A 115,343-nucleotide genomic window follows, 5' to 3' on the forward strand; every position below is an offset into this window, starting at 1 on the left:
AACGGGTACTCCGGAACCACATCCATCCGCTTGTAGATGGGGCTCTGGTTAATCAGGTTCATGTGGTAAATCGCGCGGCGCAGCGCCTTGCTGGGGATCGTCCCCCAGTGGGTGCAGCCCCCGCCGACCCGCGCGTAGCGCTCGATCGCCGCGACCGATTTGCCGTGCTTCGCGGCCGTCATGGCGGCGCCTTCGCCGCCCGGCCCCGTGCCGAGGATGATGAGATCGAAGTGCGGGGTGGTCACCATCGAGTTCCTTGCCTCCGGCGCGCCGAGCGCGCGCGTGCGCCGGGGGAAGGCTACTCGAACTGGAGCGGCTCGTCGTCGCCCCCGACGCCGAGCATCTCGAGGATCTGCCGCACCTCCATCGCGGCCTCGACCTCCGGGCCCGCGTCCAGGAAGCCCTGGAGGTGCTTCCGCGCGAGCGCGCGGTTGCCGCGGGCCGCGTACGCCAGCCCCATCGCGTGCATCGCCTCGCCGTCCTTCGGGAACCGGCGGAGCGCCTCCTTCGCCTGCGCGGTCGCGCCGTCGGTGTCGCCGAGGCGACGGAGCGCGTGCGACAGGGCCACCCGCGCCCCGAGGAAGCTCGGCGCGAGCCGCACGGCGGCGCGGTACGCGTCGCGCGCCGGCTCGAGCTGGCCGAGCTCGTAGAGCGCGTGCCCGAGCAGGTTGTACGCGTACGGGTTCGACGGGGAGGCCTTGATCACGTCGCGCAGCGCGACGAGCGCCTCCTGGACTTGCTCCTCTTGCAGGAGCTCGGCCGCCTCCTCGACGGCCTCCCAGTGGGCGGCGTCGACCGATTCGTCCACCACGGCTCTGAGCACCATGGCCCGCAGTCTAGCCAGATTCGGCGCGCCGTCCTGGGCTCCTTCGTGGTACCGGCCGGGCGGTGAGGCGCCCGCCGTGGATCCGGCCGCTCTTGTGGCACGCGAGCGCCGCGATCCCGGTGCTCGGCGCCGCCGCGGCGTTCTACGGGCCCGCGCTCGCCAGGACGGGCGGCGTCTGGCCGGCGCCCCTCGACGACGTCTACATCCACTTCGGGTTCGCCCGCGCCGCGGCCCTGGGCCACCCGTTCTCGTGGATCCCGGGCAACGGCTACTCCTCGGGCGGGACCAGCCTGGCGTACCCCCTCGCCCTGGCGCCCGGGTACCTGCTCGGGTTTCGCGGCGCGTGGCTCGGCCTCTTCGCCGCGCTCCTCGCGTGCGCCGCGCTGCTCGACCTCTGCCGATCGCTCCGGTGGCTGCTCGATCCGCGCGGCGGGCCGGGCGCCGCCTCCTCCCGCTGGGTCGCCTGGGTCGCGCCGCTCTTCGTCGTGGCCGTGCCGCTGCTCGACTGGAGCTGGTTTTCCGGGATGGAGCTCGCGCTGCTCGGCGCGGTGATGGGCCGGGCGCTCGTCGCGGTGCGGCGCGCCGAGCTCGCCCCGCCGGCGCAGCGCCCGGCCGAGCAGCTCCGGGCAGGGCTCCTCGCCGCGCTGCTCGTCGCGACGCGGCCCGAGGCCGTCGCGCTCGCGGCGCCGCTCGCGGTCGCCGTGGCCCACGCGGCGGGCTCGCTGGGCGCAGCGGCGTCGCTCGCGCGCGCGTCCCTGCCGACCGCGCTGCTCCTCGCCGCGCAGGCCGCCGCGAACCGCGCGCTCACGGGGGAGTGGAGCGCGGCGGGGGCGGTGCGCAAGCTCATCCTCTCGAACCCGTACCCGGCGCCGCTCGAGAAGGCGCTGGAGGTGATCAAGAACCTCGCCGCGCTGCAGGTGCAGGCGCTGGAGAGCGCGCTCGGCGGCCCGTCCTACGCCCTGCTCTTGCCGCTGCTCGGCGCGATCGCGGCGCTCGACCGGCGCGCGCGGCGCCTCGCCGTGCCGCTCCTGATCGGCGCCTACGGCTCGCTGCTCCTCGTCGCGCTCAACGCGACGGCGCGTTACCAGAACCTCCGCTACGCCGCCCCGGCGCTCGCGATGCTGCTCGTCGCGGCGGCCCTCGGGACCGAGGCGCTCGCGCGGCGGGGGCGGCTCGCGGCCGGCGTCGCCGCCGCGCTCGCGCTCGCGGCCCTCGCGGCGCCCTCCGCGTGGTTCGCGCGGCAGATCGACCACTTCGCCCGCTCCTCGGCCAACATCGCCGGGCAGCAGGTCGAGGTCGCGCGGCGCCTCGCCGCGCGCGCGCCGCGGCCGAGGCGGGTGCTGCTCGGCGACGCGGGCGCGATCCCGTACCTGTCGGGGATCCCGGCCATCGACGGGCTCGGGCTCGGCGGATACCGGGGGATGCCGTTCGCGCGGGCCTCGGTGCACGGGGTCCCGGCCGTTGTCGAGCTCATCGAGCGGCTCGACGCCGCCGAGCGGCCCGACGTCTTCGCCCTGTACCCCTCGTGGTGGGGCGGGCTCGCGGACGTCTTCGGCCGGCGCGTCGACGCGGTGAAGATCGAGGACAACGTGATGTGCGCCGCGGACGAGAAGGTGATCTACGAGGCGGACTGGTCGGCGCTCGCGCCGCCGGGGGAGCGCCGCGACGAGGCCATCGACGAGGTGGACATCGCCGACCTGGTCGACGAGCGGGCGCACGGCTACGCGTTCCCGTCGCCGCGCGGCGGCTGGGTCGTCGGCGCCGTGCTGCGCGACGGGAGCGACGGCGGCGGTGCGCCGCGGTTCGACGCCGGCAGGATCATCCCCGAGGGGCGCGAGCAGTCGTTCGCAATCAGAGCGGCCGCCGCGGCCGCCGCGGCCGCCGCGAGCGCCCGCGGGCCCGCGGTGCTCGCGCTGCGCACCGACGGGGGCGGCCCGATCGCGATCGGCGTGGCTGTCGAGCGCGCCGCGGACGAGGCGCGCGTCGAGGTGCCAGAGCGCCCTCTGGATCGCTGGTCCGAGATCCGGGTGCCGCTGCGCGACGTCGCGCCGGGGGACATCGTCCGGATCCGCGCGCTCCGGGGGACGTTCCGCAGCTTCCATGTCTGGCTGCTGCGGCCGTGATCGGCCTCCTTGCCGCCCGCGCGGCGTCCGCGTGGCGCGCGCCCGCGACACAGCGCGTCGCGAGCCGCGAGGACGTCGCGCGACGGATCCATGGTAAGAGCCACCACGTGGCGAGGTGGTTCCGTGCGTCGGCCTTCGCGGCGACAGCTGGCAGGGAGGTGGCCTCGTTCGCGAGGCAGGCGGTCCTCCTGCCGTACGACACCCTCGCGCCGGTGATCCCTGACGGGGCGCGCGACGGCGACGAGGTGGTGGTCATCCTTCACGGGCTCTTCGCCTCCGCCGGCGTCCTCCGGCCGTTGCGCACGGCGATCGAGCGCCACGCCGCGATGTCTCGCGCCTCGCGGGCGCGCGGTCAGACGGACCCGGCGCGCGCCGAGCCGCCGTGGTCGGTCCACACGGCGACGATGTCCTACGCGCCGGGGCCCGGCGTCGAGGCGCTGTCGGCGCGCCTCGCGGCGCTCGTCGCGTCGCTGCCGGACGGGGCGCGCTTGCACCTCGTCGGCCACAGCATGGGCGGCATCGTGTGCCGCTTCTTCGCGCAGGAGGTCGGCGATCCGCGCGTCGTGCAGACCATCTCCATGGCGAGCCCGTTCGGCGGCATCCCGCGCGCAGCGCTGCTCGGCTTCGGCGGCGCGCGCGATCTCGACGCGTCGAGCCCGGTCCTCCGGCGCGTCCTCCTCGGGACGGCGCGGTCGAGCATCCCGCACCTGTCGATCATCGCGGGGGCCGACACGCTGGTCCGCTCGCCCATCGCGCACGCGCTGCCGGGCGGCGAGGTGCGGGTGATGGAGGGGCGGGGGCACAACACGCTCCTCTTCGATCCCGAGGTGGCCGCGCTCGTGGCGCGGCACATCGTCGAGCGGCGCGGCCCCGTGCGCTGACCTATCCCCGCTCGGCGCTTCGTGGTAGCTCGCTCGCGTGCGCTCGTCCATCGCCTGCCTCGCCGCCCTCGGGGCCTTGCTCGCCCCGCTCGCCTGGTCATCACCGTCGCGCGCGGACGCCTCCGCGTGGACCTTCGTGGGCGCCGGCGCGGTCGGCTGGAAGCAGGGCGAAAGCGACTTCATCTTCGACGGCGCGCTGTCGTGCGACGTCGGCGTCGGGACCACGCCCGATGCGCCCGTCATCGTCGGCGGCCTGATGCGCGCGACGCCGATCCTCGACAGCGGCATCGATCTCGCGCTGCTCGCCCGGGTCGCGACGCGCGGCTTCCAGGCTGGCCAGCTGGGCCTCGCCCTCGACGCGGGCGGCTACCGCCGCTTCTGGGGCGCAGGTTCCACGGGCGTGGCCGGCGCGCTCACGCTGGGCGCGCCGCTCGGCATCAGCCTCTCGCTCCAGGGGAGCTACGGGACCGACAATGCGATGGCGTTCGCCGCCATCGCGGGCATCGACCTGCTGCGTCTCACCGTCTACCGGCAGTCGCTCCTGCCGCTGTGGCCGAACCCGTTCCCCGCGCAGCAGCGCGGGCAGGACGTCGCCTCGCGCTGACGAAGGCGGGGGAGCGCTCCTCCGCTTCAGCCCGTGAACCCCGCGAGCCCCTCCACGAGCCGATCGAGATCCGCGCGGCTGTGCCGCTCGGTCACGGCGACCAGCAGCTCGTCCCGCCGCCGCGCGTCGATCCGCCCGAGATCGAGCCCCGCGATGATCCCCTGCTCGGCCAGCGCCCGCGTGAGCCTCCCCGCGTCCCCGCCGCGGACCTTCACGACGAACTCGTGGAACGTCGGCGCCGCCATCGGCAGCGAGTACCCGTCGAGCCGCGCGATCTCCCGCTTCAGGTGCTCGGCCTTCGCGAGGCACTGCTTCGCCGCCTCCACGAACCCGCGCTTGCCGAGCATGCACATCCGCATCGTGACCGCCGTCGCGCAGAGGCCGCTGTTCGTGCAGATGTTGCTCGTCGCTCGCTCGCGGCGGATGTGCTGCTCGCGCGTCGCGAGCGTCAGCACGTACCCGCGGGTCCCGTGCTTGTCGACCGTCTCACCGACCAGCCGGCCGGGCACCTGCTGGAGGTACTTGCGGTCGTTCCGGCACGCGAACAGCCCGACGTTGGGGCCGCCGTACTGCGGCGGCAGCCCGAGCGGCTGGCCCTCCGCCACCGCGATGTCGGCGCCGAGCGCGCCCGGCGACTCGAGCAGCGCGAGCGCGTACGGGTCCAGCGTGACCGTGATCAGCAGCGCGCCCTTCTGGTGGCACACCTCGGCCACCTTCCGGATGTCGCCCACGACGCCGAAGAAATTCGGATAGCCGACCACCACGCAGGCGGTCGTCTCGTCGATCGCCCGCGTCAGCGCCTCGACATCCGCCGTGCCGTCGCGGCCGACGTCGACCCCGACCAGCGACGCCTTGCCGGCCCCGATGCCGTGCACGTACGTCTCGACCGTGCCGATGTAGTCGGGGTGCACGCCCCCGGACAGGACCGTGCGCTCCCGCCCCGTCAGCCGGCGGGCCATCAGCACGGCCTCCGCGAGCGCGCTCGCGCCGTCGTACATCGACGCGTTGGCGATCGGCAGCCCGAGGATCTCGCTCACGATCGTCTGGAACTCGAAGATCACCTGGAGCGTGCCCTGGGAGACCTCGGGCTGGTACGGCGTGTAGGCGGTGTAGAACTCGCTGCGGAGCAGCAGCTGATCGGCGGCCGGCGGGAAATGGTGCTCGTAGGCGCCGGCCCCCAGGAACGAGAGCATGCGCCCTGCGCGGTTCTTCTGGGCGAGCTCCTCGAGGTGCCGCATGAGCGAGGCCTCGTCGAGCGAAGGCTCCATCGAGAGCGGGCGCGTGAGGCGCGCCTCCTTCGGGATCGCGCTGTAGAGCTCCTCGATCGACGACAGGCCGACGGCCTGCAGCATCTCGCTGATTTCCTCGGGCGTGTGGGGCAGGTAGCGCATGGTCTTGTGCAGCGGGAAACGGGAAGGGTGATGCGGAACGCGGAGGGGCGCGGCGCTCAGTGCGCCGCGGTCTTCAGGAGCTCGGTGTACGCGTCGGGATCCATGAGCGTGCCGAGCTCGCCCTGGTCCGAGGGCACGACCTCGATCATCCACGCCTTGCCGTAGCAGTCGTCGTTGACGAGCTCGGGGCGGCTCTCGAGATCCGCGTTCACGCGCTGGATCTTGCCGCTCACCGGCGCGAACAGATCGCTCAGCGTCTTGACGCTCTCGATCGTGCCGAACGCCGTGCCCGCGGTGATCGTGTCGCCCGGCTTCACGTCGAGGTTGACCAGCGTGATGTCGCCGAGCTGCTCGACCGCGAAGGCGGTGATCCCGATCACGACGAGATCGTTCTCCTGCTTGGCCCACTCGTGGTCCTTCGTGTACCGCCGGTCCGTTCGGACATTGTCGCTCGCCATGTGACTTCTTCTCCCTTTGCCAACCTGGATCTCTGGTCGCCGCGTGCGGTCGCTCGGATCGGCCCGCCGCGGCGCGCCTCGGCGCGGGTCAGGCCCGCTTGTAGAACGGGGTCTTGACCACGACCGCCTCGACCGAGCGCCCGCGGCAGTCCACCTGGAAGGCGGTCCCTACCGCCGCCATCGGCGCCGGCAGGTAGCCGAGCCCGATGTTCTTGCCGACGGTCGGCCCCGGGCTGCCGCTCGTGCAGACGCCGACCTTCGCGCCGCTCACGTCGAGCAGCGGGTAGCCGTGGCGCGCGATGCCGCGCCCCGTCATCTCGAAGCCGACCAGCTTGCGCGCGGGGCCCTCGTCCTTGATGCGCTGGAGCGCAGCGCGCCCCACGAAATCGCCCTTGTCGAGCTTCACCACCCAGCCGAGGCCCGCCTCGATGGGGTTCGTCGTCTCGTCGATGTCGTTGCCGTACAGCGACAGGCGCGCCTCCAGGCGGAGCGTGTCGCGCGCGCCGAGGCCCGTCGCCTCGAGGCCGAGCGGACCGCCGAGCTCGACGAGCGCGCGCCAGAGCCGCTGCGCGTCGGACGGCGAGCAGAAGATCTCGATGCCGTCCTCGCCGGTGTAGCCGGTGCGGGCCACGGTGCAGCGCACGTTGGCGAGCGTCGCGTCGCGGAAGTGGAACGGCGCGAGCTCGCGCAGCGCGGGGCCGTCACCGCCCGCGAGCGCGATGATGTCCAGCGCCTTCGGCCCCTGGAGCGCCATCATCGCCGTGCGATCCGACGCGTCCTCGAAGCTGCAGTGGCCCTGCGCCGCGCCCCGGATGTGGGCGGCGATCTTGTCGCGGTTCGACGCGTTGCAGACGATGAGCCACTGCCGCGCGTCGATCCGGTACACGATGAGGTCGTCGAGGATCGTTCCGGCCTCGTTGCACGCGCACGTGTAGAGCGCGTGTCCGTCCTCCAGCTTCTTCACGTCGTTCGTGACGAGGTAGTCGACCACCTGTCCGGAGTGCTCGCCGCTCAGGATGATCTCGCCCATGTGCGAGACGTCGAACAGCCCGGCGGCGGTGCGCACCGCCTTGTGCTCTTCGGTGACGCCTTTGTACTGGACTGGCATCTCCCAGCCGGCGAACGGGACCATGCGGCCGCCGAGCTTGATGTGCTCGTCGTAGAGCGGCGTCCTTCGGAGCGGAGCGGTGGGGAGCGGCTTGGTCGACACGGCCGCGATCTACTTCGAAAGGTCGGAGATGTCGACTGGCGCCGACTGGCGCAGCGGCCCCGCGGCGCTGGAGGTCGAGGCCGCCGCCGCCGCGCTCACTCGAGGCGGGTGGGATCGATCACCCTGCCGTCCGGCGTGAGCCCGCTGCGGCGCCAGCGCTCCTCGACCGACAGGCCCTGCTCCGCGGGCGCCCGGGTCTCGTCGCGGATGACGAGCTCCGAGACGTGCGCGCGCGAGACGACCTCGATCCGGATCATCCGCTGCGGCGCGCTCTTCACGGTGGCGCGCGAGAAGATCGTCTTCGCAGGCCCGGTCTCGACATTTCCGGCGAGGACGCGCGTGCGCACGTAGTTCGCCACCCGTTCGGCAGGGATTTCCCCGACGGCGAAGACGGCATCGGCGAAGCGCGCGCGCACCTTCATGCGGCGCGGGATGGGCAGGCCGAACGCCTGCTCGGTCCCCTCGGCGAGCTCGCCCGGCAGCGCCTGGTCGACCGGCGGCTTCGGCGCCGCGGCCTCGCTCGCCTGCGGCGCCGGCGCCGACGTGCCGGCGTCGCTGCGGCAGGCGGGCGCGGCCGAAGCGCACGCGACGAGCGCGGCGAGCGCGCCGCCGGCGCGCGACAGGCTGGCTCGCGTCATTCGATGAGGGTGGCCCACGAGTCGATCTTAACGACCTTGCGCGGCCGCTGCAGCGTCCTCGTGCTCGTTCGCGTCGCGCCCCCCTGGGCGTCCGCGTCGCCGGCGGCGCCGGTGTGGAACACGAGCTGGTACTCGGGCGGGGTGGAGTGCCGGACGATCGTCTGCGGGCCGAAGTACGGATCGGTGTAGTTCTCCGTATCCACGCAGGTCGGCTTCTGGGTCACGGCCACGCCGAAGACGATGGTGCCCGGCGACTGCAGCTCGAAGCGCTCCGGAGGCGCGAGCGGATCGACGACGAGGCAGCCGTTCGGGAGCGCGGGCGAGTCCGTGTTGCCGAGCAGGTAGTCGACGCCCCAGATGGCGCCGCGCCCGTCCGCGCACGCGTAGGTCCCGGGCGCGACGGGCGTGAACGTCGCGAAGTACGCGCAGCCGTTGAAGAGGGAGATGGGCCCGGTCACGCGCTGGCCGCCCGTGAAGGGGACGACCCAGTTCTCGCTGAACCGGAGGCTGGTGTTGTGCGGTCGCTCGGTGATCGACCAGACCCGCGTCTCGATGGCGCCGCTCGCCGTGAACGCCTCCTGATCGCCGGTGGAGAACAGGATGACCTTGTTGCCGAGCGGATCGGTGCTCACGATCGGCGTCGTCTGGATCGGCTGGCTGCTCGCCGCGCTGTCGGTCGGGAACGAGTACGCGTCCCAGGCGAGGTCCACGGTCCAGTTGTCCGGGTTGGTGCTCGTCAGGCTGACGCGCCAGAGCGTCCCGTCGGCGTCGCCGACGTAGATGCGCTCGGCGACCTCGCCGACGCCCGCCGGGAACGGCACGGGGACGCCGGTGATCGGCGAGTCGAAGTCGACCTCCGTGGTCCGCGAGGCGATCCCGGCCGGGGCCTCGGAGGGGAGGCCGCGGAACGTGCGGAGGATCTCGCCCGTGTCCAGCCGGACGATCGTGAGCGAGCGCGCCGGGCCGACGGGGCCGCCGGTGCCCGCGCTGCCCCAGCACCGGACCGAGTCGCGGACCGCCAGGGTGCCCGTCGGATAGAAGAGCGGGTGCGCCGTGTTCTTCCGGTTGCACGCGGGCTGGCTCGTATCGAGCGGGGCGGAGCCGCCGGGCAGGATGGCGACCGCGATCTCCTTGATGTGACCGCCGTCCTGCATCTCCACCATGCCGATCGCCGGCGTCGGCGTCGCCTCGCCGAACAGCGGGGTGCCGGCGTCGTCGGTGGACAGCTGCCAGAGGAACCGCGGCGCCTTCGGGTTCGTCACGTCGAGCGCGTAGTAGAAGCTGCCGCCCGCGCCGCCGCTGGCGAGGAGCACGGTGTTCCACGTCGCGTTGGCGCTGCTCACCTGCGCCGACGTGCGCTCGAAGACGACGTTCTTCACGACGGGCGCGCCGTCGAGCAGCAGCGATTGCTGGTTGAACGTCGCGAGCAACCGGGGGAGCACGTGAGGCGGCAGGAACGACCAGAGCTCGTTGTTCTCGACCTTGTCCACCTTGAGCGCGTCCGACGCGGTCGCCGCGGTCACCTGGAAGGCGTGCAGCTGCCCGTCGGTCGTCGCCGTGTAGAGCACGAGCGGCCGGGTCGCCTGATCGGGGTGCTCCGCGAAGGCCCGGTAGGACTCGTCGGGGATGTAGTCGTTCGGCGGCCCCACGACGACCGGCGTGGAGTGATAGATGCTGCCGAGCACGTTGCCCTCGCGGGAGGCGACGCCCGAGGGCATCGGCGCGCCGACCTCCCACTCGATGAGGCGCCGGGCGCAGTCCGCGGCGTTGGTCGCCTGCAGCCCGCCCGAGCACTGCGGCGGGACGGCCGCGCTGGGATCGAGGTCGAGCGCGCGGGACGCGCTGGAGAGATCGGTCGCGAACGCCGTCGCCTGCGCGGGCGCGCCGCTGCCGGTCACCGTGCCCGTGTAGCTGCCCAGCCCGTCCGTGGCGACGGTGGCGGGGCGGATGCTTCGGCTCGACCAGATGCGCTGCGCGGTGGTGTCCAGCTCGCCGATCACGGTGAAGAACTGCCGCGGTTGCCCGGTGTTCGAGTTGACGTTGGCCGCGAAGTCATCGCCCTTGCCGGGGTCGATGTCCTTCAGCTGCGTCGTCATGACGCCGCTCACGGCCTCGCAGACGAAGCGCTTGCGCTCGAGGTTGCCGCTCCAGAGCGAGCCGTCCGGCGGCGGGCTGAACGAGGAGGCGAACTGGTAGGCGACCCCCTCGTCGGTGCTGCCGTTGTTCGCGGTCGTGGTCGCATTGGCGAAGACGGGGAGGGTGCGGCTCGTCGAGTTCGCGGCGATCTGCGCGAAGATCCGCGACATCACCGCGGAGAGCTCGTTGGCGTCGTCCGGGAAATAGCCGCGGTCGGTCCCGCCCTCGATGGCGATGCGCGAGAGCGTGCAGCACGCCTTGACCGCGCCAGCGGCGTTGTCGCAGCGCCCGGCGGGCAGGAAATCAGCGCTGGAGATCGTCGCGCAATTGAATGTCGGATCGCCGAGCTCCTGCCGCGCCTGGGTGGTAAGGCCGAACCCGACGGTATAGGTAGGCACGCGCCGGTTCGGGTTGACGTGGGAGTTGAGCGACTGGGCGAGGACGTGCGGCTCCTCGTAGGGACAGCCCGTCCCATCGGGGCCGGGGCCGGTGCCCTGTGTGCAGGTCGGGCGCAGGTCGAGGTTCGGCTCGCCGTCGGAGATGAGCACGATCGAGGTCTTGCGGCAGCCGCCGCTGATGAACGGATCGTCGCGCGGCCCGAGCGGCCGACTCTCCCATGTCGAGGCCTCGTTCAGGATGTAGTCGCGCGCGTCGGACAGCATCCCGGCGAGCGGCGTCGCGCCGTAGGGGCGCATCGCGATGAGCGCGTTCTGGATGCTCTCGTTCACGCTGCGGATCTCGGTGGTGTCCGCTGTGTAGGTCGGGAAGGGGATGAGCGGCCCTTCCCAGAGCGGTGCGGACGGGTTCCTGGCGCCGACCTCCATGTCCGCGGGAGCGCAGGCGGGCGGGTTGCCCCGCGCCGGGTATCCTGCGCCGGTCTCGAACCCGAGGAAGTAGCTCCACATCCCCTCGATGCCGCCCACGGGATCGGGAGCCCCGGAGAGGAGCCCGGTGCTCGCGTCGGGGAGCGTGTCGAACGTCATGAGCGAGAACCGGATCCGATCCTGATAGACGTCGAGCAAGCCGGAGTTGAGCTGCGTGAACGGCGTCGTACAAGGAGTGGCCGCGTTGTCCCAGCGATGCTCTCCCACCAGATCGTAGGTCGCCCCCGGGCCCTTCGTGCAGTGGCCCGAGATCATGCGATGGAACGGGATGTAGTAGTTCCTGTCGTAGGGCGGCTCTCCCCCGAGGCTGAACTCGTTGACGAACGCGGTGCTCGTGCGGGGCTGCGCGACGCAGCTGAAGTCCTGGATCGGGCCCGTGAGCGACTCGACGAGCTTCATCCAGCGGCTCTTCAGGGCCTCGGAGGCGGGGGGAGTGCCTGGGTTGCAGTCCGGCTCCCCGCCCGCCACCGTGTTCTCCATCGAGCCCGACGTGTCGACAAGCAAGAGCACGTTGGGCAGCGGCGGCTCCACATCCATGGCCTGCGCGCGTGCGCGCCCCGCGACGAGGCCGAGCGTCGCCGCGGAGCTCATGGTGACAAGGACCTTCGTCAGGTTTCGCATCGTGCGCTCCGGTTCGTCACTTCGAGCAGAGGATATCGGCAACGACGGACATGGATTCCTGGCTGCCCGCCGTCGCGATGGCGGAGCCGCCGGGCCAGGCGATGAGCCGCGCGCTCATGGTGACCGTGCAGTAATCGACGCTCACCGGGTTCGGGCCGCCCATGTCGCTGCCGGCGCGGTTCCCTATCGCAGGCCTTATCTTATCAGTGATCTCCACCTTGGCGATCCACTGGACGTCGGCGCGACCAAGGCTCCCGGGCGTCTCCGGCGGGCCGGCCGCGGGCGGCTCCAGGAGCGGCTCTGTCGCGTCGAACGTGTGCGGCAGGAGCGGCCAGCACGCGTCGGTGATGACCGAGCAGCTCGTCGACCTGGGGATCATCTCCAGGCCTCCCTTCTGCTCGATCTCGGCGATCGCGAGCTGCATCGCGTACTCGGTGAGATAGTGGGTCTGCGTCATCCGGCGCTCGTGGCCGCTGGCGATGGTCGACAGCGTGGCCGCGTGGGCCGCGAACAGGCCGATCGCGGTGAGCATCGTGATGACCAGCACGACGATGAAGACGGCGGCGCCCCGCTCGCGGGAGCGCCGTCGGGACCGGGCGATGCTTGTGTTCACCATGGGACGTAGGCCTGGTTGGGGAGCGCGATGTCGGCGTAGAGCGTGCGCATCCGGGCGTAGACCGGCGGCGATCCGGAGGGCGCCGTGTTCCCATAGGTGTTGGCGCCCGCGGCGATGCCGGGGATCAGGAACCTGAGCCTGCGGCCATCCGGGCCCACGGGGACGGGGAGGCCGACGTCGCGATCGGGCGCCCGGGTGCGGGTCGAGAGCCGGACCTGGACCGACCGCACGCGCTCCGGATTGGCCCCTGGCTGGTCGTTCGCGGCGGCGTTGGTGTACACGAGCGCGTTGTCGGTCGCCATGATGGGAAACCGCGTGATCTGCGGATTGGTCACTCCGGGCACGGCGCCCTGCGTTGCGACGGAGATCCCGAACTTCAGATCGACGGCGTACTCCGCGATGAGCTCGAGCGTGTCCGGGAGCTCCTGATCGTTCTCGTCGAGCTCGACCCGCACGAGCTCGGTGCGGCCGTTGTCGCCGGTGAGCGCCGGCGTGACGGGCGCCACGAGAGCGTCGTAGGCCGTCCCCTTGTTGTAGAGGCTCCGGATGTCGTAGCGGACGCGGGAGACGACGTTCACCCATCCTCCGTCGCCGGTGGAGCCGCCGGGGGTCACGCCACAATCGGCGAGCCCGACCAGCGTCGGCAGGCCGGGATCAGCCTTCAGCAGGATGGAGATCTGGATGGGCGGATTGCCGATCACGTTGACCTGATCGATGACGCCATATAGGAACTTCTCCTGACCGCGGACCATGATGCGCAGGAAGCGGTGAGGGGCGAAGATCTGGGTCAGGCTCTGCCCGCCGCCCTGCGCGCGCGCGAGCGTGCGCTGCACGGCGGTGCTGTTCGGGTTGAGCTCGACGACCCAGTCGCCCGTCTCATCGCTGATCTTCCTGAACTCGAACAGCTCGGTGCTGTTCAAGCTGCCGCCGATGATGATGGAGTCAGGATGCAGGTCGTTGGCCACCGAGCTCTGGCTGAGCTCCGACCCGTGGAGGAACTCCGACCCTTGACGCAGGATCGAGATCCCGGCGAGGCGCCTCAGGCCGACCGGCGAGGGCGGGACCTGACAGACCTCCGGGTCCTGGAGGATGTTGGGCGACGAGAGGTAGGCCGCGCGCTGCAGGTCCGCGGTGAGCCGGTTCAGCCCGATCGTCGCCGCGAGGTGCGAGGCGGAGGCCCTCGCCTCGTTCTGGAAGAAGCGCGTCGCGTTCTTCGAGAGCAGGAAGGCCGCCAGCGACACGACGAGGCCGGCGGCCATCGCCACGAGCAGCTCCACGAGCGTGAAGCCTCGCTGTCCTGAGGCCCGCGCGCGCGCGGGGTGGTGGATGATGTGTCGGGTCGTCTTCATCGCTCGCTCGTGTTCCGGAGCACGCCGGTCGTCAGGTAGACCGCGCCGAAGCGCCCCGGGTCCGTGTCGACGTCGAACGGGGTGATGATCGTGCAGTTGATCGGGTTCCCGCTGCGCTCCCAGACGACGCGGATCTCGGCGCGGATGAGGCTGTCCCAGATCCGCGTGCCCGACACGGGATCGGTGAACTGGCGGAAGCGCACGTGCGTGCAGAACGCGGACGCCGACGTGTCGCCCGGGTAGATGTCGGCCCCGAGCACGTCGGCGCTCGGCGACCCGAGCGCGATGATCTCCGTGGGGGTCACCGTCGTGAACGGGGCGGTGGTGCTGAGCGCGAGCCAGGCGGTGTCGGTACCGAGGTCGGTGTTGGGGTCGGTCAGGGGCTGGTTCCACTGGAGCGCGTCCACCCGCAGCCGCTCTGCCCAGGTCATGGCGATGCTGTTGGCGATCGCGAGGTTGCGCGCGTTCGTGTTGCTGATGAGCGTCGCCTTCTGCAGCGCGAGCACCCCGGTGGCGCCGATCGCGAGCACGCCGAGCGCCGCCATGACCTCGATGAGCGTGTAGCCGCGGCTCGCCGCCCTCCTCGCACGCGCCGCGCTCACAGCCCGAGCCTCGCGACGCCGTTCGGCGGGACGAAGACCGAGCGCTGGAGGCCGGTCCTTGTGTTGGTCACGTTCACCCGGAGCGCGCCGAGCAGCGGCGCGAACGCCCCGGCGGGGTCGTAGCGGACGAACGTCCGCCCCCGCGGCGTGAAGCAGACGTCGGCGTCGTCGCGCGCCGCGCCGGCGGGATCGAGCAGCTGCATCGCCGCCAGCTCGATGCCCATGGTCTGGAGCGTCGTGACCGGCTCGGTCAGGGCCGGGTCCATCCAGTTGGCGACGCTGAGGCAGCTCGTCGCGATCAGAGAGCCGGCGGCGATGTTGTCGACGTTTGCCTGCCGCACCTGGAACACGCCTGTCGAGGCGGTCCACCGCACGAGGACCGCCGCCCCGCGCCCGATCGCCTGGTAGCGCGCGAGCCGGTAGATGCCGCTGATCTCCATCGCGGTGCGGTTCACGCGGCGATCGCGCATGCCGCTCACGAAGCTCGGCGACGCCGCGGCGGCCAGGATGCCGATGAGGACCACCACCGCGAGCAGCTCCGGCAGGGTGAAGCCGCGCGCGCCACGGCGGCGCAGCGCGCGCTGCCCCGGAGAGCAGGCCCGCGGTCGATCGGAATCACGAGGAGGAGGTCGCGAACAGGAGGGAGGACGCACCAAAGGATCGGCAAAGGCAAGCTGCATGCCCTCGGCGGGGGGCGCTAAGCCATGGAACTTCATGGTGAATCTCTCAAAGCGATTCGCCGCGGGCGCTAACGATTGCGGCGCTATGAAAAAAGGTGCAAGGCGAACAGGCCATGCGATTCCCGCCCGAAAGGTGTTCACCGAGAGGCCCATTGGACCACAGCGTGTCAGCTGCGACCCGCGCGACTCGCGCGACGCGCGCGTGCCCCGGGAGGCCGTCGCGCTCCCGGGCGCGGAGCTGCGCGCTGCTCGCCGGCGCGCTCGTGGCCGCGCTGTCTTCGGGCTGCAGCAAGAAGGAAGAGCCCCTCGGCGCGCCGCCGCCGCCTCCGCCGGCCGCGAAGCCGGCCGCCTGCGCTGGCGGCGGAGGGACGATCAGCGACGCGGCGAGCGCGCCGTTCTTCCCGCGCACGACGGGCGGGTTCTGCCTCGACCCGAACGGCGGGGAGAAGACGTTCGGAGAATCGGCGCCCCTGCCGCTCGACAGCATCTGCGACATGTTCGACGGGGAGTGCGAGATCTACAAGGGATTCGGCGTGCGGCGGGTGGTCGAGGCGCGGTACGTGAGCGGCGAGGGCGGCTCCGCGACCGTCGACGTCCACCTCTCGAAATTCGGATCCACGGAGGGCGCTTACGGGATGTTCACGAAGCGCACCGTGGGCGACGGTGACCCCGCCGACGAGGCGACGCCCCGCGTGATCGAGGGGGGCGGCGCGGCCGCGATGGGGGTCGGGAACGCGTACCTCTGGCGCGGGCAGTACCTCGCCGAGATCACCTACAACGACGAGGCGCTGGCCGAGGCGGCGCTCAAGTCGTCGAGCGAGAAGGTCCTGCCCGGGCTCGTGAAGGAGATGGGCGCGAAGCTGCCCGGCGAGCCGTCGCTGCCGCCTGCCGCGGCGGCGCTGCCCAGGGACAACATGATCCAGCTCGGGATCCGCTACGAGACCAAGGACGTGCTCGGGGTGGATGGCGCTGGGCCCGGCGCGTTCGGCTACTACAAGGAGGTCGACAAGCGCTACCGGGTGGTCGCGGTCGTGCGCGACGACGTCGACCAGGCCAAGGACGTGGTGTCGACGCTGGCGAAGCTGCCGGGCGCGGCCAGGGAGAAGGGCATCGGCGACGGCTCGGTCCGCCTCATGAACAAGGACGGCGAGGGCTCCGCGACCGAGTGGATTTTCGCGCGCGCCGACAAGACCGTCTACGGCATCGGCGACGAGGCCCGCGTGCTCCGCAACGGCATGACGGCCGACGAGCACGCCAAGCTGACGCTGACCAAGGAAGAGAAGACGGCGAGGCTGAAGAAGCTCGTCAGCGCGCCGGCGCGCTGACCGCAGCGGGAGGGGTCGAGCCGCCCGGGGCTCGCGACGCTGCGGCGCCGCGGCCCCGGCGGCGCCGCGCGCTCACTGCGTGCGGAGGATGACGTGGTAGCCGAACGCCGTCTCGACGAGGTCGCTCACCTGGCCGACCTTGATCTTCTCGAGGCCCGCCTGGAACTCCGGGACCATCGCGCCCTTCGGGAACTTGCCGAGGTCCCCGCCGCGCTTGTCCGCCCCCGGCTCGTCCGAGTACGCCTTCACGACGTCCGCGAACTTGCTCGGATCGGCCTTGGCCTTCGTCATGGCCTCGGTCGCGCGGGCCTTGGCTTCGTCCTTCGTGCGCTCGATGGTCGGGGGCGCTCGGCGGCTCCCCTTGTACATGACGAGCAGGTGCTTCGCGCCGAACATCTCCCTCGGCGCCTGCGCCGACTGCGCCGGGCGGGGCGTGGGAGCGGGCGGCGGAGCGGCGGCGGTCGCGTGCTCGTGCTCGTCGGGCTCCGGGGCGACGGGGGCCGCGAGGCGGGCGAGCGGCGTCTTGTTGAACATGCCGAAGAAGCCGAGGAGCCCGATCAGCACGAGCGCGCTGAGCACGGCGTGCGGCGCCCACCAGTACGGATCTTCCGGCTCGGCGCCGTCGTCCTCTGCGTCGTCGTCGTCGTGCGCGTGGCCGTGGCCACGGCCGCGGACCGCGGTGGCCTTCGCCTCTTCCTCCTCGCCGTCGTCGTTGCCTTCGTCGGTCGACCCGGCCTCGTCGAGGTCCTCGTCGTCCTTGGCCCTGTCCTTCTCGGTCTTCTTGCTCATAACGCTTCCCTGATCCGGGCCTCGGCCCTTAGCACGCGACCGCGCCGGCCGTCAGCCGATCTCCGCCCACGCGCTCGTGAGCACCGGATCGGGGCGATCCTTGACAGAGGTGACCACCGCGACCTTGCCGCCGGCCAGCGCCCAGCCCCGCGTGATGAGGGTGTCGCCCGGCCACACCGGCTTGCGGAACTGCGCGCCGTACGCCCGCAGCCGGCTCGCGTCGCCGCCCGCCGCCTTCTGGATGATCGCGCGCGCCGCGAAGCCGTACGTGCAGAGGCCGTGCAGGATGGGGCCCTGCGTGAAGCTCGCCTTCGCAGCGACCTCCGGATCGGCGTGCAGCGGGTTCTCGTCGCCCGAGAGCCGGTAAAGCAGCGCCTGCTCGGGCGCCGTCGCCTGCTCGACGACCCAGTCGGGCTCGCGGTCCTTCGGCACGGGGGCCTCCGACTCGGCGTGCGGCGGGCGCGGCCCGCCGAAGCCACCGACGCCGCGCACGATGATCGACCACACCGTGTCGAAGAGCGGCTCGTCGTTGAGCGTGGTCTTCGTCTCGACGATCACCTGCGCGAACTTCTTGAGGTCGTAGATGGCCGCCAGCGTGGCGGTCGTGAACAGCGTCCCGCTCGTCGGGAGCGGGCGGTGCACCCGGAGCGTCTGCCCTCCGTGGACGATGAGCGCCAGCTCGGCCCCGGCCACCTCGAGCGCCTCGAACACGGTCCCCTGGGAGGGGATCACGCCGAACGTGGGGTAGACCTTCATGCCTCCCGGCGTGCCCTCGTACAGGTACTCGAGCTCCTCGCGCTTGGCGCCGATCCCGAGCGCGTAGGTGGCCAGGGTCTTCCAGTTGAAGGTGAACGCGCTGGGCTGGGTCGTGTAGCCGACCTTCGAGAGATTCAGCGGCATCGGGGGCTCCTCGCAGGATGGAAACGGCCGGGCAGGCGTACCGACCTGGCGATGTCGCGTCAACTGCCGCCCGCCGAGCGGAGCGCGGCGTCAGGGCGTGAGGCGCCGCAGGCGGCGCCTGGCGCGGCGTCAGAGCGCGAGGCGGTACGCGATCAGGACGCCGATGTTGAACATGTCGACGCGCTCGGAGAGCGAGGCGAGATCGCCGGTCGGGGAGACCTTGCGCTGCTCGGGGAGGAACCAGCTCGAGTAGCGGATGTGGCTCCCGACGCTCCAGTTGTCGGCGAAGGCCCAGTCGCCGCCGATCGCGAGCCCCGCGGCGACCCCTTCGGTGCCGATCGTCGCCGCCCTGGGCCCGACATACGCCGTGTCCGAGTACGGGTTGCGATCGGCCTCGACCGACCACGAGTCGTTGACGACGACGCCGCCGACCGTCACGCCGGCCCACCACTCCGAGCTGCGGATGCGGAGGGCGTAGTAGCGAAACAGCCCGTCGAGCATGAAGTAGCTGCGCGCGTGATCGCGCTCGAGGCCGCGCGCGCCGCGCGCGGCGTCGGAGGTCAGCGTCGCCGCCCAGAAGATGCCTGCGCCGAAGCCGATGTCGCGCCAGCGGTAGAGGTTGTGGATGCCGAGGGAGACGCTCGTCTCGCCCTGCTCGCAGGCGCCCGGAGACAGCGAAACGGGGCAGACGTCGGCGCCCGGGAGCGTCATCACGCCGCTGCTCACCTCCACCATGGTGTAGGGGAAACCGCGCTCGCGCGCGGCGACCGCGCGGCGGGCGGCCCTGCTCTCGTCGGCCCGGCCGGGGGCGGAGAGCAGGAGCGCGGCGAGCGCGGCGGCGCATGCGGCGCCGAGCGCGCGCGCGCTCGGCGATCGCGCGCTGCCACGCCCCGCCGGCGCTGCCCGGCCGCCCTGCCCGGCGCGGGCGTTGGCGGGCGCTTGCGACATCGGGTACCGGCCGGCTGGACTCACCTTCTCTGGATTATAACCAAGGACCCGTCGACGAGGGGAGCGGCGAGGCGGCGTCCGTGGGCAGCGGCGGCGGCGAGGGCGGGAGGACCGGCGCAGGTGCGGCGCTGGCCGGCGGCGAGGCGGCGCCTGTGCTGTCGGGCGAACCCGCGCCGCCCGGCGTCGGGGACGGGGCCGGCGCGCCCCGGGGGACGGGCGCCGGCGGCTGGCCCTGGGGAGCGCCGCGGACCTCGGCCGGCGCGGGGCGGCGCGGCGCAGGCCTGCGGTCGGCGCCTGCGGCCTGCGGCCCCGCGCTCTGCGGGGCGACCTGAGGGGGCGGCGCCGGGGCGGCGCCCGGCGGGCCGCCGGAGAGCTCGGCGACGAGGTGCTGGGCGGTGGTGAGCGCCGGCTGCAGCTCGAGCGCGAGCTTCGCCAGCCGGATGGCGCCGGCCCTGTCGCCGGCATATTTCCGCCCGAGGGCGTCGGCGACGATGCGCTCGGACGACTCGCGGCGGAGCTCGGCGAGGCGCGCGTCTCCTGGCCACCGCGCGAGCGCCTGCGAGACGATCTCCTTGACGTTCTCGCGGGGCGGCGTGTCCCAGGCGTGCCTGCCCATGCAGTCGCGCGCGCGCTCGATGTGTGCTTCGAGGGTGTCGCGCGCGGCCGGCCCCCCGAAGGCGCCGAGGTGCCGCCCGCCGAGGAACACGACGAACCCCACCGCGCTGGCGCACGCGAGCAGGGCGGTCGCGCGCGCGATCATCGCCCGACGGGGGAGCGGCCGCGCCGCGGACTCGACGCCTTGCATGGTCGACGGGACGGGCGCAGCGTCGCGCATGGGATCGATGCCGAGGCCGATCGCCGTGCGCGCGGGCTCGTCCGCCGCGCCGCCGTGGCGAGCGGCGCTCCACGATGCGCGCGCTCCGGCGTCGAGCCGCTCCACCGGTTCGGCGAACGCGCCGCCGAACCGCGCGCCGCTCGAAGGCCGCTCGGCCTGGGACGGCGCTGCGAGCGGCGTGGTCCAGGAGGGCGCCGAGCTCATCGAGCTGGACGAAGCGCGCTCGACGCCGCTGGAGGAGGAGCGCTCCTCCTCGCGGCGGCGCGACGCGGGGTCGCTCTCGCGGCGGTGCGACGCGGGGTCGCTGTAGCGCGCTGCCTCGCCCCCCGGGAGGCGGGGATCGAGGTCGCCGATGTGGGCGCTCTCGAGCGTCGGCGCGGCGATGCCGCCGATCTGGGCGGCGAGCGCGGGGGAGAGATCGAGCGATTTGGTGCGCGACTTCGAGGCCAGCTTCATGACCGCGCTGGCGCGCAGGAGCCCGGGCTGGGCGGCGATCTCATCGGGGTCGAGCCCGCTCGCCCGGACGGCGAGGGCGAGGTCGCGGCCGAGGGCGCGCGCGTCGGGGGCCCGGTCCGACGGCTTCTTGGCGAGGTTCTGCATCACGATCCGCGCGATGGGCTCGGGCACGTAGCTGGAGCGCGCGATGCTGCGCAGGTCCGCCGGCGGGGCGTGCGTGTGCTGGACCAGGAGCGCGACGGGCGAGTCGCCCTCGAACGGGGCGCGCCCCGCGAGGCACTGGTACAGCATCGTCGCGATGGAGTAGACGTCCGCCGGCGGACCGACCCGCTGTCCTTCGGCGCCTTCGGGCGAGATGTACTTGGCGGTGCCGAAGATGAGCCCCGCCTGGGTGGTCATCGCTTTGTCGGCCCAGTCGAGGCGGGCGATGCCGAAGTCGAGCACCTTCACGTAATCCGGGTCCTCGCCGCGGCGGACGAGCATGATGTTCTCGGGCTTGAGATCCCGGTGGACGATGCCCTGCGCGTGCGCCTCGCCGACCGCGTCGCACACCTGGAGGGCGATGTGGAGCGCCCTCGGGAGCGGCAGCGCCTCGCTCTCGCCGCCTGCCCCTGCCGCGGCGAGCGCGGAGAGCAGCGAGATGCCGTCGAGGTGCTCCATGACGAGGTAGAGCTCCCCGCCGATCCGGGGGTCGGCCGTGGGGGGCACGCTCCCGGTCATGAGGACCTGGACGACGTTCGGGTGGACGAGCCGGCTCGAGATCTTGGCCTCGCGGTGGAAGCGGCTCACGAGCTCGGCGTTGCTGCTGAGCTCGCGGTGGAGGATCTTCACGGCCACGTCGCGCTCGATCCCGGCCTGGAAAGCGCGGTAGACGCGGCCCATCGAGCCGATGCCGATGAGGTGGCGGGTCTGGATCTGCCCCCCGAGCGTGATGCCCACGTACGGGTCGCGCTCCGCGGCGCCGAACGTGGGGCTCTTGCGCGAGCTCGCGAGCGGGGTGCCGTCGCGCGGGCAGTAGAGAACGCCCGCGTCGTAGCGCTCGCCGCACGAGGGGCAGCTCTTCGCGGGGGACGGCTCCATCGACGGCGCTGATCCTAGCACCGCTCCCGCCATAAATTCTCGGACGCAGCGGCGTTTCGGCGCGCCGCGGCGCCCGAGGACGCTCGGACGTGGACCGACCGGCGCCTTGCGACTACGGTCGCGGCGTGAGCGGCTCCAAGGCGGGTGCAGCACGGGCGCGCAGCGGGAAAGGGCGCGGCAACGCGGGTGCCACCCCTGCGCCCGCCGCGCGCCAGGCCGCCGCCTCGCTGACCCGGGAGGCCGCCTCGCCGCCCCGGGAGGTCGCCTCGCCGGCGGCCGATGCAGGGCCGCGCGAGGGCGAGTACGTCGTCACGCTTCCCACGTTCGAGGGGCCGCTCGATCTGCTGCTGCACCTCATCCAGCAGCACGAGCTCGACATCCTCGACATCCCCGTGAGCTTCGTCACGGAAAAATACCTCGAGTACCTGAAGATCATGCGCTCGCTCTCGATCGACCTCGCGAGCGAATACCTCGTGATGGCGGCGACGCTGACGCACATCAAGTCGAAGATGCTCCTGCCGAGCGTGCCTGCGGGGCAGGACGACGACGGGATGCCGGGTGAGGAGGAGGATCCGCGGGAGGAGCTCGTCCGGCGGCTTTTGGAGTACCAGAAGTACAAGGTCGCCGCGGCCGACCTGGCCGAGCGCGGGACGCTCGGGCGCGACGTGTTCACGCGCGGCATGAGCGAGAGCGAGGTGCCGAAGGGCCCGGCTCCGTTCGCGCAGACGGCCATCTTCAGCCTGCTGGACGCGTTCGAGCGCGTGCTGAAGCGGACGAACGTCCAGATTGATCATGAGGTCGTCTTCGATCGCATCAGCATCACGGATCGCATCGTCGAGCTCACGGAGAAGCTCTCCGCGCGGCGCGCCATGCGGTTCGAGGATCTGCTGCTCGACAGCGTCTCGAAGGGGGGAGTGATCCCTCGCTTCGAGGTCGTCATCACGTTCCTGGCCGTGCTCGAGATGTGCAAGCTGAGGCTCATCCGGGTCCATCAGACGGACTCGCTGGCGCCCATTCACATCCAGCTCGCGGTAGCCGATGGCGCGCCGGTGACGGATGACGGATTCGAGGACGGCGCGCCGGTGGCGGAGCGGATCGAGACAGCGGGGAGCGAGGAGGCAGGAGTACCGCCTGCTGCCGCCGAGGGCGAGGTCGCGGAGGCCGTCGAGGTGGGGCGAAGCGAGCCGGCTGGGTCGGAGCTCGTCGAGCCGGCCGAGCAGGCGCGCGGAGAACTGTCGGAAGCGGAGCTCGCGGGGGCGCCTAGCGGCGCACCGGAGCGCCTGGAGCCGGTCGAGCTCCTGGAGCAGGTGGAGGACGTCAGCGTCGCGGAGGCAGAACCGGAGGCCGCTGAGGCAGCGGAGGCGTCGAGCAGCGAACTGGCGTGGTCGGAGCCGATCGAGCCTGTGGAGCAGGTGGAGGACGTCAGCATCGCGGAGGCAGAACCGGAGCCCGCGGAAGCAGCGGAGGCGTCGAGCAGCGAACCGGCGTGGCCGGAGCCGGCCGAGCCTGTGGAGCAGGTGGAGGACGTCAGTGTCGCGGAGGCAGAACCGGAGCCCGCGGAAGCAGCGGAGGCGTCGAGCAGCGAACCGGCGTGGTCGGAGCTGGTCGAGCCCGTGGAAGAGAGGAACGTCGAGGCGAGTGACGCGGACCTGGCGGAGCCCGTGGAGCCACCGACCGGCGAACCGACGGACCCGGAGCTGGCCGAGCCAGCTGAGGAATCGAGCGGCGCAGCATCGGGGACGGAGCTTCCTGGGACGGCGGAGGAGAGGAGCCGTGCGCACGACGTCGCCGGGGGCGAGCCTTTGGTGGACGCGATGGAGGCCGATGCCGGTCCGGCTCCGGAAGAGGCGGAGCGCGATGCGGTTGTGGGCCCGAACGCGCACTCGACCGCAGAGGACTTCGCAGCGCCGCCGACAGAGGTGGATGAAGTAGACGCAGGGAGTGGCCGTGACGGTGGCTGATGCCGCGACGAAGCGGCGGCGCATAGCGAAGACGACGACAGGACAGGGCGCCTCGGCGCGGCTGAGGGCAGCGGCGCACGCATGGCTCGGCGAAACGAAGAAGCCGAGAGGCGCGAAGAAGGAGCCGCGTGCACCGAAGACGGCAGGGCAGGGCACGCCGGCCAAGGCAGGCGCACAGGCCACGCCGGCGCGGCTGAGGGCGGCGGCGCACGTATGGCTCGGCGGAACGAAGAAGCCGAGGGGCGCGAAGAAGGAGCCGCGTGCACCGAAGACGGCAGGGCAGGGCACGCCGGCCAAGGCAGGCGCACAGACCACGCCGGCGCGGCTGAGGGCGGCGGCGCACGCATGGCTCGGCGGAACGAAGAAGCCGAGGGGCGCGAAGAAGGAGCCGCGTGCACCGAAGACGGCAGGGCAGGGCACGCCGGCCAAGGCGAGCGCGCAGACCACGCCCGCGCGGCTGAGGGCGGCTGCGCACGCATGGCTCGGCGGAACGAAGAAGCCGAGGGGCGCGAAGAAGGAGCCGCGCGCACCGAAAGGGACATGGCAAGATCCGGTCGCTCGCTTCCGCGCTGGCGCGTGGGACCAGCTCGGTCATCCGGCGCGCCGCGCCGACGTTCCTGTCCGGAGCGCAACCACGGCGCCCGGGCTCTCTGCCGTCGCGCGCAAGCACCTGAAGGGCGTGTTGGAAGCGCTCATCTTCGTGGCGGAGCGACCGGTGCCGGCCCGTGATCTCGCGCGTTCGGCGAACGCAGAGCACCGCGTCGTGCGAGAGTTGCTGGCCGAGCTCGTCGCGGAGTACGACGGACGAGGATTTCGTCTGGACGAGGTCGCCGGAGGGTACGTCTTTCGAACGAGCCCTGCATTTGCGCCCTTCGTTCGCGAGGTGACAGAGCAGAAGCCGGTCAAGATGTCTCGCGCCCAGACGGAGACGCTCGCGATCGTCGCGTACCGGCAACCGATCACGAGGCCCGAGATCGACGAGATCCGCGGTGTGGATTCCGGCGCGGCGCTCAAGTCGCTCCTGGAGCGTGACCTCGTGAGGATCCTGGGCAAGAAGGACGAGCCTGGGCGTCCGATGCTGTACGGCACGACGGCGCAGTTCCTCGAGTTCTTCGGCCTGAAGGCGCTCGGCGAGCTGCCCACCCTGCGCGAGTTCACCGAGCTGACCGAGGAGTCGCGCCGTGCCTATGAGCGTGAGCTCGGCGAAGAGCCGCCCGAGACGGGGGTGGTGACATCGGGACAGGAGAGCTTCGCCGGCGCGGAAGGATCGCTCCGGACGAGCGTCGCCAGTGCGGGCGAGAACCTATCGGAAGACGTCGGCGCGTCGTCTGCTGCGCCGCGGGAGGGAGAGATCGCGATGGAAGCAAGGGAAAACGAAGTGTTTGACGAGATCTCTGTCGTGGGAGCGGACGCAGCGCTTGGTGAGCCTGCTGAAAAGGACGCTTTCCAGCACGCCAACGACGTCGCGGAGGAACGGCGCGACGAGGATGACGAAGACGCCGAGGACGAAGACGACGAGGACGACGAGAACGACGAGGACGAGGACGAGGACGAGGAAGACGGGGACGAAGACGACGAGGACGAGGACGAGGAGGACGACGAAGACGAGGAGGACGACGAAGACGAGGATGAAGAAGACGACGAGGACGAAGATGATGAGGACGACGAAGATGATGAGGACGACGAAGATGATGAGGACGACGAAGAGGACGAGGACTGAACGTTCACCCTTGTCTGAACGTCCAGCGCGTCGCCCCGTCGCTCACGGCGGTGGAGCATCCGTCGGATCCGGATAGGCCTCGGCCAGCTTCGTTGCGGCGCTCCTCAGCTCGGGGTGGGCGAGGAGCTTGCGGAAGAGCCGCCAGAGCTCGGGATCGGCGAGCACCTGGAGCGGCGAGGTGGCGACCTGCCTCCTCTTCTTGCGGGGGATCGCCTCCGGACCTTTTCGTCGCAGCTCCTCCATCATTCCCACGAAGCGCTTCGTGGGAAAGAGATCTCCGTGCTCCCACGCGAGCACGGTCTCCTGCTCGATGCCCAGCGCTCCGGCGAGCTCGCGGGCCGTGCAGCCGAGCTCCTGTCGGAGCTTCTTGATGTCCTCGGGGGCCATGCGGGGCGAGGGTAGCGGCCTCGAAAAAAGAAAGCGACGTCGAGCAACCGGCAGCGAGCTCCTGCCGAACTCCGCGTCATGACCCATCGTTGCCCGATTCGCCCCTCGTGGACTCCCCGCGCGCTCCGCGCGCTGCCGCTCGCGCTCACGCCGCTCGTGGCCTCACCCCTGTCCTGCGCGCCGGAGCTCGTCGTTCCCCCACAACTCGATGAAGGCGGTGATGAAGAGGACGCCGAGGTCGCCGGCCCCGCAGATCCGGGCCCCGAGCTCCAGATCGAGCCCGCCGCGCCGCTGGACGCCGCGCCTCCGGTGCTGCGGGCGCGCGTGCTCCTCCCCGGCGCCGCTCTCGGGAGCGTCGACCCCGCCCGTGCGCTGCTCGTCCGCGGCAAGCTCAGCGCGGCGCACCTCCGGCAGATAGAGCGAGGCGAGCTGTCGACGGCGCTGTCGGAGCGCGTCGTCCCCTCGATCGCCTGGCTGAACGGGACTCCCCCTGACGACCTCTCCCTGACCGTGGCGCCGCTCGCCCCGCTCGCCCCCGGGGAGACCTACGCCATCGCGAGTGGCAGCCCTGTGTTCTCGCACCACATCCAGATCGCCACGGAGGGCTCGCCGCCCGTGCTCTCACGGCTCTGGCCGCCGCCTGACGCAGGCGCGACTTTCGGCCTGGGGGTGTGGTGCGGTGACGCTCCCCTCCCGGAGGTGATCGCCGCGGCGACGCTCGCGCCTGGCGGACCGGCGGGCGAGCTGCGCCGCGGCGCCGTCGACGACATCGGCGCGCGCTGCCTGCGCTTCGAAGGGGAGCCAACCGCCACGGCGCCGCCCGAGGCCGACGGCGTGCGCCTCGTGGGGCCTCCCGTCGCGCTCCCGGGCGAGCCGACAGCAGTGAGCCTCGATCCGCGTCCGTTCATGCTGGAATCAGATCCGCTTCCCGCCATCGCGGTGGCGTGCGCGGCGGACGAGCTCGCGCTCGGGCCGGGCTGTGCTCGGGTCGCCGACGATCGGATCCTCGTTCGTTCGGCGGATGCTCCGCTGCTCTGGGCGATCGCGGGCGTGGGGTTCGACGAAGTCCTCGCGCTACCGCCGGGCGAGCCGTTCGTCCTCGCTCCCCTGCCGCCCTTGAGCCCCGTGGAGCTCGCCATTGCGACCGTCGACAACGCCGGGGTCGTGGAGCGCCGGACGTTCTCGGCCATGACGCTCGCGCCCATGCCCCATGTGATCATCAACGAGGTGCTGGCGAACCCCGTCGGGCCAGAGCCAGGGCAGGAGTGGGTCGAGCTCTACAATGACGGTGACGTCCCTGCTGAGCTCACAGGGGTTGTACTCGCCGATGTGGGGGGTGAGACCGAATTGCCCCCTATTTCGTTCATGCCCGGCGCGTACGCTCTGGTCGTCAACGAGGACTACGTTTCTGATGATGAGCTCGACCCTCCGCCTCCTCCCGAGACGCTTCTTCTCCGCGTCCCCAAACTTGGCAGCCACGGGCTGTCGAACTCGGGAGAACCGCTCAAATTGAAGGATCGAGGAGGTGCTGTCTTGTCCAGGTCGCCCGCCGCGCCCGTGCCAAAGCCGGGAATGAGCCTGGCCCGCGTCGCTCCGCGCGCTCCAGACGGCTCGGCTGGCTCCTTCACGACCAGCTGGCCGACGCCCGGTCGCGTGAACATAATGAACCAGGAGATCCCCTGAAGGATGGGGAGTTTGCCTCCGCGCGGGGCGAACTCGCCATGGGGCTGAGAAAATTCGAGCAAAGCGGGTGACGGACCCGTCTATGAGAGCTAGGTTTCAATCGAGTAGACAGACGGGTGGGGGGGCCGCCACCTGAGGAGACGCTGCCGCGCTGTGAACGCGAGCTGTGCGGCAGGTGCCTTTCGCGTGGAGTTCGGCGATGGCTGGTGTTCGTGAAAAGCTGTTGACGGCATCGGACCTCGCAGCCTTGTGCGAGGTCGACTTGAAGACAATCCATAACTGGGTAGATCGGGGGAGGATTGCCCATTTCCGTACGCCGGGGAGACACTTGCGCTTCAAGGCTGCGGACGTGGCCGAGTTCCTCCGTGCATGGGGCTATTCGGTGCCCAGGGAGCTCGCCAAGGCGACCTCCAAGTCGATGATGGCCATCGGCACCAAGGATACGATGGCCCACGTGGCGCGAGCCCTCGGGGAAGGCGTGCCCATTCGGCACGCGAGCCACCCGTATGACGCGCTGATCTTCGCGGGGGCGGACCCCGCGGACGTGTACATCGTCGACGTGCGGGCGGTGTCCAGCGACGTGGACGTCCCCTCCCTCTTCGAGGCGCTCCACCGAGCGAACTCGCAGGGGACCTTCGTCGCCTTGTCGGATGAGCCGATCAGCCTGCCGTCGTTCGTCGGCCGGATCGGCCGGAGCGACGCGCAGCAGCTGAAGGGCTTCCTCGTGCCCGAAGCGGCCGCGCAGGCGGCGACGCCCCTCCAGGCGGCGAGCGGTCCGGCGTCGGAAGAGCCGCCGCGGAGCCTCGCCGCAGGCGGGTCTTCGCGCTGAGCCAGGGCCCCGGCCGTCCTACGCCCAGCAGAAGAGGCTGGGCTGGGACGGCCGGTCGCGCCCGAGGAGGCTCCGCCAGGAGCCGCAGCACTGCAGAGCGAACCGCTGAGGTCAGAACCCCTCCTGCAGCACAACCCGGGGCCGGTTGATGGGTCGCTCGCAACCCCGCTGTCGAGTCCGCTTCGGAGTCTCCTGAAGGAAGACGCGCCCGAGGAGCATGGCTCCTCGGACGGAGGCGCTTCAGCTTCCAGCGATGGTCATGGAGGAGACCCGGAACGTCGGTGAGCACGTCGACGTCCGGAGATCCAGATCATCCCCGACGGCGTCGATCCGTTGCAAGAGCTCGTCCAGGTTCAGTGAGATGGTTACCTCACTCACCGGATAGGCGAGCTCTCCATTCTCGATCCAGAAGCCGGACGCACCCCGGGAAAAGTCGCCGGTCACGGCGTTGAAGCCGAAGCCCATCATCTCGGTGACGTACAGCCCGCGCGGCGTGGAACGCACGATCTCCGCCGCCGGCGTGGAGGTGGGCTGGAGGAGGAAGTTCGACGTGGACGGCCCGACGCCGCCGCCGGCGCCGCGCGAGGCGCTGGCGGTCGGCGGGCGCTTGAGCTTCCGGCCGCTGTAGCTGTCGCAGAGGTAGGTCTTCAGGATGCCTTGCTCGACCACGACGTTGCGCCGGGCGAGGAGGCCCTCGCCGTCGAACGGGCGCGAGCCGGGCGCGCGCGGGATCAGCGGGTCGTCGACGACCGTGATGAGATCGCTGGCGATGCGTGTCCCCTCGCGGCCGACGAGGTAGCTCGACTTGCGCCAGATCGAGCTGCCCATGATGCAGGAGCCGAGCAACCCGAGCATCGACCGGGCGACGTCCGGGTCGAAGACGACGGGCGCCTCGCAGGTCGCCACCTTGCGGGCGCCGAGCTTGCGCAGCGTCCGGCGCGCCGCCTCGCGGCCCACGGCGTCCGGGGCGTCCAGGTCGGCGAGGTGGCGCCGGCCGGTGAAGTAGAAGCCGCGGCGCTTCTTGTCGCCGCTGTCGTCGGCGATCGGGGAGACCACGAGCTGCGCGTACGAGCCGGCGAAGCCGCCGCGGAAGCCGCCGGACAGGACGAGGGCGAAGGCGCCCGCGCTCCGCGAGAACGTCGCGCCCTCGCTGTTCGTGATCCGCGGGTCGGCGTCGCGCGCGGCCTGCTCGCCTCGGCGCGCGATGTCGATCGCCTGCGCGGCCGTGACCTCGCCTCCCGAGGGATCGTAGAGATCGAGCGCGGGGAACGGTCCCTTGGCGATGAGCTCCGGATCGGCGGGGCCGGCGAACGCGTCCTCCTGGGAGATGTCGGCGAGCTCGAGCGCGTCCGCCACGAAGCGATCGATGCCGCGGGGCGTGAGGTCGGACGTCGAGGTCAGCGCGACGCGCTGCTTCTTGATGATCCGCATGCCGAGGCCCTTGTGGACGGCCTCCTCGACGAGCTCGGGCTCGCCGAGGCGCACCTTGGTGGTGAGCTCGGAGCCGGAGCGGGCGATCGCCTCCGCGACGTCGGCGCCGCCCTTCCTGGCGCGCGTCACCACCTGCTCGGCGAGCTCCATGAGTTCCTCGACCTGCTGCTCCACGCGGGCTCGTTCGGACATGGGGCGACAGGGTGGTGGAGCGGGCTGGCTCCGTCAACGCGGTGGCGCGGTCGCCTCCCCGCGCGCATCCCCGCGCGCACGAGGGGCGTCTCAGCCCGGCCGGTTGGAGCGCCCGCCGCTGCCGACGCCGAGCCGCCGCTGAGGGCGTGTCGAGGCGGGCCGGGGCGGAACGACCTCGGCCGCTGGCTCACTCGGGACGGCGCGGGGGCGCGCGCCGGGGGAGGGCTCGGCCTTCGGCGCGCCGCCCGCGGGCTCGCGCCGGAGCAGGGCGCTCACGGTGACCGCGAAGCCGGCGGCCAGCATGGTGTACATCCAGAGGAGCGCATAACCGAGCGGACCGCCGGCGACCGGGTGGACGCCGAAGTCGCCCTCGACCTGCCGGTAGGTGCCGTCGAGCGCGAGCCGCCGGGACAGGGCCAGGACGGCGACCAAGGCGATCGACAGCGGAGCGCCGGCAAGGACGGCGAGCGCGTGGACCGCGCGCTGCGCGGTCCACCTGCCGCCAGCGCTCCCGGCGAAGCGATTCGCGGCCGCGAACCCGGCGGGCACCGAGGCGGCATTGACGAGGACGAGCACGAGGTCGACGGCGGACGGGATGCGGCGCGTGTCGACGAGGTACGCGAAGCTCCAGTCAGGGGCGAACACGAGGAAGTACGCGCAGACCGGCGCGAAGACGAGGCAGGCGAACAGGGAGACGAGCGCGAGCGGCCGAGCGCGCGCGCCCGGCGCAAGCCGAGGCTCCGACGCGCGCAGCGCGCCCAGGCGGTGAGGGGCTGCAGCGCTGAACCAGGCGAGCAGCGCACCGAGAGCAAAGCCGACGAGGGGAGCGACGAAGGCGGGCACGCGGCGCCGAAAGTAGTCCTGTCGCCCCCTCCTGAGCAAAGTGCCTGGACCTTTTCCTGACCAGGACGGCTCGAGCGGCCCACGCCAGGGTTCTTCCGGGCGCGGCTGGGCAGGCTGGGCGGAACGTTTGCTCTGGGAACGCCGCCGCGCTAAGCGGCTGCGCACATGGAGCCGCGCCTCGTCCGGGAAATGCTTGAGCGCGTTCGGACCGGCGAGCTTGCCGTCGAGGAGGCGCTCGATGCCCTCCGAGGGCTGCCTTTCCGGGACCTGGGCGTCGCGACCGTCGATCACCACCGCGCGCTCAGGCAGGGCGTCCCCGAGGTGATCTTCGGCGAAGGGAAGACACCCGAGCAGATCGCCCTGATCGCCGGGGAGATCTCGGGGGCGGGGCAGAACGTGCTCGTGACCCGGGTCGACGCCGCGAAGGGCGCGGCGGTCTCGGCCCTCTTGCCCGCGTTCCGTTATGTGCCCCTCGCGCGGACCGGCAGCATCGAGGTCGCGCCGCCGCCGAAGCGCGCCGCCGGGGCGGTCGCCGTCGTGACCGCGGGCACGAGCGATCTGCCGGTCGCCGAGGAGGCCATCGAGACGCTGCGCGCCGTGGGCCTCGAGGCGAAGCGGCTGTACGACGTGGGGGTCGCGGGGCTGCACCGCTTCCTCCATCGCGTCGAGGAGCTGCGCAAGGCGTCGGCCGTGATCGTGGTCGCGGGCATGGAAGGCGCGCTGCCGAGCGTGGTCGGCGGGCTCGTGGCGGCGCCGGTGATCGCGGTGCCGACGTCGGTCGGCTACGGCACTGCCCTGGGCGGCTTCACCGCGCTCTTCGCCATGCTCACGTCGTGCGCCTCCGGAGTCGCCGTGGTCAACATCGATAGCGGCTTCGGCGCGGCGATGGTGGTGCATCGCATGTTGCCGAAGGAGTAGCTCGGAACGAGCGCGACCGCGGGAGCGCCGCGCCGCGAAGGCGCCCGGGGAACGGAGAAGGCGAGAGATGGGACACGGGCACGATCACGACCACGCGCACGGAGACGAGCACCACCACGGGCACGCGCACGAGGGCCATCACGATCACGGGCACGCGCACGGGGGCCATCACGATCACGGGCACGCGCACGAGGGCCATCACGGGCACGCGCACGACCATCCGCGCGCGCCGCTCCTCGAGGAGGGCGCGGGCACGGGCAAGGTCCTGTTCTTCGACGCCTTCAGCGGGATCGCGGGCGACATGACCATCGCCGCGCTGCTCGATCTCGGGGTGCCCCTCCTCGTCATCGAGCGCGCCGTCGCCGCGCTGCCGCTCGATGGGTTCCACCTGCACCGCGGGCACGCCCATCGGAGCGGCATCGTGGCGACCTCGTTCGACGTGCACGTCGAGGCGCCGCAGCCGGAGCGCACCTACGGATCCATCGACGCCATGCTCGCCGCCGCGCCGCTCGATCCGCCCGTCGCCGCGCTGGCGCGCCGGATCTTCCGGCGCCTCGGCGAGGCGGAGGCCGCCGTGCACCGGATCCGCCTGGAAGACGTTCACTTCCACGAGGTCGGCGCCGTCGACGCGATCGTCGACATCGTGGGCTCCGCCGCCGCGATCGTGCACATCGGGGCGGAGGTCGTCGGATCGCCGCTGCCCATGGGGCGCGGGTTCGTGAAGGCGCGGCACGGGATCCTCCCGCTGCCGCCGCCCGCGGCGGTCGCGTGCCTCCGCGGCGTCCCGACCTACGGCGTCGAGCTCGACGCCGAGCTGGTCACGCCCACGGGCGCGGCCATCATCGCCACGCTGGCGACCCGGTTCGAGCGCTGGCCGACGTTCGCCCCCGATCGGATCGGCTTCGGCGCCGGTCAGCGCGAGCTGCCGGACCGCCCCAACCTGCTGCGGGTCGTGCTCGGGACGCGCACGGGTGGAGACGAGAGCCTCGGCAGCGCGTCGCACGTGATCGTCGAGGCGAACGTCGACGATCTGACGGGCGAGGTGGCAGGGCACGCGATCGAGGCGCTGTTCGCGGCGGGCGCGCTCGACGCCTGGGCGGCGCCGATCACCATGAAGAAAGGGCGCCCCGCCCTGACGATCGCGGCGCTCGCGGCCGCCCCCCAGGCCGACGCCGTCGCGACGGCGCTGCTCCGCGAGACGACCAGCATCGGGCTACGGAAGATCCCTGTCGCGCGCACCGAGCGGCCGCGGCGGATCACCACGGTGCAGACGGCGTACGGAGCCATCCGGGTGAAGATCAGCGAGGGGCCGTTCGGGCCGCCGCAGATCAAGCCGGAGTTCGACGATTGCGCCGCGGCGGCGAGGACGCACGGCGTGCCGGTGCGCGAGGTCGTCTCGGCGGCGCTGTCGGCCGCGAAGGGGTGACGCCGCGCCGCGCAGGGTGCTGCCGCGCGGCGCCGAGCTCGCCGAGCGGCGCAGCGTCACCCTGCGGCAGCGGTCAGTCGGGGCGCTGGATCGGGAGCGCCTCGGCCTCCCACGAGAGAAAGCCGCCCTCGAGGAACGCGACGGGCACGCCCTCCTCGGCGAGCTTCGCGGCGACGTCCTTCGACTTGTCGCCGGAGCGGCAATAGAGGACGGGCGCGCCGGCCAGCATGTGGAGCTCGGCGAGCCGGCCCTCGATCTCCTCGATCGGGATGTGCACCGCGCCCGGGATGTGGGCGCGGCCGTAGGCGGGACTCTCGCGCGTGTCCACGGGGACCACCTGGCCCTCCCGGATCAGCTGCGCCAGCTCGGCCGCCCGGATGGCGCCCTCGGCGCGCGGGAGGAACGGATCGAGCAGCTCGCGGAGCTGCTTCCGGTTGAGGACGCCCTGCTCGGCGGCCACCGGGCGGCCTCGATGAAAGACCATGAACGTCGGGACAGCCTGGATGCGCAGCGTGGTGGCGATGCGCTTCGACCGGTCGATGTCGACCTTGACCACCTTGGCCTTGCCTTCGAGCTCGCGCGCGATGGCGTCGACCTCCGGCGCGACCGTCTTGCACGGTCCGCACCAGGTGGCGGTGAAATCGATGAGCACGGGCAACTCGCTGCGGAGCACCTCGCGCTCGAACTCCTGCTCGTTGATCTCGGGAACGGCCATGGCGGGCGAATTCATAGCGGGCCTTTCCTGCGAGATCGAGCGGCGCGAGGGCTCCGCCGCCGAGATCGCGGAGATGAACGCGATTTCAGCGCAATTTCGGCGCGCGAGAGCGCTGCACGGCCGGCGGCTGTCCGCGGACGTGCGGCCCCCGCGTCGCGCCCCGTCAGCGCGGGACGCGCGCGCGCACGGTGCGTGTATCGATGGAGTCGCGCAGGGCGTCGGCGATGAGGTAAGAGCCGCCGACCGTCGCCAGGAGCAGCACGAAAGGGAAGACGAGCAGCCGGATCTCGCTCGGGTGCCGCGCCGCCTGGCCCAGCGTCTCCCCCCACGAGGCCACGCGCGCGGGCGCGCCCATCCCGAGGAACGAGATCGCCGCCTCGAGCAGGACGACGGACGCCACGCCGAGCACCGAGCTCACGATCACGGGGCCGAGCGCGTTCGGGAGGATGTGGCGGTAGAAGACGCGCAGCCGGGTGCTGCCGAGCGCGTGCGCGGCCGCCACGTACTCCTCGCTCGACGCGCGCAGCACCTCGGCGCGCACGAGGCGCGCGATCTCCGCCCAGCGGACGAAGGCGACCGCGAGCACCAGCGACAGCGCGGAGGGCTCGCGCTCGATCGCCCGCACGATGGCCACGACGAGGATCGCCGGGAAGGTGTCGACCGTCTCGACGAGGCGGACGAGGCCGTCGTTCCAGAAGCCGCGCAGCGTGCCCGCGAGCCCGCCGAGCACGACGCCGAGGAACATGCCCACGAGCACCGCGCTGAGCGACAGGCCGAGCGCCGTGCGCGCGCCGTAGATCAGCCGCGCGGCGAGATCGCGGCTCTCGAAGTCCGTGCCGAGCGGGTGGTCGAGGGACGGCGACGCGTTCGGGCCGGCGTCGGTGCGCTGCTCCGGGCCGTAGCGGATGGGCGGCCAGATCGCGAAGCCCTCGAAGCGCACCCTGAGCTCGGCCTCGGTGAGCGACTCGAGCGCGGCGCCCTCGGTGACCGCGGGCAGGATCTCCGCGCGGCCCGGCCTGAAGCAGGCGATGGGCGCGGGGGCGGCGAGGAGCTCGGCGAAGATGGCGAGCAGGGCGAGGACGCCGAGCAGCACGGCGCCGATGGCGACGCGCTTGCTGCCCACCATCCGGCGGAGGAACGCGGTCGCGTGGGTCACGCCTCGCTCCTCCGCGAGAGCACCGCCGGGCCGAGCCGCGGATCGACGAGCACATAGGCGAGATCGGTCGCGATCACGCCGAGCGCGGCGATGGCCGCGGCGCCGATCGAGATGGCCATGAGCCAGCTCACGTCGCGCGCCTGCACGGCGAGGAGCGTGAGCTCGCCGAGCCCGTGGAGCTCGAAGACGCGCTCGACGACGAAGGCGCCGCCGAGCGCCATCGGCGGCTCGAGCATGGCGAGCGTCACGACCGGGAGCACGGCGTTGCGGAGCCCGTGGACGGCGATGGCGCGCGCGGCGCCGGCGCCGCGCGCCCGCGCGGCCCGGACGAAGTCCTGCGTCAGGACCGCGACGAGCGCGGCGCGCTGCTGCCGCGTCGGCGCGGCGACGAGCGAGAGCGCGATGATGCTCGTCGGCAGGAGCAGGGACCGCGCGCCGCCCGAGAGGAGCGCGGCGGCCACGGCCACGACGGCGGTCGGGAGGACGGCGGCGGTGAGCACGGCGGCCGCGATCGCGGAGTCGCTCCGCCGGCCCTGCGAGGCCGCGCTGAGCGCGCCGAGCGGGATCGCCACGGCGTAGGCCAGCGCGATCGCCCCGAAGACGAGCGCGAGGGTGACGGGCGCGCGCCGCGCGAGCTCGTCGAGCACCGGCTCTCCGGTCGCCGCGACGCCGAGCCGGTGGGTGACCGCGCCGAGCGCCCACTTGCCGTAGCGGGTCTCGAGCACGGTCGCCGCGAGCTGCGCCGGGCCGGTGAACACCTCGAAGTCGCTGCGGTACACGTTCCAGAACGACTTCCACCGCGTGACGCACGCGCGGGCCTCCGCGAGGTCGTCGCCCGGGGCGATCCGGTCGTCGATCTCCGCGATGTGGGCCGCGACGTCGACGAGGGCGCGCGCCTGCTCGAGCGTCGCGGCGTCGCGCGGCGGCTGCAGCGCGGCGATCACCGCCTGCAGGGCGAACGTGTCGAGCTCCAGCAGCTCGGCGGCGCGCGACGCGGATCCGTAGCGGACCAGGCGCCGCACGGCGCTCCGGACCGACGCGCTCCGGAACTCGATGCCGCGGTCGTCCCAGAAGCGCGTCCAGAACGCGACCGCGTGCGCCGGGTCCGCGGCGTCGTCGGCCCGCGGCAGGCCCATCCGCGCCGCGACGGGCGCGAGCGCGAGCGCGACGCGGGTGCGCGGCTCGGGCGCGAGCGCGTCGAGCGGCAGGATGTGCGGCAGCGCGGCGCCGCCGAGGCGCCGCAGCTCGTCGGCGGCGGCCGCCGCGTCGTCGCCGCCGGCCGCGATGGCCTGCGCGGCCGCGAGGGCGCGCAGGCGCACGTCGCGGGGCTCCAGGTTGATGAAGCGCGGCAGGTCGAGGAAGCGCTCCCGGCGGAGCCGAGCGAGCTCCGCGCTGGAGAGCGAGCTGGCGAGGAGCGGATCGTCCGTCGGATCGGGGACGAAGGAGAGCACGAAGAAGGTCAGCAGCGAGACGCCGACGAGGGTCGGCAGCGTCCAGAGGAGCCTGCGGAGCGCGTGGCGGAGCATCTCTCTCGGCCGGGAGTCAGCGCAAGATGGCGTCGAGCAGGTCGATGCGCATCCCGAACTTGTAGGGGGAGGCCTTTACCACCTCCATCTTCTGGCCAGAGATCGTCTCGTCGTTGCCCTCGAGGTACCCGCCCGCGTTGATGCCGATGACCCTGCCCTGGCCGTTGAAGATGGGGCTCCCGCTCATGCCGCTCGTGCTGCGGGCGTCGTGCTGGATCAGCCAGGCCTCCCCCGCGGGCGCGGGCCGGCCGTTCGCGCCCGTGATCCGGCCGACGTTGGCGGCGAGGAACGTGGCGACGGGGTTCGCGGTGTCCGTGAGCCGCTCCGGGAAGCCGATCAGGTACACGTCGTCGCCGGCGCCGGCCGCGGCGAGCTCTTCCCGGGTCGCGAGCTCGAGCACGGCGGCCGCGCGCCCCGCGATCGTCACGGTGCCGATGTCCGGGGTGAGCTGATCCGCGCTGTCGCGGTACTGCGGGTGCGTCCGCATGCCGGTCACGGCGAAGCTTATCTGGCCCCGGCCCTCGTTCTCGAGCGCCGCGATCGCGCCGCCGCGGCGCTTGGCCGCGGTGATGCAGTGGGCGTTCGTCACGAGGACGGAGGGCCGCACCGCGAACGCCGTGCAGAACCCCTCGCGCCCGGCGGCGAGCATGAAGATCCCCTTCCTGGAGCGGTCGTGGAGGTTGCGCCCGAAGTTGGCGTTCGAGGGGTGGAGCGTCCCGAGGCGGCGCTCGATCTCCTTGCGCCGGGGGTCCTCCGGCGAGAGGCCCGCGAGCTCCTCCCGCAGCTGGCTGATCTCGTCGTGGGAGGAGCGGTTGTAGACGATGAGCGCGGCGAGGCTGGCGAGCGCGATCACGAGGAGCGCGGCGAGGATGTAGGTCGTACGGCGCTGGCCTGCCGTCGCGGCATGCACCTCCTTGTGGAGCATGGCGTTGATCTCGACGGTGCCGCGGGGCTTCGCGCGCCCCGTGGCGGCCGCGACGGCGGAGGAGATCATCATGGCGATCGTCCGCTCGCCGACCCGCCGAGCTCCGGCCGGCGGCGCGGCCAGGACGTGCCCAGGGGGGGCGGCAGCGGGCGCGGGGTACGCGGCGGGCGCGGGGTACGCGGCGGGCGCGGGGTACGCGGCGGGCGCCGGGTACGCGGCGGGCGCGGAGTAGCCCGCAGTAGGCACGGGGTACGCGGCGGGCGCGGGATGGCCCGTCGCTGGCGCAGGGTAAGCCGCGGCAGGAGAGGGGTGATGCGCCACAGCGTGCGCCTGCGGTGGACCCGACGTGCGGCGCTCGACGAGCTCCAGCCGCACCCGCGGGCCCTTGGCGCCGAACGTGATCTCGTCGCCCGACGCGATCGGGTGCCGCTTGATCCGCTGCCCGCCCGCGTAGGTCCCGTTGCGGCTGTCGAGGTCGTAGAGCACCCAGCCCGCCGCCTCGAGGCGCGCCTCGGCGTGGTGGCTGCTCGCGTCGCGATCGTGGTTCGGGTCGAAGACGACGTCGTTGTCCGGCGCTCGACCGAAGCGCACCGCGCGCCGGTCATGGATCTCCACAGAACCGGCGTTGCGCCCGAAGGTATGTACGACGCGTAACATCACGGCGCCGGGACCCCCTGCAGCAGATCGATCCGCATCCCGATGCGGAACGGCGAGCTCTGCGTCACCGTCGCCTTCCGGCCGTCGATCGTGACGTTGTCCTCGTCGTCGATGTGCGCCGCGTGGACGCCGATGACGTGCCCGTACTGGTTGAAGATGGGGCTCCCGCTGTTGCCCCCGCGCGTGACGGCGTCGTGCTGGATCAGGACGGCTCGGTCCGGCGTCGTCGCCTCCTCGTCGATGCCGGTCACGCGCCCGATGCGGCCCTCCAGGAACGTCGCCGAGGGGCTCAGCGGGTCCATCAAGCGACCGGGGAAGCCGATGACATAGGCGTCGTCGCCCGGCCCGATGGCCCGCAGCTCGGCGTCGTTCGCGACTTTCACCGTGCGCGTCGCCTTGCCGGCGATCCGGAGCAGGGCGACGTCCGGCGAGCCGGCGCCCGCCTGCCCTGGCTTGTACGCCGGGTGGGCCGACATCGCGACGATGGGGAAGCGGATCTTCCCCATCGAGTCGTTCTGCGTGACGATCGAGGTGCCGCCGCGGGCGCGGCAGTCGCGGACGCAGTGAGCGTTCGTCGCGAGCAGATCGGGCGCGATGGCGAACGCCGAGCAGCAACCGCCGATGCGGTTGTCCACCTTGTAGCCCATCACGTAGAGCGCCAGCCTGTTCTGCTCGAAGATGGCGCGCCCCGAGAGCACCTGCTCCGGGATCGCGCCCGACGGGCGCGCCGCGGGCGCGATCCCGAGGCCGACCTCGCGCGCCAGCGCGTCGGCCGCCTGGCGCGACCGGTACGTGACCACGAAGGCCACGGCCACGGCGACGAGCGCCGCGGCGACGCCCAGCCCGAGGATCAGGTTGTGGCGCGACACCTTGCGCCTCGCCTCGTCCGCCTTGGCGCGCACGAGCGCGAGCGCCTTCTCCTCGCGCCGCATCGCCTGCACGACGGCATCCTTGACGATGCGCTGCGCGGTCTCGACGTCGACGCGGCCGTCCGCGTCCGGGCGCCCGGGGGGCCACTCTTCCTGCGGGGCGGCCGGAGTCTGCCGGTCACGCTTGTCGTTGCTGCGCAGCATCGCGGTGGGGGGCGCGCGCACGTGCGCTACGCGTACCCTAACGAAGCAGGTAGTAGCCGGCGATGGTAACGCACGCGACGGCGCTCACGATCATCAAGATCACCAGCCACTGCGGCGCGCCGTCGGTCGGGATCATGATCGGCTCGTCGCCCTGGACGGGCGCGCGGGCGTTGCGCTCGTCCAGCGCGTCGTCGGCCGGCAGGGGCGAGGCGACGTGGTCGTAGTCGTCCCCGTCGTCGTCCATGTCGCTGTCCGCGCTGCTCAGCCACGATTTCGGCGAGGGGGGCCGCTGCGAGATCTTCTTCTCGTCGAGCTCCTTCACCTTGCGCGCCGGCTCGGACGCGGCGGCGTTCTGGGCCAGGAGGTGCTCGGGCAGCGCGTACTTCTGGTAGCGGAGGTCCTCGATGTCCTCGAGCTCCGGCAGGGCGAGCCCGTCGCCGTCGAACTTGGCGACCACCACCGTGATGTTGTCGTGCCCGCCGGCCTGGTTGGCCCGATCCGTCAGCACCTTGCAGGCCTCGATCGGATCGTCGACGCTCCGCAGCACCTCGCGGATCTCCTCGTTCCGCACCATGCCCGAGAGCCCGTCGGAACAGAGCATCAGCGTGTCGCCCCGCTTGAGCTCCACGAAGGTGAGGTCGACCTGCACCGAGTCCGCGGTGCCGAGCGCCTGGAGGATGATGTTGTTGTGCTCGAAGGTCTCGGCCTCCTCCTCGGTGAGCTGGCCCGCCTCGATGAGCTGGTTCACGAGCGACTGGTCGCGCGTCACCTGCACGAGCCGATCGCCGCGGAGGACGTACGCGCGGCTGTCGCCCACCTGGCCGAGGAACAGGTGATCGTCCATGAGCGCGGCGATGGTCGAGGTGGTCCCCATCCCCCGCCGGGTCCGATCGAGCTTCGCCTCGCTGAAGATCCGGAGGCCTGCCGCCTCGATCGCCTGCACCAGCCGCGCCGCGAGCTCGTCGTGGTTCTCCGGGGGACCGGCGACGCTCATCCGCTGGTAGATGATGTCGACCGCGAGCTGGCTCGCGACCTCGCCGGCCGCGGCGCCGCCCATGCCGTCGCACACGCCGAGCAGGGCGCCCCGCTCGCCGACGACCTGGTAGCGATCCATCTCCATCAGGCCGCGGCTCGCCTTCGTGAGATCCGCGACGATGAAGTTGTCCTCGTTGTGTTCGCGGACCTGGCCCACATCGGTCCGGCCGAACAGCCGCAGCACGACCTCGGGGCGACGCGGCTCGTCGGGCGGTGTCGCTGCGCCGTCCATGCCGTCGGGGCGCTGCCCGCCCTCGTCCGGCTCGCCACCCCCCGGCGCCTCGCCCGCGAAGCGCCCGGCAGCGCCGCCGTGGGCGGCCTCCGCGGCGGGGGTCTCGTCGAGCGCGCCGTCGTACGACGCGGCCGCGGGGGAGGCGTGCGCCTGAGCGGCGGCCGGCGGAGCATCGGGGGTCACAGCGTCTCCCAGGTCGTCCGACCGTGCGGCGCTTCCATCCGTGTCCTCCTCGCGCGACCCGCCGGCGGTGAGCCGCACCCGCGGCGGCGGAGGGAGCTTCCGCCCGACCTTCTCCGGGCTCGATGTGCTGGGCGCCTTCACGGGCTTCATGGCGATGCCAGCCTTGTGCGCGGCGTTTGAGGCCGGACGCGTCTTGGGCGGCGGGGGCTTCCAGTTCACGGGCTTGCCTGCTTCCACAGACCCCGCCTTGCCGGACTCGAGCGACGCGGCGCCGTGCGGGGAGTCATGAAGCGCCTTGCCGGCGTGGCTGCTCGAGTCGGTTCCTGCGGACGTCGCGCCGGGGAGCCCCTCGACTTCCAGCGCCTCGGTCGGCGTTTCGCGGACGGTCTGATCGCTCATCGGGGGAGATCCACGCGGAACAGGTGCTGCCCGATGCGCACGAAATCGCGATCGAGGAGGCTGACGTCCTCGCGGATGGCGACGTAGGTCCCGTTCGACGAGTCCAGGTCGCTGAGCGTGAACTCCCCCGTGGCCGGGTTCCTCCGGATGGCGGCGTGGCGTCGCGAGAGGAACGGATCGGCCGTGAATACGATGTCTCCCGTCTCCCGTCCGATCACCGTCTCATCCCGGTAGAGGTGGTACACGTCCCGCGTCACGCCTTCCACCGTCCGCTGGCAGAGTCTCGCCCGGCGGTGGATGGCGGGCGAGCCAAACAGCAACGTTCCATGCTGGATGGCATGGCCGAGGCCTCGCTCGCCGTCGTTCACGGTCTGAAACTGTAACACCTCGAGGCCCAGGAGGAGCAAGTCGCCATCTCGGAGGGGGTGCGTCTTCCGGATGCGGAGGTAGATGCGGTTGACGCTGCCCAGGTCACGGAGAACCCAGGACCCTTCCTGCGGGATGAGCCGCGCGTGCCGCGGCGAGACGTACTGGTCGTCCTCGAGGACGATATCCCCCTCGGTTCGGCCGATGTCGATCTGCGGGCCCGCGAGGGGGAAGCTCTTTCCCTCGGTCCCGTCTTCGACGATCACGATGAGCTTGCCCTCGAGCGCTCGGGTCGGCTGGGTGTCAGCCGGAACCCACGCCGGCGGGCGAACCGAGAGGGACGCGCGCAGCGGCGCGAGCGGCCGCTGGGAGGCTGGCGGCGCGCTGCTCGCCTCGTTCGAGATCGGCCCGGCGGGCTCGGCAGTCTGCGGGGGCCGCTGCGGGTCGCGCCGGGCGTCCGGGGCGAGCGCCGGCGCGGGCTGCGGGCGTTCGGAGGCGGCCCTGGATGGGCGCTCGGAGGCGGGCCGCTCGCCCTCGAGGGGCGCACCGCAATATTTGCAGAACCGCGTGCCTGCCAGGCACTGACCGCGACAGCGCGCGCACTCGACCGGCGGGACGGGAGCCCGCTGCGACGACGCGATGTCGACCACCGGCGAGCCGACGATCTTGTCCGCGTTGCTCCCGCTGGCCGCGGGCAGCCGCGCTGGGGGCAGGGCGACCGGGGGCAGCGGGGGCGGAGCCGGCCTGGCCGGCGCGCCGACCCGTTGAGGCGCGTCTCCGGCGTCGGAGCGCTCGTCGCGCGCCGCTGGCGGCGGCGCGGCCTCCGTGGGCGGCGCGTGCCGGAGCGCGGCGGGCGTGACGTCGTGGAGACCTCGCGCGGTCGTCCCGATCTCCTCGTGGGGCGGGGGCGCCATGTACGGCGCGCCAGGGGAGAGCGCGGTGCCTGGCTCGCCGCGCTCTCCCCTGGCGCGCTTCGACACCTGGCTCACCGGCTGCGGGGCGCCCGCCGGCGCTCCGCCATCTCTCCTGTTCAGCGCCGCGCCGCACGTCACGCAGAAGCGGTAGCCCGGAGGGTTCTCCCCGTTGCAGTTCGCGCAGGAGAGCCCCAGGATCGCGTCGGTGATCGAGGGCGTCGCGGGCGTCGCGGGCGCGTCACCCCGCTCGGTGACCCTCGGCCCTTGCAGGGCTGGCACCATCTGGATCGCGCTGTCCAGCGCGCCAGCAGCCGGCGTCGCGGCGCCCTCGCGCGCCGGGCGCGAGGCGCCCTCGCCGCGGCCGTGCACCGCCGGCATCGCTGGTTCCGTCCTCGCCGAGCTGAGAGGGCTGAAGGAGAACACGGGCGCCTCCGGGCGAAGGCGCCCCGGCGCGCCGCGAGGCCCCGGCGCCCTGGCGGTCGCGCGGGCGTCGTTCGCCGGCGGCGTCTCGGCCTGCGCGGGCGCCGGCAGGGCCGGGAGCGACACCTGCGGCAAGCCGCTCGGCGGCGTCGGCGGAACGACCCGCGCCTCTCGAGCCTTCAGCCGTCGACCGCAATCCTGACAGAACGTCAGATCGCCAGCGTTGTCGCGGCCGCACACATCGCAGATCACGCTGCCGAGGGGACCGCGGAGCGACGGTCGAGTCAAGTAGCCGGTGCGTTCTCTCGAGCGGACAGGGGAACCGCTCAGCGCCGGCCTACCTCGGTCCGCACCTCGAGAAGGAGCTCGAAGCCGACGAATTGCGCGATGGCGGTGGCCCGCTCGTAGTTGGCCGTGTCCCTCCAGCCAGCGAGCAGCACCGGCCGGTACACGCAGCTGACGCCGAGCACCGCGCGGCGCGAGACCTCCAGCTCGACCCCGACGCCGCCGAAGATGAGCGCGCCGCCCGTCTCGACGCCCCACTCGTTCCCGTAGGCGACGCCGCCGATCCCGGCGAAAAAGTAGGGAGCCGCCCGGTAGCCGATGTCCGGCAGGTACCTCATCTCGGCCCGGAGCTGCTGGAAGATTCCAAGCCGGTAGAGGTTGCTCGAGTCCATCTTGGTGAACTGGTACGCGCCGCCGAAGTACCAGGGGCCCGGCGAGCGGTATCCGCCGCGGATCGCGAGCCCGCCTCCGCTGCCCAGGATGCACGCGTAGAGGGGTCCGGAGCGCGGGCAGGCAGCGCCAGGATCGAGGCTCATCTCGGCCACGAGGGCGACGCCGTACTGCACGTACTCGACGTGCAGCGGCGGCGGCCGCGAGGCGAGCTCGACGCGCGGCTTGACGGCAGGCGATGGCCCCTGCTCGGCGGCGGCCTCGTCCCCCGCCGCGTCGAGCCGAGCGCTCCCGGCGGACGTGGCGCGCCCGTCCTCGGCCCCTTCGCCCGTCCGGTCGCCGGCGGGAGCGCCTGGCGCGGCGCCGTGGAGGGCGCCCTCGGCCCGGGGGTGCGGAGGCGCGGCCCGCGCTGTCAAGGACAGCAGGGCGCTGACCGCGATGGTCGCGGCCCAGAGCGCGCCGGGCGGAGATCGCAAACGCACGAGTTGTTTGAGATACGCGAGAGATCTGCCGCCGGCAACGCTCCTCCGCGGCGCGGGCGCTGGGGCGCGCCCGCGCCGACCTCCGACGTGGGCGCGCGCGCGGCCGCCTGGGGAAGGTCCGCGCCTCGCCGCGCCCCCGGGAAAAGACGCGACGGAAGGGGGAGGCGAGCGGTCTCTTGAAGCTCGACGCCATACGCCGCTTGACGGCGGCTGCGAGGGTCGCCTAAACGAAGCCACCTTCATGGAGATTCACCTCGACAAGCGTGCCGTAAAGCAGATCCGCCTCTCTGCGGCGGATGCCGTTGAGGAAGGCGACACCGAAGCGCTGCGCGAGGACGTCCTCGAGGCGTTCTCGGAGGAGCAGGTCGAAGAGATCGAGCGTCGTCTGGACAGCGGTGACTTTTTTGAGTTCTTGACCGACGTGCTCGACGAGTGGGGGGGCGACGACGTGGACGAGCTCTTCGAGCTCCTCGAGACCCAGCTCGGCGACATCGGCATCGATCTGAAGTACGAGCCGCGCGAGGACGACGACGACCTCGATGAGGCCGACGACGACGACCTTGCCGACGACGAGGACGAGGACGGCGACGACGATGACGCCGAGCTGGAGTCCGAGGACGACGAGGACGACTGAGCGCGGTCGGCCCGCCGCCGCGGCGGCGCGCCGCGCGGCGTCCCCGCGTCAGGGGTCCTTCCGTTCGTCGAGCTCGCGGAGGATGTAGTCCGCGCACGGGCGAGGCGCCGCCGGGAGCGACGGACATATCGCGTGCGCGCAGCGCGCGTAGCGCGACTCGGGGAGCTCCCGGACGATCCGGGCTGCGGTGGCGCACGCCTCCTTGCTCCGACCCTCCTCGCGCCACAGCTTCGCCTCGGCCCAGAGCGCGTCGTCGCGCAGGATGGACGCGGGGTGGTCCGTATAGAGCTTGCGCAGCTCGCGGCGCGCGGCGGCGCGATCGCCGAGCGCGTCGCGGTAGAGGCGCGCGATCTCGAGCTGCGCGTCGTCGAACTTCTCGCGGTCGTAGCTGCCGGTGACGGCCGGCTCGCGCGCGGAGAGCATCTCCCTCAGGTAGCCGATGGCCTCCTCGGGGCGCCCGAGGGACGCGGCGAGCTCCGCCGCATGGAACAGGGCGTCGTCAGTCAAGCTGCCGACGGGGTACGGGTGCGCGCGCGCGGCGGCGACGAGCGCGCGCAGCGCAGCTTCGCGATCGCCGCTCCGCTCCAGGAGGAGCGCGGTGTGGTAGGCGACGTCCTGATCGAGCTCCGTCCCGCGGAGCGCGGGGCCGTGCTGCCGCAGCCACGCGAGCGCGCCCGCCGCGCCGGCGCGGTCTTCTTCGCGCTGGATGAGCCGCTTCAGCGCGTTGCGCGCGAGCCCGTGCGACGGGCGGCGCAGCGTCGCCGCCAGCAGCATCGCGTAGCCCGCGTCCGCGTCGCCGTGTTCGATCGCGAGATCGGCGAGCTCGAACTCCGCGCGCTCCGAGCGCGGCCCGCGCGGCGAGTCGGCGAGCAGCCGCTCGTACGAGGCGCGCGCCTCGCCCCAGGACTCCGCGCGCTCGAACGAGCGCGCCTGCATGAGGCGCGCCTCGTCGCGGTCCTTCACGCGCAGCGCCTGCGACGCGGCGTCGTCGAACGAGCGGGCCGCCTCGCGGTAGCGCCCCGCGTGGTAGGCGCGCTCGCCGGCGGTCATCGCGGTGAGGTAGGCGTCGCCGCGCACCGGCGCGCACGCGGGGCCGAGCAGCGCGGCGATCGCGATCGCGACGGCGAGCGCCGGCGCGGGGGCGTTCCTGGGGCGGCGGCTCATGCGCGCGCGCCCTCGGCGCCGCGATCGCGCGGCAGCGCCAGCACCTCGGCGAGCGCCTCGGCGAGGGCGCTCGCCGCGGGCGCGACCTGCTCCGGCGCGAGATCGAGGTGGGTCACGGCGCGGACGGCGCTCCGGCCCGTCGCCCCCACGAGCACGCCGCGCCGTCGCGCGGCCTCGACGAGCCGCTCGGCCGGGATGCCGGGCGTCTCGATGTAGAGGATGTTCGTCTCGGGCTCCTCGATCGTCGCGGGCGGCGCGCCCGTCGCGGGCGGCGCCATCGCGCGAAGGGCCGCCGCGCGCATCGCCCGCGCGATGGCGCGCGCGGCCTCGTGGTCCTCGGCGATGCGGCCCTGGTGGTGCGCGAGCGCGTACAGGGCGGCGGCCGCGAGCACGCCGGCCTGCCGCATGCCGCCGCCGAGCATCTTCCGGAAGCGCAGCGCGGCGCGGACCACGTCGGCGCTGCCGCACAGCGCGGAGCCGACGGGCGCGCCGAGGCCCTTCGAGAAGCAGACGCTCACCGTGTCGAACGGCGCGGCGAGCTCGGCGGGCGTTCGACCGGTGGCGACCGCCGCGTTCCAGAGGCGCGCCCCGTCGAGGTGCAGCGCGAGCCCGTGCGCGCGCGCGACCGACGCGATGGCGAGCACGTCCTCCTGCGGGAAGACCCGGCCGCCCGCGCGGTTGTGGGTGTTCTCGATCGCGACGAGGCGCGTGCGCGGGAGGTAGTACTGCGGCGGCTTGATCGCGTCCTCGACGTCGGCCGCCTTGAACAGGCCGCCGCGCCCGGCGAAGACGAACTGCACGCCGCTCCAGGCGGGCGCGGCGCCGCTCTCGTAGAACGCGCAGTGCGCGCCCTCGCCCGCGATCACCTCGTCGCCGCGCTGCGTGTGGCAGAGGAGCGCGATCTGGTTGCCCATCGTCCCGCTCGGCACGAAGAGCGCCGCCTCCTTGCCCGTGAGCTCCGCGACGCGCTCCTCGAGCGCCCGCACGGTAGGGTCCTCCCGGTACACGTCGTCGCCGACGTCGGCCGCGGCCATGGCGGCGCGCATGGCCGCGGTCGGTCGGGTGACGGTGTCAGAGCGGAGATCGATCGTCGCTTGCATCCTGGAACCTCGGCGGTCGGCGTCGACCGACGTTGTAGCACCGCGTGGCGCCGCGCCCGCTACGCGGCGCCGCGCCCGCTACCCGGGGCTCGCCGCCGCGAGCCGCGGGAACCGCTCGGCCATCCGCCACGCGATGCGCGTCGCCATCGCCATGATCGGCACCTGCGAGTTCACGCCGATGCTCGTGGGGAGGATCGAGCCGTCGGCGACGAAGAGCCCCGGCAGCGCGAAGCACTCGCCGCTCTGATCGACGATGCCGCGCCGCGGATCGTTCGCCACCCGCGCGCTCCCGAGCGGGTGGAACGCCATGCACTCGATGCGGCGCGCGTCGATGGACGTGGCGCCCGCGCGCTCGGCCGCGCGCGCGGCGTCCATCGACGTGACCGGCGGCGCGCCGAGCAGCGCGGTGTAGACCTCGCGCGCGCCGGCGGCGAGCGCCATCTCGCTGAGGATCGTGATGGACCGGCGGAGCCGCGCGAGGTCGCGCGGCGCCATCGCGTAGGAGACGAGCGGCTCCCGGCCGGGGCCGGGGCGGACGCGGCCGCCGCCCTCGTCGTGGATCATGGCGCCGAAGACGGCGCAGCGCGACAGCGCGGCGGCCCGACGCCGCAGCGCGGGCCCGACGCCAGGGAGGCCCGCCGCGAGCACGTTCACCGCCGAGTAGACGCCGACGAGCTTGATCCCCTCGGCCTCGAAGTGGTCGGAGTAGACGCTCTGGAGCGCGCCGTCCCAGCCGTTCAGCGCGTCGTCGAACCGGGCGACCACGCGCACGGCGGGGTGCAGCGTCACGCCGTCGCCGAGGCCGGAGCTCGCCTCGAACGCGCCCGCCGTGCGGAGGAGCAGCGGCGTGTGCAGCGTGCCGCACGCGGCGACGACCGCCTTCGCGCGCACCCGGAACCGGCGCGGCGGGGCCCCCGGCTCGCCGCCGAGCAGCCTCCCCTCGACGCCGACGGCGCGCCCGCGCTTCACGGTGATCCGCTCGACCAGCGCGTCGGCGACCACGCGCGCGCCATGCGCGGTCGCCGACGGCAGGTAGGCGACGTCGACCGAGCGCTTCGCCCCGGCGGGGCAGGTGAAGTTGCACCGGCCGTTGCCCTCGCACGCGTCGCCGGTGTTGCGGCGGAGCGGGCGCATCGGGATGCCGAGCCGGCTCGCCCCCTCGACGAGCCGCGCCGTCGAGGCGGAGCGCAGCGCCTCGGGGACCTCGCGGACCTCTAGCCGATGCTCGACGCTGTCGTACGCCGCCTCGAGGGCGCGCTCCGACAGCTCGTCGAGGCCGAGGTCGCGGGTCCACCGCGCGTGGACGCTGCCCGGGATGCGGAAGCACACCCCGCCGGTCACCACCGACGATCCGCCGACGGCGCGCCCCAGGGTGAGCGAGATCATCGGCGTCTGGCCCACGCCGAACGCCGTGAACAGGCCGGCCTCGCGGAACAGCCGCCGCACCGACTCGCTGGGCTTCCAGCGCTGGTAGTCGTCAGGGCGAACGTGGGGGCCCTCCTCCAGCACGATCACGCGCCGCCCCGCCTCGGCGAGCAGCGCGGCGACGACCGCGCCGCCGGCGCCGGAGCCGACCACGACGACGTCGCACGGCTCGTCGAACCCCGCAGGCAGGTCGCGCCCGCTGACGATCGGCTCGCTCGACGCGATGCCGCCGTTCACGCGCCGCCCCCGGCGCCCAGCCCGGGCAGCCTGCGCCGCGCCGCGGTGCTCTCGCGGTCGAAGCCCGTCAGCGCGAGCTCCGCGCCCTCCTCGAAGGCGGCGATGCACATCGGCACCTTGAAGGCGAGGAGCAGCATCGCGAGGAGCCCGGAGCGGCTCGACTCGAGCGCCTCCAGGTACGCGAGCCGCCGGCCGAGCGAGAGCCGGCTCATCCGGCCGAAGGCGCCGATCACGAAGGGCGGCAACAGCTCGAGGCAAGCGGCCAGCAGCGCGAAGCTGCGCCGGGTCTCGGGGCTGCCCTGCCCGAGCGCGAGATCCAGCGCCGCGACCGCGCGCTCGCACACCTCGGCGCCCGGCGGGGCGAGCTCCCCGCGCTCGTCCTCGTCGCAGAGCATCGCCTCGGCGGCGGCCCACGCGACGCGTCGCGCCCACGGCGAGAGCCCGCGCCCGGCGCGCTCCCACCGCTCGAGCCCTCGCGCGGCGCGCTCGGGCGCGCTCCCTCCCCCGTCCTCTTGCATGGCCGCGAGAGCCTAGCCCGGATCGACGCAGCGCCGAGGTCGAAGGCGGCGCGCGACGTGGTCGGGTGATCCCGGGCGCTTGGCGCGGCCACGCGGACGGGCTGTTCGCGTGCCATTGCAGAACGACATCCCGACGGTCTGCTGAAGGCGCGCGCCGTGCCGCGTCGAGTGCTGCGCCGCGGCGCGCGGATCGCTCTTCGCGGCCGCGTGTGGGCTGGCTGTCCGCCGCGGATCCGGTTCTGGTATTGAGCAGTGCGGCCGGGGGAGCACGGAGGAACGATGGCGGAGCGATCGCTGCAGCACCGGGATCCCGATAGCAAGGACGACGAGACGCTGAGGAGAGAGGCGCGCGTGCACCTCGCGAGCGAGCCGGCGCTGCAGCTCGTGGCCGAGCTGGTCGCGCGGCTGCGCGAGCTCGATCTGCCGTGGTGGACGCCGGTCAAGCTGCGCGAGCAGTTCGGCGCGGTCGAGCGGATGGGGTGGTTCCGCGAGCGCAGCGACGTGCGCCAGCAGATCACGACGTCCCTCACCGGCCTCTCGCCCAAGGCCGCCCGCCGCAAGACGCCCGACTTCCAGGGCGCGCTCATCGACTCCGTCATCGACGAGGGCGACATCACCCCGCGCGCGTTCGAGGACGCGTTCGACCCGCGCGATCTCGCGGTGTACGGCCCGGCCGGAGGCTACTGGCAGTTCTTCCGGGACTCGATGCCGTGGGATCAGGACACGCCGCAGCTCCAGGAGATCGTCGCCTGGCTGCTCAAGGCGCTGCTCGCGGATCGCAGCCCGTTCGAGGGCATCGGCAGGACGCCGATCCTGACGCCGTGGGACGTGCGCACGGCGATCGACGGTCGGCTGTGGCAGACCCGCATCCCGCTCGAGATCCGCGTCGCCATCGACAACGCGCGGCTCAAGCAGGAGCGCGAGCGCCCGGGCGTGCCGTTCCACGCCGACGGTGAGCTCGCGATCGCCGGGCCGGACGTCATCGCCGCGAACATCCCGCCGCGCGATATCCTCCCCGTGGTGCAGCTCGCGCAGAAGGCGATGCGCTTCGACGGGCCGCGGGTCGCCGCGCCGAAGGCGGCGGCGCCGGTGGAGCTGTCGTCCGGCCGCGGCGGCGCGCCCGCTGCCGCTCCGCCGGCCGGGGCTGCGCCTGCATCGGCGCCGGGGGGCTCCGCTCCCGTGTCGAAGCCGGCGTCGGCGTCCAGCGGGCCCGTGTCGGCGCCGGCGGCGTCGGCCCCCGTGTCGTCCGGCGGCGGGCCCGTGTCGGCGCCTGCCTCCGGCTCGTCCGGCGGCGCGCCGGACGCGGGCCAGGCCGGCAAGGCCGCCGCGAGCGCCGCGCCCTCCGGGGCGGCCGGCTCGCCGCCGGGAGGCCTCGTGGCGTCGGTGAGCAGCCCGCCGGCCGGCTCCCCCGCGGGGACGAAGGCCGCCGGCAGCATCACGCCGCCGAGCGCGATCGCCGCGAGGCCGCTCGCAGCGGCGGGCGCCGCGGCGGCGGTCTCACCGCAGGGGGGTGAGCCGTCGCGCAACAGGCTCCCGAGCGACCCTGGCACCTCGTCGGCGCGCGCATCGACGCCGCCCCCTCCGGCGGTGCGCCCGTCGACGCCGCCCGCGCCTCCGGCGGTGCGCCCGTCGACGCCGCCCGCGCCCCCGGCGACGCGCGCGTCGACGCCGCCTGCGCCGAGCGCCTCGCCGGACGGGGCCAAGGTCGAGTCGCTCGACGACCTCGAAGAGGAGGAGGACGATGCCGACGGAGACCGCGGCGCGCCCGAGAGCGAGCGCACGAATCCGTGGGCGACCTCGGGCGACGGGAAGCCCAAGGACGACCTCGACGACATCGGCGACGTCGAGTCGGTGAAGTAGCGCCGCCGGAGCGCGGAGCGCCGTCCGCGAGCGGATGGCGCGCCGCTCCTTCATGGCGCCGCGCGCGCTGCCCGCGGCGGTCTTCATGTTTCTTCACACACGCTCCTGAACATCCTTCACACGCGCTGCGCAGCTTCGAGGTGTCCCGGAGCCGCGCGTCTGCGGCTCCGGTCGTTGCTGCCCGGGGCGGCGCCGGCGTTCGGACGAACCGACGCCGCGCGCACATGCCCCGTGCACGGATCGACGGCGGAGACGCTCACGGAGGGTACGCATCATGTTGGGATTCGTGGTTGGAACGGCCTGTCTGATAGGCCTCGTCATGACGCTGAAGCGCGGCTGCAGGTACGACTGCGGCGCGCCCTGGGGCGCCGGGCCGCGCTTCTTCGGGCGGCGCGGCTTCGGGGGGCACGGCTTCCGCCGTCGCTTCTTCCTGTCCTTCCTCTTCGATCGGCTCGGCACCACGCCGACGCAGGAGAAGGTCATCGTCGCGGCCATCGACGAGCTCCGCTCCGCCGCAGAGGCGCAGCGGAGCGAGATCCGCAGCACGCGCGCGGACGTCGCCGCGGCGATGCGGAGCCCGAGCTTCGACGAGACGCGCCTCGGCGAGCTCTTCGCGCGCCACGACACGGCCATCGAGTCGCTGCGCAGGGCCTCGGTCGGCGCGCTCGGGAAGGTCCACGCCGTGCTCGAGGACCGCCAGCGCGAGCAGCTCGCCGATCTCATCGAGATCGGGCCGGCCGCGTTCCGCGACATGTGGTCCGGCAGGGCCGGGTGGCGCGGCGACGATCCCTACAGGACCCACGGCCGGTGGGCGTGAAGGAGGGGGATGAGACCATGATGCGACGCCAGATCACCATCGCGCTGCTCGCGCTCGGCACCGTCGCCGGTTACGCCTCCGGCTTCTCCTCGCTGCGCTGCCGGGCGGAGGCCCGCCGCGACGCCTTCCAGCGCCACGTCGCGTCCATCTGCGTGGACGCCGCGCGGGAGGCCGAGCGCTCCTGGCCGCGGGGCGCCGCGCGCGCGGTCCACGCGCCCGCGGCGGCCGACGCCGACACCGGCGCGGGCCCCTGAGCTATACAAGGGGTGAGCGGCGGCCGGTCGCCGCCGCACCTGCCCCCCGGGTCCTTCCATGGCGCTGCGGCTCCTGCTCATCGACGACGACACACGGCTCCACGCCTTGCTCGCGAGCTACCTCGAGCAGAACGGGTTCGCGGTGACCGTCGCGTGCGACGGCGCCCGCGGCCTTTTGGCGCTCGCCGCGGGCACCTTCGACGCCGTCCTGCTCGACGTGATGATGCCGGGCATGGACGGCATCGAGGTCGTCCGCCGCATCCGGCAGAAGAGCTCCATGCCGATCCTCATGCTCACCGCCCGCGGCGACGAGGCCGATCGCGTGGTCGGCCTCGAGATCGGCGCCGACGACTACATCGCGAAGCCCTTCAGCCCGCGCGAGCTGCTCGCGCGCCTCCGCGCGGTGCTCCGGCGGGCCACGCCCGACGCCGCCGGCGAGCGGATCGTGGCCGGCGACATCGCCATCGACGTGCCCGGCCGCGTCGTCACCGTCTCGGGCAAGCCCGCCGATCTCACCGGCATCGAGTTCGACATCCTCGTCGCCCTCGCGCGGCGCGCCGGCCGCGTCGTCGCCCGGGAGGCGCTCCTGGAGGAGGCCGGCCGCGGCGACGTCAACGTCGGCGGGCGGACGGTCGACGTGCACATCTCGCACCTGCGGCAGAAGCTGTCCGACGACCCGAGATCGCCGAGGCTCATCAAGACGGTGCGCGGCGTCGGCTACGTGCTCGCCAAGGACCGCGTGTGAGGAGGAGGTACCGGTCCTGGCTCTACGAGAACGGGCGCAAGGTCTCGATCGGCCGCTTCCTGAGCGCGCGGCTGCACCGCCGGATCTTCATGTGGTTCGGCGCGACCATCCTGATCACCGCGCTCGCCGCGGTCGCCACGATCGGGGCCATCGATCGCGTCGGCAACTCCGGCTGGCGGCGCGAGCACGCCCGCGCCCAGTCGTTCGTGGCCCACGAGTTCGAGCGGGTATGGGCCGATCCCGCGGCCCGCGACGTGCTCGCCCGCGCGTTCGCCGAGGATCTCGAGATCGATCTGGAGCTCGTCGACGCGACCGGGCGGCGGCTCGCCAGGTACGGCCAGCCCTGCCGGGCGCAGACCCTGGTCGCCCCGGTCCGCGACGAAGGAGGGCCGCTCGGCTCCGTGTTCCTCTGCCCCGCGCGCGGCCGCTCCGGCGGATCGCTCCGGTTCGCCCTGCCGCTGCTCGCCGTGGCCATCGTCATGTGGGGGGCCTCGGGCCTCATCGCGCGCCGCCTCGCCCGCCCGCTCGTCGATCTGGCCCACGTCGCGCACGAGATCGGCGCCGGCAAGCTGTCGAGCCGCGTCCGGCTCGACTGCCACGGGCAGCAGGGCGAGGTCGGCATCGTCGCCGAGGCGGTCAACGACATGGCCGCGCGCATCGAGCGCCAGATCGCCGACCAGAGAGAGCTCCTCGCCGCCGTGTCGCACGAGCTCCGCACGCCGCTCGCCCGCATCCGCCTGCTGACGGAGATGGCCCGCGAGGGCGGCGGACCGAGCGCCTGCGTGCTCGACGACCTCGACCGCGAGGTCATGGAGATCGACGCGCTCGTCGGCGACCTCCTGGCCAGCTCGCGCCTCGACTTCGCGGCCCTCACCGTGGCCCGCCTCGACCCGGCCGAGGCCGGGATCCGCGCCCTGGAGCGCGCAGGGCTGGATCCGACGCTGCTGGAGGTCGTCGAGGGGACGCCGGCGCTCCAGGCGGACGCGACGCTGCTGGCGCGCGCCCTCGCCAACTTGCTGGAGAACGCGCGCGCGCACGCTGGCGGGGCCGAGCGGCTGCGGGTCCGTCCCGGCGGCCAGCGCGGCGTCGTCTTCGAGGTCGAGGATCGCGGGCCCGGGTTCGTGGACGGGGAGGAGACGCGCATCTTCGAGCCGTTCTTCCGGCGCGATCGGGGGCAGGGCGGCGAGAGCGGCGCCGAGCGCGGCTCGCTCGGCCTCGGCCTGGCGCTGTGCAAGCGCATCGCCGAGGCGCACGGGGGCCGCGCGTTCGCCGAGCGCCGCGAGGGCGGCGGGGCGCGCGTCGGCATCGAGCTCGCGCTGCGTCCGCCAACCAGCGCCACGCGCCCACAGCGACGCGACAGGGAAGCAAACAGCGAAGACAGAGCAGGCGGAGCAGGCGGAGGCAACAGAGCAGACCGAGCAGACAGAGAGGCCCGCCCTCGCCGCGCGTAGCGTTCCCGCTTGACCGCGCGATGGGGCGGGTGCGACGCTCCCCGTGCTCGCGACCATGCGAATCCTCCTCTGCGAAGATCAGGACGCGATCCGGCGCATGATCGAGGCGCTGGTCGGAGCGAGTGGTCACGAGGTGATCGGCGTGGGCACCGGCCGCGAGGCGGTGGAGCGCGCCCTGACCGAGCCCTTCGACGTGCTGCTGCTCGACCTGATGCTGCCCGGGAGCATGGATGGCTTCGAGGTCTGCGAGCGCCTCCGCGCGCACCCGGGCACCTCCAGCCTGCCGATCATCGTGATCAGCGCCCTCGACGATCACGAGGCGCGCGCCCGCGCCTTGAAGCTCGGCGCGACCGCCTACTACGCCAAGCCGTTCCGGCCCCTCGAGCTCCTGGAGCACATCGGCGGGCTCAAGGCTGCGCGGCGGGCCTGACGCGGGCCCCCGCCCCGACGGGAGCCGTCCGTCGGCGCAACGCAACGGAGCGCTGGAAGATGGCGCCCGATTTGGCTACACCCGGCCGTCATGCACACTCGGTGGCGCTGGGTCATGGCTTCGACGCTCGCGGCGGTCGCCCTCGCGGGGCTCGCGGGCTGCGAGGGGGAAAAGAGCAAGGCGCAGGTCGCCGCCGACGCCGGCGCGCTCGACGCCGGCCCGCCGCTGCCGGTCGTCGGCGGCAAGCTCGGCGCGGCGCTCGCGGAGGCGGCGGCGGGCGGCACCGACAAGAAGGCGCCAGCGGCGGGCGGCGCGGCGGGCGGGCCGCCGGAGAGCGGCGTGTTCTCGGCGTCCGAAGCGGCCGCTGCGCTGCCGAAGGACGTTCCCTACAAGATCGAGGTCATCGGCGACGGCAGCGAGCCGCGGGCCAGGCTCGCCCCGAAGATCGACCCGAAATCCGAGCAGAAGCTCGACATCACGCTCGGGCTGCGCATGGGCGGGCCGCAGGGGCTGCCGAACCTGGAGCTCGGCGTGAGCTTCAAGGCGGAGAAGCCGGCGGACGCACCCAAGGAGGGCGCGGCCGCGCCCGCGGCGAGCGCGGCTCCGACGAGGGTGATCGCGAAGATCACGTCGGCGACGCTCGCCTCGATGTCGATCGGCGGCCCGCCGAAGCAGCTCGCGGACGCGCTCGCGAAGCTGAAGGGGAGCGCGCTGCGGTACGAGCTCTCGCCGGCGAACGCGGTCGGCAACCTCCAATTCGAGCTCTCCAAGGACGCCGATCCAGGGCTCCAGCCGCTGATCGGCGCGCTCGGGGAGGCCATCACGCTCCTCACGCCGCCGCTCCCGGACAAGCCCGTCGGTGCAGGCGCCTACTGGATGGTCACCGATCGCGTGGTGGCGTCTGGCGCGCAGCTGCCGGTGCTGCGGTACCGGGTCTTCAAGATCGAGAAGGTGGAGGGAGGCGTCGTCTCGCTCAGCGTGGACACGCGCCAGTACGCCGAAGGGGCCGACCTCAAGCTGCCGAGCCCGAACGGGGAGATCACGATGACCATCGACCGGCTCGACTCCTCGGGCAAGGGCACGCTCACCTGGTCGCCGTCGAGCTTCGCGCCCGGCGTGGCCGACGCCTCGCAGCGGCTCCAGGCATTGCTGGTGCCGCCCGGCGCCACCGCCCAGCAGGCCGCTCAGCGCAGCGTGGCCCAGGTGGAGCTCACCGCGAAGTTCGCGTCGCCGGCAGCGCCGTAGCGCCGGTCCGCTGGGCGGGCGCGGCAGCTCTCGCCAGGGCCACGCCCTGCCGCCCGGGGCACACGGAGCGGCTCTCGCGCATCGGGCGGTGTGAGCGCATCGCCCTGGTGGCTGTGCACTTCCGTGCGAGCGTTCGCGCCTGCATCTCCCGCCGCGCGGCCGTGCTGCCTTCCAGGACGCAGGCGTGCGTCCCGGTCGCTGCCCACGAGCCGTGGAAACCATGGAGGCCGCGACCAACCCTGGAGCGGCGCCGCGGTGCTGGGGGTGTTGGCTAGTCCCGTGCATGAGCGCCCGTGCGGGGAGGCGTGACGGCTGTCCGACCCGGCTGCCAGAGGCGGGTGAGCAGGCCGAGCCACGGTGCAGACGCATGACGTACGGGTGCGAGCGGAACATGCGCGGGTGCAGCCTCGAGGCGTACATCGAGGAGCCGGGCCTCACGGAAGGGCAGCGCCGGCGGCTGCGGCTGTTCCAGACGGTGGAGGAGGCCGTGAGCCGTCGCGTGGAGCGGCTGTGCACGTCCAGCGAGATCGAGGTGACGGACGCGGCGATCCTCGTCGTGTCCCCGGCGGCGCGCCGGGTGTTTTTCCGGATCGACGCGCGGGGCAGCGCGGAGGCGCCGGGCGCGAGCATCATCGTCGACCACCGCGCGCGGCTCCACGAGTTCCTGCACGCCGTGCTGCCGCCCGTGGACGAGGCGCCGTTCGATCCGTACGTCGACCTGCTCGCGCCATCTCCGCCCCAGTGCGTCCGCGTGCTCATCGTGGACGAGGACTCGCTCACGGTCCTGAATTACGGCGCGTTCGTGGTGGTGAACCTCGACCGCAGGGAGATGCCGAAGGCCTAGCTCCCGCGTCAGAAGTCAGAAGCGCACGGTGAGGCGGAACGGATCGAGGGCGGCGCGCGGCGGGGGCTGCTTTCGCGGGGCGCCGGCGGGATCGCGGTCGAAGACCATCACGAGCACGCCGACGCCCGCCGCGAGGAGGCCGGCGCCGGCGACGATGTCGCCCGCGAGCGCCTGGGCGCGCGCGCCGTCGGCCGCGTCCCCGTCCCGCGTCGGTGCGTCCGACGCGCTCGCGACCCCGAGCAGCCCGATGGCCGCGCCGGCCGCCACGGTGGTCAGACCGCCGGCGAGCAGCACGATCGGCACCACGCGGCTCGGCGCAGCGTCGGGCGCGGAGCTCGGCGGGGCGCCGCGCAGGACCGGTCTGGCCGGAGCGACGCTCGCTGGAGCGCTCGTCGAGGACACCCTCGGCCCGGCGGGCGCTGCCGGCGCGACGACCTCGCGCTCGAGGCTCAGCACGACGACGGCGCGGCTCCCCGGCGCCGCTGCGACGCTCCGCTCGGCCTCGCGGTAGCCCGGCGCGCTCGCGGTCACCGTGTGATCCCCCGGGTTGACCGGGCGCGGGCGATCGAGCGCCGCCGCGGGCACCACGACGCCGTCGATCTTCACCTCGAGGCCGACGGCGTCGCCCGGGGAGAGCCGCAGCTCGAGCGCCGCGACCTTGTGCTCGAGCTCCTGGATCGCCTGCCGCGCGAGCTTCTCGTACCCTTTTGTCGCGGGCGCGGACGGCTCGACCAGGAACGCGCGGAAGTTCTCGAGCGCCTCGACGAGCTGCCCCGTCTGCTGCTGGGCCACCCCGAGGCTGTAGAGGGTGATCGGCGCGCGCTTGATCGCGAGCGAGCGCTCGTACTGCTCCCGCGCCTGCTCCCAGCGGCCCTGCCTGGCGAGCTCGGAGGCCTCGATGAAGATCTCGCGCGCGACGGCGACGTCGGCCGCGCTCTGGGCCGCGGCGGGCGCGGGCGCGGCGAGCATCGCGCCCGCCACGAGGAGCGCCAGGACGCCCGAGAGCGCGCGCGTCCGCCGAGGCGTCACGGCCTGAACCGCTCCCCGTCGGGCACCAGCGAGAACCCCTCGAGCCCGGACCACAAGATGAGCTCGGTCCCCGTCCACACGCCCACGCCGTAGGTGTGCTGCTTGCCCGCGGCCGACATGTTCGCTCCCCACGCCATCGTCATCGGATCGTACAGCTTCCCGTCTCGCCTGAGCGTCACGCCGCTCCGCCCGCCGGCGACGAGAGCGTGCGCGCCGGTCCACCCGGTCCAGCCGGTGCGCCGCTCGACGCGGCTGCGCTCCGAGGGGGCCCCCTTGTCGTCGATCCCGCGCCACGCGTCGGCCGTCGGATCGTAGATCCCACCGCCCTTGCGGGCGACGCCCTCCTGGTCCTGCCCGCCCCAGACGAGGAGCCGATCGCCCATCCAGACCGCGAACGCTTCGGTCCTCGGGCTCGGCGCGTCGGCGCTGGGCAGCGACCGCCAGACGTCGGTGGTGGGGTTGTAGGCGTACCCCTCGTTCGTGGTCGCCTCGCCGGCTCGCCCGCCGAACAGGTAGAGCTCCGTGCCCGACCAGGCCCACGCGACGCCTTCGCGCGCGGGGGCCGCGCCGGCGCTGGAGGCCGGCGTCCATGCGTCGGCGACCGGGTTGTAGAGCCCGCCGCCGGCGACCGGGGCGCCGCCCGCGGAGCCGCCCCAGATCAGGAGGCGCGTGCCGGTCCACACGCCGATCGGCATCCGCCGCGCCGCGGGGGCGCTGGTGGTGCTCATCGCGCGCCAGGTCCGCGCCGCCGGGTCGTACACGCCGCCGGTGGACAGGCCGAGCGGGCTCCCGAAAGAGCCGCCGCCCCAGACGAGCACCCGGGAGCCCGTCCACGCCGCGGCCGCGAGCACGCGCGGCGAGGGGGCGCCCTCGTTGCCCAGCGTCGACCACGTGTCGCGCGCCGGATCGTAGAGCGCCCCGTCGCCCACGTCCCCGACCGACGTGCGGCCGCCCCACAGGAAGAGCGCGTTCCCGATCCAGGTCGCCGCGGCCATCTGCCGCGGCGCGGGCGCGCCGGTCCTCGTCATCGGGGCCCACGCGGGCGTGCACTGGCCGGTGCGGCACTCGCGCCCGCTCAGGCAGGCGTTCCCGCACGCGCCGCAGTGATCGGCCGAGCCCAGGCTGACGCACTCGCCCTCGCAGGCCACGAGGCCGCCTCCGCAGGGCGGGATGCAGGCGCCGCCGGAGCAGATCTCGCCCCCGCTGCAGTCTGCGCTGGTGCAGCACTGGCGGCACGCGACGAGGCTGCAGCACTGCTCTCCGTCGGCGCAGCCCGTGCTCTTGCACCTCGCGCCGCCGTCTTCGCACACGTCGGTGGTGCAGCCGTCGCCGTCCGAGCAGTCCTCGTCCGAGCAGCAGGCGCGGCACGCCGTGCCGCAGTCGTGCGGCGTGAGCGCCCCGCACGCGCACGCGCCGGACACGCACACGGCGCCCGGCTTGCAGGCGGTGCTGCACGCGCCGCAGTGCCGCGGATCCCTGGTGAGATCGGACTCGCAGCCCGGGGCGACCGGGTCGCAGTCCGCGAAGCCCTCGTCGCACACCAGCTCGCCTCGGTCGCAGCGCTGGTGCGGCCCCGCGGCGACCCCGCACGCGCCGCAGTGGAACGGGCTGACCTGCGTGTCGATGCACGAGGAGTCGCACGCGGCGAGGCCGGCGGCGCAGCCGGCGGCGCACGCCGCGCCGTCGCAGTAGGCCGCCTCCGGCGCGCACCGCACGTCGCACGCGCCGCAGGTCGTCGGGTCGATGGTGATCGCCTCGCAGCCGGGCGCGCCGTCGCAGTCGAGGCGCCCGCTCGCGCAGGCGCAGCCGCTGCGGCCGTCGCAGATCATGCCGCTCGCGCAGGCATCCCCGCAGGCCCGGCAGTCCGCCTCTGTCCCGAGCGTGGCCTCGCAGCCGTCGTCGGGTGAGCCGTTGCAGTCGGCGTATCCCGGCGCGCACCCGCACACGCCGGCCCGGCACTCCATGTTCGGCCCGCAGGTGACGCCGCAGGCGCCGCAGTTCGCGGGATCCGAGGAGCCGTCGATCTCGCACCCCGTGTCGTGGAGGTTGTCGCAGTCGAGGAGCGGCGGCGCGCACGCGCACTGCCCCGCGTCGCAGATCGCGCCCGAGGGGCAACGGAGCGAGCAACCGCCGCAGCGCTCGGGATCGCTCTTGAGATCGACCTCGCAGCCGTTGGTGACGACGTTCCCGTCGCAGTTGTCGAAGCCGAAGACGCACTCGGACGAGCAGTGGCCGCCCACGCAGAGGGTGTGCGGGCACGGCACGCCGCACGCGCCGCAGTGCGACGGATCGTTCAGCACGTTGGTGCACGACCCGCCGCAGCACGACTCCCCGTCACCGCACGCGTTGCCGCAGGCGCCGCAGTGCTCCCGGTCCTTGTCCAGCGCGACGCACGTACCGCCGCAGCAGGCGCCGTCCGGGCAGTCGGGCGCGCAGCCGCCGCCCGTCGAGGTCGCGTCCTGGCCGCCCTCGGAAGGTTTGTCGGAGAGGGCGCTCTCCGCGAGCAGCGAGCAGGCGCCGGTGAGCACGGCCAGCGCGAGCAGCAGCGGCCAGCGCGCGCCGGTCGTGGGCCTTCGATGTCGCGTCTCGCGAGCGGGGCTTTCCTGGGAAGACATCGCGACGCTAGAAGTTCGGCCGGGCCGGGACCGGCAAGGCAGCGCCAGAGGTCTTCGCGCCCGCCCGCGAGGGCGCGGTCCGTCGCGAGCCGGCGCTCCGGGGCGCCGGCGCGGGCTCCCGCGCGTGGGCGCTCGCGGTGGGGCTCTCCGCCGGTCCGAGGCGGGCCGCGCCGGCCGAGGGCTGCGGCTCGGCCGTGCGGGCTGGCTCGGGGCGGCTCTCGGGCGCGAGGCCCTGTGCGGTCGATGGTGCGGCGGCGGCGGCCTGCGGCTGGCCCTGCGACGCAGCGAGCGGCGCCGAAGGCGCGGGCTCGGCGCTGCCGTCCCGCGCGGTCATGGCGCGCAAGGAGAACAGCGCGGCGCCGAGGATCACGAGCGTCGCCAGCCCCGCCGCCGCGACGACGGCGACGCGCCGCCGGTCCCCGGTCGGGCGAGCGGCCTCCTGGTGGACAGGGTGTACAGCGACCTCCTGGTGGTCCTCGCTGCTCCTCTGCGCCCGCACCGCCGGCCGCTCGGAGATGTGCCGCTGCTGCGCCCGCACCGCCGGCCGCTCGGAGAGGGGCCGCTGCTCGCCGTCGCTCAGCCAGTGCACGGCGAGCGAGGTCCCGGTCACGTCCTCCACGACGCCGTTCTCGGTCGCCCAGCGCGCGAGCGCAACGCCCATCTCGCGCATGGTCCGCCACCTGTTGAAGCGCTCCTTCCCGAGGCCGCGCGCGATGATGGCCCACAGCGCCTCGTCGCCCACGCCGAGCGCGGTGATCGGCGTCGGATCCTTGACGAGGATCGCCGCCACGAGGTCGTGGTAGTTGCCGCCCTGGAACGGCTTCTGGCCGGTGATCGTCTCGTAGAGCACCACGGCGAACGCCCAGACGTCGGTCTGCCCGTCGACGTCGGTGATGCCGCGCGCCTGCTCGGGCGACATGTAATCGGGGCTGCCGAGCACCGTGCCCGCCTTGGTCATCTCGCCGCTCGCCGTCTCGCTCCACACCTTGGCGATGCCGAAGTCGACGATCTTCGGGGTGATGTCGCCGCGATCGTTCTTCACGAGGAAGATGTTCTCGGGCTTGAGATCGCGGTGGACGATCCTTCTGTCGTGCGCCGCGGCGACGGCGCTCGCGATGGGCAGGAGGATGCGGAGCGCCGCCGTGGGCGAGAAGCGCTTCCTGCGCTCGATCGCCTCGACCAGCTGCTCTCCCCGGAGCACCTCCATCACGATGTACGGGTCGCGGTGCTCGGACTCCCCGAAGTCGATCACGCGGACGATCGAGGGGTGATCGATCCGCGCGGCGGCGCGGGCCTCCTGGTGGAGGCGCACCGTCGCCTCGGTCGAGTTGACCTCGCGCCGGATGAACTTGATGGCGACGTCGATGTTGAGGATGTCGTTGTGGGCCAGCCACACCATCCCCATGCCGCCCTCGCCGAGGACGTAGCGCAGGCGGTATTTGCCGCCGATCACGTCGCCCTCGCGGTAGATGCGCCGCGCCGCCTTCCCCGGAGCGGGCGACGGCGCGCTGGCCTCCGGAGGCGGTGTCACGAGGGACGGATCGATCAGCTCCGGGTCGAGCGAGTCCGGAGCGCTGGCGCGCGGGAACGCCGCAGACGATGCGAACGAGCGGCTCGCGCTCTCGGGCCGCGGGGTCGAGTCCGTCGACGAGGCGGGCGCGGAGGAGGAGCGCGGCGGCATGGAGCGAACGCAGTCTAACTTTGCTGGCCTCTCACAGCCATGGTCTCGCGCACCCGTACGTCGCTGCCTGCCCGCGCGCCGCTGCCTGCCCGCGCGCCGGCGCGCCGGCGGTGCATGGTCAGCGCGTGATCCGTGCATGATCAGCGTACGATTCCGCAGGGATGCGCGCGCTCGCCGCGGGCGCACACATCGTGCGACGTGCGCCGGGGGCCGGCGGGGCGATGGCCGGACTTGTGCTCCACGAGGATCTTCACCCGCGGGCCGATGCGCACGGTGAGCGGGCCTGCGTGCTCGTGCACGTCGCCGTCGCAGACGTAGTGGACCACGCCCGACCTGGCCTCGAGCACCGCGCGCCGGGCGATCTTCTCGAACGTGTGCGCCTCGCCCATCGGCCGCGCTCGCCAGATATCGGGCAGCTTCCTGACGAAGCCGAGCGCGGAGGTGTGGATGCCCAGCATGTGGAAGCTCTCCGGGCGCTCGTCGTGGCGGTGGAACGGGCGGAACCCGAGGCCGATCTGGTCCACCGTGCCGGCGGCGACGGCGAGGTAGTCGCGGTCCGGGAACGCCGAGCCGTCCTCGAAGTGGACGCGGCCTTGCCAGCGCGCGGCGACCTGGGTGCCCGTGTTGAGGAGCACGGCGGCGCTCGCGCGGGCGAGGACCTTGGCGGCCCAGAGCGCGCTCCGCTCGTCGCTGCGGTTGTACTCGGCGATGAAGCCGTGGACGCAGCCGGTGCCGAAGATGAAGCCGTAGTGGGCGCCGATCTGCATCACGTGGCGCTCGATCCAGCGCAGCGGGTGCCGGCCGCGTTCGGTGTAGCGGGCGATGAGCCCCGCGAGCAGGCCGTCGGGGCGCCCGCGGGGGACGCCCACGGCGTTCGCCACGGTGTTCATCGTCCCGCCGCGCAGGAAGGCGATCGGCGGCAGCGGCTCGTTCTCGTAGACGTCGAGGAAGCCGGTGATGGTGACGTGGTTCGTGCCGTCGCCCCCGGAGATGCCGAGCACGTCGATGTCGAGCTTCCGGAAGTCCTCCGCGATCCGGGCGAGGTCCTCGCGGGAGCGCGCGGCGCGGACGACGCCGTGGTCGCCGAGCGCGCGCGCGAGCCGGACCGCCGCGCGGGGATCGCTCAGGTTCTGCCGCGAGCGGGGGTTGATGATGACGCCGATGCCGCCCATCTAGCGCCGGCCTCGCGGCGACTTCCACCGCGGGTTGAGGTGGACCCGCACGACGTCCGCCATCAGGCCGATGTGGGCGCAGTGATCGGGCTTGTCGTCGCCGGTGTACCCGCGGACGTGGAAGTCGCCGCGGTCGAAGCGCCGGATCATGTCGAGGCCGAGCACGTCGGCGCGGGAGGAGCCCCTCGGCTTGCCCCGCAGCTGCCGCACGATGAAGTCCGCCGTCTCCGCCGTCGACGCGTAGCCGGGCGGCAGGATGGAGGAGTGGCTCATGAACATGAACGCCTCGCCCGCCGCGGCGCGCCTCGCGAACGCGATGAACGGCTCGATCTGCGCGACCTTGAGCTTGTGCTGCTGCTCGTCGGCGTACCCGGCGTGGAGCGAGTCGAGCAGCACGAGGGCGTCGACCCGCTTGCCGGCCGGCTGCCGCAGGATCTGCTCGACGGCGCCGTAGCCCGCGCTCCACGACGAGAGGCCGAGCTTGCGGATGTAGGCCTTCTTCTTGCCGGTCTTCTTCGCGACGGCGCGCTCGATGCTGTCGAGCAGGTTCTCGAAGACGTACGGCGCCGAGAACGCGCTCGAGTACGCGCCCGAGCCGATGCCCAGATCGATGCCGACGAGGACGGCGCCCTCGGCGGTCTTCACGAACTCCTTCCGGAGCGCCTCGTGGCCGTGGAAGTGGATGATGACGTCGAAGCCGCCGCGCTTCGTGACCCCGCCCCGGTGGGGCATGATCATCTGCCCGATCGAGGGCGCGCGGGACCACCGGTCGTAGACGCCCCAGCCCGGATCGGGCGTCATGCACGGGTTGATGTCCCCGCGGCGCTTCTTCGAGGGGGTGGCGCGGCTGCTCGTCGCCCCGGGCCTGTCGCGCCGCGCCGCGCTGCGCTCGGCCGGATCGCGCGCGTCCGAGGCCGCGCCGCCGGCGCCGCCGGCGCCGCCCGACGGCGCGCCGGCCCCGGCGGCTCCGTCCGTCGGGGGCGGGCCGCCCTCCGCCGGAGGGCTGTCGGCCTGCGGCGTGGCGGCCTGGGCGGCGGCCGGAGGGCCGTCGGCCTGCAGCGAGGCGACGTGCGTCGCGGGCGGAACGTCGTCGGCCTGCGGCGCGGCGGCCTTCGGAGCGGCCGTGTCCTGCGCCGCTGCAGGGGGCGCGGCGAGCCACCAGGTGGCGGCGAGCAGCGAGAGGAGCGCCCATCGCCCGGACGGCCGGCGGGCCTGCAGGGGGTGTCTCATGTCGGGAGCGCCTCCATTCCATGGAACGGCGTGCGGATCGAGCGCTCGGTGCAGGGCCGTCGCCGCGCTGTGTTCGCGGGGACACCCCGCGGGAGTTCTGTGGTCGTGCAGGGGGCAGGCGCGCCCCCTGCGCCGGCCGGCGTCACGCTGCCGGCGTCACCCTGGCGGCGGCTTCCCGTGGGTGAGGGCGGCGCCCGCGTCGGCGGCGGCGAGGATGCGCTCCTCGGCCTGGGAGGCGAGCTTCTCGACCGCCGCGGCGGCGTCGGCGGGGGGCAGCGAGCGGAGGAACTGGATGAACTCGAGCTCGAGGCCGGGCTTCACGCCGCTCAGGACGAGCACGATGGGGATGGCCGGCTTCTCGACCTCGGCGAGCTCCGTGGTGCGGGCGCGCCAGCGGCCCGCGCCGAGGGCGAGGCGGAAGGCCCACTGCGCGCCGAGGCCGATGAGGAGGCCCGCCATGACGCCCGCGACGAACAGGTCGGCGTCCCTCGGGGCGAGGAGGGCCGCGGAGAACCCGCCGATGGCGGCGCCGATCACGAGGCCGGGCTCGCCGCTGTTGTGGGCCGCGGCGGTCTTCAAGATCTCCGCGGCCTGCATGCCCGGGCGCCCGCTGCGGACCGCGTCGCGCAGCGGGAGCAGCGTCGCGAGGCGGCGCATCGAGGCGGCCCGCACGCCCAGGTAGCTGATGAAGAGGGCGCAGACCGTCAGCCCGACGCCGACGCTCACGGCCACGCGCCGCGAGAAGACGCCCTGAGGCAGCGGCTCGCGGACCATCGCGGTGAGCGCGCGCTCCCGGTCGCGCTCCGCGTTCGCCTTGAACGCCGCCTCGGCGTCCTTCGTGGCCTGCGCGACCTTGTCGGCCGGGATGTCGGCGACGAGCGAGAGCAGCTGCTTCGCCGCCTCGAACTGCTCGGCCTCCGCGGCGCCTGGCGGCGTGATCGCGGCCGCCTTGGCGATGGCCTCCCAGGCGGGGATGGCGTTCACCCGAGCCCCCAGGAGCGCCTCGGTCGCCTCGCGGCATCCCGACAGGGTCTTGACCTGCTTGTAGAGCGGCTGGGCGGAGGCCCACGCGCCCTGCTTGTCCGGCTCCTTGGGCTTCGGCGGCGGCGGCGCGTTGCGCGGCGGGCGCCCCTTCGTGGTCGTCGCCGGCGGGGGCGGCGCGGGGGGCGCCTCGCCCGGGTCGGGCATGCGCGCCGATTTCGCGGCCGCCTTGAACAGGTCGATCTCGACGATCAGCTTCTCGCCGGCGAGGGCGCACGCCCGCGCGGGCGCGACGCGGGCCTCGGACTCCTCGGCCTGGCGCCGCGCGCCCGGGTCGGAGACGAGCCTGCCCTCCACGGTGACGAGCCGGAGGACCGCCACGGCGATGCACAGGACGAGGATGGCCGAGGCGATGAAGGTGGCGCGGACCTCCTCGCGCCGGGTGTACTCGTTCACGCTGGCTCCCTCGGAAAGACCGGAGATGGGCAAGGCGCCGGCCGGGTCGGCGCGCGGTCGGCGCGCGCGAGCGCGGCCGCACGGCCGGAGCGGCACGAAGCGCCACGATCGGCGTCGCCGCCGTGACGGCAGGGGGACACCGAAGGAGCGTGAGCCCGTCGCATGCAGTTCACCGTTTAAACCAGATGCCGGACCGATACCACAGCGTCGCTCGCGATGGAGTCCGCTGCGTCCTCACGGCGTCGCGTCCTCACGGCGTCGCGTCCTCACGGCGTCGCGGCCTCACGGCGTCGCGGCCTCACGGCGTCGTGTTTGCTTCCACGGTCGTGCGCGGCGGTCGGGCGTCCTGGAACTTGCTCCGTCCCGGGGCGCATCGTGTAAGGGTGCGGAGAAGGCGTGGAGGCTGCCGTTACATCCCACAAGCCCGTCGAGCCCGCGGCCCCGGCGCGCGCCGCGCTGCCCGAGCCGGGAGCGGAGGCGCCGAGGCGTGACGCCTCCGAGGAGGCGCCTGGTGAGGCGGCGTCGTCCGGCGTGGCGGCGGCGCCCGACGCGGTGGCGGGAGGGGCGAGCCGGGGCCTGTGGATCTCGTCGACCTACTTTGCCGAGGGCCTGCCGTACGCGATCGCGCACAAGGTGGCGGGGGAGTTCTTCACGGCGGCGGGGGCGAGCCTGGAGATCATCGGGCTGACGTCGCTCTACGGGCTCCCGTGGAACCTCAAGTTCCTCTGGAGCCCGCTGGTCGACCTCCACGGCAGCCCGCGGCGCTGGCTCGTGGCGGTCGAGATCGCGCTCGCCGCGATCGTCCTCGGGCTCGCTGCGGCGGCGGACAGCGGCGCGATCTGGCTCGTGGCGGCGCTGTTCGGGGCGGTCGCCGTCGCCGCAGCGACGCACGACATCGCGGTCGACGGCTTCTACCTGCAGGCGCTCGACAAGGACGCGCAGGCGGCGTTCTCCGGGCTGCGGGTCGGCGCGTACCGGCTCGCGCTGCTCGCGGGCGCGCTGCTTGTCGCGTTCGCGGGCTGGGCGTCCTTTGGCGCGGCGTTCGCCGTCGCGGCAGGCGGGCTCGCGCTGCTCGCGATCGGGCACGCCGCGGGGCTGCCGCGCCCGGCCGCGACGCCCGGAGCCGGCGCCGCGCCAGGAGCGACCGGGCTGCGGCGCTACATCGAGCCGTTCCGTGTGTACCTGCGGCAGCCGCAGATCGCGTCGAGCCTGGCGTTCATTCTCTGCTACCGGGCAGGGGACGCGCTCATGTTCGCGATGTCGTCGCCGCTGCTGAAGAGCCTCGGCCTCGACACGGCGGCGCGAGGCAACGTGGGCGGGGTCGGGACGGTCGCCTCGATCGCCGGCTCGATCCTCGGCGGGGTGATCATCAAGCGGTGGGGGCTCGCGCGGACCATCTTCCCGATCGCGCTCGTGCAGAGCCTGGCGATCCTGCTGTACGTGGCGCTCGCGTGGGCGCGGCCGGCGCTCCCGTGGGTCGTCGCGCTCGTCACGCTCGAGCAGCTCGCCGCCGGCGTCGGGACGGCGGTGCTCGCGGTGTTCCTGATGCGGCGCTGCGTGGACGGGTACAAGTCGTCGCACTTCGCGATCGGGTCGGCGCTCATGTCGGTCTCTGCGACGTTCGCCGGCAGCGCGAGCGGCTACCTGGCCGCCAGCGCGGGGTTCACGGCGTTCTTCGCGATCGCGTTCGCGGCGTCGATCCCGGGGGTCGTCCTGTCGCGCCTGGTGCCGCGCGAGTAGCATTGCTGCGGGAAGTTGCCCCGAATCAGCAGAAGAACCGCCAAGCGCGCCAGGGCCGCCAAGAGATGAGGGAGAGGGCCATCCCGGCTTCCCCCTCTTCTTTATCCCTGTGTCCTGGTTTCTTTGCGCCTTTGCGTTGAACTCTCTGTCCGGACCTCCGGCGGGTGGAACCAGGTAGATTGGACTCGTCCGCGCGATCCCGATGCAAGAGCCCACGTCCGCCCTCTCCGAGCCGAAGGCGCGCGCCGACCGCGCGCTGAGCCTGGTCTCCCTCGGCCTCCTGGCGCTCCAGGCCGCGCTCGACGCGCCCGCGTTCCCGCGCGCGACGCTCGCCGTCGCCGCGGCCGCGGCCCTGGTGGCGCTGCTCGCGGCCCGCGTGGCGCAGGGGCCGGCGCGCGCCGTCGCGGCGCTCGTGGCGTGCATCGTGGTGGCGATGCGCCTCGGCGTCGTCTGGCAGCTCGCCATGATCCTGGCGCTCGCGGCTTACGGCGGGCTCGTGCGGCTCGCGCCCGCGCTGCGTCCGCCCGAGGGCTGGCGCGCGGCCGGCGGGCTCCCGAAGCGCTGGACGGCGCTCGTCGGCGGCGTCACGCCGGTCGCGCTCGTCGGGTGGCTCGCGCTCGCCCGGCCCGACCTCCGCGACATCACCGGCTCGGAGCTGCTCCAGGTGTCGACGCCGGTGCTCATCGCGGGAGGCGCGGTCTTCGCCGTGCTGAACGCCACGCTGGAGGAGGTGATCTGGCGCGGCGTGCTCCAGCCCAGCCTCGCGGCGGCGTGGGGCGCGCGCATGGCGGTGGTCCTGCAGGCCGCCTCGTTCGGCGCGCAGCACGCGCACGGGTTCCCGCGGGGGCTGCTGGGCGTCTTCCTGGCGGGCAGCTGGGCCGTGATGCTGGGCCTGTTGCGGCAGCGCTCCCGCGGGCTCTTTGCGCCCGTGCTCGCGCACATCGTCGCGGACGCGACGATCGCCGCCCTGGTGATCGGCATGCTCCGCTGATCGCGTCAGGGCCGGAGGCCGAGCAGCTCGAACGCGCCCAGCAGCGCCGAGCGCGCCCACGACCCCCGGCCGCTCGACGTGCGCCGCGAGGCGGGCAGATCCCAGAGCCGCTCGAAGTGCGCCGCGAACGCGGCCACGAAGGCCGGATCGCGGGTCTCGAGGTCGGTCTCGAGCCACGCGCGCGAGAACGAGTTGGGCGTGAAGTTGGCCTGGCCGCCCACGAGCATCGGCCGAGCGCCCAGCCGCGCCGCGGTCTTGAGGTGCATCATCGCCCCGCCGCGCGAGTCGTGCACGCGCAGCGTGAAGCGCTCCGGCCACCGCGCCTCGGCCTCGATCGCGCGGGTGATCCCGTGGTGGTTGACCAGGCTGCGGATGAGCCACGCCGCCGCGGGCGGCAGCGGGAGCGCGTCGATGGAGTCGATCAGCACGCGCACCCGGGCGCCGCGCGCCGCCGCGCGCTCGAGCGCCTCGAGCATCGGCAGGTCCGAGAGGTACGTGGTCGCGACGAGGAGCTCGTCGCCCGCCTCCGCGCCGTCGAACAGGTCCGCGAGGCGCGCGCGGATCGCCTCGTGCTCGACGAGCGCGCACGTCTCGTCGCCCGCGGCGGTGAGCGCGCCGGGCGGGGGGAGGGGGATGCGCAGGCCGCCGGCGTACCCCGGCACAGGCGCGAGCGTGGGCGTCGGGGAGGCACACTCCGTCCCGGGATCGTCGGCCGCGCGCGCGGCGTCGGACGTGAGCGCGTGAAGCGCGGCGCGGCCCTCGGCGCCGATCGCCTGCGGAATGGTGAGCGCCTCGCCGATCGCCGCCATCGCGACGCGCCAGAGCCGGCGGGCCACGGCGCCCGTCAGCCAGAACAGGTTCTCGTGCCAGTCGAACGCCGCGTCGATGAAGTTGTGCGACGTGATCGCGCCGGCGCGCCCGCCGTCGATCACCAGGTTCTTCCGGTGATCCTCGACGTTGTGCAGCACCTGCCAGCGGTTCTGGTGCTCGACCCAGTCCTCGATCGACACGCGCGCGTGGTCGAGGTGGAAGTTCATCCGGGGCAGGAGCCGGCGGCGCCGGTCGAACCGCGCGCCGAACAGGCAGGCGTTCAGCACGAGGACGCCCGCGTCCGCGAGGCGCCTCCGCACCAGCGCGCCGCGGCGGCGCGTCAGGGCGGGGTTCGCGGGCGTGTTGCTGTCCAGGATCACGACGACGGTCACATCGGGCCGCGCGCGCTTCTTGGCGATGAGCCAGTCGGCGACGGTGTCGGCGTAGGGGAACGCGCCCGGGCGCGGCAGCAGCGTGGTCTGGTCGCCGTTCGCCGCGAAGAGGTACATCTGCAGGACGACGCTCCGCTCGGCGGCCTCGATGAGGTCGCGACACGCGGAGAGGATGCCGTGGCTGTCGCCGATGTACGCGAGCCCGGAGCTCACGCGGGATCCATGCGCAGCGCGCGCCGCAGCGCCCAGCAGAGGGCCGGCGCGCCGGCGAGCCCGCGGCCCTCCAGCTTGCGCGTGAAGCTCTCGGTGCCCCAGCGATCGGACTGCGTCGGGGCGCGCGCGCCGAGCCGCCGCCGCTGCGCGGCGTCGAGGCCCAGCTCGCTGCCGGCCGAGGCCACAAGGCGGCCCCAGGCGTCGCCGACCACGCCGTCGACGTACACCAGGAAGGGCAGCGCGAGGGCTGTCTGGATGGCGGCGAGCCAGCGCGGACAGCGCTCGTTCAGGTGCAGGAGCACGCGCTCGTCGATGGCGACGTGCGGCGCCTCCTCGCGCGCGTGCAGGGCCATGATCTCGGCGACGAGCGCCGCGCTCTGGTCGGGCCGGGCCTCGATCGCCCGCGGCACGAAGAGCGTGATCTCCTCGAAATACCACGCGAGCAGGAAGAACGTGCCCGCCGGGGCGAGGCGCAGCGCGGCGTCGTCGCCCCGGCCCCAGCGCAGGAAGCGCGGCGAGGCCGCGTCGGTCGGGTAGAGATCCGGCCGGAGCCTGTGCAGGAGCCGGCGGAACATCTCCGCGTGCGTGCGCTCCTCGGCGATGAAGCGGGCGACGACGGGCGCGGACAGGTACGGCGCGCGGTGGGCCGACCGCTCGAGGTACCGGATCACGTAGCCCTCGAAGTGGATGAACAGCTCGCACGTGAAGCACGCGAACAGCCGGTTGATCGCGACGCGCTGGCGCTCGGTGAGCCCGAGGCCCGCGACGTCCATGTAGTGCGCCTCGGGGATCACCAGCGCATCGGGCGGGATCGGGCGCGTCCAGTCGATGCGGTCCCAGCGCCGGCGCACCGCGGTGTGGAGCCGGTCCTCCCTCGCGGCGGCCTCTCCGTCGTGGGACGGCGTCCGAGAACTGCCTTCGTGGCCGGAGAGCGCGGGATCGGCGGAGATCTGGAGGCTCACGATGGGACCGTCCTCTCGGTCGACGCGACCGCGCGCTCGTCTGCGGCCGCGCGCTCGTCTGCGGCCGCGCGCTCGTCTGCGGCCGCGGGCGCTGGCGGCGACCACGTGGGCAGCTCGCACAGCCCGCCGCCGAGGAAGAGGTGGTGCCACAGCTGCGTGGTGACCACGGCGGTGTAGCTCCCGTCGGCGACGATCCGCCGCGGGGCGAGCGCAGGCAGGATCCGCTGGAAGCGCTGCTCGCGGGCGACCTTCGCGGGCGAGAAGTAGCCCGTCTTTCGCAGCGACTCGGGGCTCACGAGCTGCGCGATCCAGCGGGGCTGGGGCCCGAGCGCGCAGAGCGCGTGGGCCTTGAACATGCCCTTGGGCGGGTCGGCGACGTCGCGCGGGAGCACCCGCCGCGCCACCTCGCGGAGGAGCCACTTCTCCCGCAGCCCGCGGAGCTTGTACAGGGGCGAGAGGCCGCTGGCGAGGTCGACGAAGGCCTCGTCGAGGAAGGGGTAGCGGTGCTCCACGCCCGAGCGCATCGCCGCGCGGTCGCCCTTGCCCACCAGGAGGTGTCCGGCCAGCATCAGCTTGTACTCCACGTAGAGCGACCGATTCAGCGGATCCCAGCGGCGCATCCGCGCTGGCGCGATGTCGAGCTCGGAGAACGGGTCGTGGCCCGCGACGCGCTCGGCCATCGTATCCGAATAGAACAGCCAGCGCGCGCGGGAGAGCGGCTCGTACAGGTCGAGCAGGCTCGGGCGAACGTCGCCGAAGTGGTCCTGGAACGTGGGCGCGGGTGTGCCGGGCGCCGCGAGCTCGGCCAGCGTGTCGCGGATCGCGCGCGGCAGGGCGGGGTGGACGCGCGCGAGGCGCTCCATGGCGCGGTGGGTCTTGTGCCAGACGTAGCCGCCCATCGCCTCGTCCGCGCCTTCGCCCGTGAGCACGACCTTGAACCCCCGGCGCGCGGCGCGCTCGGCCAGCAGGAGCACGCACCCGTCGGCCGTGTCCATCACGGGGCCCTCGGCGGCCTCCACCACGCGCGGGAGGGTCTCGAGGATCTCCGTCGGCGAGGGCACCAGGGTCTCGAGCCGCGCGCCCAGGCGCGCCGCGCTGCGGGTCGCGCGGCGGCGCTCGTCGGGCCCGGCGCCGTCGAAGCCGACGGTGAACGACGCGATGGGCGCGTCACCGCGGGCCTCCCGGGCGAGGCCGAGCACCAGCGTCGAGTCGAGCCCGCCGCTCAGGTACGTCGCCACCGGGCCGTCGGAGACGAGGCGGCGCTGCACGGCGTCGCGCAGGCAGGCGCGCGTCTCCTCGATCAGCGCGTCGAGCGAGGCGACGCGCCGCTCCTCGCCCTGGGCCGGGAAATCCAGGTCCCAGTAGCGCCGTTCCTCCACCGCGCCGCCCTGCGCGCGGAGGTAGTGCCCCGGCCAGATCGAGCGCACGCCGCGGAAGCACGTCCGCCGCGTGCCCGCGGCGAACAGCGAGAAGACGTGGTCGATGCCCGCTGGATCGACCTCGGGGCGCACGAGCCCGCTCGCCAGGATCGCCTTGATCTCCGAGGCCCAGAGGAGCCAGCCGTCCGCCTCCGCGTAGTGGAGCGGGCAGATCCCGATCCGGTCGCGGCCGAGCAGCAGCGTGCGCGCCTCGCGATCCCAGAGCGCCACGGCGAACTGCCCGCGCGCGCGGGAGAAGGCGCCCTCGCCCGCGTCGAGGTAGAGCCCGGGCCATAGCTCGGTGTCGCACCGCGTGCGCAGCGTGTGCCCGCGCGCAGCGAGCTCGCGACGCAGCTCGGCGTGGTTGAACAGCTCGCCGTTGTACGAGGCCCACACGCGGCCGCCCGCGTCGGCCATCGGCTGGCGGCCGCCCGCGACGTCGACGACGGCGAGGCGCCGCGTGGCCATGGCGATCCCTGGCGCTGAAAAGGAGGCGCCGTCGTCCGGGCCGCGGTGCCGCACGCTCGCCGCCATGCGGTCGAGGCGCGCCGGATCGAACGTGCGTCGCCCGGCGAGGTCCAGCGCTCCGACGATGCCGCACATGATCGAGCGCTACCTCCCCGTGTCCCCGAGCAGATGCCGCCGGAGCCAGCGCCAGCCGAGGCGGGGGCCGAGGCGCACCGCGATGGCGTAGACCAGCGGCCGGCTCGCGCGCGCGTACGCCGCGTACCCGCGCCAGATCCGCAGCGTTGCGCGCTCGATCGCGAGCGCGTCGCCGGGCGCCGCGCAGGCGTCCATGAACCGGGTGATGGCCTCGATCGACCAGGCGGTGTGGCCCGACGCGGCGTTGTCGATCGTGTTGTGCAGGTCGAAGAAGTACGGGTCGATCCGGTGGCGCCGCAGGAGCGCGGCGGCCATCGCGTACCCGCGGCCGATGCCGGCCATCTCGATCGCCAGGTTGAGGCCGAGCAGCTCGGGCAAGAGCTCCGTGGACCCTTGCGCGAACGCGAGCCAGAGCACGGGCATCGAGAACGCCTGCGGGAGGAGATCGCGCCGCTCCACGAACGCGCGCGCGTCGCACGGCGGCAGCGTCACGCCCTGCTCCGCGAGCGCCCTGCGCAGCACGTTGCCGTGGTGCTGGGCGGGCACGCCCGCGCCGAGCTCGTCGCGGTAGATCCGGAGCAGGAGCGACGCGACCGGCGTGTGGAACGCGCCGGGGGCCGTCATGCCCTGGAGCCAGGCGCCGTCGATCACGGCCGCCGGCGCGAGCTGGGTGAGCAGCCAGACGGCCTCGTCGCGTGTGATCTCGTGCGCGACGTCCGTGGGCTGCGTGCGGTCGCGCGCGGGGTGTGCGGCCGCGTGCGGTCCCACCGTGGACCGCGCGTGGGCGTGGCCTTCCTCGAAGATCTGCTCGCGCAGCCGCGCGTCGACCCAGCGCGAGAGCCCGGCGGCGGACCAGGGCCAGCGCCCATCCGCGGCGAGCCGGGCGGGGGACACCTCGCTGTGCACCTCTCGGAGCATCGCTTCGACGTGTGCCCGCGCGAGCGCGCCCGCCTCGCGGTCCACGTCCCCGGGCCCGCGGGCGCAGAGCAGCCGGTGGTACAGATCCGGCAGGGGAAGCCCTGCGCGCACCTGCGCGTGAGGGGCGGATCTTCGACGATTCCCGTCGATCGAGGCCCCGTCGTGATCGACGCGCGGCGAGCCCTCACGCTCCTCCGCGCCGCGCGTCGCGCGGAGGGCAGCCGGAGGCTCCGGCGTCTCGGTCAGCGCGCGGATCCAGGCGCGCATCACGTCGACCTCGGCGTCGGTGAACACGCCGAACATCGGCCCGCCGAACTGCACGGAGCGCGTGACGAGCGGGCTCTCGTCGGGCCTCCCCGGAACGATCCACGGCGAACGCGCGAGGCGCAGGAGGATGCGGCGGGCGTCGAGCCGCGCCGGATCGAGCGCGTCATCCAGCGCCTGTCCGTCGATCCGGACGCGGCCGTGAAATCCGAACGCGTGGCGCGCCTTCGCTTCGACGAGCGTCAGCATCGCCTCCCATGCGGACGGCGCGGCGGCGGGCCGGAGCGACGCGAGCCACGCGCGCCGCGCGGCCCAGAGCGACCACGCGCCGCGCCACACGCGCGACCAGTCCGGCGCCCCGCCCGCGGCGTGCGCCTCGAGGCACCGCCGCGCGAGATCGCGGGCCCGGCGGGCCGTCTCCGCGCCCTCCGCGTGCTCGGCGAAGTACAGGCCGTCGCAGCGCGCGCGCGACGCGGCCCAGCGCACCGCGGCGGGCGGGCCCAGCACCGTGGCCGCCGCGTGGTGGCCCAGCGCCTCGGGCAGCCTCGCGTCCCCGCGCTGCGCGGCGCGGAGGCCCGGGATCGCGAGCGCGAAGTCCGCGTCGGCGAGGCAGACGGAGCGCTCGAATGCGGGGCTCCCGAGATCGGGCAACGCGAGCCCCGCGGCGGCCAGCGCGGCGCCGTACAGGGCGCCGTGGTGCCGCGCGGGGTCGCCCTCGCCGCACTCGAGATAGAACGCGTCGAGGCAGGCCGCGCCGAGCGCTCCGTCCGCGTGGCGCACGCGCACGGCCGCGGCGAGCCAGCACCCGTCGAGCAGCGCGGTCGGCGCGTAGCCGAGCAGGACCCGCGTGGGGTCGACGCCTTCGGAGCTGGGCGCGCCGCCTCGCTCCTCCTCGTCGCGGAGCGCGGTCAGGGCCGCAAAGAACGCGTCGAGGCTGCCGGGGGCCGCGGCTTCCGGCGCGGGCTCATCCGCGAGATCCCCCGGGGCCGGCTCGCCGGCCCGCAGCCTGCGGTAGATCGCGCGCGGCGACGCGTCCGAGGCGCGCGACCGAGGGCTCGCCGCGCGGTCCGAGGCCGGGGTATGAAGGGCGTTCATACGACCGGACGACGCAGGCTGCCGGCGCCTACCCGCATCCGAACGACGTTATGCGGGCGCGCGACCGGCGTCCATACAGGGCACGGATCTCACGCGAGCCGCTGCAGGAGCCCCGCGAGCCCCAGCGCCACCAGCGCCCAGCCGAGGCCGCGCACCAGATGCCCGTGCCATGCGCCGAGCCGCTCGCGGTAGCGCGCCAGCAGGCGCCCGAGCGTCGCGAACCAGCTCACCACACCCACGGAGGCGCCCACCGCGAGCGCGGCCGCGTGGGCCGGCGCGACGGCGGGCGCGAGCGCAGGGTACGCGCGGAGCACGGCGCACGACGCGATCCACGACGCCAGAAACGACGGGTTGAGCGCGACGAGGACGAACCCGGTCAGGAGCGCCGAGGTCGCGCGCCCGGAGGAGGGAGCCTCCGAGGCGCGCCGCGGCGCGAGCGCCAGGGCGAGGCCCATCGCCACGACGAGCGCGGCGCCGCCCGTCCGCAGCGCGTGATCGAGCGCGGGGTGCGCCTCGAGGACCCACCCGAGCCCGCGCGCCGCGGCGAGCGCCCAGAGCCCCTCCGCGAGGGCTCCTCCGAGGGCGAGCATCAAGACGCGCCGGGGCTGCCCCGCGAGCGCGGCGGCCACCAGCAGCACGGCCAGCGGCCCCGCCGCCGGGATCGAGCCGAGATAACCGAGCAGGAACCCCACGACGAGCGCGAGCGCCATGGTTCATCCGACGCGAGGTGTGCGGCGGTGAGCTGCAAAGGATCGCCCGCTGCGCGCCGCGGGGGACGGGCGCGGGGGCGAGACGCGGTCGTCAGGCGGTTTCAACCCGGTCGTCGCCTTAGCGTAGCGCCAGCGTGAACGCGAGCCCGAGGCTCACGCGCAGATCATGGACCGCCTGCACATCCAGGGCGGGCGGCAGCAGCCGGTACTCGCCCTCGATCACCGCGGCGATGGGTTGATCGTCGATCGCGGCCAGGATCCTCTCGACGTGCGCGGCCGAGCGCACGAGGACTCGCCAGCGCTCTTCGCTCGTCCAGTGCGGGACGACGTCGCCTCGACCATCGAAGACCGTCAGCCCGTCGCCGCTCTGGAGCCGCAGCCGCAGCGAGCCCGCGGTCATGGGCGCGATCCGGTGGACGACCCTGGGCTCACCGAGCGTGCGGCGCGCGGGCGCGGCCTGGGGAGAGGGGGACTCGGGGTAAGCGTCGATGTCGTAACGGACCCCGAGCCCGATCTCGAAGCTGCGGCCCGCCTCGCCCGTGCGCCACGGATCGAGCATCGCCGTGGCGCGCGCCACGCCGAGCCGGACCAGCGGCGCCGGCGATCCGTCGCCCTGGCGCCGCGGGATCGAGGGGATGCTCACCCGGCCCACCTCGGCTTCCACGCCGATGTCGAAGGGGAAGGGGACCGCGATCGGCGGCGACATCGGCAAGACCACCCGCGGCGATTCGTCGTGCCGCAAGAACGACGCGCCGTACAGCGCCGCGTCGAGCGCGGGCACGCCGTCGAGCGCCTGCCCCGCCGGAGACACCCGGCCGGCGAGGACGCGGTGATCCGCCTGCCAGACCACGCGGCCAGGCCCGGAGCCCGTCACGCTGCGCGCGCGGTAGGACAGGCCCGCGTCGATCTCGGGCTCGATCTCGATCGTCCCGCCGGCGCCCCGGTGCAGCGCGGACGCGACACCGAGCCACACCCGGCTCGCCGGGTCGAAGCGCACGCGGAAGCGCCGGCCCTCCTCGGAAACAGCGGTATCGCCGCCGCCCGCGCGCTCGCTCTCCTCGCGCGCCGGCTCGGCGCGGCCGGTGCGCGGCGAGAGCGCCGCGGCCGCCGCCATGACGAGCAGCGCGGCGAGGCGCCGAGCCGTCACGGGTCCTCGAAGACGGGCATCGGCTCGAACACCCGCGGGGGAGCCCAGAACGACACGCGCAGGCCCGCGGCGGCCTTGATCTCCACGTCGCGAACATCGCTGTCGAGGTCGTTGCGGCTCACCCCCATCGCGGCGAGCCGCAGCGAGATGGGCTGATCGTTGATCGCGAGGAGGATCCCCTCGTAGGCGATGGTGGCCTCGAGTCGGTTCATCACCTCTCCCCTCCCGCTCCCGGCCGCGATGCTCGGGCGCCGGTAGGTGAACGCGGTCGAGAGCGCGTGGAGGCCGCCCTCGCCGAGGCTGAAGCGCGATTTGATGGCGCTCGTCGGGCCGATGTACAGAGCGCCGGTGTCCAGGCCGTCGTCGATATCCGATCGGCGCTCCCAGTACTCCCCGAGATCGGCGCCCGCCTCGAGCCGGATGTGGCTGTACATGTCGCTCGACTGCCACGGATTCCACGCGAGGTGGACCTCGCCGAACTCCACGTCGAGCGTGTCGCGGCGCGCGGGAGGGCGATCGTTCACCGACACCACCCGGAAGCCCCAGCCCATCCGCGGCGAGATCGCGTGAAGCCGCGGCTTGCCAACGAAGGTGCTGAGCCAGTGGGCCGGCCGCCGGTGCAGGTGCTGGTAATCGTAGCTGAGGAGCACCCCGGAGAGCTCGAGATCGTCGAACGTGGCTGTCCCCTCGAGGATGCGCAGGTCATGGCGGGCGCGGGAGCGCGTCGAGAGAACGCTGAGATGGATACCGGCCTCGGCCCTCCCGCGGCCCAGGGGGAAGCTCGCGGGCACGGGGAGCCCGTTCTCGCCATGGAACGTGGGCAGCCAGGACGCGCCCAGGTAAAGCCGGTTCAGGAGATCGAACTTGACCTGAAATGCCTTGCCTTCGGCCGAGCGCGCGTAGCCCGGCGGCGCCTCGGGGATCGCGGCGACGAGGCGGGCGCCGCGCGCGGTCAGGGCCCGGTAAGCCTCGGTGTCTTCAACCACGTTGCACGGCTGCACCTTGTCGAGCGCGCCGCCGTCGTGGGCCAGGTGATCGGGCGCGACGAGGCAGCGCTCGCCGTCCGGGCCTGGCTCGCATTGAACGCGCACCGCGCCGCCGTTCGGCGACCGGATGCAGCGAACCGGCTTGTCCCAGGAGAGCTGCGGCGGCTCAGCGGGGCGAGCAGGCGCCGACCAGAGCATCGCCGCCGACAGGGGGGCGAGCAACGCGTGAATCCGAGGCGGACGTCGTCTCAAAGCACCCTCACGAGGCAAAGGAGCTCCACGGCGGCAAAGCCGCCCGCGCTGTACGCGAGCGATTCAACAGGCGCTTCGCGGGCGCTCGAGGCGATAAAGCACGCGTCGTGCCCTGCGACACGCTGTCGGAGCGCGCGCCGCGCTTCCAAAAATTCCGAGAATTCCGAACGTACCGACTTCTTCGAGGGGGCGAGGTGCGAAGCGGTCAGCGCGGCGACCCCTGCTTGGGGGGCAATGCATTACCCAGGCGCGCAGGGTTCTTCACAGCAGGCTACGGGCGCTTCGCCATCGGCGGTCGCGTCTCGCGTCGTTGGACCCGAAGCGAGGGGTGCGGGTCCGAGTCGACGTGCTAGCCGGCCGCCGCCCGTGAGATCCACCGGAGCGCCTCGGGCAGGACGTCGGCGACGGCGGCGAGCGCGTCGTCCCCGCCGATGCGCGCGATGAGGGGCGCGAGCTGTTCCACGCCGCCCCAGCGGCTCAGGGTCGCGACGAGCGTGACCTGCTCGGCTGCGTCCCCGAGGCTCACGGAGAACAGCTTCGCTGCGTCCGCCAGTGACATCCAGGGCGCGCAGCGCACCACGCTCTCCAGCCCCTCGGTGCCCGAGTCGTCGTGGTAGGCAGCGACGGCGCGCGCGGCGAGCGCGGGGCGCGACGGCTCGGGACCAGCGCGGCAGAGCGCCGCGAGGGCCATGATGCGCGCGGCTTCGGAGCCATCTCCGCCTGCCCGTTCGGCGATTTCGACCGCGGCATCGAGGCCGAGCACCTGGATGGCTTCGGCTGGGTGTTCGCGGACGAGCTTCGCGGCGACCCATGCGGGATCGAGCTCAGCCACCGCCTTGCGCGCGGCTTGCACGAGGGAGCGGCCGCCCTCGGTTGCCGCCGCGCAGAGCAGCGGGCGAGCGCCGTGGATGCCGCCGCCACAGAGCTGTCGGATGACGTCGAGCGCGCGTCCCGGTGCACCGAGCTCGGCGAACCGCACGGCCAGGACGCCAGGCGGCGGGAGAGCCTCGTCTAGCAGCCTCGAGAGCTCGGCTGGGCCGAGGAGGGGAACAACGGCCGCGGTGCAGGTCTCGTTCTCAATCCGCTCTGCGTCTGCGTTATAGTCGACGAAGAACGCATCGAGCACCACCGAGGCGGCTCTGGCCCGCTCCTCATCGGGCAGCTTCGACAAGAGCGGTGCCAGGGCGTTTGCGCGCGACCTCGGTGCAAGGGGCATTGCCGCGCGAAAGAGGGCGAGCGCCTGGTTCTGGCCGAGCCCCTCCGCAGTGGCTAGCCGCCCGAGCGCGTATCCGGGCTTCGCGCTCGACAGCGCGCGCTCGATGGCCTGTTGAACGAGCGCCTCCGTTTCAGACGGAGGCAGGAAGCTGGCTGCGGTGAGCCACGCGTGCAAGTAGATGCCGGGCCCTTTCTCCGCACGCCATGTGGCGGAGACCGCCCAGCGCGCGCACATCGCCGCCTCGCCCCCGGATGCAGCACGCGCCGCGGTGAGCAATGCGAGCGCATCTTCCCACCCATCGCCGCGCCACGCGGAGCCGGTCCGACGTACAACGTCGAGCGCGCGCGCCTCGATGTGTGCGCGCAGCGATGGTGAGGCGTGTGCCGCGAGCGCGAAGAGCGCCACGGCGAGCGCTCGCTCCGTGTCGTTCCACGCCTCCTTGCCGGGCTCGTCCGCTTCAGGGGGCCACGCGTGGTGCAGCGTTGCGAGCGCGCCCTGCGCTAACGCGAGCCTCACAAAGCTCGATTGCGCTTCGGACGGGATTCCCATGGCGTCCGCGACGTCAAGCGGCGCCGTCAGCGTGCGTCGCACGCGCCCCAGCTCCATCCGGCGCGCGGCGACATCCTCGCGGGAGCGCGGCCAGGCCCACCGCGGGTCGCATAGCCGGAGGAGATCGGCGTGCGGCGCTCCCGACGCGACGAGGTGATCGCCGGCATAGCGGCGGAGGTAGAGCAGCGCGCGAGATCGGACGTTGTCGACGCCCTCCCAGGTGCGAACGAGAGCTCGGGCAGCCTCAGCGAACCGTCGCTCGGCGAGCGCCACGTGCTCCTGGTTCGCGGCTGCCCAGGCGGCGCGCAAAGCTTCGTGACGATAGCGAATCCGGTGACCCTCTTCATGCCATTCGATCACCGAATCCAGGGCGTTGCGGTGCGCATCGAGCCACCCGGTCACCTCAGGCACCTGCGCATCGAGGAGCAGAGCCAGCGCAGAGATGTCGAGCGGCGCGAACGCGCACGCGAGGATCGCCATGAGCGTCTCCAACCCCACCGCACCACGGTCGCGAAGCGAGGTCGCGATCGCTTCTACATGGGCGCGTGGACCTGGACCGTCGACCGCCGCCCAGGCGAGCTTGTCGCGGAGAGCTGGATCGATCTCATCGATGCGGAACCCGTCGACCGGAATATACGTCACGCGCTCGGTGCGGAAATTGAGGCGCTCTGCCCACCGCTCGGCGACATCGCGCGTGCCGGATACCGCCACCAGCACGCGCGCGGCGGGCCCTGGCTCGTCCAGCACCGAAAGGCGCGGGTTCTCCGGCCAGTCCACGCACGCGTCAGGCGCGATGAGACCGAGCAGGAGCTGCGGCTGCCCGTCGTCGCCGTCCCAGTTCATGATCCGGTTCACGAGGCTCGTGCGGACGCCGAAGGCATGTTCGCTGAACCCTGTGCCTTCGGGCCACGGACCTGCTGAAAGCCTCGCGAGCGCTTCTTCCTCGAAGGCAGCGCCGAACACGCGTCCAGCGTGGACGACGAGCTTCAGCATTCCAGGGCCGGTGATCGAGCCGAAGAATTGCTCAACCACTGTGCTCTTCCCCGCGCCGGGCAAACCATGGACAATGCATGCCGCCGGATGGCCCGCCTCGCGCCAGGATTGCAGGGCTTCGAACGCTCTGGACTGACCTTTGCCAAAGAACCGTCGCTTCATCGGGTTCTCCTGAGAACGAATTACCATCTCGGCTTGTACGGGCCGAATTTGCCACGCTTTCCGCCCTCGCCGACGACCGCGTGGCTGATCCCGAGATCCGCGAACATTTGTTGGCACAGGTCGCAAGGGTTGACGGGCTTGCCTCCTCTGCGCTGAAATGTCTCGATTGAGAGGTTAGGGTTGTCGAACCTGGCTTCTAGCCTGCGGGTTGCCTCTGCGTCGATTTCCGAGTCCGACATTCTCCGAAACGGCTGTCGCCTCGTCCCCTTCTTTTTTTGCGGTGTCCTGCTCCTCCGTGATATCGCGGATGATATCGTTCTTCATGCGCTGTATCGCTTGGGTTTCAGCGCACGAGTTCTTGTGGTAGTCATGGGGGATGTGCCCCCCTTCGTCTGGGGTCCTATTCCCACCCTCCCCGATGTTGTATCCCTCGTACAGCACGGTCGCCGGCCGCGTGCTGTTGTCGACGATGCGCGTATAGACGAGCCCCCACGGGTCCCCGTAATCGAACGGGTTGTTCCTGGCGTACGCGAACGCGTTGAGTCCGCCGAGCGGTCCCGCCGGATCCGGCGAGATGTACCGGCCGAGCGCGGGGTCGTAGTACCTGTAGCGGTTGTAGTGGAGCCCCGTCTCCGCGTCGGCGTACTGCCCCAGGAACCTGAGCGGCGTCGCCGCCTGCGCCCCCTCCCGCATCGCGGCTGCTCCCCACGCCGTCCTTGCGATTTCGGCCAGTATCTGGCCGTCTCCGTCGACGAGCCGCTCCGGGAAACCCGCCAGATCGTTCACGTAGTAGACCCACGCCCCCTCGTGGACCTCGCCGCCGCGCCGCACGATCTCCCGGTGCGCCCACGGCTCGCCGTCCGGACCGAAGTTGTAGCGCCGCTCGAAGCTCACCGTGTCGGTCTTGACGGTCTCGTGCAGCAGCGTGTTTCCGTGCCAGTAGAAGCGTGTGCGTCGGAGCAGCGCCCAGCGACCGTCGACCGCTCTCCGGTACACCTCCTTCTTGAGCCGCCGCGCGAACGCGTCGTAGGTCGACTTGACCACGCTCCCGTCGGGCAGGGTCACCTCGGACAGCGTGCCCGCCGCCGCCCACCTGTAGGATGTGACGCGCTCGCCCGCGCTGGTCTGGGTGCGCCGTTCGACGAGCCTTCCGAACTCATCCCAAAGAAGCGCCGTCGCGTCCGCGCGTAGGAGCACGTCTCCGCCGTGGTATTCCCGTCCCGCGCCAGTCCTGCTCGCGTCGTGCAGGTTGCCCGCTGGGTCGTATGCGAAGAGCTCGCCGCGCGCGCCGTCGGGGACCGCGGCGAGGAGCTGTCCGAGCGCGTCGTGCTGGTAGCGGGTCAATCCGAAGCGCGCGTCCCACAGGGCTGTGAGCTCGGACGACCCGTTGTACTCCATGCGCTGATGGATGGTCGCCCCGGCCTCGGGCGCGCCCATCCATGCGGGCTCCCCTGGGCGCGTGCGCTGCTCCAGCGCCGGCGACGTCACGCACCGCTCGGCGAGCCTGCCCGCGAGATCGTAGCGAAGCAGCACACGCCCGCCGCGCGAGAGCGCGCGCTCGATCTCGCGCCCTGCGAGGTCGAGCCGCACCGCCATCTCTTCGGTCCCGTCGAGCCGCACCGTGAAGCGACGCCCTGCGTAGTCCCGCCGCCATTCCGCGCTGTGGCCGAGCGACGTCCGTAGGCGCACCGGGAGGCCGATGGCGTCGTTCTCGACGTGGACCTCGAACCCCTCGCCGTCGACGATCTGCCGCTCCTTGATGATCGCGCCCCCGGCGTCGCGCACGAACTCCACCCTACCGGACGCATTCTCGGCGGCCAGCACGTCATCACGGAAGTCGTACTCGAACGTCTCCTCGCTGCCGTCGGCTCGCGTCCGCTTCACGATCCGCCCGAGGAGATCGCGCTCGAGGAACACCTCGTGACCGTTCGCGAACGACACGCGCACCACGCGGCCCGCCAGGTCGTGATCGTAGCGGATCTCGCGCCCGTCGAACGTGCGCTCGCCCAGCTTCAGGCCGGTCGGCCCCAGCTCGAACGCATACGTTTCTCCGTGCGCGTTGACGATGCGGACGAGCCGCTCCTTGCGGTCGTAGCGCAGCCGGACGGTGCTCCCGTCGGGGAGCCGCGTCTCGGCGAGCGAGCCGGTACCTCCCCGCACGAGGACCGTCTGTCGCCCGCTGGGATCGACCTCCTCGATCATGTTGCCCAGACCGTCGTGCTTGAACCGCCACATGAGGCCCCCAGGCTCTTCCACCGAGAGGAGCAGCCCCTTCTCGCTGTACCGGTAGCGGGTGACCGCGCCGGCCTCATCGCGCACCGACGTGCATCGGCTGAGCTCGTCGTATGTCGCCTGCCAGAGCACCACGCCGCGCTCGTCCGAGGCCTCAACGGCGTTGCCGTGGTCGTCGTACCGATAGCGCCGCCCTCGCCCGTTTGGCGCGAACGTTTCGATGGGCAACCCGCGCTTGTCGTAGCGCACCTCGAACAGCGCGCCCGTCGGTTCCTTGATGAGCAGCGCGTCTTTCAGGTACTCGACGACCGTCTCGCCGCCGTCCAGATCGAGGATCCGGGTGATGTCGCCGTTCGGCAAGCGCTCGATGCACGTCACCTGCCCGAGCGCGTCGACGACACGCGTCTCGTTGCCGAACAGATCGCGTTCCCAGCGCGTGGTCGCGCCCATCGCGTCCGTGTACGAGGTCAGGTGGCCGCGCGCATCGTAGGTCCGGGCGAAGACGCGCCCGTTCGCTACCGCCTTGTCGGCCTTGCCGTGCTCGTTGCCGACGTACCGGAATGTGCACGCCGCATCGGCGACCTCGCTGTAGCCGTGAGGGCCATACTCGACCTTGACGTGGTGGATGCCCTTGGCCCTGGTGCGCCGGTCGGCGAGGAGCTCGGGCAGGTCGTCCGCGAGGCAGGGGTCGATGCCGCTCTCATGCTCGCCCCACGACTCGACGCCGCGGCCCTCGTCGTCGTAGCGGAAGAAGAAGACCTGGCCAGTCGGCAAGCGATAGGAGACGAGGCGATGGTCGCCATCGTACATGTATGCCGTCGCGTGCCCGTCCGCGTCGGTCACCTTGGCGAGGTTTCCTGCTGGATCGTGTTCGTACGTCGCGAAGCGAACGACGCGCCCGGAGGCGCACACGACCTCGAGCGCCGCCATCCGCCCCTCGCGGGTCGTCAGGATGGATCGTCCGGCCTACGCAGTCCACGATGCGCGACAGCGATGCCCCGCTGTAGTGGAGCTGGATCCGGTTCCGGGCGCGGTCCTCGACCGCCGTGAGGCGGAGGCGCCGGCGCGCCGGCTCGCCCAGGTCCGGCTCGAAGATCCGCCGCGTGCCGTCGGGCATGTCGAGCGCGAACCCCTCCTCGTGCCGGTGGAGCACCCATCCGTGCGGCCCCATCACGCCCGTATCCCGCTCGACGACGCCGAAGGGCACGTCGAGTCCGTCCTCCGTCCAGACTTTGGCGCTCCCTCCGCGGCTCAGCTCCACCTCCCATGCGAACGTGTGCGTCCAGCCGTGCCCTAGGCCGATGTCCCGTTCGCGGCTCGTCGTGGAGTAGGAGCGCGCGATCTCGAGCGGCAGCGGCCCGCGCAGGTCGAGGTCCACGACGGGCGCGGTGAACACGCGACCGGTGATCACGTCGATGGGGTCGCCGTGCGACGCCGCGCCGCTGTTCTTGCCGCCGTGGTGCTGCGGGCATCCGCCGCCATCCTTCCCTGGCGAGCCGCAGGCGCTCTTGCCGCCACCGCCAGCGTCGCTGCCTCCGCCGCTGCCGTCGGAGCCTTGGCCGTTCTTCGACCCCTTGCCGCCCCCCGACCCGCTCCCGCCTCCGTTGCCCCCTCCGCCCATCACGAAGATGCCGGGGTTCATGCCGGGAATCGCGGGGATGTTGGGTACGGGAGCGGTTCTCGCCAAGGGAGCACCTCTGGTAAGGAGCTCGGAGCAGGCCCGAGCTCCTCCGAGCTGTCAAGCACACCGGTGGCACGGCGACCCAAACGGCTGGACAACGGTAGAGGCTGTGGTTCGATGCGGCAGGAGCGAGCCGGTCGTGGCCGGCAGCGGTACGGCCCTGTACGCTGGCGCAGGCGTCGCCGCGTCGAAACTGGAGCTTCTGATGCGTGCCTTCAAGGTAGGGGAATGAGCACCTGGAACATTCGCTCCGAGACGGAGCTGGTCTCGCCGGGCGCTGCGGAGACCGAGGGCAAGGCGGAAGCGGCCGGAGAGCTCGCGACAACGAGCGTGACGCTGGACGAGATCGTCGAGACGACGGCGGCGGTGCTCCCGGAACGACAGGCGCCGGCGATCGCCGCCGTCGCAACGTGCACGGCGCGTGTCGTATCGGTGGAGGGCAAGACGCGGAGAGCGTCGATCCTCTCCCGGGGCGCCAATGTGCCCGTGCCTGCCGAGATCGCGCCCGATGTCGATCTCGAGGTGATCGAGGACGCGCGCGCGCACGGCGACGCCGTCCTCGTCGAGATCTGCGAGGGTGAGCCGCCGCTGATCATCGCCGCGCTCAGGACGCGGAGGCCGCGCGAGCTCCGCCTCCGCGGGGAGAAGATCTCGATCGAGGGCAGCAAGGAAGTGTTGCTTCGCTCGGGTTTCGGTGCGCTCCGAATCCACGAGAGCGGCGATATCGAGCTGGTCGGCGGCACCATCAACGCGGTGTCACGGGGGCTCTTCCGCCTCGTGGGGCGGCTCGTGCGGTTGAACTAGCCCATCACTTTTCTGAGCTGCGCCCGGCTCGGTCATCAGGACATGCCACCCGGCCATCAGGACGCGCCACCCGGTCATCAGGACATGCCACCCGGCCATCAGGACATGCTGGCCGGCCATCAGGACACGCTGGCCGGCCATCAGGACACGCTGGCCGGCCATCAGGACATCCCACATTCACTCTCTCGCTCCGGCGCTTGCCGCTCGCGTCCGGATCGTGCGTCCGCTCTGGACAGTGCTTCGAGCGGACTCATCTTCGCGTCTCCGCGCCGCGCCCGGAGGGGGCGAGGGACGCAGGAGGAGGGGTCAAGCAATCATCATGGCAAAGCAGGGGAAGGACTACGATCGCTGGGTCAAGGCCGCCGCCGAGCAGGGGCGGACCGATAACCCGCTGAGCCTGCCGTACGACGTCGCCGTGCGCGAGGCGGTCGCCGCCGCGGCGTTCGTGAAGAAGTACTGGGAGCCCGACGGCGCTCGCCCGGGCCTCAAGCGCGTCAAGAGCCGCCTGCCCGCCTCGAGCAGCGACGATCTGCTCTCCATCGTGCACGCCGTGCAGGAGGCGCAGACTCGGCTGCTCCTCATCGTCGACCCCGCCGTGGCCGACCTCGGAGAGCGCGCCAGGTTCGTGGTCGATGAGCTCGAGTCGGCGCTCGAGTTCCTGCTCGACGATGACGTCGACGAGCCCGCCGACGCGCAGCTCGCGCGCATCAAAGAGTTTCACGCGCAGGACGGCCAACGCTCCAGCGCCCTCTCCCAGGCGCTCCGCGACTACGCGGGGCTTGCGGCGTCGCTCGAGGAACGCCTGGTCGAGGCAGACGAGGAGTTCGATGTCCGCCTCATCGTCGAGGCCAGGAAGCTCGCGGAAGACCTGCAACGGCGAGCGCTGGAGACGATCCCCGACGGCGACACCTCGGCCGCCGCGACCGCGATTCGCAATCAGCTCCTTCATCTCATGCTCGAACGCGTCGGTGCTATCCGGAAGACGGCGGCGCACGTCTTCCGCCGCCATCCGGAGATCGTCCGCGAGGTCACGAGCGCCTACGAGCGGCGCCGCCGCGCTGCAGCGCGGCGGGAAAAGGCCCGCAAGACCGCAGAGGGCAAGGTGGCCGGCAACCGCCCGGGGGCAGCGCCTCCGCCTCCGCCCGCGGCGTCCGCGGCACCGGCCGGCGCTCAGCCCTCGTAAACCCCACCCTATCCCGTCCGCGTCGCACGCTCCTTCCGCATCTGTGGTGCGTTCGTCCTTCGTGACAAACTGACAACCACACCCGTTGGCCGGGCGCGTCTCCGTGCCCATGCTCCCGCCCGCTTGCGCCCCGCCCGCGACCGGCGCAACCCTCGGGCTCATGCAGACCCGCGCGCGTCACCCGCCGCTCCCGCGCTCCACCGGGCCGATCCTGGTCGCCGTGGCCGCGGCCCTCTCTCTGTCCGGGCCGAAGCCCGCTCCGGCAGCGCCGCCCGAGGCCACGTCCTCGCCGCCGAAGTCCGCGCCGGCTGCGGCCCCGGCGCCTGCGCCGCCCGCGGCCCCGGCGCCCGCGCTGGCCGCGGCCCCGGCGTCCGCGCCCACCGCGCCTCAGTCCGCGGCCTCCCAGCCGCCGAAGCTCGACATCCCGTTCACCAAGTACTCCCTCAAGAACGGCCTCACCGTGATCCTCCACGAGGACCGCGCGCTGCCGATGGTCGCCCTGAACCTCATGGTCAAGGTCGGCTCGCGGTTCGAGGAGCCGGGGCGCACCGGCTTCGCGCACCTGTTCGAGCACCTCATGTTCATGGGCACGCGCCGCGTCCCCACGAAGCAGTTCGACGCCTGGATGGAGGCCGAGGGCGGCTGGAACAACGCGTGGACCAGCGAGGACCGCACCGCCTACCACGAGGTGGCGCCGGCCCACGCGCTGCCGCTCCTGCTCTGGCTCGAGGCCGATCGGTTCTCGTCGCTCGCGGACAGCATGGACCTCCCGAAGCTCAACGCGCAGCGCGACGTCGTGCGGAACGAGCGGCGTCAGACGAGCGAGAACGAGCCCTACGGCAAGGTCGACCTCCTCATGCCCTCGCTGATGTACCCGGAGGGGCACCCCTACCACCACCCCGTGATCGGCTCGCACGAGGACCTCCAGGCCGCGACCGTCGACGACGTCACGACGTTCTTCCGGCGGTGGTACGTGCCGAACAACGTCTCCCTCGTCGTGGCCGGCGACTTCGATCCGCAGAAGACGCGCGATCTCATCGAGCGGCTCTTCGGCGGCATCCCGGAGCGGCCCGTCCCCGCGGCGACCACGCCCTCGCCCGTGAAGCTGAGCGGCGTCGTGCGCAAGACGATCGAGGACAACGTGAACCTCCCCAAGGTGATCATGGCCTGGCACAGCCCCGCGCACTTCGCGCCGGGCGACGCCGAGCTCGACCTCCTCGCCACGGCGCTCGAGCAGGGGAAGGCGAGCCGCCTCTACAAGGCCCTCGTCTACGACAAGCAGCTCGTCCAGGAGGTGAGCGCCGTGCAGCGCTCCGGCGATCTCGGCTCGACGTTCACCGTCGAGGCGATCGCGCGGCCAGGCGTGCCGCTCGAGAAGGTCGAGGCCGCCATCGACGCCGAGCTCGCCAAGGTGCGGGACGCGAAGCTGACCCGCGAGGAGCTCGATCGGGCCAAGAACCAGTACGAGACCGCCTTCGTGATGGCGCTCGAGTCGGTCGCCGGCCGGGCCTCGATGCTCAACCGGTACGAGACGTCGAAGGGCCAGCCCGGGTTCGTGGAGCAGGATCTGAAGCGCTACCGCGACGCGACCGCGGAGTCGCTGCAGGCGTACGCGAAGAGCACCCTGGATCCCAACGCCCGGGTGATCCTGCGGGTCGTGCCGAAGGGCAGCGAAGAGGCGAAGAAGGCGGTGACGAAATGAGAGCGAGACACGCAGGCGCGATGATCGCGCTGGTCGCCGCGGCCCTCGGCTGCGAGCCGAGGACGCCGGCGCAGTCCGCTGCCCGGGCGGAGGCGCCGCGTCCGAGCGCCCCGCCGGCGGCCGCGAAGCCCGCGGACCCGCTCGGGCCCAAGCCGGAGCTGCCGAAGCCGCAGCCGTTCACGCCGCCGGCGCCGGTGGTGCTCGACGGGCCGAACGGCGCGAAGGTGTGGCTGCTCGAGCGCCACACGCTGCCGATCGTGTCCGTGTCCATCGGCGTCGCGTCGGGATCGGCGGACGATCCGAAGGGCGCGGCGGGGCTCGCGCACATCACCGCGGACATGCTCGACGAGGGCGCGGGGACGCGGAGCGCGGTGGAGCTGTCCAGCGCGATCAACGACCTCGGCGCGACGCTCTCGGTCGGGGCGCGCGCCGACGGCAGCGTCGCGACGCTCTCCGTGCTGAAGAAGAACTTCGACAAGGCGTTCTCGCTGCTCGCGGACGTGGTCGCGCGCCCGCGGTTCGAGGCGAAGGAGTGGAAGCGCGTCAGCGAGCTCTGGCAGAACGACCTCAGGAAGCGCGGTGACGACGCGACGCGGGTCTCGGGGCTGGTCTCGATGGCCGCGCTCCACGGGCCGGGCACGCCGTACGGGCACCCCGTCGACGGCCTGGTCGCGGACGCCAAGTCGATCGGGCTCCCGGCCGTGAAGGCGTTCTACAAGGCGGCGTGGCGCCCGGACCGCGCGGTGATCACCGTGGTCGGCGACATCACCCGGGACGAGCTGCAGCAGGCGCTCTCGCGCGATCTCGGGACGTGGTCGGCGAAGGGCGCCACGGCGAGCGCCGCGCCGGCCACGAAGGGCGCGCCCGCAGCGCAGGGCGCGGCGGCCGCCGCGCCGGCGTGGAAGCCGCCGCGGCTGGTGCTCGTCGACCGCCCGGGGGCGCCGCAGTCGGTGATCGCGGCCGTGCGGGAGGGGGTTGCGGCGAGCGATCCTCGGCGGCCGCTGCTCCAGCTGATCAACTCCGCGCTCGGCGGCTCGTTCACGTCGCGCCTGAACCAGAACCTGCGCGAGGATCACGGCTGGTCCTACGGCGCCGGCTCGGCGTTCACCGAGACGAGGCTGCCGGGCGCGTTCGTGGCGCGGGCCTCCGTCGTCACCGAGGCGACCGGACCCGCCCTGAAGGAGATGCTCGCCGAGCTCGCCAAGATGGCCGACTCCGGGCTGACCCGGGACGAACTGGCGAAGGTGCAGGCGCAGGACCGCGCGGATCTCGTCTCCGCCTACGAGACCGTGAACCGCACCGCCCAGCGCCTCGGGACGCTGGCGCGGCTGAAGCTGCCGGAGACGTTCGACGGCGACGCGAGCAAGGCGCGGCAGAGCGCGACGCTGGCGAGCCTCGCGGAGCTCGCGAGGGCCGTGGATCCGAAGACGGCGACCGTCGTGGTCGTGGGACCGCGGCAGGAGATCCTGCCGCAGCTCCAGGGGATCGGCCTCGGCGAGCCGGAGGCGTGGGACGTCGAGGGGCAGCCGATCCAGCCGAAGAAAGAGCCCTGAGCGGCGCGCGCCCTGGCCGGGCGCTCCTCCCGCCGCGCGGGCAGCGGGGGGAGCGGGCGGCAGGATCGCGCCCTCAGGGCGCGGTCGGCTCGAAGTCGATCGGGCTGCTGGGCGCGCCCTCGTGCAGGACGCCGTCGCCGAACCAGTAGACGAAGCGGGGCTCCTCCGCCCCGTCGAGGTAGGCCTCCAGCCGGACGATGGCGCCCGGGGTGGTGGCAAACGTCATCGCGTCGATGTCCGAGCCGGTCTCGGCGTGGAAGTACGCGACGCCGATGTCGACGAGGCGCGTCGCGTCCGTCTTTTCGATCTCGATCCCCGCGAGGTCGATGAGCTCGGACGCCGTGTCGACCGAGGCATAGAGATCGAAGCTGCAGACGACCTTGGAGGTGTTGGTGTCGCAGGTCGTCCAGAGCGTCCACGTCCCGCCCTCCGTGTACTCGACGAAGATGCCGACGCCCTCGCCCGGCTCGGTGCTCAGGGTGGCGTCCGTGTCGATGGCGACGAGCCGCACGTCGTCCGCGGGCGGCGGGGGAACGGTGTCGTCGTCGCCGTCGTCCCAGTCGTCGTGGACGTGATGGCCATCGTGGTCGCCGTCCTCGTCGACGATGATGCAGCCGGCCGAGGCGAGGGGCGCAGCGACGAGAAGGAACGACCACAGCCCCAGTGAACGACGCTTCACAAAGTCAGCGAAAAGAGTCATCGGATCTGCTCCTGCTCGTGGACGTCGCAAGACGTGGACCAAGCGCTACCTCGACCGCGGGCGACCGGACGTCGGCGCCGTCTTCCCCGGAGCCGGGCCTGACGGAAGGTGGATCCTGGGGCGCGGCGGGGACGACGGCGCGCTCGGGAGCGCGCGCGGCTTCGCGATCGCCTGCGGCGTCGGCGTCGCCTGCGGCAGCGGCCGCGGCGCCGTGGCCGACGGCGTTCGGTGCGGGAGGGCACGCGTGGCGGCCGGCGTGCCGACGGCGCGCGGCGCCGGGGCGGCCGGCGGCTCCGGGGCGGGTACGGGCGACGGCGGCGTGACCGTGGGCCGCGAGGTCCGGTGCGATGGGCTCGCGCCGGTGCGGGGCAGCGCACCCGCGTCGGAGACGCCCCGCGCGGGGAGGCCGGGCCTGGCGATCGGGGCCGGAGCGTCGCCGACGGGCGTCCCCCGCGGGTGCAGCGGCGTGCGCAGCGCCGGCGCCGCGCGACGGTCGTCGCCTGCAGGCGACGCCGGACGGCGCGCCGACGGGGGCGCGAGGCGTGCGTTCGGCGTCGTGCTCCTGCGCGCGTAAGCGAGGGCGCGGGGATCCGGCCTGTCGCGGTGCCTCGGGGCGGCCGAGGAGGGAACGCCGGCCTCCGCGAGCGACGGCGACGCCGGGCGGTAGCCGCCAGGACGGATGCCGTGGGGCGGGCTCGAGCGGCCCGCGTCCCCATCGCCGCCCGGGCGGACGTCGGCGCGCCCGGGCCTGCCCGCGGTAGGCCGCGCCGGCCTGTAGGTGTGCGAGTGCGCGGCGATGCGCCGGACGACCGCGCGATCGCGGACGACGTGCGTGTGGACGTGGCGATGGAACACGTGCGTCGTCGGGCAGAAGACGTACGCCGCAGGGGGAACGGTCCACAGCGAGACCGCGACGCCGCTGCTCCAGTAGTAGGTGGGCGGCATCGGGGCCCAGCCGACGTAGCCGGCGTCACCGACGCGCCAGACGACCCACGCCGGGGCGTACGTGCGCCCCGGGATCCAGGCCCAGCCGTGGGAGGAGATCCAGACCCAGCGGCCATAGTGGAAGGGGATGTGGCCCCACGCGTAGTCGCTGACCCAGAGCCACTCGCCGTCGTCGGTCAGCGCCCAGTGGCCCGCTGTCTGGTAGGGCGCGAAATCCGGGCCGACCACGACCGCGGAAGGCACCCAGACCGTGCCGTAGCCCGGGGTGTCGATCCAGGTGCCGTACGCGGCGAGCGGCTGCTGGAACTCGACCAGGGCGCTCGGGTCGGTGTCTTCGTACTCGTCCGCCTCGAACTCGGCGTTCACGCGGACGTCGACCTGGACCGACGGGGGCTCGGCGGGCTGGGCGGCGGCGCTCGTGGGCGCGGCGATGAGCGCGGCGAGCAGCGGCAGGGCGCCGCCGAGCCGGCGGAGCCGGGCCCCGGGGATGCCCGGCGCCGCGGGTGCAGGGCGCAAGGGGGAAGCGGACAGCGGGAAAGGCATCGGCAGCATGATGGGTCCTTCTGGAGGGGGGTGCCAGGGAGAGGTCGGGCTGGCCTCGGGCGCCCTCAGATCTCTTCAGACGTCCCTGCGCGCCCGACATTGCACATTGCAGGCCACCATCCGGAGCGCCGCGCTTGCGTGCCATGCGCCGCGGCGTCCGACCGAGGTTGAGGCGTCGGCCCCCGACCGAGGTTGAGGTGTCGGCCCCCGACCGGCCCCCGACCGAGGTTGAGGCATGGGCGCCCGACCGAGGTTGAGGTGTCGGCCCCCGACCGAGGTTGAGGCAGCGGCGTCCGACCGAGGTTGAGGTGTCGGCCCCCGACCGAGGTTGAGGCAGCGGCGTCCGACCGAGGTTGAGGCAGCGGCGTGCGCCCTCGCCGGGGCTCCTCCCGCAGCGCGGGCAGCGGGATCGCGCCCTCAGGGCGCGGTCGGCTTGAAGTCGAGCGGGTTGGTGGGCGCGCCCTGGTGCAGGACGCCATCGCCGAACCAGTAGACGAAGCGAGGCTGCAGGACCCCGTCGACGTAGGCCTCCAGCCGGATGATGGCGCCCTGGGTCGTGGTGAACTCCATCGCGTCGATGTCCGAGCCGGTCTCGGCGTGGAGATGCGCGACGCCATCGCTCACGAGGCGCGTCGAGTCCTTCGTCTCGAGCTCGATCCCCACGATGTCGAACAGCTGGGACGACGTGTCCACCGAGACATAGAGATCGAAGCTGCAGATGACCTTGGAGGTGTTGGTGTCGCAGGTCGTCCAGAGCTTCCACGTCCCGCCGGGCGCGTACTCGAGGAAGATGCCGATGCCCTCGCCCGGCGGGCTGCTCAGGACCGCGCCCGTATCGATGGCGACGAGCCGGGGGTCGCCCGCACGTGCACGTGGCGGAGGGACGCGGCTGTCCCCCTCGTCCTCGTCGCCGTTGTGCACCTGGGGTTCATCGCGGCGGGCATCCTCGTCGTCGGCGAGAACGCAGCCGCCCAAGCCGAGGGGCGCAGCGACGAGCAGGAACGACCATATCCCCACGGAACGACGCTTCATGAAGTCGGCGGGAGCAGTCATCGGTTCTTCTCCTGCGCGCGGACGTCGCAATACGTGGACCACGCGTCACCTCGACTGCGGGCGACCGGATGCAGGCGCAGGCGCCGCCTCCTCCGCAGCCGGGCTTGACGGGATGCGAATCCTGGGGCGCGCCGGGGACGACGGCGCGCTCGGGATCGCAGGCGGCTTCGCGACCGTCGCGCTCGCGTGCGGCGCCGGTGTCGCCGGTCGCATCGGTCGCGGCGCCGAGACCGACGGCGCGTGGTGCGGGACCGCGTGTGACGTGGTCGGCGCGGCGCCGACGCGCGGCGGGGCGATGACGTGCGGCGTGGCACCGACCCGCGGCGCGGCGGCAGCGGGCGCCGTGGCGCCTACGCGCGGCGTGGCGACGACGCGCGGCGTGGCGCCTACGCGCGGCGCGGCGGCAGCGGGCGGCGTGGCGCCTACGCGCGGCGTGGCACCGACCCGCGGCGCGGCGGCAGCGGGCGGCGTGGCGCCTACGCGCGGCGTGGCACCGACCCGCGGCGCGGCGGCGCGCGGCGGGGCGATGACGTGCGGCGTGGCGCCTACGCGCGGCTCCGGGGTCGGGGCCGGAAACGCGGGTGTCCGCGGGGCGTGCAGCGTGCGCGCCTGGGGCCGGTCGCCGCCCGAGGGAGCAGGGGGCGCCGAGAGACGCGGTACCGGCGCCGGCGCGACGTGCGCGCTCGGCGTCGCCGCTTTGCGCGAATAGGCAAGAGCGCGCGGGTCCGGCCTGCCGCGGAACCTCGGCGCGTCCGAAGACGGAATGCCGATCTCGACGAGCGAGGGCGACGCCGGGCGATAGCCGCCAGCACGGATCCCGTCGTACGAGCTCGATCGCTCCGCTCCATCCGGGCGGGCCCAGCTGCGTTCGGGCCTGCCCGCGGTCGGCAGCGCCGGCCTGTAGGTGCGCGAGCGCCTGGTGATGCGCCGGATCTCATCGCGATCGCGGACGACATGCATGTCGACGTGATCGTGGAATACGTGCGTCGTCGGGCAGAAGACATACGCCTCAGGGGGAACGGCCCTCAGCGAGACCGCGACGCCGTTGCGCCAGGCGTAGGTGGGCGGCATCGCGCTCCAGCCGACGTAGCCGTCACCGCCGACGCGCCAGACGACCCACGCCGGGGCGTACGCGCGCCCCGGGATCCACGCCCAGCCGTGGCCGGTCGTCCGGATCCAGCGGCCATAGTGGAAGGGGATGTGACCCCACGCGTAGTCGCTGACCCAGAGCCACTCGCCTTCGTCGGTCAGCGCCCAGTGCCCGTCGGTCTGGTAGGGCGCGAAATTGAGGCCAACCTCGGACCAGGAAGGCACCCAGACCCTGCCGTAGCTCGGGTCGTCGACCCAGGTGCCGTAGGGGGCGAGCGGCCGGTAGAACTCGATCAGGGCGCTCGGATCGGTGTCGTCGTACTCGTCCGCCTCCAGCTGCGTCTGCGCGCTCACGTGGACCTCGACCTGGACCGGCCGGGTCGCGGCGGGCTGTGAAGGAAAGGTCTCGTCAGCGCCGTACGGGGCGTAGCTCGCGCCCTGCGGATACCCCTCGGCGGCGGCGCATGCGGGCGCGGCCATGAGCGCGGCGGCCAGCGGCAGCGCGCCCCCGAGCCGGCGAAGCCGCGCCCCGAGGAGGCGCGGCGCCGCGGCCGAAGGGCGCGAAAGGGAAGGGAACAGCGGGAAATGCAGCAATGCCATGCGGGTCCTTCTGGAGAGAGGTGCCAGGGAGAGGTCAGGCTGGCCTCGGCTCGGGGTCCCGAGACCTCTTCGGCCGCCCTTGGACGTCCCTGGGTGCTCGAATATTGCAGCTGCACTGCAAGTTGCGCTCCACATCGCCCGCACCGGCGCTCCACGCGGCGTGCAACGGCAGCGCTCGCTCGATCGAGGTGGCGCGCGGCGCTCCTCAGTCCAGGTCGCTGTCGTCGAGCGCCGGCGTCTCGTCCCCCGGAGGCGGCGCTCTCCCGGGCAGCGCCGGCGGCCTCGGAAGGAGCGACAGCCGCGCGTGCGCGTCGGCCAGCTTGCGGTCGGCCTCGCGCAGGCGCCGGTTCAGCACCCGGATCACGGCGTCCGCGATCTCGGCCGTCTCCCGCACCGCCTCGTGGAAATCCTCGGCGGAGACCCGGAGCAGCTCCGCGTCCTCGGTCACCACCGCGGTCGAGGCCCTCGGCTCGCTGTCGAAGAGCGACATCTCGCCGAACACGTCGTTCGCGCCGAGGCGCGCGATCTCGCGGCCGTCCAGCGTGAGGCTCACCTCGCCCGAGATGATCGAGTAGAGCGCGCCGCCAGGCTCGCCCTGGCGGAAGATCACGTCGCCCCGGGCCAGCGACACCACGAGCGAGCCGCGCGCCAGCGCCACCAGATCGTCGCCGGCCACGCGGGAGAAGAGCGGAACACGCTGGAGGAACAGGACCTTCTCGATCGTCGTGTACATCTCGTCCTCGGGGTCGATGCCGGTGCCGCCGGTGACCGCCCAGTATCGTGCGTAACGGGCCACCGCGGGATCCTCATCGGCCCGCAGCGCGTCCAGCCGCTCGCGGGCGCCCGGCGGCGACGTGACGGCGACCGCGATGGCGGCCGCCTCGCGGACCAGCGGGTCCGGATCGTAGGTCGCGGCGAGCGCGTCCCCGGCGGCGCCGGAGATGGAGCTCCGGGCGACGGCATCGAGCGCGAGCGCGGCGCTGTAGGGGTCGCCGCGCACGATCTCGTGGCGGATCCAGGAGATGACCCCGGTCTCCGGCGGCAGGGGCCTCCGGGGGAACGCCGCGGACAGCTCGAGCAGCCGCTCGACGAGGGAGACGAGGCGCTCGCGCAGCGGGCGGTCGAGGAGCGACTCCAGCACCTCGAACGCGTTGGCCCGCAGCGCGGGATCCGGGCCGAAGACGTGGGTGCGCACGAGGGCGACGACCTCGCGCGGGTAGGCGAGCTCGCACAGCCGGAGCACGCGGATGAGCCCCTTCCGCAGCCGGCGGAGCAGGTGCTGATCGAGCAGCGCGCCGACGACGCGGGGGCGCACGGCGATGTACGCCTCGCGCGTGCGGACGTGCTCCACCGTCTCGTCGTCGATGCAGGCGCGGATCACGCGGAGAGGCGCCGGCGGCGCGCGCAGCGCGAGGCGCAGGCGCGACGCCGACGCGAGCACCTTCTGGCGGAGGGCCTCGTTCGGGTGGTCGATCCGGGCGAGCAGCACGTCGAGCGCGTCGTGGCTGCAGAGCCGCGCGAGCACCCGCGGGATCGCGAGCCGCACGGTCCGCGGGGTGCTGTCGTCGCCGAGGCGCGCCGCGAGCTCCGGGATGGCGTCGTCGCCGAGCGCCTCGATGGCCCGGGCCGCGGCCGGCGCGAGGGCGCGCTCGGCGAGCGCGTCCGCGAGCAGGGGGAGCAGGCGCGGGTCGGCGACGCTCGACGAGGAGCGCACGGCCGCGCGCCGCACCGCGGGGTCGGGATCGCCGATGAGCCGCGCGAGGGCGCGCTGGAGCGACGCGTGGCCGACCAGGCCGAGGATCCTGGCGGCGGCGACGCGATCGCGGGGCGACGGGCTGTCGAGCAGCGCGCGCAGCCGCGGCGCGCCCTCGAGCATGCCGTCGAGGCCGCAGTAGCGCAGGAGCGCGGCGATCGCGGCGGCCCGGAGCGCCTCGCCGCCGGTCGCGTCCGCCGCGGCGCGGGGCGCGGCGCCCTCCCGCGCGAGCGCGAGCAGCTCGTCGTGGGCGTCCTCCCGCAGCAGCGCGGCGAGCGCGGCGACGGCGGCGACGCGGACGTCGGTGTTCCGGTCGCGGATCGCCGCGCGCGCGATGCTCGCCCCCTCCTCGTGCTCGAGCTCGGCCGCGAGGCGCACCGCGAGCGCGCGCACCCTGGCCGAGCCGTGGCGCGCGAGCGCGGGCACGGCCTCGCGCACGAGGGTCGGGTCGAGCTGCTGGAGCTGCTCGACCGCGAAGAGCACCTGCACCATGGCGCGGCTGTAGAGCGCCTCCTTGAGGATCGCGCGCGTCTGGGGGCCGTACGCGACGCTGTCCGGCTCGAGCTGGCGGCGCATCAAGGTCCGGCGCATGGCGTCGAAGTAGCCGCGCCGCACGAGCGGGAGGAGGGCGATGGATGCGACGCAGAGCGGGAGGGAGTAGACGCCGATCCACGCGGCCTCCTCGACGAGCGCGGCGCCCGTCGCGGCGGTGGGCGCCACGGCGAGCAGGATCAGCGCGCCGAGCCCGTAGCCGAGGGGCTTGGCGATCGTGGAGACGAGCGTCCGCACCCGCTCCCGCAGCGCCGGCTGGAACGGGAAGAACAAGAGCTGCATCGTCGCGTCGTAGATCGTGAGCTGCAGCGCGTTGTCGCTCAGCTTGAGGATCGCGCCCCAGGCGAGCGACGGCGCCGCGAGCAGCGCGACGGTGCTCGCGGTGAACGCGGCCGGCATGGCGAGCAGCCCGCCGAGCACGCCGTGGCGCCGGAGGACCCGGGGGGTCGCGACGAGCTGCACGAGGAGGCCGACCACGCCGACGGCGCCGTAGAGGAACCCCATGAACCGGGTGAGGTCGTCGACGTGGGGGTAGGCCGTGAGGGCGATCGCCTTGAACTGGTAGTCGCCGATCGTGAGGACCGTGAAGAGGAGGCAGGTCAGCAGCGCGACGGTGAGGGCGTAGCGCGATCGCCACACGTCCATGCGCGGAAGGCGGGCCTGGAGGAGCTCTTCGTCGCCGGACGGGGGGCGCCCGAGCGGGTAGCGCCGCGCGAGCGCGGTCGTGAGCGCGGCCATGGCGAGGAGCGCCGCGATGAGCACGAACAGGAGGTTCTCGGTGCCGATCCACCGGACGACGGCGCCCGTCGCGAAGCCGCAGGCGACGGTGCCGACGACGCGCCCGCTGCCGATCAGGCCGAAGAGGCGCTTGGCGCTGCGCGGGTCGTGCAGGTCCTGGGCGACGGCCCAGACGAGGACGGCGGTGAAGTTCGCGATGATCTCGGACCAGATGTAGAAGACCAGGGTCGCGGCGCGCACCTCCTGGCCGATGAGGACGCGCAGCAGCGCGAACGTGGCGGCGCCGAAGAGGGCGAAGGCGACGCACAGCTGGGCGCGCGGCAGGTGGCGGGCTACGCGGTCGTAGGCGAGCGCGGCGACGGCGGAGGCGACGCCGTACACGATCCACATCGGCGCGATCCAGGTGACGGGGAACCTGGTGAGGAAGAGCGCGTCCCGCGCGGAGCGGCCGACGACGAAGAGGAGGGCGGCGAGGAAGAGCAGACAGAAGAGCAGCGCGGTCCGGTGCAGCTCGACGCGGGTGAGGGGGACGCCGAGGACGGCGGTGTGGGCGTCAGGCGCGGCGCCGCTCGGCTGCAGCCGGCTGGGCCGGCTCGAGGTCGGGCGCACCGACGGGGTGGCGCCGGAGGCGGGGGACGCGGGCGCGCCTTCCGGGCGCGCGCTGGGCTGGCTGGGCTGCCCAGCGCGCACCGTCTCCGGCGCCGTGGCGCGCTCCTTCGCGCTCGGCCCTGCCTTCGAGCCCGGCTGCGGGGGAGCGGCGTCGGTCGAATCCACGTGCCTCAAGCTAGCCGAGCTCTCTCGAAGAGCGCGTGTTTCGGGCCACGCAGCTCGTCCATCGGCCCATGGCGCTGCGCGGCGGTCCGCTCGCCCTGCTCCGCGGCGCCGATGCCAACTTGTCAGGAACGGACGGCGACCATGGCCAGCTCGTCATGCGGCGCGCCTCCGAGCCTCCGAGGTGGGGCGTCGAGGACGCCTCCAAGGACGCCTCCGACGGGACCGCGGGGGCCTCTGAGGGCGCGTTCGACGCGGTATCCGGCGCGGGCGCACGAACGATTTCCGCGCCGTTCGAAGGGCTGTGCGAGGCATTTGCGGCGTGGTACGAGCTGTGCTGAAAGGACGCGCCCATGGACACGACAAGGTATCCCGTCCGGCTCCGGCCGCGAGGGCGGCGGCATCTCCCCCGGCTGTGCGCGGTGGCCCTCGCGGCGGCGGCGCTCGCTGGAGGCGCGCGACAGGCCGGCGCGACGGTGACCATCAGCACCGACGTGAAGCGCACCGAGCTGCAGCGGCCAGACGCGCAGTACCCGCTCTGGATCAGCCGCGAGGACTGCCTGACGAACAACGATCTCGAGTTCACGCTCACGCTGAGCGGCTTCTCGACCAGCGATACGCTCGCCGTCTGGGTCAGCGAGTCGCTGGACTGCCTTGCGTATTCGAACCGCGACACCGGCACGCGGTGCAAGCAGGTGTCGGCCGAGTCGAACCTGGATGACACGATGGTCGTCAAGGTGTCGGCGAAGGCGATCGCGGAGGCCCTCGGCGCGGAGGGCTGCGACAGCACGAGGGCCAGCACCGGCGCGGTCCCGCTGAACATCTACTTCCTGCGGCTCGTCTCCTCGGACCAGGACAACCCGGATCACGCCAAGTGGGATACCAGCAAGATGGACCTCCAGGGCCCGAAGCCGCCGACCGGCGTGGCGGCGCACCCCGGGGATGGTCGTCTCCTCGTCGACTATAAGCAGAACGAGGACGAGGACGTGCAGGGCTATTACCTCTACTGCGATGATGGGGGGCAGTCCGCTGCAGCTTCGAGCGGGGCAGGGGCAGCCGGAGGAGGCGATGGCGCGGGGGGATCCAGCGCCGGAGGCGGAGCGGCCGGAGGCGGCGACGGCGCAGGGGGAGCCGGAGGCGGAGCAGCCGGAGGCGGAGCAGCCGGAGGCGGCGACGGCGCAGGGGGAGCCGGAGGCGGCGCGACGGGGGGCGGCAGCGCCGGTTGTCAGTCGTCGCTCCTGGTTTCGGGGGAGATCCCGGACGCCAAGTACCAGTGCGGCAGCGTGGGGAGGGCCAGCCGTGGCGAGGCCACGGAGAACATCGTCAACGGTAGATCGTATGCCGTCGGCGTCGCGGCCTATGACCAGGTGGGCAACGCCGGGCCACTGTCGGCGATCTCCTGTGCGACCGCGACCGACGTCGACGGGTTCTTCGAGCAGTACCGGGACGCCGGCGGGCAAGCTGGTGGGGGTTTTTGCAGCATCGAAGGGCCGGTGGGGGCGGGCCGGTGGGCCGCAGCGCCGCTCGCCGCCGTCGCGGCCGGCGCGGCGCTCGGGTTGTTGCGCAGGAGCCGTCGACGACGCCACGCGCGCGCGCACGCGTGTTCCTTCACGCAGGAGAGCGAATGAGCTGTCATCTCCGTCATCAGGCGGCCGCCTGCCTCGCCGGCAGCGCGGCGCTCCTCGCCGCCTCCGTCGCCGGCGCGCAAACGAGCTACGGGATGGGCGACTGGCGGCAGCACGATCGCTCGAGGATCCAGCGAGAGGAGCGCTATGCGTCTCCTCAGAGCTTCGCGTTCGAGCTCCGCTTCGCCCCGTACTCTCCCCAGGTCGACGAGGAGTTCGCCGGCGCGGGCCCCTACGGGAAGACCTTCGGCGACGGCCAGAATTTCTATTTCGGTGTCGAGGTCGACTGGCTGCCGCTCCGGATCCCGTACGTCGGCGCGATCGGCCCAGGGTTCGGCTGGGGGTACACGTCGGCGTCGGCGAAGGCCTTCGTGGCGGGCAGCGACGACAGGGCCGAGGCAGAGGAGACCTCGCTCACCATCATGCCGATGCACCTGTCGGCCGTCCTCCGCGCCGACGAGCTGATGCGCAAGACGGGCGTCCCGATCGTGCCTTACGCGAAGGTGGGCCTGGGGATGGGGTTATGGACCTCGACGTCGGGCCCTGTCACGCCGCTGCCCGCTGGCGTCCGGGGCGAGGGCATCACGTGGGGCACGCACCTCGCGTTCGGCGGGATGCTCGCGCTCAACTGGCTGGACCGCCGCTCGGCCTCCCAGCTCGATGAGACGACGGGCATCAACCACACGTACCTGTTCGGCGAGTGGATGTTCGCGAACCTCGACGGGCTGGGCTCGCGCCCGCAGATGCACGTCGGCACCTCGACGTGGGTCCTGGGGCTGGCCTTCGACATGTGAGGCGCGGCGCCGTGCGATGCGCGCGCGGCGCCGGTACGCGCTTCACGGCGCGCTGCCGTCGAGCGGCGCGCCGCCGTCGTCTTCCTCGATCACCGTCGTTCCCCGCGGCCGGGCGGTCGTCGCGCGGCGCGGGGGGCTGTCGCTCGCGAAGGTCTCGACGGTCTCCTTGGACGGGGCCCCGACGATGGGCACGACGAGCTCGCGCGCGGCGCCCTCGCGCTCGTACGTGATCTTGAGCTCGCTGGCGCTGGCCAGGGCGCGATAGGCCGCGAACAGGTCGTCCGGGCGCTCCAGGGTCGTGCCGTTGACCTGGGTGACGACATCGCCGGTCTTGAGCTCGATGCTGCTCCAGTCCGCGGGCAGCGCGAGGATCTTCCAGCCGATGAACGCGCCCGCCCGGACGACCTCCTCGACCGGCACGCGCCGCAGGATCCAGGGCGGCCCCTGCAGCAGCACCCGGTCGACGTCGGCGCGGGCGAGCTGCCCGGCGGGCACCGCCTGCTTGGGCGGCGCCGCGCTCTGCGCGCGCGGCGCCGGAGCCGCTGCCGGGGCGGCCGTCTGCGGCCCGCCGCACCCTGCGACGACGGACAGGGAGAGACATGCGCCGAGCAGGAGTCTTACGGGCGTCGACATCGGCGGGACTATGCGCAGCGGACCCGAGGAGGCCAAGTTCGATGCGCGCGGCGGGTGCGATGGCGACGCGAGCGGCGATCCAGCTGAGCCGCAGCGCCGGGGCCACCGGGGCGGCCCGGCTCGCGAGGGGCGAGGATCGTCGGAGAGGGTCGGGGAGGCGGGATTTGAACCCGCGACAACGAGCACCCAAAGCTCGTGCACTACCGGACTGTGCGACTCCCCGGGCAGAGCGCGTCCGCGAGCGGGACCATAGACGAGGCGCCCTGCCGGGGCAAGACAGGTCGAGCGCGTCGAGCGCGTCGAGCGCCCGGCGCCGGCCGATCGAGCGCCCGGCGTCGGGGAGGCGTCGGCTGCGCGGCGCCCGCGTGGCTTTTCAGGTGCGTCGCCGCGTGAAAGGCGCTGAAATGAGGGCGCTGTATGAGCGGGACGGTAGCGTCGCTGTCGGTCCATCATCTGGCCGTGGTCGTGCGCGACCTGGTGCGGGCCGAGGCGTTCTACGCGGGCGTCCTCGGATTGCCGGTGGTGCGGCGCTGGACGGACGAGGCCGGAGCGCTTCGGTCGGTGTGGCTCGATCTCGGGGGCGGCGCCTTTCTGGCCGTGGAGCGGGCGGGCGCCGCCGGGCCGATGCGCGCGGACGAGGCGCCAGGCTGGCACTGCGTCGCCCTCGGGATCGCGCCGTCCGAGCGGGAGGCGTGGCGCCGCCGGCTGGCCGCGGGCGGCGTGGGCGTCGAGCGGGAGAGCGCCTACACGATGTACGCGCGCGATCCCGACGGGAACCTGGTGGCGCTCAGTCACTACCCGCACCCGCAGGCGGGGCCGGGCTGATGGCGCGGACCGTGTGCAGTGCGCGTGGAGCGCCGTGGTGAGATGATGGAAGGTCGGGCGGCGCGCGAGGGACCTGGAAGCTGCTCGAGGGCCTGCGCGTCGAAGGGGAACGAACGAGCCGGAGGGTTTCAAGATGCCGCGTTCAACGTCCGATTCCATGTCGCCTGATGCGCCCGTGTCGCTCGTGCTCCCCTGCGGGGCGATCGGGCTCGTGGGCGGCTGGCTCACGGCCGACGTTCTCGAGATGGACGAGCTCGTGCCCCGCTTCCTGCTCGCGGGTGTGACCCCGATCGTCGCGGCGCTGCTGGGTCACTACCTGACGCCGCGGATCGGAGGCGTCTGGGGCGATGGATCGATGGCGTTCGGCGCGGGCGATGCGCCGGCGGACGGCCTGCCGTGGGTCGACGCGCCGGGGAAGTGGACCCGGCGGGGGCCGTTCGTGGCGGGCGTGCTGGCGCTGTGGGCCATCGTGGTGGCCGGCGTCGTGAACGGGATGACCATCGGGCTCGTGGCGGGGCCGGCAGGGATGATCATCGGCGCGGCGTTCGGCGCGGTGTTCGCGCTGCCGTTCGTTCCGGCGCTCGCGGTGGTGCTGAGCGCGGCGAACCGCGTCGGGCGGGCGCGCGCCGGCTCGATCGTGGCGCTCTCGGATCGGCGGGCGGTGTGGGCGGCGACCGCGGCGGTGATCGCGGTGGCCCTGCAGCTCGGGTCGGGGCTACCGCGGGCGGCGGCGCCCGACCTGGGGCGCCTCGTGGCGGCGATGGCGTTCGCCGTGGTCGGGGGGCTGTGCATGGTCGACGCGGTGGCGATGACGAGGGTGCTGAAGCTGCCGCGGGAGCGGAGCGGGGTGGGGGACGAGGTCGCCGAACGGATCGCAGCGGAGATCGCGGCCGGGGCGACGGGGGCGATGGCGGCGGGAGAGGACGGCGGAGCGGCGAGCGCTGCGCGGACCGGGGGGAAGGGGACGGGGGAGAGGATCGATCTCGGCCTCGGGGACGAGGTGCAGGTCGAGGTGGTGAGGCCGACCCATGCCTACCGGGGGGCGCAGCAGATCGCCCGGGTGGTGCGGGGGAACCGCGAGCGCGCCGTGGCGGCGCTGCGGGCAGGGCTGATGCGGGGCGCGGGCGCGCTGGCGATCGGGGCGGCGCTCTGGGGCGAGGTGTGGAGGTGATCGAGGCGCGCAGCGGAAGGCGAAAGCGCGCGGGATGGCGGCCAGCGGAGGAGCGCGGGCCGGTGAGGCGCGGCGGAAGAGCGGGCTGGACGAAGGCGTGGCTGGGGATCTGGCTTGATGCGTGAGGCGAGGTGTGCCAGGGTCCGGCGCCCGTAGCGGCTGTCGCCCCTGCCCCCGTAGCTCAGTGGATAGAGCAGCGGTTTCCTAAACCGAAGGTCGCAAGTTCAATTCTTGCCGGGGGTGCCGAAGGATTTCGGGCACTTACGAGAACGGGCCCGCGGGCCATGGGCCGATTGTGGGCTGCTCGATCTGCCCATGGCCCGCCGCGGCGGTGAGGTGCTCCTTCCAGCGGCGCGGCGCCTTCGCTGCCTGCCGTCGCTTCCTCGTGGGCCCGGCGGGAACCGCTATGTATTGGAGGACCCGGCCGGCGAGGTGCAGCGCGCGCGGCCGTGGCTGCTCGAGCGCGTGGTGCCGCCGCCTCCGCGCCGGCGGAGCAAGCCAGGGGGCGGCCCGACGGGCGAGCTGCCTGCGGACGCGCATCGAAATCGCGCTTTCACCGGGTGGGGTCGTCGCTCCCGCCGATCACGTCGTTCGTATCGTGAGCGGATTGCTCGTCGCGGAGGAGGTGGCCGTCGCCTTCTGTGCAAATAGGCATCGGTGACGTCGGGCAGGTCGACGAACGTCATGCAGCTGTGGTTTTCGGAGACGGAGCCGGACGGCTTGCCGCGACGGACATCGAACGCGCCCATCCAGGTCGGCACGCCGAGCCGATCGCGACCCCGAATGCGGCGGACCCTCGCGTCCTCGCCCAGGCAGCGGATCGCAAACCACCTACCTGAACCCGACAGCGGCCAGCTGGCGTTTGCGATTGCGATTGCGGAGACGCTGACCCGCTCGGGGCGGCGGATGTCATCGTCATCGAGTCACGGGTGTCCGTCCTGACGATTTCATGGTTGACACCAAGCGCGCTCCCCACGTTACATGGCGGACAGCTCTGAGTGTGTGTGCGAGGTCATCGTGAGACCTCGCCGCGGGGGTAGTCCTTTCTCTGGAAGGCGGGGCTGGTTTGGCTACGCACCACGCTGCAGCCGCGATTGGCGAGACGCTCGCGAAGCTCCTCGAGGGCGCAGCCCTCCAGAGCTCCGAGACGTTTCAGCGTGCGCCATTCACATTCGTGCGTGACCTCCGCAGCCCGCCCGCGCAGGGCGCGACGGTGTACCTCTACCGCGTGTCTGTTAGCCCGTCTCGGCACAACTTTCAGGCACGCACCAACCCCCAGGGGCAGCGATTCCGCGCGCCGCTGCCGATCGACTTCCATTACCTCGTGACGGCCTGGGGGCGCGACGCGAGGGAGCAGGGCGCCCTGCTCGTGTGGATGATGCGGCAGCTCGAAGATCTCGGCCCGCTCCGCGCTGCAGTGCTGAACCACCATTACGGCACCACCGCAGCTCCGTTTCATGAAGACGAAGAGGTGCAGGTCACGTTCGAGCCGCTGACCCTCCAGGACCACGTGAACGTCTGGGAGGTCGCCAAGGCGAGCATGCAGACCTCCGCGGCCTATGTCGCGCGCGCGGTGCCCATCGAGACCACCGAGACCGAATCGCGTCACGGCCCGGTGCAAACCAGGGAGTTCGTCGCAGGGCCGCAGGTGTCGCCGTGACGGCCGACGTGATGACCCGCGTCGCCCCGCTCGGCCTGCGCTTCTGGGACGAGGTGAATCGCGATCTCGTGCGCGACGGGCTCGCCGTCTCCGCGTGGCCCGAGTCGCTGCCCTCGCGCCCTCGGTCCGCCAGCGTGAATGCTTCGGGGGTGTGGGCCCTCCACGATCTCGCCCTCATGGCTGCGTTCGAGCGAGGCGCGGGCGACGCGAGGTATTGGGAGGCGGTGGCGTCGGGATCCGACCCCGCGCTCTCCCCGCGCAGGCCGTTCGTCGTCGAGGTGCGCGACACCGCCGGGCGCTTCTTGCCCGTGCGGCTGCGCGTCACGCTGCCCGTGCGAGGGCTCTACGACTGGCCTGCGGCGGCGGGGCTCGCGGCCGAGGCGCGCGCCCTCTCCGCGGGAGCGCCGCCCGGGGTGATCCCGCTGCCGGTCGCGCCCTCGCGCCCGGTTCGCGCGCTCGCGGTGGTGCGCGCCGAGCTCGCGGTCGACGGCGATGAGCCCGCGGCCAGCGCCCTCGTCGAGGTGTTTGCCTCGGGGCGCCTCGTGGGACGCGGCATGTCGGACGAGCGCGGCCGCGTGGCCGTGATCTTCCCGTATCCCGACACGCTCGTCGTATCGTCGGGATCCCCGCTCGGGTCGCCTTCGGCGGGCGCGAGCCCGTCCGAATGGCGCTGGAACATCGAGGTGGTGGTTCGCTACGCGCCGGCGGTCGCCGGCGCGCGCCGCGGCGACGCGCCCGAGCTCGCCGCGGTGTTCGCGCAGCCGCCCACCACGGCGCTCCTCCGGCTGAGCCCCGAGGAGCCCTTGAGAGACTTCGAGTTACGCCACAGGGACGAGCAGGTGCTGCGCACCGAAGGCGCCTCCGACGGGCGGCTCTGGATTCGAACCGTGATCTGACCATTCATCGACGAGGGAGAAGAATAGATGCCCGAGTACCTGTCACCCGGTGTCTATGTCGAAGAGACATCGTTCCGGTCGAAGTCGATCGAGGGCGTGAGCACCTCGACCGCGGGCTTCGTCGGCCCCTCGCGTTATGGGCCGCTCGACCTCGTCCCCGAGATCGTCACCAGCCTGGGCGAGTTCGAGCGCATCTACGGCGACGGCCAGAAGCTCGACTTTGGCAGCGACGAGCGGCACAACTTCCTCTGGCACGCGGCGAGGGCGTTCTTCGCCGAGGGGGGCCGGCGGCTCTACGTCTCCCGCATCTTCAGGCCCAGGTCCACGACCGACGACGGCATCGCGCATACGACCCTCGCCGCGGGCAGCCCCGTCGACGACGATCTCACCATTCGCGCGCGGTACCCAGGATCGGGCGGCAACGTCCGCGTTCGCCTCACGCTGCGCGCCGGGCAGAACGTGCGCACCGGCAGCGGCGCCGACGCGCGCCTGCGCGGCGCGACCGACCGCGACGTGGTGCTCCTGTGGGAGAACGCGAATGCGCCCCTCTCCCCGGGCCAGAGCCCCTTCTATATCGCCCGCCGCAGCGCCGACGGGGTCTGGGCCTTCACGCGCGACGGCGAGCGCGGGCCTGGCGAGATCCTGCTCACGTCGCTGACCGCGGCGAGCGACGTGCGTCTGGTCACCGTGAGCGTCCAGGTGTCGTACGGCGCCGGGGCCGACGAGACCTGGGACGGCCTCGCCCTCGACCCCTCGCACCAGCGCGACGGGGCCCGAGACTCGATCACATCGCGCTTTGCCTTCGATGCCGACGACCCGTCGCCGCTGCGCGCGATTCCTATCGTCATCACCGCAGGGGCCGCGCTCGATCACGGCGTCGGCATCACCGAGGCCCTGATCAACAGCAACCTCGGCCTCTCCTCCGCGCTGGCGGCGGCCAACTCGGTGACCACGTACGTCAACGCGCTTGCCGACCACGGCGCGCTCGAGGTCACCCTCGAGCACGGCAACGACGGCGCGCTGCCCGAGCCCGGAGAGTACGAGGGCCTCGACAACCCCGCCAACGCGCGCAAGACGGGGCTCAAGCAGTTCGAGGACCTGGACGACATCTCCATCGTGGCGGCGCCTGGGTCCTCGTTCGGCACCGACTCGGACGTCGCCGCGACCATCGCGGGCCACCTGGTCACGCACGCGGCGACCATGCGGTATCGCATCGCGGTGCTCGACAGCATGAACAACCAGGCGATCGGCGCCGTGCGCGCGTACAGGGCCCGCTTCGACTCGACCTACGCAGCGCTCTACTACCCCTGGGTGAAGGTGCTCGACCCGATCACGCGGGCGCCCATCGCGCTCCCGCCGAGCGGGTTCGTCACGGGCATCTACGCGCGCAACGACGTCGAGCGCGCTGTGTACAAGGCCCCCGCCAACGAGGTGGTTCGCCTCGCGCTCGGCTTCGAGGTCACCCTCAACAAGAGCCAGCAGGACGTGCTCAACCCCGAGGGCGTCAACTGCTTTCGCTTCTTCGAGGGCCGCGGCAACCGGCTCTGGGGCGCTCGCACGATCAGCTCGGATCCGGAGTGGAAGTACGTCAATCTCCGGCGCTACTTCGCCTATCTGGAGCACTCGATCGACAAGGGCACGCAGTGGGCCGTGTTCGAGCCGAACGGCGAGCGGCTCTGGGCCAACGTGCGGCGCACCGTCGAGGACTTCCTCTTCAACGAGTACCAGAACGGCGCGCTCCTCGGCGACCGGCCCGAGCGCGCGTTCTTCGTGAAGTGCGACCGGTCGACCATGACCCAGAACGACCTCGATAACGGGCGGCTCGTGTGCCTCATCGGCGTGGCGCCGCTCAGGCCCGCGGAGTTCGTGATCTTTCGCATCGGGCAGTGGACGGGCGACCGCAAGGTCTGATGCCAGCTCGCAACGGAGGGAGTGAGATCCATGCCAGTGCAGCGTGAACGACCGTACATGCAGTTCAACTTCCTCGTGGACCTCGGCACGGGCACCGACGGGCCCGACGCCGCGTTCCAGGAGGTGAGCAACCTCGGCACCGAGTTCGCCGTGGCCGAGTACCGCGCGGGCAACGACAAGGAGAACAACGTCCGGAAGTACACTGGCCTCAACAAGGCCACCGACGTGACCCTCAAGCGCGGCATCGTGGGGTACCGGTCGTTCTACGACTGGGTCGAGCAGGTGCGCCGCGGCGACAAGGAGGCCGTTCGCCCGTCGATCACCATCAGCCTCCAGAACGAGGCCCACGAGACCGTGATGACCTGGACCCTCAAGAACGCCAGGATCATCAAGTACGTCTCGGGGCCCTTCAACGCGAAGGGCGGCGATGTGGCGATGGAAGAGATGACCCTCGCCTTCGAACAGCTCGTGCTGGAGTCCTGACCCGAGGATGAGCTCCCGCGCGCCCCGACGTCTGCCCGGCGTACGCTTCGAAGCGCCGCCTCCCCGCCCGGGCGCGCTGCCGCGCATGGACGTGGCGGCGTTCGTGGGCTTCGCGGCGTCGGGGCCGCGCGACCTCCCCGTGCTCATCGAAGACCCTCGGCGCTTCGCCGACGTGTTCGGCGAAGACCTCGAGCTCGCGTGGGACGGCCGTCGCGGTGAGGTCGTGACCTCACGCCTCGGCGCGGCCGTGCGCGACTTCTTCCGCAATGGGGGCCAGCGCTGCTGGGTGGTGCGCGTCACAGGCGCTCAGGCCACAACCAACCAGTTCGCGGTGCCGGGGCTCATCGACATGAACAACCCCACGGGCCCAGGGATCACCCTCCAGGCGCGGTCGCCTGGGAGCTGGTCCGACCGGGTGGTCGTGGGCGCCTCGCTCGAGGCCACCGCGCTGCGCCCGGACCCCGCCTACGCCCCGGGGACGGCCTCATGGCTCGCTGCCATCGCCGCCTCCACGCCCCGCCTCGCGCTCGTGGTCGACGCGGCCTCGGGCGTCTCGCCGGGCGACCTCGTGCGCGTCACCCTCTCGCACTGGCCCGGCGCCACGTCGAGCTGGGAAGCGTGGCTGTTCGTCGATCGCATCGAGGAAGATCGCCGCGCGGTCAGGGGCTCGCGCAGGATCGAGATCGTGGGCGCCACGCCCGCCCGGTGGCTCACCCGCCTCGCGGCCGCGAGCGGCGACGCGCCCGCGACCTATACCCCCTCCGGCGCCCCGGCGGCGCTCCCGCCCGGCGCCGTGGTGCGCATCGACCGCGTCGAGATGGAGCTCAGGGTGCGCATCGAAGGCGAGGAGCGCTTCAGGCTCGGCGGTCTCGGGTTCCACCGCGCGCACCCGCGGTGGTGGGAGGCGCTCCCGCGCGATCTCGACTTGCTCCAGCGGGATGACCCGTGGCCTTTCGAGCATCATGCCGCCTTTCGCCGCGAGCTCCTCGCGCCGAGGTTCCCGCTCGCGTCGAGCCGCCCGTGTGATGTCGGCGCGACGGACACGGCCGCCCTCCCCCTCGCCATGGGGCCGTGGCCGACGTACGGCGCCCCCCTCCAACACGCAGCACCAGCCCTGGCACGGGATGGCCTCGCGCGCTTCGACGCCGCCGTCTTCGTCGCTCAGGGCCTCGCGGACCTCCTGCCCCACCAGGTGGCGCTCGAGGCCGAACACGTGCTCCGCGCGCACGACCGCTCGCAGGGCGCGCCGTTCCAGGGCGTGCACGCGATCTGGGCGGTCGACGAGGTCACGCTGATCGCGGCGCCCGACGCGGCTCACCGCGGCTGGGAAGCCGCTTCCGCGCCCGTCGACCTCGCGCTCGGCTTCGACGTCGCGACGCCCAGCGAGCCGCCCGTGGTCGCGCGCTGCGGCTGCGACGACAGCCGATTGCCGACCCCGCCGCGATGCCCCCCTGAAGAGGCGCCCGCCGGCGCGTTCGGCCCGTCCGATCGCGGGCCCGCCGCCCCCCGGAATTTCACGGTCGAGCCGCGCGAGGGCCCGCCCGAAGGTCCGGTCGCGCTCCCCGTCGGCGCGCGCGCGTTCACCCTGCGCTGGACGCATACCGATGGAGCGACGTACGTGGTGCGGGAGAGCACCACGCTCGAGCGTGGGAATGGGGAGATCCGCCTCCACGACCCGATCGTCCTGTACGATGGACCCGGCGCGGGCATCGATGCGACTGCCCACGTGCGCGCTCTCCCCGTATTCGGGCGCTCGCCGGGCTTATGGCACTATCAGGTGCGGGCCGTGGTCGACGGCGTCGCCGGGCGCTGGTCCAGCATCGTCTCGGTGAGGGTGACGACCCCCGAACGCGCGCTCCTGAGCGACGTCGACGACGGGGGGGACGCGCTCGCGCGGGTGCAGCGCGTGCTCCTGAGGATGTGCGCGGCGCGCGGCGACCTGCTGGCGGTGCTCTCGTTGCCCGAGCGCTTCCGCGAGGCGGAGGCGATCGAGCACGCGGCGCGGCTGCGCTCCTACGACGACCCCGCTGACCGCGCCGGGCTCCCCCCCGAAGCGCTGAGCTACGGCATGCTCGTCCACCCCTGGCCCGTCGTGCTCGAGCCCACGCACCGAGGGAACGCCCGGCGCACGCCGCCCGACGGCGCCGCGTCCGGCGTGCTGGCCTCGCGCGCGATCCGCCGGGGAGCGTGGATCTCCCCCGCGAACGAGGCCCTGGCCGACGTGGTAGCCCTCTCGCCCGCGCTCTCCCCGTCGCGGTGGGAGGCCCTCCTCGACGCGCGGGTCAACGTCCTGCGCCAGGAGGCGCGCGGGTTCGTGGCGCTCGGCGCAGACACGCTCTCCGACGACCCCGACCTCGTGTCGGTGACCGCCCGGAGGCTCCTCTGCTTCCTGCGCCGCGTGGCGCTCCAGAAGGGGGCGGAGTACGTGTTCGAGCCGCACGACGACTTCTTCCGCCGCGAGGTGATCGGCTCGTTCGAGCGGCTGTTCTCCGAGCTCTTTCGCGCCGGAGCCTTCGCGGGGCGGAGCCCCGAGAGCGCGTACCAGGTGCGGGCGGACACGACGCTCAACCCGCCGTCGGCGGTCAATCAAGGGCGCTTCGTGATCGAGCTCAAGGTCGCGCCGTCGATCCCCCTGAGCTTCATCACTGTACGGCTCACGCAGCGCGGCGACGTCACCGCGGTCGCGGAGGTGCGCTGACGCCATGGCCGAGCGCGAGACCGACCAGGTTGCGCGGCCCTTCATGGGCTTCGCCTTCGCCATCGAGATCTCGGTGCCGGGCACGGTGCCGCGCGTATGCAACGCGGCGTTCGCGGAGTGCGACGGGCTCGAGATGACCATGGACGTGAAGACCATCCGCCAGGGCGGCGACAATGGTCGGCAGGTGCGCCTCACGGGCCCGATGGGCTTCGGCACGCTCACCCTCAAGCGCGGGATGACCGCGAACTTCGACCTGTGGACGTGGTTCGACAAGCTGGTCGAGAGCCCCGGGCTCCGCGCCGACGCCGTGGTCGTGCTCTACGCCGCCGGACAGACCGCGAGCCCGGAGGCCCAGCGGGCCGTGAGCGCGTCGTGGGAGCTGTCGCGCTGCGTGCCGGTGAAGCTCAAGGCGCCGCCGCTCAACGCGCGCGATGGGATGGTCGCCATCGAGGAGTTCCAGCTCGCATACGAGTCCCTGCGGCTCCGGCCGCCAGGGCAGGAAGGACGTTGAGCGATGCCAGCGCCTGTGGTGCTCGAGAAGGCTTTCCTCGTCGCGGTCGACACGGCGGGCAAGGAGCAGGGCGAGCGGGTCGTCGTGCAGTTCAACCCCGAGAGCCTCAAGGTGAGCTTCGCCAACCAGATCGCCCAGCCCCAGGGCGGCGGCAACCAGAGCGAGAAGGACCCGCAGCAGTTCGTCGGCGCGGGGACGACGAAGCTCGCCGTGCAGCTCTGGTTCGACGTCACCGTGCGCACCGACGGCGTCGACGACGTGCGCAAGCTGACCCAGAAGGTCGCGGCCTTCATCACGCCCGAGCAGGACAAGAGCGACAAGAACAAGTTCGTGCCCCCGAAGGCGCGCTTCGGGTGGGGCACCTTTCAATACGACGGGATCATGGAGTCGCTCGAAGAGTCGCTGGAGTTCTTCTCCAACGACGGGCGGCCGCTCCGGGCGAGCGTGACCTTCACCCTGTCGCAGCAACGGATCACGAAGTTCGCGTTCGGCAGCGCGAAGGCGGCGTCGGCGCCCCCGGGCGCGCCCAACCTGGGTCAGAAGCCGCTCGACGCGGCGCCGAGCAACGGGTCCGTGCAACAGATGGCGGCCGCGAAGGGCAAGGGCAACGACTGGCAGTCGATCGCCGCGGCCAACAAGATCGAGAATCCCAGGAGCCTCGCGCCAGGGACGCTCCTCGACCTGAACGTGCGTGTGCCTTCGGTGCAGCCGCCGTCGATCGCGGCATCGCAGCCGCCGTTACCGCAGCCGCCGCGCGTGGGGCTGAGGCGTTGAGGAGGGAGCGCTGATGTCGGTCGTCATCAAGGAGTTCGAGGTCGCCCCCGCGCCTGCCGCGCCCGCGCCGACGTCACAGGCGGCGCCGCCCGGGAAGCCGCCCCCCGTCGATCCGAACGAGCTGCGGCGAGCGCTCGTTTGGCAAGCGCGGCGGGCGCTGCGCGTGAGGGCGTACTGAGCCGCCATGAACGCGCCTGCGACGATCAAGGATGCTCGGCCGACGTTCCTCATCGAGGGGAGCGAGGAGGTGGAGCTCGGCCGGGGGCTCATCGCGCTCTCGATCATCGAGGAGGCCGGCGGCCCCTCGCGCTGCGAGGCCACCTTCGGCAACTGGGGCACGAAGGATCAGACGAAGGACTTTCTGTATTTCGATCGCCGCACGCTCGACTTCGGCAAAGGGATGCAGGTGCGCTACGGGACCGACACCGTCTTCGACGGGCGGATCATGGCGCTGGAGGGGCATTTCCCCGAGGGCTCGGCGCCCGAGATCATCGTGCTCGCCGACGACAGGCTCCAGGATCTCCGCATGACCCGCCGTTCGCGGGTGTTCGAGGACATGAGCGACGCCGCCGTGTTCCAGCGCGTCGCGCAGGACCACGGGCTGCAGCCCGACGTGCAGCTCCAGGGGCCCACCCACAAGGTGCTCGCGCAGGTCAACCAGAGCGATCTTGCGTTCTTGCAGGGGCGCGCCCGCGCGATCGACGCCGAGCTTCACGTCGACGGGCGAACGCTGCGGGCGAAGTCGCGCGCGCGCGCGTCGTCGAGCCCTGTCGAGCTGAGTTATGGGGCGGCGCTCCGGTCGTTCAAAGTGACGGCCGATCTCGCCCACCAGCGGACCGCGGTGAAGGCGACGGGGTGGGATCCAGAGGACAAGCGGGCGCTCTCGTACGAGGCCACCGACAGCGCCATCCAGGCCGAGCTCGGGAACGACGAGAGCGGCGCGAGCGTGCTGCGCGCGAAGCTCTCGGAGCGCAAGGAGGTCGTCGCGCATGGGGTGACCTGGAGCGACGGGGAGACCCAGGCGCGCGCCGAAGCGCACTTCCGCCATGGCGCGAGGCGCTTCGTCGTCGGCGAGGGGGTGGCCGCGCCCGACGCGCAGCTCCGCGCAGGGGCGAGGGTGAAGCTCGATGGCCTCGGGGCCCTGTTCAACGGCACCTACCACCTCGCCGAGGTGCGATGGCTCTTCGACGAGGGCGGGCTCAGGGTGGAGTTTCGCGCCGAGCGCGCTGGGATTGGGAGGCCATAGACCGATGTCGCAACGTGACCCTCTGGAGTCGACGATCGATGAGCGCATCCCCTCGGGGCTTGGCGGTCGGTGGTACGGCGTCTACCCCGCGCAGGTGCGCGACATCAAGGACCCCGCGGGCAAGGGGCGGGTCAAGGTCGCGCTCCCGTGGTCGCCGGATCCGTCGGGAAGCGACGGCTACGAGGCATGGGCGCGCATCGCGGCGATGGGCGCGGGCAGGCAACGAGGCGCGTGGTGGATCCCTGACCTCGACGACGAGGTGCTCGTGGCCTTCGAGGGCGGCGACCCGCGCAGGCCTTACGTGATCGGCGGGCTCTGGAACGGAAAGGACGACCCGCCCGAGTCGATGGATGGCGCGGGGAAGAACCCGCTCAAGGTGCTCCGATCGCGCAACGGGGTGAAGGTCACCATGGATGACACCGACGGGCAGGAGAAGCTCATTCTCGAGACCCCCGGCGGCTGCAAGCTCACGATGCGCGACGGCCCCGGCACCGTCGAGATCGCGGACGGGAACGGGAACACCCTCAAGATGGAAGCGAGCGGGGTCACCCTCACGGCCAGCAAGCTGACGATCAACGCGGGGGCCAAGATGGACGTGACCGCAGGGATGGTGAACGTCAACGCGGGGATGTCGAAGTTCAGCGGGGTTGTGCAGTCCGACACGAACATCACCAACGCCACCGTGAGCGCGTCGTATACGCCCGGCGCGGGGAACATCTGGTGAGGCGCGCGTGACGACGAAGCATGAGATCGGATGGGTGACCGCGGCGCCCCTGTGGCGAGGCCGCGCGGTGGCGCCCGGGGTCATCGCGGCCCCCGATCTCCTGCGCTTCGACTCCGACGATTTCATGGACGATCTCACGGCGCTCCTCGCGAAGCGCCCTGCGGATCTCGCCGGCAAGATCGCGACGAAGAAGACCTACCGCGCCAGGCCGCCCGGGGCGCCGGGGGACTGGCCCCCTGCGCCCGCCGCGCTCCGGCTCTATCAACCCGTGCACGGGCATTTCAACCTCGTGATCGCGAGCCTCGTGTGCCATACGCCGGGGCTCCCCGACCACGGCGTCGACCCGGCGAAGGGCGAGGAGGCGTGGTTCGTGCTCCGGCGGCTCCGCAAGAGCGACGCCCGCGAGATGGCCTGGGTGACCGACGCGCAGAAGCGCCACGCGTGGTCGCCGATCGTGGGCGACGCGAAGCTCCACGAGGTGGCCGAGGGGGAGCGGCTCCTGCCGCTGTTCATGGTGCCCTTCACCGAGAACGGGCGCACGCGGAGGCTGTGGGCGGGGCTCATCCCGACGTCGAGCCGCGAGACGTTCGTGGCGACGCGCGAGGCCGTGCCCGAGGTGTTCCCGGACGAGGCCGCGACGGCGCCCGGCGCGCCGCATCCCAACGTCCCCGAGCCGCCCTTCAC

General features: G+C 72.9%; 92 protein-coding genes, 2 tRNA genes and 1 pseudogene (2 of these 95 running past the window's edge). 42 read left to right on the forward strand and 53 right to left on the reverse strand.

The genetic code is table 11. The features are described from left to right. Together sthA and WME82_RS11235 are read right to left on the reverse strand one after the other, a co-directional pair. Nucleotides 1-248, reverse strand: the 5' portion of a protein-coding gene (gene sthA / locus WME82_RS11230; protein WP_438042824.1) for a Si-specific NAD(P)(+) transhydrogenase. 1,150 nt of this gene lie to the left of the window's left edge; 248 of the gene's 1,398 nt are visible here — the first part of the coding sequence; its start codon is at nucleotides 246-248; the stop codon falls past the left edge of the window. A 50-nt stretch (nucleotides 249-298) separates the two neighbouring features. Beyond that, complete coding sequence (locus WME82_RS11235) at nucleotides 299-826, reverse strand: tetratricopeptide repeat protein (RefSeq protein WP_437870488.1); 528 nt, start codon at nucleotides 824-826, stop codon at nucleotides 299-301. A gap of 92 nt (nucleotides 827-918) precedes the next feature. Between WME82_RS11235 and WME82_RS11240 the strand changes: the two genes are divergently transcribed. The 3 genes from WME82_RS11240 to WME82_RS11250 all read left to right on the forward strand — a co-directional run bounded on the left by WME82_RS11240 (nucleotide 919) and on the right by WME82_RS11250 (nucleotide 4,434). Beyond that, entirely contained in the window at nucleotides 919-2,949 is a 2,031-nt protein-coding gene (locus WME82_RS11240) for a hypothetical protein (RefSeq protein WP_438042825.1), read from the forward strand. 107 nt (nucleotides 2,950-3,056) lie between these two features. Then, nucleotides 3,057-3,830 (forward strand): esterase/lipase family protein, encoded by a 774-nt coding sequence (locus WME82_RS11245; RefSeq protein WP_438042826.1) that lies wholly within the window; start codon nucleotides 3,057-3,059, stop codon nucleotides 3,828-3,830. A gap of 37 nt (nucleotides 3,831-3,867) precedes the next feature. After that, nucleotides 3,868-4,434, forward strand: a complete 567-nt coding sequence (locus WME82_RS11250; protein WP_438042827.1) for a hypothetical protein — start codon at nucleotides 3,868-3,870, stop codon at nucleotides 4,432-4,434. A 26-nt stretch (nucleotides 4,435-4,460) separates the two neighbouring features. Here WME82_RS11250 and gcvPA read toward each other — a convergent pair whose 3' ends face one another. The 9 genes from gcvPA to WME82_RS11295 form a co-directional block, all read right to left on the reverse strand. Next, a complete protein-coding gene (gene gcvPA, locus WME82_RS11255; protein WP_438042828.1) occupies nucleotides 4,461-5,825 on the reverse strand; it encodes an aminomethyl-transferring glycine dehydrogenase subunit GcvPA in 1,365 nt (454 codons plus the stop codon). A gap of 56 nt (nucleotides 5,826-5,881) precedes the next feature. Next, nucleotides 5,882-6,283 carry a glycine cleavage system protein GcvH gene (gene gcvH / locus WME82_RS11260; RefSeq protein ID WP_438042829.1) on the reverse strand — a complete coding sequence of 134 codons (402 nt, stop codon included), beginning with the start codon at nucleotides 6,281-6,283 and terminating at the stop codon, nucleotides 5,882-5,884. Between the two features lie 88 nt (nucleotides 6,284-6,371). Then, nucleotides 6,372-7,493 (reverse strand): glycine cleavage system aminomethyltransferase GcvT, encoded by a 1,122-nt coding sequence (gene gcvT, locus WME82_RS11265; protein ID WP_438042830.1) that lies wholly within the window; start codon nucleotides 7,491-7,493, stop codon nucleotides 6,372-6,374. A 95-nt stretch (nucleotides 7,494-7,588) separates the two neighbouring features. After that, the gene (locus WME82_RS11270) at nucleotides 7,589-8,131 is read right to left on the reverse strand and encodes a hypothetical protein (RefSeq protein WP_438042831.1); all 543 of its coding nucleotides are present in this window, start codon (nucleotides 8,129-8,131) and stop codon (nucleotides 7,589-7,591) included. Beyond that, nucleotides 8,128-11,772 (reverse strand): hypothetical protein, encoded by a 3,645-nt coding sequence (locus WME82_RS11275; RefSeq protein WP_438042832.1) that lies wholly within the window; start codon nucleotides 11,770-11,772, stop codon nucleotides 8,128-8,130. Before WME82_RS11275 ends, WME82_RS11270 begins: the two co-directional genes overlap by 4 nt. Nucleotides 11,773-11,788: 16 nt before the next feature. Next, nucleotides 11,789-12,388: a hypothetical protein gene (locus tag WME82_RS11280; protein ID WP_438042833.1), complete on the reverse strand. Its 600-nt coding sequence runs from the start codon at nucleotides 12,386-12,388 to the stop codon at nucleotides 11,789-11,791. Continuing rightward, nucleotides 12,382-13,737 (reverse strand): PilW family protein, encoded by a 1,356-nt coding sequence (locus WME82_RS11285; RefSeq protein ID WP_438042834.1) that lies wholly within the window; start codon nucleotides 13,735-13,737, stop codon nucleotides 12,382-12,384. Before WME82_RS11285 ends, WME82_RS11280 begins: the two co-directional genes overlap by 7 nt. Beyond that, nucleotides 13,734-14,339, reverse strand: a complete 606-nt coding sequence (locus tag WME82_RS11290) for a type IV pilus modification PilV family protein (RefSeq protein ID WP_438042835.1) — start codon at nucleotides 14,337-14,339, stop codon at nucleotides 13,734-13,736. Before WME82_RS11290 ends, WME82_RS11285 begins: the two co-directional genes overlap by 4 nt. After that, the gene (locus WME82_RS11295) at nucleotides 14,336-15,172 is read right to left on the reverse strand and encodes a pilus assembly FimT family protein (protein ID WP_438042836.1); all 837 of its coding nucleotides are present in this window, start codon (nucleotides 15,170-15,172) and stop codon (nucleotides 14,336-14,338) included. Before WME82_RS11295 ends, WME82_RS11290 begins: the two co-directional genes overlap by 4 nt. An 11-nt stretch (nucleotides 15,173-15,183) precedes the next feature. Between WME82_RS11295 and WME82_RS11300 the strand changes: the two genes are divergently transcribed. Beyond that, the gene (locus tag WME82_RS11300) at nucleotides 15,184-16,344 is read left to right on the forward strand and encodes a DUF6599 family protein (RefSeq protein WP_438042837.1); all 1,161 of its coding nucleotides are present in this window, start codon (nucleotides 15,184-15,186) and stop codon (nucleotides 16,342-16,344) included. A 72-nt stretch (nucleotides 16,345-16,416) separates the two neighbouring features. On the opposite strand, the gene WME82_RS11305 is transcribed toward WME82_RS11300, so the two are convergent. The 4 genes from WME82_RS11305 to WME82_RS11320 all read right to left on the reverse strand — a co-directional run bounded on the left by WME82_RS11305 (nucleotide 16,417) and on the right by WME82_RS11320 (nucleotide 21,352). Continuing rightward, on the reverse strand, nucleotides 16,417-17,133 hold the full coding sequence (locus WME82_RS11305; RefSeq protein WP_438042838.1) for a peptidylprolyl isomerase: 717 nt from the start codon (nucleotides 17,131-17,133) through the stop codon (nucleotides 16,417-16,419). A 51-nt stretch (nucleotides 17,134-17,184) separates the two neighbouring features. Then, entirely contained in the window at nucleotides 17,185-18,033 is an 849-nt protein-coding gene (locus tag WME82_RS11310) for a MaoC/PaaZ C-terminal domain-containing protein (protein WP_437745473.1), read from the reverse strand. Nucleotides 18,034-18,162: 129 nt separating this feature from the next. Next, on the reverse strand, nucleotides 18,163-19,005 hold the full coding sequence (locus WME82_RS11315) for a hypothetical protein (RefSeq protein ID WP_438042839.1): 843 nt from the start codon (nucleotides 19,003-19,005) through the stop codon (nucleotides 18,163-18,165). A 10-nt stretch (nucleotides 19,006-19,015) separates the two neighbouring features. Beyond that, nucleotides 19,016-21,352 carry a serine/threonine-protein kinase gene (locus WME82_RS11320; RefSeq protein ID WP_438042840.1) on the reverse strand — a complete coding sequence of 779 codons (2,337 nt, stop codon included), beginning with the start codon at nucleotides 21,350-21,352 and terminating at the stop codon, nucleotides 19,016-19,018. 125 nt (nucleotides 21,353-21,477) lie between these two features. Between WME82_RS11320 and WME82_RS11325 the strand changes: the two genes are divergently transcribed. After that, complete coding sequence (locus tag WME82_RS11325; RefSeq protein WP_438042841.1) at nucleotides 21,478-23,313, forward strand: segregation/condensation protein A; 1,836 nt, start codon at nucleotides 21,478-21,480, stop codon at nucleotides 23,311-23,313. A gap of 679 nt (nucleotides 23,314-23,992) precedes the next feature. Next, entirely contained in the window at nucleotides 23,993-25,033 is a 1,041-nt protein-coding gene (gene scpB, locus WME82_RS11330) for an SMC-Scp complex subunit ScpB (protein ID WP_438044877.1), read from the forward strand. Nucleotides 25,034-25,075: 42 nt separating this feature from the next. Here the strand turns inward: scpB and WME82_RS11335 are convergent, their stop codons facing one another. After that, nucleotides 25,076-25,420: a helix-turn-helix domain-containing protein gene (locus tag WME82_RS11335; RefSeq protein WP_437745478.1), complete on the reverse strand. Its 345-nt coding sequence runs from the start codon at nucleotides 25,418-25,420 to the stop codon at nucleotides 25,076-25,078. Between the two features lie 78 nt (nucleotides 25,421-25,498). Between WME82_RS11335 and WME82_RS11340 the strand changes: the two genes are divergently transcribed. Further along, the gene (locus WME82_RS11340; RefSeq protein WP_438042842.1) at nucleotides 25,499-27,103 is read left to right on the forward strand and encodes a lamin tail domain-containing protein; all 1,605 of its coding nucleotides are present in this window, start codon (nucleotides 25,499-25,501) and stop codon (nucleotides 27,101-27,103) included. 199 nt (nucleotides 27,104-27,302) lie between these two features. Beyond that, the gene (locus WME82_RS11345) at nucleotides 27,303-27,932 is read left to right on the forward strand and encodes a helix-turn-helix domain-containing protein (RefSeq protein WP_437299085.1); all 630 of its coding nucleotides are present in this window, start codon (nucleotides 27,303-27,305) and stop codon (nucleotides 27,930-27,932) included. Between the two features lie 240 nt (nucleotides 27,933-28,172). On the opposite strand, the gene WME82_RS11350 is transcribed toward WME82_RS11345, so the two are convergent. Continuing rightward, a complete protein-coding gene (locus tag WME82_RS11350) occupies nucleotides 28,173-29,555 on the reverse strand; it encodes a TldD/PmbA family protein (protein WP_437745480.1) in 1,383 nt (460 codons plus the stop codon). A gap of 90 nt (nucleotides 29,556-29,645) precedes the next feature. After that, complete coding sequence (locus WME82_RS11355; protein ID WP_438042843.1) at nucleotides 29,646-30,398, reverse strand: hypothetical protein; 753 nt, start codon at nucleotides 30,396-30,398, stop codon at nucleotides 29,646-29,648. Nucleotides 30,399-30,563: 165 nt separating this feature from the next. Here WME82_RS11355 and larB point away from each other — a divergent pair, with 165 nt between their 5' ends. Together larB and larC are read left to right on the forward strand one after the other, a co-directional pair. Further along, on the forward strand, nucleotides 30,564-31,316 hold the full coding sequence (larB, locus tag WME82_RS11360; protein WP_438042844.1) for a nickel pincer cofactor biosynthesis protein LarB: 753 nt from the start codon (nucleotides 30,564-30,566) through the stop codon (nucleotides 31,314-31,316). Nucleotides 31,317-31,383: 67 nt separating this feature from the next. After that, nucleotides 31,384-32,742 carry a nickel pincer cofactor biosynthesis protein LarC gene (gene larC / locus WME82_RS11365; RefSeq protein ID WP_438042845.1) on the forward strand — a complete coding sequence of 453 codons (1,359 nt, stop codon included), beginning with the start codon at nucleotides 31,384-31,386 and terminating at the stop codon, nucleotides 32,740-32,742. A gap of 73 nt (nucleotides 32,743-32,815) precedes the next feature. On the opposite strand, the gene trxA is transcribed toward larC, so the two are convergent. The 8 genes from trxA to WME82_RS11405 form a co-directional block, all read right to left on the reverse strand. Continuing rightward, a complete protein-coding gene (gene trxA / locus WME82_RS11370) occupies nucleotides 32,816-33,457 on the reverse strand; it encodes a thioredoxin (protein WP_437870510.1) in 642 nt (213 codons plus the stop codon). Between the two features lie 163 nt (nucleotides 33,458-33,620). Continuing rightward, entirely contained in the window at nucleotides 33,621-34,613 is a 993-nt protein-coding gene (locus tag WME82_RS11375) for an ABC transporter permease (RefSeq protein WP_437745485.1), read from the reverse strand. Next, on the reverse strand, nucleotides 34,610-36,139 hold the full coding sequence (locus WME82_RS11380) for an ABC transporter permease subunit (RefSeq protein ID WP_438042846.1): 1,530 nt from the start codon (nucleotides 36,137-36,139) through the stop codon (nucleotides 34,610-34,612). Before WME82_RS11380 ends, WME82_RS11375 begins: the two co-directional genes overlap by 4 nt. Before the next feature lie 16 nt (nucleotides 36,140-36,155). After that, nucleotides 36,156-37,679 carry a trypsin-like peptidase domain-containing protein gene (locus WME82_RS11385; protein WP_438042847.1) on the reverse strand — a complete coding sequence of 508 codons (1,524 nt, stop codon included), beginning with the start codon at nucleotides 37,677-37,679 and terminating at the stop codon, nucleotides 36,156-36,158. Between the two features lie 41 nt (nucleotides 37,680-37,720). Beyond that, nucleotides 37,721-38,815, reverse strand: coding sequence for a trypsin-like serine peptidase (locus WME82_RS11390; protein WP_438042848.1), 1,095 nt, complete (start codon nucleotides 38,813-38,815; stop codon nucleotides 37,721-37,723). A 16-nt stretch (nucleotides 38,816-38,831) separates the two neighbouring features. After that, a complete protein-coding gene (locus tag WME82_RS11395; RefSeq protein ID WP_438042849.1) occupies nucleotides 38,832-40,643 on the reverse strand; it encodes a Stp1/IreP family PP2C-type Ser/Thr phosphatase in 1,812 nt (603 codons plus the stop codon). Further along, complete coding sequence (locus WME82_RS11400; protein WP_438042850.1) at nucleotides 40,640-42,631, reverse strand: FHA domain-containing protein; 1,992 nt, start codon at nucleotides 42,629-42,631, stop codon at nucleotides 40,640-40,642. The genes WME82_RS11395 and WME82_RS11400 overlap by 4 nt, the downstream gene beginning before the upstream one ends. A gap of 38 nt (nucleotides 42,632-42,669) precedes the next feature. Next, complete coding sequence (locus WME82_RS11405; RefSeq protein WP_438042851.1) at nucleotides 42,670-43,500, reverse strand: hypothetical protein; 831 nt, start codon at nucleotides 43,498-43,500, stop codon at nucleotides 42,670-42,672. A gap of 241 nt (nucleotides 43,501-43,741) precedes the next feature. On the opposite strand from WME82_RS11405, the gene WME82_RS11410 reads away from it, so the two are divergent. Then, the gene (locus WME82_RS11410; protein ID WP_437745492.1) at nucleotides 43,742-44,134 is read left to right on the forward strand and encodes a hypothetical protein; all 393 of its coding nucleotides are present in this window, start codon (nucleotides 43,742-43,744) and stop codon (nucleotides 44,132-44,134) included. 48 nt (nucleotides 44,135-44,182) lie between these two features. Here WME82_RS11410 and WME82_RS11415 read toward each other — a convergent pair whose 3' ends face one another. The 4 genes from WME82_RS11415 to WME82_RS11430 all read right to left on the reverse strand — a co-directional run bounded on the left by WME82_RS11415 (nucleotide 44,183) and on the right by WME82_RS11430 (nucleotide 48,578). Further along, nucleotides 44,183-45,298 (reverse strand): tetratricopeptide repeat protein, encoded by a 1,116-nt coding sequence (locus WME82_RS11415; RefSeq protein WP_438042852.1) that lies wholly within the window; start codon nucleotides 45,296-45,298, stop codon nucleotides 44,183-44,185. Beyond that, on the reverse strand, nucleotides 45,295-46,398 hold the full coding sequence (gene ltaE, locus WME82_RS11420) for a low-specificity L-threonine aldolase (RefSeq protein ID WP_438042853.1): 1,104 nt from the start codon (nucleotides 46,396-46,398) through the stop codon (nucleotides 45,295-45,297). Before ltaE ends, WME82_RS11415 begins: the two co-directional genes overlap by 4 nt. Nucleotides 46,399-46,476: 78 nt before the next feature. Further along, nucleotides 46,477-48,060, reverse strand: coding sequence for a GMC family oxidoreductase N-terminal domain-containing protein (locus tag WME82_RS11425; protein WP_438042854.1), 1,584 nt, complete (start codon nucleotides 48,058-48,060; stop codon nucleotides 46,477-46,479). Next, complete coding sequence (locus WME82_RS11430) at nucleotides 48,057-48,578, reverse strand: hypothetical protein (RefSeq protein ID WP_437745496.1); 522 nt, start codon at nucleotides 48,576-48,578, stop codon at nucleotides 48,057-48,059. Before WME82_RS11430 ends, WME82_RS11425 begins: the two co-directional genes overlap by 4 nt. Nucleotides 48,579-48,857: 279 nt before the next feature. Here WME82_RS11430 and WME82_RS11435 point away from each other — a divergent pair, with 279 nt between their 5' ends. The 8 genes from WME82_RS11435 (at nucleotide 48,858) to WME82_RS11470 (ending at nucleotide 56,224) form a co-directional block, all read left to right on the forward strand. After that, on the forward strand, nucleotides 48,858-50,438 hold the full coding sequence (locus WME82_RS11435; RefSeq protein WP_438042855.1) for a hypothetical protein: 1,581 nt from the start codon (nucleotides 48,858-48,860) through the stop codon (nucleotides 50,436-50,438). 319 nt (nucleotides 50,439-50,757) lie between these two features. After that, nucleotides 50,758-51,255, forward strand: a complete 498-nt coding sequence (locus WME82_RS11440) for a Spy/CpxP family protein refolding chaperone (RefSeq protein ID WP_438042856.1) — start codon at nucleotides 50,758-50,760, stop codon at nucleotides 51,253-51,255. A 17-nt stretch (nucleotides 51,256-51,272) separates the two neighbouring features. Then, nucleotides 51,273-51,509 (forward strand): hypothetical protein, encoded by a 237-nt coding sequence (locus WME82_RS11445; protein ID WP_437299101.1) that lies wholly within the window; start codon nucleotides 51,273-51,275, stop codon nucleotides 51,507-51,509. A gap of 58 nt (nucleotides 51,510-51,567) precedes the next feature. Beyond that, a complete protein-coding gene (locus tag WME82_RS11450; RefSeq protein WP_437299102.1) occupies nucleotides 51,568-52,254 on the forward strand; it encodes a response regulator in 687 nt (228 codons plus the stop codon). After that, nucleotides 52,251-53,705, forward strand: coding sequence for an ATP-binding protein (locus tag WME82_RS11455; RefSeq protein ID WP_438042857.1), 1,455 nt, complete (start codon nucleotides 52,251-52,253; stop codon nucleotides 53,703-53,705). The genes WME82_RS11450 and WME82_RS11455 overlap by 4 nt, the downstream gene beginning before the upstream one ends. Before the next feature lie 55 nt (nucleotides 53,706-53,760). Beyond that, on the forward strand, nucleotides 53,761-54,135 hold the full coding sequence (locus WME82_RS11460) for a response regulator (protein WP_012234686.1): 375 nt from the start codon (nucleotides 53,761-53,763) through the stop codon (nucleotides 54,133-54,135). 114 nt (nucleotides 54,136-54,249) lie between these two features. Continuing rightward, nucleotides 54,250-55,380, forward strand: a complete 1,131-nt coding sequence (locus WME82_RS11465; protein ID WP_437870524.1) for a hypothetical protein — start codon at nucleotides 54,250-54,252, stop codon at nucleotides 55,378-55,380. Between the two features lie 367 nt (nucleotides 55,381-55,747). Further along, nucleotides 55,748-56,224 carry a hypothetical protein gene (locus WME82_RS11470; protein ID WP_438042858.1) on the forward strand — a complete coding sequence of 159 codons (477 nt, stop codon included), beginning with the start codon at nucleotides 55,748-55,750 and terminating at the stop codon, nucleotides 56,222-56,224. A gap of 15 nt (nucleotides 56,225-56,239) precedes the next feature. On the opposite strand, the gene WME82_RS11475 is transcribed toward WME82_RS11470, so the two are convergent. From WME82_RS11475 to WME82_RS11500, 6 genes are all read right to left on the reverse strand, one after another. After that, on the reverse strand, nucleotides 56,240-57,253 hold the full coding sequence (locus WME82_RS11475; protein ID WP_438042859.1) for a hypothetical protein: 1,014 nt from the start codon (nucleotides 57,251-57,253) through the stop codon (nucleotides 56,240-56,242). Beyond that, on the reverse strand, nucleotides 57,250-59,868 hold the full coding sequence (locus tag WME82_RS11480) for a Kelch repeat-containing protein (RefSeq protein WP_438042860.1): 2,619 nt from the start codon (nucleotides 59,866-59,868) through the stop codon (nucleotides 57,250-57,252). Before WME82_RS11480 ends, WME82_RS11475 begins: the two co-directional genes overlap by 4 nt. 7 nt (nucleotides 59,869-59,875) lie before the next feature. Beyond that, nucleotides 59,876-61,549, reverse strand: a complete 1,674-nt coding sequence (locus WME82_RS11485; RefSeq protein WP_438042861.1) for a protein kinase domain-containing protein — start codon at nucleotides 61,547-61,549, stop codon at nucleotides 59,876-59,878. Nucleotides 61,550-61,689: 140 nt separating this feature from the next. Further along, complete coding sequence (locus WME82_RS11490; protein ID WP_438042862.1) at nucleotides 61,690-62,721, reverse strand: diacylglycerol/lipid kinase family protein; 1,032 nt, start codon at nucleotides 62,719-62,721, stop codon at nucleotides 61,690-61,692. Then, on the reverse strand, nucleotides 62,722-63,951 hold the full coding sequence (locus WME82_RS11495; protein WP_438042863.1) for a hypothetical protein: 1,230 nt from the start codon (nucleotides 63,949-63,951) through the stop codon (nucleotides 62,722-62,724). Between the two features lie 156 nt (nucleotides 63,952-64,107). Then, on the reverse strand, nucleotides 64,108-65,388 hold the full coding sequence (locus WME82_RS11500) for a hypothetical protein (protein WP_437870541.1): 1,281 nt from the start codon (nucleotides 65,386-65,388) through the stop codon (nucleotides 64,108-64,110). Between the two features lie 396 nt (nucleotides 65,389-65,784). On the opposite strand from WME82_RS11500, the gene WME82_RS11505 reads away from it, so the two are divergent. Beyond that, nucleotides 65,785-67,128 (forward strand): MFS transporter, encoded by a 1,344-nt coding sequence (locus WME82_RS11505; protein ID WP_438042864.1) that lies wholly within the window; start codon nucleotides 65,785-65,787, stop codon nucleotides 67,126-67,128. A gap of 202 nt (nucleotides 67,129-67,330) precedes the next feature. Next, nucleotides 67,331-68,119, forward strand: a complete 789-nt coding sequence (locus tag WME82_RS11510; RefSeq protein ID WP_438042865.1) for a CPBP family glutamic-type intramembrane protease — start codon at nucleotides 67,331-67,333, stop codon at nucleotides 68,117-68,119. Between the two features lie 5 nt (nucleotides 68,120-68,124). Here the strand turns inward: WME82_RS11510 and WME82_RS11515 are convergent, their stop codons facing one another. The 10 genes and pseudogenes from WME82_RS11515 to WME82_RS11560 all read right to left on the reverse strand — a co-directional run. Next, a complete protein-coding gene (locus WME82_RS11515) occupies nucleotides 68,125-69,534 on the reverse strand; it encodes a phospholipase D-like domain-containing protein (protein ID WP_438042866.1) in 1,410 nt (469 codons plus the stop codon). Continuing rightward, nucleotides 69,531-70,496, reverse strand: a complete 966-nt coding sequence (locus WME82_RS11520; protein ID WP_438042867.1) for a diiron oxygenase — start codon at nucleotides 70,494-70,496, stop codon at nucleotides 69,531-69,533. Before WME82_RS11520 ends, WME82_RS11515 begins: the two co-directional genes overlap by 4 nt. Then, nucleotides 70,493-72,517 carry an asparagine synthase (glutamine-hydrolyzing) gene (asnB, locus tag WME82_RS11525; protein WP_438042868.1) on the reverse strand — a complete coding sequence of 675 codons (2,025 nt, stop codon included), beginning with the start codon at nucleotides 72,515-72,517 and terminating at the stop codon, nucleotides 70,493-70,495. The genes WME82_RS11520 and asnB overlap by 4 nt, the downstream gene beginning before the upstream one ends. Nucleotides 72,518-72,526: 9 nt before the next feature. Further along, nucleotides 72,527-74,794: an iron-containing redox enzyme family protein gene (locus tag WME82_RS11530; RefSeq protein WP_438042869.1), complete on the reverse strand. Its 2,268-nt coding sequence runs from the start codon at nucleotides 74,792-74,794 to the stop codon at nucleotides 72,527-72,529. An 89-nt stretch (nucleotides 74,795-74,883) separates the two neighbouring features. Further along, the gene (locus WME82_RS11535) at nucleotides 74,884-75,504 is read right to left on the reverse strand and encodes a LysE family transporter (RefSeq protein WP_438042870.1); all 621 of its coding nucleotides are present in this window, start codon (nucleotides 75,502-75,504) and stop codon (nucleotides 74,884-74,886) included. Between the two features lie 118 nt (nucleotides 75,505-75,622). After that, nucleotides 75,623-76,651 (reverse strand): hypothetical protein, encoded by a 1,029-nt coding sequence (locus WME82_RS11540; RefSeq protein ID WP_438042871.1) that lies wholly within the window; start codon nucleotides 76,649-76,651, stop codon nucleotides 75,623-75,625. Next, on the reverse strand, nucleotides 76,648-77,859 hold the full coding sequence (locus tag WME82_RS11545) for a hypothetical protein (RefSeq protein ID WP_438042872.1): 1,212 nt from the start codon (nucleotides 77,857-77,859) through the stop codon (nucleotides 76,648-76,650). The genes WME82_RS11540 and WME82_RS11545 overlap by 4 nt, the downstream gene beginning before the upstream one ends. 379 nt (nucleotides 77,860-78,238) lie before the next feature. Then, nucleotides 78,239-80,686: a hypothetical protein gene (locus WME82_RS11550; RefSeq protein WP_438042873.1), complete on the reverse strand. Its 2,448-nt coding sequence runs from the start codon at nucleotides 80,684-80,686 to the stop codon at nucleotides 78,239-78,241. A gap of 297 nt (nucleotides 80,687-80,983) precedes the next feature. Further along, nucleotides 80,984-83,971 carry an RHS repeat-associated core domain-containing protein gene (locus tag WME82_RS11555; protein WP_438042874.1) on the reverse strand — a complete coding sequence of 996 codons (2,988 nt, stop codon included), beginning with the start codon at nucleotides 83,969-83,971 and terminating at the stop codon, nucleotides 80,984-80,986. Nucleotides 83,972-84,251: 280 nt separating this feature from the next. Further along, nucleotides 84,252-84,683, reverse strand: a pseudogene (locus WME82_RS11560) (DUF6531 domain-containing protein); the annotation flags it as partial. Between the two features lie 267 nt (nucleotides 84,684-84,950). On the opposite strand from WME82_RS11560, the gene WME82_RS11565 reads away from it, so the two are divergent. From WME82_RS11565 to WME82_RS11580, 4 genes are all read left to right on the forward strand, one after another. Further along, nucleotides 84,951-85,526 carry a hypothetical protein gene (locus WME82_RS11565; protein ID WP_438042875.1) on the forward strand — a complete coding sequence of 192 codons (576 nt, stop codon included), beginning with the start codon at nucleotides 84,951-84,953 and terminating at the stop codon, nucleotides 85,524-85,526. Between the two features lie 319 nt (nucleotides 85,527-85,845). Beyond that, on the forward strand, nucleotides 85,846-86,709 hold the full coding sequence (locus WME82_RS11570; RefSeq protein ID WP_438042876.1) for a hypothetical protein: 864 nt from the start codon (nucleotides 85,846-85,848) through the stop codon (nucleotides 86,707-86,709). A gap of 160 nt (nucleotides 86,710-86,869) precedes the next feature. Next, nucleotides 86,870-88,411: a M16 family metallopeptidase gene (locus WME82_RS11575; RefSeq protein WP_438042877.1), complete on the forward strand. Its 1,542-nt coding sequence runs from the start codon at nucleotides 86,870-86,872 to the stop codon at nucleotides 88,409-88,411. Beyond that, on the forward strand, nucleotides 88,408-89,964 hold the full coding sequence (locus WME82_RS11580; RefSeq protein WP_438042878.1) for a M16 family metallopeptidase: 1,557 nt from the start codon (nucleotides 88,408-88,410) through the stop codon (nucleotides 89,962-89,964). Before WME82_RS11575 ends, WME82_RS11580 begins: the two co-directional genes overlap by 4 nt. Before the next feature lie 73 nt (nucleotides 89,965-90,037). On the opposite strand, the gene WME82_RS11585 is transcribed toward WME82_RS11580, so the two are convergent. The 5 genes from WME82_RS11585 to WME82_RS11605 form a co-directional block, all read right to left on the reverse strand. Continuing rightward, the gene (locus WME82_RS11585) at nucleotides 90,038-90,643 is read right to left on the reverse strand and encodes a hypothetical protein (protein WP_437915715.1); all 606 of its coding nucleotides are present in this window, start codon (nucleotides 90,641-90,643) and stop codon (nucleotides 90,038-90,040) included. A 66-nt stretch (nucleotides 90,644-90,709) separates the two neighbouring features. Next, nucleotides 90,710-92,161, reverse strand: coding sequence for a DUF6600 domain-containing protein (locus WME82_RS11590; protein ID WP_438042879.1), 1,452 nt, complete (start codon nucleotides 92,159-92,161; stop codon nucleotides 90,710-90,712). A 408-nt stretch (nucleotides 92,162-92,569) separates the two neighbouring features. After that, nucleotides 92,570-93,205, reverse strand: coding sequence for a hypothetical protein (locus tag WME82_RS11595; RefSeq protein WP_438042880.1), 636 nt, complete (start codon nucleotides 93,203-93,205; stop codon nucleotides 92,570-92,572). 45 nt (nucleotides 93,206-93,250) lie between these two features. Beyond that, a complete protein-coding gene (locus tag WME82_RS11600) occupies nucleotides 93,251-94,894 on the reverse strand; it encodes a DUF6600 domain-containing protein (protein WP_438042881.1) in 1,644 nt (547 codons plus the stop codon). 205 nt (nucleotides 94,895-95,099) lie between these two features. Beyond that, nucleotides 95,100-98,711, reverse strand: coding sequence for a HEAT repeat domain-containing protein (locus tag WME82_RS11605; RefSeq protein WP_438042882.1), 3,612 nt, complete (start codon nucleotides 98,709-98,711; stop codon nucleotides 95,100-95,102). 68 nt (nucleotides 98,712-98,779) lie between these two features. On the opposite strand from WME82_RS11605, the gene WME82_RS11610 reads away from it, so the two are divergent. Genes WME82_RS11610 through WME82_RS11620 form a run of 3 tightly spaced genes read left to right on the forward strand, consistent with a single transcriptional unit; the run spans nucleotide 98,780 to nucleotide 101,127 of the window. After that, complete coding sequence (locus WME82_RS11610) at nucleotides 98,780-99,049, forward strand: hypothetical protein (protein ID WP_438042883.1); 270 nt, start codon at nucleotides 98,780-98,782, stop codon at nucleotides 99,047-99,049. A 12-nt stretch (nucleotides 99,050-99,061) separates the two neighbouring features. Then, nucleotides 99,062-100,336 carry a hypothetical protein gene (locus WME82_RS11615; protein ID WP_438042884.1) on the forward strand — a complete coding sequence of 425 codons (1,275 nt, stop codon included), beginning with the start codon at nucleotides 99,062-99,064 and terminating at the stop codon, nucleotides 100,334-100,336. Then, complete coding sequence (locus tag WME82_RS11620; RefSeq protein WP_438042885.1) at nucleotides 100,333-101,127, forward strand: MXAN_2562 family outer membrane beta-barrel protein; 795 nt, start codon at nucleotides 100,333-100,335, stop codon at nucleotides 101,125-101,127. The genes WME82_RS11615 and WME82_RS11620 overlap by 4 nt, the downstream gene beginning before the upstream one ends. 42 nt (nucleotides 101,128-101,169) lie before the next feature. Here the strand turns inward: WME82_RS11620 and WME82_RS11625 are convergent, their stop codons facing one another. Both WME82_RS11625 and WME82_RS11630 read right to left on the reverse strand, forming a co-directional pair. Beyond that, a complete protein-coding gene (locus WME82_RS11625; RefSeq protein ID WP_437745531.1) occupies nucleotides 101,170-101,760 on the reverse strand; it encodes a serine protease in 591 nt (196 codons plus the stop codon). A gap of 149 nt (nucleotides 101,761-101,909) precedes the next feature. Continuing rightward, nucleotides 101,910-101,983: transfer RNA gene (locus WME82_RS11630), tRNA-Pro, on the reverse strand. A 194-nt stretch (nucleotides 101,984-102,177) separates the two neighbouring features. Between WME82_RS11630 and WME82_RS11635 the strand changes: the two genes are divergently transcribed. The 14 genes from WME82_RS11635 to WME82_RS11700 form a co-directional block, all read left to right on the forward strand. Then, on the forward strand, nucleotides 102,178-102,585 hold the full coding sequence (locus WME82_RS11635; RefSeq protein WP_438042886.1) for a VOC family protein: 408 nt from the start codon (nucleotides 102,178-102,180) through the stop codon (nucleotides 102,583-102,585). A 157-nt stretch (nucleotides 102,586-102,742) separates the two neighbouring features. After that, nucleotides 102,743-103,756, forward strand: a complete 1,014-nt coding sequence (locus WME82_RS11640) for a hypothetical protein (RefSeq protein ID WP_438042887.1) — start codon at nucleotides 102,743-102,745, stop codon at nucleotides 103,754-103,756. 170 nt (nucleotides 103,757-103,926) lie between these two features. After that, a tRNA-Arg gene (locus tag WME82_RS11645) sits at nucleotides 103,927-103,999 on the forward strand. 823 nt (nucleotides 104,000-104,822) lie between these two features. Then, nucleotides 104,823-105,416, forward strand: coding sequence for a DUF4255 domain-containing protein (locus WME82_RS11650; protein WP_438042888.1), 594 nt, complete (start codon nucleotides 104,823-104,825; stop codon nucleotides 105,414-105,416). Then, nucleotides 105,413-106,312, forward strand: coding sequence for a hypothetical protein (locus tag WME82_RS11655; RefSeq protein WP_438042889.1), 900 nt, complete (start codon nucleotides 105,413-105,415; stop codon nucleotides 106,310-106,312). The genes WME82_RS11650 and WME82_RS11655 overlap by 4 nt, the downstream gene beginning before the upstream one ends. A 27-nt stretch (nucleotides 106,313-106,339) precedes the next feature. Next, nucleotides 106,340-108,223 (forward strand): phage tail sheath family protein, encoded by a 1,884-nt coding sequence (locus WME82_RS11660; RefSeq protein ID WP_438042890.1) that lies wholly within the window; start codon nucleotides 106,340-106,342, stop codon nucleotides 108,221-108,223. Between the two features lie 30 nt (nucleotides 108,224-108,253). Next, nucleotides 108,254-108,706: a phage tail protein gene (locus WME82_RS11665; protein ID WP_438042891.1), complete on the forward strand. Its 453-nt coding sequence runs from the start codon at nucleotides 108,254-108,256 to the stop codon at nucleotides 108,704-108,706. Between the two features lie 7 nt (nucleotides 108,707-108,713). Beyond that, nucleotides 108,714-111,404 carry a hypothetical protein gene (locus tag WME82_RS11670; RefSeq protein WP_438042892.1) on the forward strand — a complete coding sequence of 897 codons (2,691 nt, stop codon included), beginning with the start codon at nucleotides 108,714-108,716 and terminating at the stop codon, nucleotides 111,402-111,404. 4 nt (nucleotides 111,405-111,408) lie between these two features. After that, on the forward strand, nucleotides 111,409-111,915 hold the full coding sequence (locus tag WME82_RS11675) for a phage tail protein (RefSeq protein WP_438042893.1): 507 nt from the start codon (nucleotides 111,409-111,411) through the stop codon (nucleotides 111,913-111,915). Between the two features lie 3 nt (nucleotides 111,916-111,918). Further along, entirely contained in the window at nucleotides 111,919-112,689 is a 771-nt protein-coding gene (locus WME82_RS11680; protein WP_438042894.1) for a CIS tube protein, read from the forward strand. Between the two features lie 13 nt (nucleotides 112,690-112,702). Continuing rightward, a complete protein-coding gene (locus WME82_RS11685; protein WP_437299156.1) occupies nucleotides 112,703-112,867 on the forward strand; it encodes a hypothetical protein in 165 nt (54 codons plus the stop codon). A 6-nt stretch (nucleotides 112,868-112,873) separates the two neighbouring features. After that, nucleotides 112,874-113,935: a phage late control D family protein gene (locus WME82_RS11690; protein WP_438042895.1), complete on the forward strand. Its 1,062-nt coding sequence runs from the start codon at nucleotides 112,874-112,876 to the stop codon at nucleotides 113,933-113,935. A 4-nt stretch (nucleotides 113,936-113,939) separates the two neighbouring features. After that, the gene (locus tag WME82_RS11695) at nucleotides 113,940-114,659 is read left to right on the forward strand and encodes a phage baseplate assembly protein V (protein ID WP_438042896.1); all 720 of its coding nucleotides are present in this window, start codon (nucleotides 113,940-113,942) and stop codon (nucleotides 114,657-114,659) included. A 7-nt stretch (nucleotides 114,660-114,666) separates the two neighbouring features. Beyond that, on the forward strand, nucleotides 114,667-115,343 hold the 5' portion of the coding sequence (locus WME82_RS11700) for a hypothetical protein (protein ID WP_438042897.1). 928 nt of this gene lie beyond the right edge of the window; 677 of the gene's 1,605 nt are visible here — the first part of the coding sequence; it begins with the start codon at nucleotides 114,667-114,669; the stop codon falls past the right edge of the window.

The sequence above is a fragment of the Sorangium sp. So ce128 genome (assembly GCF_051525245.1).
Taxonomy (GTDB): Bacteria; Myxococcota_A; Polyangia; order Polyangiales; family Polyangiaceae; genus Sorangium; species Sorangium cellulosum_B.

Bases quoted from the DNA above. Each gene is read 5' to 3' on its own strand.
- larC (WP_438042845.1), top strand. From the start codon at position 31,384: ATGGGACACGGGCACGATCACGACCACGCGCACGGAGACGAGCACCAC.
- WME82_RS11675 (WP_438042893.1), top strand. From the start codon at position 111,409: ATGGCCGAGCGCGAGACCGACCAGGTTGCGCGGCCCTTCATGGGCTTC.
- WME82_RS11335 (WP_437745478.1), bottom strand. From the start codon at position 25,420: ATGGCCCCCGAGGACATCAAGAAGCTCCGACAGGAGCTCGGCTGCACG.
- WME82_RS11495 (WP_438042863.1), bottom strand. From the start codon at position 63,951: ATGAGACACCCCCTGCAGGCCCGCCGGCCGTCCGGGCGATGGGCGCTC.
- WME82_RS11575 (WP_438042877.1), top strand. From the start codon at position 86,870: ATGCAGACCCGCGCGCGTCACCCGCCGCTCCCGCGCTCCACCGGGCCG.
- WME82_RS11450 (WP_437299102.1), top strand. From the start codon at position 51,568: ATGGCGCTGCGGCTCCTGCTCATCGACGACGACACACGGCTCCACGCC.
- WME82_RS11380 (WP_438042846.1), bottom strand. From the start codon at position 36,139: ATGCTCCGCCACGCGCTCCGCAGGCTCCTCTGGACGCTGCCGACCCTC.
- WME82_RS11570 (WP_438042876.1), top strand. From the start codon at position 85,846: ATGGCAAAGCAGGGGAAGGACTACGATCGCTGGGTCAAGGCCGCCGCC.
- WME82_RS11310 (WP_437745473.1), bottom strand. From the start codon at position 18,033: ATGCCGCTGAATCTCTCGAAGGTCGGCTACACGACCCAGCCCAGCGCG.
- WME82_RS11445 (WP_437299101.1), top strand. From the start codon at position 51,273: ATGATGCGACGCCAGATCACCATCGCGCTGCTCGCGCTCGGCACCGTC.
- WME82_RS11415 (WP_438042852.1), bottom strand. From the start codon at position 45,298: ATGAGCCGCCGCCCCAGGAACGCCCCCGCGCCGGCGCTCGCCGTCGCG.
- WME82_RS11610 (WP_438042883.1), top strand. From the start codon at position 98,780: ATGGCGCTGCGCGGCGGTCCGCTCGCCCTGCTCCGCGGCGCCGATGCC.
- larB (WP_438042844.1), top strand. From the start codon at position 30,564: ATGGAGCCGCGCCTCGTCCGGGAAATGCTTGAGCGCGTTCGGACCGGC.
- WME82_RS11430 (WP_437745496.1), bottom strand. From the start codon at position 48,578: ATGCAAGAGGACGGGGGAGGGAGCGCGCCCGAGCGCGCCGCGCGAGGG.
- WME82_RS11460 (WP_012234686.1), top strand. From the start codon at position 53,761: ATGCGAATCCTCCTCTGCGAAGATCAGGACGCGATCCGGCGCATGATC.
- WME82_RS11565 (WP_438042875.1), top strand. From the start codon at position 84,951: ATGAGCACCTGGAACATTCGCTCCGAGACGGAGCTGGTCTCGCCGGGC.
- WME82_RS11295 (WP_438042836.1), bottom strand. From the start codon at position 15,172: ATGGGCCTCTCGGTGAACACCTTTCGGGCGGGAATCGCATGGCCTGTT.
- gcvH (WP_438042829.1), bottom strand. From the start codon at position 6,283: ATGGCGAGCGACAATGTCCGAACGGACCGGCGGTACACGAAGGACCAC.
- ltaE (WP_438042853.1), bottom strand. From the start codon at position 46,398: ATGCAAGCGACGATCGATCTCCGCTCTGACACCGTCACCCGACCGACC.
- WME82_RS11635 (WP_438042886.1), top strand. From the start codon at position 102,178: ATGAGCGGGACGGTAGCGTCGCTGTCGGTCCATCATCTGGCCGTGGTC.
- WME82_RS11530 (WP_438042869.1), bottom strand. From the start codon at position 74,794: ATGAACGCCCTTCATACCCCGGCCTCGGACCGCGCGGCGAGCCCTCGG.
- WME82_RS11640 (WP_438042887.1), top strand. From the start codon at position 102,743: ATGTCGCCTGATGCGCCCGTGTCGCTCGTGCTCCCCTGCGGGGCGATC.
- WME82_RS11680 (WP_438042894.1), top strand. From the start codon at position 111,919: ATGCCAGCGCCTGTGGTGCTCGAGAAGGCTTTCCTCGTCGCGGTCGAC.
- WME82_RS11435 (WP_438042855.1), top strand. From the start codon at position 48,858: ATGGCGGAGCGATCGCTGCAGCACCGGGATCCCGATAGCAAGGACGAC.
- WME82_RS11535 (WP_438042870.1), bottom strand. From the start codon at position 75,504: ATGGCGCTCGCGCTCGTCGTGGGGTTCCTGCTCGGTTATCTCGGCTCG.
- WME82_RS11660 (WP_438042890.1), top strand. From the start codon at position 106,340: ATGCCCGAGTACCTGTCACCCGGTGTCTATGTCGAAGAGACATCGTTC.
- WME82_RS11235 (WP_437870488.1), bottom strand. From the start codon at position 826: ATGGTGCTCAGAGCCGTGGTGGACGAATCGGTCGACGCCGCCCACTGG.
- WME82_RS11485 (WP_438042861.1), bottom strand. From the start codon at position 61,549: ATGCCGCCGCGCTCCTCCTCCGCGCCCGCCTCGTCGACGGACTCGACC.
- asnB (WP_438042868.1), bottom strand. From the start codon at position 72,517: ATGTGCGGCATCGTCGGAGCGCTGGACCTCGCCGGGCGACGCACGTTC.
- trxA (WP_437870510.1), bottom strand. From the start codon at position 33,457: ATGGCCGTTCCCGAGATCAACGAGCAGGAGTTCGAGCGCGAGGTGCTC.
- WME82_RS11480 (WP_438042860.1), bottom strand. From the start codon at position 59,868: ATGTCTTCCCAGGAAAGCCCCGCTCGCGAGACGCGACATCGAAGGCCC.
- WME82_RS11590 (WP_438042879.1), bottom strand. From the start codon at position 92,161: ATGCTGCCGATGCCTTTCCCGCTGTCCGCTTCCCCCTTGCGCCCTGCA.
- WME82_RS11395 (WP_438042849.1), bottom strand. From the start codon at position 40,643: ATGAGCGATCAGACCGTCCGCGAAACGCCGACCGAGGCGCTGGAAGTC.
- WME82_RS11620 (WP_438042885.1), top strand. From the start codon at position 100,333: ATGAGCTGTCATCTCCGTCATCAGGCGGCCGCCTGCCTCGCCGGCAGC.
- WME82_RS11615 (WP_438042884.1), top strand. From the start codon at position 99,062: ATGGACACGACAAGGTATCCCGTCCGGCTCCGGCCGCGAGGGCGGCGG.
- gcvPA (WP_438042828.1), bottom strand. From the start codon at position 5,825: ATGCGCTACCTGCCCCACACGCCCGAGGAAATCAGCGAGATGCTGCAG.
- WME82_RS11670 (WP_438042892.1), top strand. From the start codon at position 108,714: ATGAGCTCCCGCGCGCCCCGACGTCTGCCCGGCGTACGCTTCGAAGCG.
- WME82_RS11340 (WP_438042842.1), top strand. From the start codon at position 25,499: ATGACCCATCGTTGCCCGATTCGCCCCTCGTGGACTCCCCGCGCGCTC.
- WME82_RS11555 (WP_438042874.1), bottom strand. From the start codon at position 83,971: ATGGCGGCGCTCGAGGTCGTGTGCGCCTCCGGGCGCGTCGTTCGCTTC.
- WME82_RS11625 (WP_437745531.1), bottom strand. From the start codon at position 101,760: ATGTCGACGCCCGTAAGACTCCTGCTCGGCGCATGTCTCTCCCTGTCC.
- WME82_RS11465 (WP_437870524.1), top strand. From the start codon at position 54,250: ATGGCTTCGACGCTCGCGGCGGTCGCCCTCGCGGGGCTCGCGGGCTGC.
- WME82_RS11490 (WP_438042862.1), bottom strand. From the start codon at position 62,721: ATGGGCGGCATCGGCGTCATCATCAACCCCCGCTCGCGGCAGAACCTG.
- WME82_RS11320 (WP_438042840.1), bottom strand. From the start codon at position 21,352: ATGGAGCCGTCCCCCGCGAAGAGCTGCCCCTCGTGCGGCGAGCGCTAC.
- WME82_RS11270 (WP_438042831.1), bottom strand. From the start codon at position 8,131: ATGACGCGAGCCAGCCTGTCGCGCGCCGGCGGCGCGCTCGCCGCGCTC.
- WME82_RS11600 (WP_438042881.1), bottom strand. From the start codon at position 94,894: ATGGCATTGCTGCATTTCCCGCTGTTCCCTTCCCTTTCGCGCCCTTCG.
- WME82_RS11685 (WP_437299156.1), top strand. From the start codon at position 112,703: ATGTCGGTCGTCATCAAGGAGTTCGAGGTCGCCCCCGCGCCTGCCGCG.
- WME82_RS11305 (WP_438042838.1), bottom strand. From the start codon at position 17,133: ATGAGCAAGAAGACCGAGAAGGACAGGGCCAAGGACGACGAGGACCTC.
- WME82_RS11350 (WP_437745480.1), bottom strand. From the start codon at position 29,555: ATGTCCGAACGAGCCCGCGTGGAGCAGCAGGTCGAGGAACTCATGGAG.
- WME82_RS11470 (WP_438042858.1), top strand. From the start codon at position 55,748: ATGACGTACGGGTGCGAGCGGAACATGCGCGGGTGCAGCCTCGAGGCG.
- WME82_RS11410 (WP_437745492.1), top strand. From the start codon at position 43,742: ATGGAGATTCACCTCGACAAGCGTGCCGTAAAGCAGATCCGCCTCTCT.
- WME82_RS11280 (WP_438042833.1), bottom strand. From the start codon at position 12,388: ATGGTGAACACAAGCATCGCCCGGTCCCGACGGCGCTCCCGCGAGCGG.
- WME82_RS11695 (WP_438042896.1), top strand. From the start codon at position 113,940: ATGTCGCAACGTGACCCTCTGGAGTCGACGATCGATGAGCGCATCCCC.
- WME82_RS11285 (WP_438042834.1), bottom strand. From the start codon at position 13,737: ATGAAGACGACCCGACACATCATCCACCACCCCGCGCGCGCGCGGGCC.
- WME82_RS11690 (WP_438042895.1), top strand. From the start codon at position 112,874: ATGAACGCGCCTGCGACGATCAAGGATGCTCGGCCGACGTTCCTCATC.
- WME82_RS11580 (WP_438042878.1), top strand. From the start codon at position 88,408: ATGAGAGCGAGACACGCAGGCGCGATGATCGCGCTGGTCGCCGCGGCC.
- WME82_RS11275 (WP_438042832.1), bottom strand. From the start codon at position 11,772: ATGCGAAACCTGACGAAGGTCCTTGTCACCATGAGCTCCGCGGCGACG.
- WME82_RS11595 (WP_438042880.1), bottom strand. From the start codon at position 93,205: ATGACTGCTCCCGCCGACTTCATGAAGCGTCGTTCCGTGGGGATATGG.
- WME82_RS11440 (WP_438042856.1), top strand. From the start codon at position 50,758: ATGACGCTGAAGCGCGGCTGCAGGTACGACTGCGGCGCGCCCTGGGGC.
- WME82_RS11665 (WP_438042891.1), top strand. From the start codon at position 108,254: ATGCCAGTGCAGCGTGAACGACCGTACATGCAGTTCAACTTCCTCGTG.
- WME82_RS11510 (WP_438042865.1), top strand. From the start codon at position 67,331: ATGCAAGAGCCCACGTCCGCCCTCTCCGAGCCGAAGGCGCGCGCCGAC.
- WME82_RS11345 (WP_437299085.1), top strand. From the start codon at position 27,303: ATGGCTGGTGTTCGTGAAAAGCTGTTGACGGCATCGGACCTCGCAGCC.